Annotated in this window: 117 protein-coding genes and 1 pseudogene (2 of these 118 cut by a window edge); 63 read left to right on the top strand and 55 right to left on the bottom strand. The window is 67.2% G+C overall.

Annotated elements, in window-relative coordinates; genetic code table 11:
• From BLW05_RS08940 to BLW05_RS08995, 12 genes are all read right to left on the bottom strand, one after another.
• Positions 1-312: the 5' end (the start) of an ABC transporter substrate-binding protein gene (locus BLW05_RS08940; RefSeq protein ID WP_177142596.1), read on the bottom strand. Its footprint begins 687 nt before the window's first position; 312 of the gene's 999 nt are visible here — the first part of the coding sequence; its start codon is at positions 310-312; its stop codon lies beyond the left edge, outside the window.
• Positions 313-412: 100 nt separating this feature from the next.
• Positions 413-1,045, bottom strand: coding sequence for a TetR/AcrR family transcriptional regulator (locus tag BLW05_RS08945; RefSeq protein WP_093161833.1), 633 nt, complete (start codon positions 1,043-1,045; stop codon positions 413-415).
• A 35-nt stretch (positions 1,046-1,080) separates the two neighbouring features.
• The gene (locus BLW05_RS08950; protein WP_093161835.1) at positions 1,081-1,560 is read right to left on the bottom strand and encodes a phasin family protein; all 480 of its coding nucleotides are present in this window, start codon (positions 1,558-1,560) and stop codon (positions 1,081-1,083) included.
• Between the two features lie 54 nt (positions 1,561-1,614).
• Entirely contained in the window at positions 1,615-2,085 is a 471-nt protein-coding gene (locus BLW05_RS08955; protein WP_093161836.1) for a hypothetical protein, read from the bottom strand.
• 120 nt (positions 2,086-2,205) lie between these two features.
• Entirely contained in the window at positions 2,206-2,739 is a 534-nt protein-coding gene (locus tag BLW05_RS08960; protein WP_093161838.1) for a universal stress protein, read from the bottom strand.
• Between the two features lie 72 nt (positions 2,740-2,811).
• Positions 2,812-3,516, bottom strand: coding sequence for an adenylate kinase (gene adk, locus BLW05_RS08965; protein WP_093161839.1), 705 nt, complete (start codon positions 3,514-3,516; stop codon positions 2,812-2,814).
• 20 nt (positions 3,517-3,536) lie between these two features.
• Positions 3,537-5,180 carry an acyl-CoA synthetase gene (locus BLW05_RS08970; RefSeq protein ID WP_093161841.1) on the bottom strand — a complete coding sequence of 548 codons (1,644 nt, stop codon included), beginning with the start codon at positions 5,178-5,180 and terminating at the stop codon, positions 3,537-3,539.
• Between the two features lie 96 nt (positions 5,181-5,276).
• A complete protein-coding gene (locus tag BLW05_RS08975; RefSeq protein ID WP_093161843.1) occupies positions 5,277-7,847 on the bottom strand; it encodes a cation-translocating P-type ATPase in 2,571 nt (856 codons plus the stop codon).
• Positions 7,848-7,881: 34 nt separating this feature from the next.
• Entirely contained in the window at positions 7,882-8,310 is a 429-nt protein-coding gene (locus BLW05_RS08980; protein WP_093161845.1) for a universal stress protein, read from the bottom strand.
• A gap of 47 nt (positions 8,311-8,357) precedes the next feature.
• On the bottom strand, positions 8,358-9,572 hold the full coding sequence (locus BLW05_RS08985; protein WP_093161847.1) for an efflux RND transporter periplasmic adaptor subunit: 1,215 nt from the start codon (positions 9,570-9,572) through the stop codon (positions 8,358-8,360).
• Positions 9,573-9,579: 7 nt separating this feature from the next.
• A complete protein-coding gene (locus BLW05_RS08990) occupies positions 9,580-11,970 on the bottom strand; it encodes an ABC transporter permease (RefSeq protein ID WP_093161849.1) in 2,391 nt (796 codons plus the stop codon).
• A gap of 7 nt (positions 11,971-11,977) precedes the next feature.
• Positions 11,978-12,697 carry an ABC transporter ATP-binding protein gene (locus BLW05_RS08995; protein ID WP_093161851.1) on the bottom strand — a complete coding sequence of 240 codons (720 nt, stop codon included), beginning with the start codon at positions 12,695-12,697 and terminating at the stop codon, positions 11,978-11,980.
• Between the two features lie 154 nt (positions 12,698-12,851).
• On the opposite strand from BLW05_RS08995, the gene BLW05_RS09000 reads away from it, so the two are divergent.
• The 5 genes from BLW05_RS09000 to BLW05_RS09020 are packed head-to-tail and all read left to right on the top strand — an operon-like array spanning position 12,852 to position 16,551.
• Positions 12,852-13,277, top strand: coding sequence for a DUF1924 domain-containing protein (locus tag BLW05_RS09000; RefSeq protein WP_093162159.1), 426 nt, complete (start codon positions 12,852-12,854; stop codon positions 13,275-13,277).
• Positions 13,278-13,317: 40 nt separating this feature from the next.
• Entirely contained in the window at positions 13,318-13,797 is a 480-nt protein-coding gene (locus tag BLW05_RS09005; protein ID WP_093161852.1) for a diheme cytochrome c, read from the top strand.
• On the top strand, positions 13,769-14,500 hold the full coding sequence (locus BLW05_RS09010) for a cytochrome b/b6 domain-containing protein (RefSeq protein WP_093161854.1): 732 nt from the start codon (positions 13,769-13,771) through the stop codon (positions 14,498-14,500). Before BLW05_RS09005 ends, BLW05_RS09010 begins: the two co-directional genes overlap by 29 nt.
• 6 nt (positions 14,501-14,506) lie before the next feature.
• Positions 14,507-15,178, top strand: coding sequence for a winged helix-turn-helix domain-containing protein (locus BLW05_RS09015; RefSeq protein ID WP_093161855.1), 672 nt, complete (start codon positions 14,507-14,509; stop codon positions 15,176-15,178).
• Entirely contained in the window at positions 15,178-16,551 is a 1,374-nt protein-coding gene (locus BLW05_RS09020; RefSeq protein ID WP_093161857.1) for an ATP-binding protein, read from the top strand. Before BLW05_RS09015 ends, BLW05_RS09020 begins: the two co-directional genes overlap by 1 nt.
• Here the strand turns inward: BLW05_RS09020 and BLW05_RS09025 are convergent.
• Entirely contained in the window at positions 16,517-17,251 is a 735-nt protein-coding gene (locus tag BLW05_RS09025) for a Crp/Fnr family transcriptional regulator (protein ID WP_093161858.1), read from the bottom strand. The genes BLW05_RS09020 and BLW05_RS09025 overlap by 35 nt on opposite strands.
• 184 nt (positions 17,252-17,435) lie before the next feature.
• On the opposite strand from BLW05_RS09025, the gene BLW05_RS09030 reads away from it, so the two are divergent.
• Positions 17,436-17,777, top strand: a complete 342-nt coding sequence (locus BLW05_RS09030) for a cytochrome c family protein (RefSeq protein ID WP_093161860.1) — start codon at positions 17,436-17,438, stop codon at positions 17,775-17,777.
• 40 nt (positions 17,778-17,817) lie between these two features.
• Complete coding sequence (locus BLW05_RS09035) at positions 17,818-18,774, top strand: metallophosphoesterase (RefSeq protein WP_093161861.1); 957 nt, start codon at positions 17,818-17,820, stop codon at positions 18,772-18,774.
• On the opposite strand, the gene BLW05_RS09040 is transcribed toward BLW05_RS09035, so the two are convergent.
• Genes BLW05_RS09040 through BLW05_RS09055 form a run of 4 tightly spaced genes read right to left on the bottom strand, consistent with a single transcriptional unit; the run spans position 18,768 to position 20,925 of the window.
• A complete protein-coding gene (locus tag BLW05_RS09040; RefSeq protein WP_093161863.1) occupies positions 18,768-19,259 on the bottom strand; it encodes a CDP-archaeol synthase in 492 nt (163 codons plus the stop codon). The genes BLW05_RS09035 and BLW05_RS09040 overlap by 7 nt on opposite strands.
• A gap of 39 nt (positions 19,260-19,298) precedes the next feature.
• Entirely contained in the window at positions 19,299-19,754 is a 456-nt protein-coding gene (locus BLW05_RS09045) for an HPF/RaiA family ribosome-associated protein (RefSeq protein WP_143044800.1), read from the bottom strand.
• 5 nt (positions 19,755-19,759) lie between these two features.
• A complete protein-coding gene (locus tag BLW05_RS09050; protein ID WP_093161866.1) occupies positions 19,760-20,365 on the bottom strand; it encodes a hypothetical protein in 606 nt (201 codons plus the stop codon).
• A gap of 59 nt (positions 20,366-20,424) precedes the next feature.
• Positions 20,425-20,925: an NUDIX hydrolase gene (locus BLW05_RS09055; RefSeq protein ID WP_093162160.1), complete on the bottom strand. Its 501-nt coding sequence runs from the start codon at positions 20,923-20,925 to the stop codon at positions 20,425-20,427.
• Positions 20,926-21,028: 103 nt separating this feature from the next.
• On the opposite strand from BLW05_RS09055, the gene BLW05_RS09060 reads away from it, so the two are divergent.
• Positions 21,029-21,541 (top strand): universal stress protein, encoded by a 513-nt coding sequence (locus BLW05_RS09060; RefSeq protein WP_093161867.1) that lies wholly within the window; start codon positions 21,029-21,031, stop codon positions 21,539-21,541.
• A 34-nt stretch (positions 21,542-21,575) separates the two neighbouring features.
• Positions 21,576-23,081: a thymidine phosphorylase family protein gene (locus BLW05_RS09065; RefSeq protein WP_093161869.1), complete on the top strand. Its 1,506-nt coding sequence runs from the start codon at positions 21,576-21,578 to the stop codon at positions 23,079-23,081.
• A gap of 12 nt (positions 23,082-23,093) precedes the next feature.
• Here the strand turns inward: BLW05_RS09065 and BLW05_RS09070 are convergent, their stop codons facing one another.
• Genes BLW05_RS09070 through BLW05_RS09090 form a run of 5 tightly spaced genes read right to left on the bottom strand, consistent with a single transcriptional unit; the run spans position 23,094 to position 27,068 of the window.
• Entirely contained in the window at positions 23,094-23,726 is a 633-nt protein-coding gene (locus BLW05_RS09070; protein WP_093161871.1) for an ABC-type transport auxiliary lipoprotein family protein, read from the bottom strand.
• The gene (locus BLW05_RS09075) at positions 23,723-24,661 is read right to left on the bottom strand and encodes an MlaD family protein (protein ID WP_093161872.1); all 939 of its coding nucleotides are present in this window, start codon (positions 24,659-24,661) and stop codon (positions 23,723-23,725) included. The genes BLW05_RS09070 and BLW05_RS09075 overlap by 4 nt, the downstream gene beginning before the upstream one ends.
• Complete coding sequence (locus tag BLW05_RS09080) at positions 24,646-25,458, bottom strand: ABC transporter ATP-binding protein (protein ID WP_093161874.1); 813 nt, start codon at positions 25,456-25,458, stop codon at positions 24,646-24,648. The genes BLW05_RS09075 and BLW05_RS09080 overlap by 16 nt, the downstream gene beginning before the upstream one ends.
• Positions 25,459-25,472: 14 nt before the next feature.
• Positions 25,473-26,573 (bottom strand): ABC transporter permease, encoded by a 1,101-nt coding sequence (locus tag BLW05_RS09085; RefSeq protein ID WP_256330122.1) that lies wholly within the window; start codon positions 26,571-26,573, stop codon positions 25,473-25,475.
• A gap of 33 nt (positions 26,574-26,606) precedes the next feature.
• On the bottom strand, positions 26,607-27,068 hold the full coding sequence (locus tag BLW05_RS09090) for a host attachment protein (RefSeq protein WP_093161875.1): 462 nt from the start codon (positions 27,066-27,068) through the stop codon (positions 26,607-26,609).
• Positions 27,069-27,253: 185 nt separating this feature from the next.
• Between BLW05_RS09090 and BLW05_RS09095 the strand changes: the two genes are divergently transcribed.
• Positions 27,254-27,760, top strand: a complete 507-nt coding sequence (locus BLW05_RS09095) for a CBS domain-containing protein (RefSeq protein ID WP_093161877.1) — start codon at positions 27,254-27,256, stop codon at positions 27,758-27,760.
• Between the two features lie 10 nt (positions 27,761-27,770).
• On the opposite strand, the gene BLW05_RS09100 is transcribed toward BLW05_RS09095, so the two are convergent.
• From BLW05_RS09100 to BLW05_RS09110, 3 genes are all read right to left on the bottom strand, one after another.
• Positions 27,771-28,421, bottom strand: coding sequence for a BON domain-containing protein (locus BLW05_RS09100; protein WP_093161878.1), 651 nt, complete (start codon positions 28,419-28,421; stop codon positions 27,771-27,773).
• Between the two features lie 136 nt (positions 28,422-28,557).
• Entirely contained in the window at positions 28,558-28,977 is a 420-nt protein-coding gene (locus BLW05_RS09105) for a hypothetical protein (RefSeq protein WP_143044801.1), read from the bottom strand.
• A 13-nt stretch (positions 28,978-28,990) separates the two neighbouring features.
• Positions 28,991-29,383, bottom strand: coding sequence for a CBS domain-containing protein (locus BLW05_RS09110; protein ID WP_093161881.1), 393 nt, complete (start codon positions 29,381-29,383; stop codon positions 28,991-28,993).
• 220 nt (positions 29,384-29,603) lie between these two features.
• Between BLW05_RS09110 and BLW05_RS09115 the strand changes: the two genes are divergently transcribed.
• Positions 29,604-30,254, top strand: a complete 651-nt coding sequence (locus BLW05_RS09115) for a BON domain-containing protein (RefSeq protein ID WP_093161883.1) — start codon at positions 29,604-29,606, stop codon at positions 30,252-30,254.
• Positions 30,255-30,285: 31 nt separating this feature from the next.
• Here BLW05_RS09115 and BLW05_RS09120 read toward each other — a convergent pair whose 3' ends face one another.
• From BLW05_RS09120 to BLW05_RS09145, 7 genes are all read right to left on the bottom strand, one after another.
• Complete coding sequence (locus BLW05_RS09120; RefSeq protein ID WP_093161884.1) at positions 30,286-31,113, bottom strand: universal stress protein; 828 nt, start codon at positions 31,111-31,113, stop codon at positions 30,286-30,288.
• Between the two features lie 23 nt (positions 31,114-31,136).
• Complete coding sequence (locus BLW05_RS09125; protein ID WP_093161886.1) at positions 31,137-31,622, bottom strand: universal stress protein; 486 nt, start codon at positions 31,620-31,622, stop codon at positions 31,137-31,139.
• A 109-nt stretch (positions 31,623-31,731) separates the two neighbouring features.
• Positions 31,732-32,406 carry a Rossmann-fold NAD(P)-binding domain-containing protein gene (locus BLW05_RS09130; protein WP_093161888.1) on the bottom strand — a complete coding sequence of 225 codons (675 nt, stop codon included), beginning with the start codon at positions 32,404-32,406 and terminating at the stop codon, positions 31,732-31,734.
• A gap of 126 nt (positions 32,407-32,532) precedes the next feature.
• The gene (locus tag BLW05_RS09135) at positions 32,533-34,572 is read right to left on the bottom strand and encodes a PAS domain S-box protein (RefSeq protein ID WP_256330123.1); all 2,040 of its coding nucleotides are present in this window, start codon (positions 34,570-34,572) and stop codon (positions 32,533-32,535) included.
• A gap of 87 nt (positions 34,573-34,659) precedes the next feature.
• Positions 34,660-36,447, bottom strand: a complete 1,788-nt coding sequence (gene mgtA / locus BLW05_RS09140) for a magnesium-translocating P-type ATPase (RefSeq protein WP_256330124.1) — start codon at positions 36,445-36,447, stop codon at positions 34,660-34,662.
• A complete protein-coding gene (locus BLW05_RS36390) occupies positions 36,387-37,223 on the bottom strand; it encodes an HAD-IC family P-type ATPase (protein ID WP_256330125.1) in 837 nt (278 codons plus the stop codon). Before BLW05_RS36390 ends, mgtA begins: the two co-directional genes overlap by 61 nt.
• A 7-nt stretch (positions 37,224-37,230) precedes the next feature.
• Positions 37,231-37,689 (bottom strand): universal stress protein, encoded by a 459-nt coding sequence (locus tag BLW05_RS09145; protein WP_093161891.1) that lies wholly within the window; start codon positions 37,687-37,689, stop codon positions 37,231-37,233.
• Positions 37,690-37,857: 168 nt separating this feature from the next.
• Here BLW05_RS09145 and BLW05_RS09150 point away from each other — a divergent pair.
• The 4 genes and pseudogenes from BLW05_RS09150 to BLW05_RS09165 all read left to right on the top strand — a co-directional run.
• Positions 37,858-39,708: pseudogene (locus BLW05_RS09150) on the top strand (adenosylcobalamin-dependent ribonucleoside-diphosphate reductase); the annotation flags it as partial.
• 199 nt (positions 39,709-39,907) lie between these two features.
• Positions 39,908-41,242, top strand: a complete 1,335-nt coding sequence (locus BLW05_RS09155) for an efflux RND transporter periplasmic adaptor subunit (protein ID WP_256330128.1) — start codon at positions 39,908-39,910, stop codon at positions 41,240-41,242.
• Positions 41,239-42,492, top strand: a complete 1,254-nt coding sequence (locus BLW05_RS09160; RefSeq protein WP_256330129.1) for an FtsX-like permease family protein — start codon at positions 41,239-41,241, stop codon at positions 42,490-42,492. The genes BLW05_RS09155 and BLW05_RS09160 overlap by 4 nt, the downstream gene beginning before the upstream one ends.
• On the top strand, positions 42,485-43,174 hold the full coding sequence (locus tag BLW05_RS09165; RefSeq protein WP_256330130.1) for an ABC transporter ATP-binding protein: 690 nt from the start codon (positions 42,485-42,487) through the stop codon (positions 43,172-43,174). Before BLW05_RS09160 ends, BLW05_RS09165 begins: the two co-directional genes overlap by 8 nt.
• On the opposite strand, the gene BLW05_RS35900 is transcribed toward BLW05_RS09165, so the two are convergent.
• From BLW05_RS35900 to BLW05_RS09185, 5 genes are all read right to left on the bottom strand, one after another.
• Complete coding sequence (locus BLW05_RS35900) at positions 43,161-43,307, bottom strand: hypothetical protein (RefSeq protein WP_177142597.1); 147 nt, start codon at positions 43,305-43,307, stop codon at positions 43,161-43,163. The two genes, BLW05_RS09165 and BLW05_RS35900, sit on opposite strands and share 14 nt — an antisense overlap.
• Complete coding sequence (locus BLW05_RS09170) at positions 43,304-43,519, bottom strand: YgaP family membrane protein (protein WP_093161897.1); 216 nt, start codon at positions 43,517-43,519, stop codon at positions 43,304-43,306. Before BLW05_RS09170 ends, BLW05_RS35900 begins: the two co-directional genes overlap by 4 nt.
• Before the next feature lie 94 nt (positions 43,520-43,613).
• Positions 43,614-44,141: a universal stress protein gene (locus BLW05_RS09175; protein WP_093161899.1), complete on the bottom strand. Its 528-nt coding sequence runs from the start codon at positions 44,139-44,141 to the stop codon at positions 43,614-43,616.
• Positions 44,142-44,270: 129 nt separating this feature from the next.
• Complete coding sequence (locus BLW05_RS09180; protein ID WP_256330131.1) at positions 44,271-44,825, bottom strand: arsenate reductase/protein-tyrosine-phosphatase family protein; 555 nt, start codon at positions 44,823-44,825, stop codon at positions 44,271-44,273.
• Positions 44,826-44,919: 94 nt separating this feature from the next.
• Positions 44,920-45,480, bottom strand: coding sequence for a BPSL1445 family SYLF domain-containing lipoprotein (locus tag BLW05_RS09185; RefSeq protein WP_093161900.1), 561 nt, complete (start codon positions 45,478-45,480; stop codon positions 44,920-44,922).
• Between the two features lie 196 nt (positions 45,481-45,676).
• On the opposite strand from BLW05_RS09185, the gene BLW05_RS09190 reads away from it, so the two are divergent.
• Entirely contained in the window at positions 45,677-47,029 is a 1,353-nt protein-coding gene (locus BLW05_RS09190; protein WP_093161902.1) for an MBL fold metallo-hydrolase RNA specificity domain-containing protein, read from the top strand.
• Positions 47,030-47,134: 105 nt separating this feature from the next.
• Entirely contained in the window at positions 47,135-48,778 is a 1,644-nt protein-coding gene (locus BLW05_RS09195) for a mechanosensitive ion channel family protein (protein ID WP_093161904.1), read from the top strand.
• Positions 48,779-48,785: 7 nt separating this feature from the next.
• Here BLW05_RS09195 and phbB read toward each other — a convergent pair whose 3' ends face one another.
• Positions 48,786-49,505 carry an acetoacetyl-CoA reductase gene (gene phbB, locus BLW05_RS09200; RefSeq protein ID WP_093161906.1) on the bottom strand — a complete coding sequence of 240 codons (720 nt, stop codon included), beginning with the start codon at positions 49,503-49,505 and terminating at the stop codon, positions 48,786-48,788.
• Positions 49,506-49,730: 225 nt separating this feature from the next.
• Between phbB and groL the strand changes: the two genes are divergently transcribed.
• The 3 genes from groL to BLW05_RS09215 are packed head-to-tail and all read left to right on the top strand — an operon-like array spanning position 49,731 to position 52,443.
• A complete protein-coding gene (groL, locus tag BLW05_RS09205; RefSeq protein ID WP_093161907.1) occupies positions 49,731-51,356 on the top strand; it encodes a chaperonin GroEL in 1,626 nt (541 codons plus the stop codon).
• Between the two features lie 43 nt (positions 51,357-51,399).
• Entirely contained in the window at positions 51,400-51,942 is a 543-nt protein-coding gene (locus BLW05_RS09210) for a flavodoxin family protein (RefSeq protein WP_093161909.1), read from the top strand.
• A 9-nt stretch (positions 51,943-51,951) separates the two neighbouring features.
• Complete coding sequence (locus BLW05_RS09215; protein WP_093161910.1) at positions 51,952-52,443, top strand: CBS domain-containing protein; 492 nt, start codon at positions 51,952-51,954, stop codon at positions 52,441-52,443.
• A 33-nt stretch (positions 52,444-52,476) separates the two neighbouring features.
• On the opposite strand, the gene BLW05_RS09220 is transcribed toward BLW05_RS09215, so the two are convergent.
• The 3 genes from BLW05_RS09220 to BLW05_RS09230 are packed head-to-tail and all read right to left on the bottom strand — an operon-like array spanning position 52,477 to position 55,050.
• Positions 52,477-53,082 (bottom strand): nitroreductase family protein, encoded by a 606-nt coding sequence (locus tag BLW05_RS09220; protein ID WP_093161912.1) that lies wholly within the window; start codon positions 53,080-53,082, stop codon positions 52,477-52,479.
• 52 nt (positions 53,083-53,134) lie between these two features.
• Positions 53,135-54,616 (bottom strand): bifunctional aminoglycoside phosphotransferase/ATP-binding protein, encoded by a 1,482-nt coding sequence (locus BLW05_RS09225; RefSeq protein ID WP_256330132.1) that lies wholly within the window; start codon positions 54,614-54,616, stop codon positions 53,135-53,137.
• Between the two features lie 5 nt (positions 54,617-54,621).
• A complete protein-coding gene (locus tag BLW05_RS09230) occupies positions 54,622-55,050 on the bottom strand; it encodes an Hsp20/alpha crystallin family protein (RefSeq protein ID WP_093161914.1) in 429 nt (142 codons plus the stop codon).
• A 153-nt stretch (positions 55,051-55,203) separates the two neighbouring features.
• Here BLW05_RS09230 and BLW05_RS09235 point away from each other — a divergent pair, with 153 nt between their 5' ends.
• Positions 55,204-56,016, top strand: coding sequence for a L,D-transpeptidase (locus BLW05_RS09235; RefSeq protein ID WP_143044803.1), 813 nt, complete (start codon positions 55,204-55,206; stop codon positions 56,014-56,016).
• Here the strand turns inward: BLW05_RS09235 and BLW05_RS09240 are convergent.
• The gene (locus BLW05_RS09240; protein ID WP_093161917.1) at positions 55,978-57,483 is read right to left on the bottom strand and encodes a trypsin-like peptidase domain-containing protein; all 1,506 of its coding nucleotides are present in this window, start codon (positions 57,481-57,483) and stop codon (positions 55,978-55,980) included. The genes BLW05_RS09235 and BLW05_RS09240 overlap by 39 nt on opposite strands.
• A gap of 109 nt (positions 57,484-57,592) precedes the next feature.
• Between BLW05_RS09240 and BLW05_RS09245 the strand changes: the two genes are divergently transcribed.
• Positions 57,593-58,414 carry a universal stress protein gene (locus tag BLW05_RS09245; RefSeq protein WP_093161918.1) on the top strand — a complete coding sequence of 274 codons (822 nt, stop codon included), beginning with the start codon at positions 57,593-57,595 and terminating at the stop codon, positions 58,412-58,414.
• A gap of 33 nt (positions 58,415-58,447) precedes the next feature.
• Here the strand turns inward: BLW05_RS09245 and BLW05_RS09250 are convergent, their stop codons facing one another.
• Genes BLW05_RS09250 through BLW05_RS09260 form a run of 3 tightly spaced genes read right to left on the bottom strand, consistent with a single transcriptional unit; the run spans position 58,448 to position 59,836 of the window.
• Entirely contained in the window at positions 58,448-58,729 is a 282-nt protein-coding gene (locus BLW05_RS09250; protein WP_177142598.1) for a hypothetical protein, read from the bottom strand.
• Between the two features lie 23 nt (positions 58,730-58,752).
• Positions 58,753-58,968: a hypothetical protein gene (locus BLW05_RS09255; protein ID WP_093161920.1), complete on the bottom strand. Its 216-nt coding sequence runs from the start codon at positions 58,966-58,968 to the stop codon at positions 58,753-58,755.
• A gap of 25 nt (positions 58,969-58,993) precedes the next feature.
• Positions 58,994-59,836, bottom strand: coding sequence for a universal stress protein (locus tag BLW05_RS09260; RefSeq protein WP_093162169.1), 843 nt, complete (start codon positions 59,834-59,836; stop codon positions 58,994-58,996).
• 232 nt (positions 59,837-60,068) lie between these two features.
• Between BLW05_RS09260 and BLW05_RS09265 the strand changes: the two genes are divergently transcribed.
• The 4 genes from BLW05_RS09265 (at position 60,069) to BLW05_RS09280 (ending at position 62,568) form a co-directional block, all read left to right on the top strand.
• Positions 60,069-60,722: a BON domain-containing protein gene (locus BLW05_RS09265; RefSeq protein WP_093161921.1), complete on the top strand. Its 654-nt coding sequence runs from the start codon at positions 60,069-60,071 to the stop codon at positions 60,720-60,722.
• 22 nt (positions 60,723-60,744) lie between these two features.
• Positions 60,745-61,125 (top strand): TraR/DksA family transcriptional regulator, encoded by a 381-nt coding sequence (locus BLW05_RS09270; RefSeq protein ID WP_093161923.1) that lies wholly within the window; start codon positions 60,745-60,747, stop codon positions 61,123-61,125.
• A 97-nt stretch (positions 61,126-61,222) separates the two neighbouring features.
• Positions 61,223-61,969: a winged helix-turn-helix domain-containing protein gene (locus BLW05_RS09275; protein ID WP_093161924.1), complete on the top strand. Its 747-nt coding sequence runs from the start codon at positions 61,223-61,225 to the stop codon at positions 61,967-61,969.
• Between the two features lie 131 nt (positions 61,970-62,100).
• Positions 62,101-62,568: a glycine zipper 2TM domain-containing protein gene (locus BLW05_RS09280; protein ID WP_093161926.1), complete on the top strand. Its 468-nt coding sequence runs from the start codon at positions 62,101-62,103 to the stop codon at positions 62,566-62,568.
• Between the two features lie 30 nt (positions 62,569-62,598).
• Here BLW05_RS09280 and BLW05_RS09285 read toward each other — a convergent pair whose 3' ends face one another.
• Together BLW05_RS09285 and BLW05_RS09290 are read right to left on the bottom strand one after the other, a co-directional pair.
• Positions 62,599-63,306, bottom strand: coding sequence for a VIT1/CCC1 transporter family protein (locus BLW05_RS09285; RefSeq protein WP_093161927.1), 708 nt, complete (start codon positions 63,304-63,306; stop codon positions 62,599-62,601).
• Between the two features lie 9 nt (positions 63,307-63,315).
• Complete coding sequence (locus BLW05_RS09290; RefSeq protein ID WP_093161929.1) at positions 63,316-63,555, bottom strand: hypothetical protein; 240 nt, start codon at positions 63,553-63,555, stop codon at positions 63,316-63,318.
• 147 nt (positions 63,556-63,702) lie between these two features.
• Between BLW05_RS09290 and chrA the strand changes: the two genes are divergently transcribed.
• The 7 genes from chrA to BLW05_RS09325 all read left to right on the top strand — a co-directional run bounded on the left by chrA (position 63,703) and on the right by BLW05_RS09325 (position 74,653).
• Complete coding sequence (gene chrA, locus BLW05_RS09295; protein ID WP_371126925.1) at positions 63,703-64,932, top strand: chromate efflux transporter; 1,230 nt, start codon at positions 63,703-63,705, stop codon at positions 64,930-64,932.
• A gap of 152 nt (positions 64,933-65,084) precedes the next feature.
• Positions 65,085-66,989, top strand: a complete 1,905-nt coding sequence (locus BLW05_RS09300; protein ID WP_093161930.1) for a propionate--CoA ligase — start codon at positions 65,085-65,087, stop codon at positions 66,987-66,989.
• 255 nt (positions 66,990-67,244) lie between these two features.
• A complete protein-coding gene (locus BLW05_RS09305) occupies positions 67,245-70,124 on the top strand; it encodes a 2-oxoglutarate dehydrogenase E1 component (RefSeq protein WP_093161932.1) in 2,880 nt (959 codons plus the stop codon).
• 46 nt (positions 70,125-70,170) lie between these two features.
• On the top strand, positions 70,171-71,433 hold the full coding sequence (odhB, locus tag BLW05_RS09310) for a 2-oxoglutarate dehydrogenase complex dihydrolipoyllysine-residue succinyltransferase (RefSeq protein ID WP_093161933.1): 1,263 nt from the start codon (positions 70,171-70,173) through the stop codon (positions 71,431-71,433).
• Positions 71,434-71,443: 10 nt separating this feature from the next.
• Positions 71,444-72,874 (top strand): dihydrolipoyl dehydrogenase, encoded by a 1,431-nt coding sequence (gene lpdA, locus BLW05_RS09315; RefSeq protein ID WP_093161935.1) that lies wholly within the window; start codon positions 71,444-71,446, stop codon positions 72,872-72,874.
• A gap of 4 nt (positions 72,875-72,878) precedes the next feature.
• On the top strand, positions 72,879-73,976 hold the full coding sequence (zapE, locus tag BLW05_RS09320) for a cell division protein ZapE (RefSeq protein ID WP_093161937.1): 1,098 nt from the start codon (positions 72,879-72,881) through the stop codon (positions 73,974-73,976).
• Positions 73,973-74,653: a hypothetical protein gene (locus tag BLW05_RS09325; protein WP_093161938.1), complete on the top strand. Its 681-nt coding sequence runs from the start codon at positions 73,973-73,975 to the stop codon at positions 74,651-74,653. The genes zapE and BLW05_RS09325 overlap by 4 nt, the downstream gene beginning before the upstream one ends.
• A gap of 24 nt (positions 74,654-74,677) precedes the next feature.
• Here BLW05_RS09325 and BLW05_RS09330 read toward each other — a convergent pair whose 3' ends face one another.
• Positions 74,678-75,448 carry a PP2C family protein-serine/threonine phosphatase gene (locus tag BLW05_RS09330; protein ID WP_093161939.1) on the bottom strand — a complete coding sequence of 257 codons (771 nt, stop codon included), beginning with the start codon at positions 75,446-75,448 and terminating at the stop codon, positions 74,678-74,680.
• A gap of 125 nt (positions 75,449-75,573) precedes the next feature.
• Here BLW05_RS09330 and BLW05_RS09335 point away from each other — a divergent pair, with 125 nt between their 5' ends.
• Positions 75,574-75,777, top strand: coding sequence for a DUF465 domain-containing protein (locus tag BLW05_RS09335; protein WP_093161941.1), 204 nt, complete (start codon positions 75,574-75,576; stop codon positions 75,775-75,777).
• On the top strand, positions 75,777-77,774 hold the full coding sequence (locus BLW05_RS09340) for a DNA repair helicase YoaA (protein WP_093161942.1): 1,998 nt from the start codon (positions 75,777-75,779) through the stop codon (positions 77,772-77,774). The genes BLW05_RS09335 and BLW05_RS09340 overlap by 1 nt, the downstream gene beginning before the upstream one ends.
• Positions 77,775-77,893: 119 nt before the next feature.
• Here the strand turns inward: BLW05_RS09340 and BLW05_RS09345 are convergent, their stop codons facing one another.
• Entirely contained in the window at positions 77,894-78,703 is an 810-nt protein-coding gene (locus tag BLW05_RS09345) for an outer membrane protein assembly factor BamD (RefSeq protein WP_093161944.1), read from the bottom strand.
• Positions 78,704-78,717: 14 nt separating this feature from the next.
• Here BLW05_RS09345 and BLW05_RS09350 point away from each other — a divergent pair, with 14 nt between their 5' ends.
• From BLW05_RS09350 to BLW05_RS09455, 22 genes are all read left to right on the top strand, one after another.
• Positions 78,718-79,743 carry an RluA family pseudouridine synthase gene (locus tag BLW05_RS09350; RefSeq protein ID WP_371126926.1) on the top strand — a complete coding sequence of 342 codons (1,026 nt, stop codon included), beginning with the start codon at positions 78,718-78,720 and terminating at the stop codon, positions 79,741-79,743.
• Positions 79,744-79,872: 129 nt separating this feature from the next.
• Positions 79,873-80,691, top strand: a complete 819-nt coding sequence (gene scpB / locus BLW05_RS09355; protein WP_093161945.1) for an SMC-Scp complex subunit ScpB — start codon at positions 79,873-79,875, stop codon at positions 80,689-80,691.
• Positions 80,688-82,412 carry a pseudouridine synthase gene (locus BLW05_RS09360; RefSeq protein WP_093161947.1) on the top strand — a complete coding sequence of 575 codons (1,725 nt, stop codon included), beginning with the start codon at positions 80,688-80,690 and terminating at the stop codon, positions 82,410-82,412. Before scpB ends, BLW05_RS09360 begins: the two co-directional genes overlap by 4 nt.
• A gap of 151 nt (positions 82,413-82,563) precedes the next feature.
• The gene (ndk, locus tag BLW05_RS09365; RefSeq protein ID WP_088957416.1) at positions 82,564-82,989 is read left to right on the top strand and encodes a nucleoside-diphosphate kinase; all 426 of its coding nucleotides are present in this window, start codon (positions 82,564-82,566) and stop codon (positions 82,987-82,989) included.
• A 19-nt stretch (positions 82,990-83,008) separates the two neighbouring features.
• Positions 83,009-84,157, top strand: coding sequence for a dual-specificity RNA methyltransferase RlmN (gene rlmN, locus BLW05_RS09370; RefSeq protein ID WP_093161948.1), 1,149 nt, complete (start codon positions 83,009-83,011; stop codon positions 84,155-84,157).
• Between the two features lie 4 nt (positions 84,158-84,161).
• Positions 84,162-84,998, top strand: coding sequence for a type IV pilus biogenesis/stability protein PilW (gene pilW / locus BLW05_RS09375; protein ID WP_093161950.1), 837 nt, complete (start codon positions 84,162-84,164; stop codon positions 84,996-84,998).
• Positions 84,991-85,887: a helix-turn-helix domain-containing protein gene (locus BLW05_RS09380; protein WP_093161951.1), complete on the top strand. Its 897-nt coding sequence runs from the start codon at positions 84,991-84,993 to the stop codon at positions 85,885-85,887. Before pilW ends, BLW05_RS09380 begins: the two co-directional genes overlap by 8 nt.
• Before the next feature lie 10 nt (positions 85,888-85,897).
• A complete protein-coding gene (gene ispG / locus BLW05_RS09385; protein ID WP_093161953.1) occupies positions 85,898-87,190 on the top strand; it encodes a flavodoxin-dependent (E)-4-hydroxy-3-methylbut-2-enyl-diphosphate synthase in 1,293 nt (430 codons plus the stop codon).
• Between the two features lie 11 nt (positions 87,191-87,201).
• Positions 87,202-88,512: a histidine--tRNA ligase gene (gene hisS / locus BLW05_RS09390; RefSeq protein WP_093161954.1), complete on the top strand. Its 1,311-nt coding sequence runs from the start codon at positions 87,202-87,204 to the stop codon at positions 88,510-88,512.
• A 6-nt stretch (positions 88,513-88,518) separates the two neighbouring features.
• Entirely contained in the window at positions 88,519-89,211 is a 693-nt protein-coding gene (locus tag BLW05_RS09395) for a YfgM family protein (protein ID WP_093161956.1), read from the top strand.
• Positions 89,208-90,353 carry an outer membrane protein assembly factor BamB gene (gene bamB, locus BLW05_RS09400; RefSeq protein ID WP_093161957.1) on the top strand — a complete coding sequence of 382 codons (1,146 nt, stop codon included), beginning with the start codon at positions 89,208-89,210 and terminating at the stop codon, positions 90,351-90,353. Before BLW05_RS09395 ends, bamB begins: the two co-directional genes overlap by 4 nt.
• Before the next feature lie 21 nt (positions 90,354-90,374).
• On the top strand, positions 90,375-91,715 hold the full coding sequence (gene der / locus BLW05_RS09405; protein ID WP_093161959.1) for a ribosome biogenesis GTPase Der: 1,341 nt from the start codon (positions 90,375-90,377) through the stop codon (positions 91,713-91,715).
• Between the two features lie 105 nt (positions 91,716-91,820).
• Positions 91,821-92,084 carry an RNA chaperone Hfq gene (gene hfq, locus BLW05_RS09410; protein ID WP_177142599.1) on the top strand — a complete coding sequence of 88 codons (264 nt, stop codon included), beginning with the start codon at positions 91,821-91,823 and terminating at the stop codon, positions 92,082-92,084.
• A gap of 53 nt (positions 92,085-92,137) precedes the next feature.
• Positions 92,138-93,310 (top strand): GTPase HflX, encoded by a 1,173-nt coding sequence (hflX, locus tag BLW05_RS09415; protein WP_093161962.1) that lies wholly within the window; start codon positions 92,138-92,140, stop codon positions 93,308-93,310.
• A 78-nt stretch (positions 93,311-93,388) separates the two neighbouring features.
• Positions 93,389-94,717 carry an FtsH protease activity modulator HflK gene (gene hflK / locus BLW05_RS09420; RefSeq protein WP_093161964.1) on the top strand — a complete coding sequence of 443 codons (1,329 nt, stop codon included), beginning with the start codon at positions 93,389-93,391 and terminating at the stop codon, positions 94,715-94,717.
• An 11-nt stretch (positions 94,718-94,728) separates the two neighbouring features.
• A complete protein-coding gene (gene hflC / locus BLW05_RS09425) occupies positions 94,729-95,628 on the top strand; it encodes a protease modulator HflC (protein ID WP_093161965.1) in 900 nt (299 codons plus the stop codon).
• Between the two features lie 36 nt (positions 95,629-95,664).
• Positions 95,665-95,853, top strand: a complete 189-nt coding sequence (locus BLW05_RS09430) for a DUF2065 domain-containing protein (RefSeq protein ID WP_093161967.1) — start codon at positions 95,665-95,667, stop codon at positions 95,851-95,853.
• 44 nt (positions 95,854-95,897) lie between these two features.
• The gene (locus BLW05_RS09435) at positions 95,898-97,061 is read left to right on the top strand and encodes an ATP phosphoribosyltransferase regulatory subunit (RefSeq protein ID WP_093161968.1); all 1,164 of its coding nucleotides are present in this window, start codon (positions 95,898-95,900) and stop codon (positions 97,059-97,061) included.
• Positions 97,062-97,081: 20 nt separating this feature from the next.
• A complete protein-coding gene (locus tag BLW05_RS09440; RefSeq protein WP_093162174.1) occupies positions 97,082-98,413 on the top strand; it encodes an adenylosuccinate synthase in 1,332 nt (443 codons plus the stop codon).
• Positions 98,414-98,437: 24 nt separating this feature from the next.
• A complete protein-coding gene (locus BLW05_RS09445; protein ID WP_093161970.1) occupies positions 98,438-98,962 on the top strand; it encodes a phosphoribosyltransferase in 525 nt (174 codons plus the stop codon).
• A gap of 274 nt (positions 98,963-99,236) precedes the next feature.
• A complete protein-coding gene (locus BLW05_RS09450; protein WP_093162175.1) occupies positions 99,237-100,430 on the top strand; it encodes a PLP-dependent transferase in 1,194 nt (397 codons plus the stop codon).
• 71 nt (positions 100,431-100,501) lie between these two features.
• Entirely contained in the window at positions 100,502-100,705 is a 204-nt protein-coding gene (locus BLW05_RS09455) for a hypothetical protein (RefSeq protein WP_093161971.1), read from the top strand.
• Between the two features lie 70 nt (positions 100,706-100,775).
• On the opposite strand, the gene BLW05_RS09460 is transcribed toward BLW05_RS09455, so the two are convergent.
• The gene (locus tag BLW05_RS09460) at positions 100,776-101,354 is read right to left on the bottom strand and encodes an arylesterase (protein WP_093161973.1); all 579 of its coding nucleotides are present in this window, start codon (positions 101,352-101,354) and stop codon (positions 100,776-100,778) included.
• A 73-nt stretch (positions 101,355-101,427) separates the two neighbouring features.
• Here BLW05_RS09460 and BLW05_RS09465 point away from each other — a divergent pair, with 73 nt between their 5' ends.
• The 3 genes from BLW05_RS09465 (at position 101,428) to BLW05_RS09475 (ending at position 103,915) form a co-directional block, all read left to right on the top strand.
• The gene (locus tag BLW05_RS09465) at positions 101,428-102,141 is read left to right on the top strand and encodes an ABC transporter ATP-binding protein (RefSeq protein ID WP_093161974.1); all 714 of its coding nucleotides are present in this window, start codon (positions 101,428-101,430) and stop codon (positions 102,139-102,141) included.
• A 141-nt stretch (positions 102,142-102,282) separates the two neighbouring features.
• Entirely contained in the window at positions 102,283-103,029 is a 747-nt protein-coding gene (gene rlmB / locus BLW05_RS09470; RefSeq protein WP_093161976.1) for a 23S rRNA (guanosine(2251)-2'-O)-methyltransferase RlmB, read from the top strand.
• A gap of 13 nt (positions 103,030-103,042) precedes the next feature.
• Positions 103,043-103,915, top strand: coding sequence for an amidohydrolase family protein (locus BLW05_RS09475; RefSeq protein ID WP_093161977.1), 873 nt, complete (start codon positions 103,043-103,045; stop codon positions 103,913-103,915).
• Positions 103,916-103,925: 10 nt separating this feature from the next.
• On the opposite strand, the gene BLW05_RS09480 is transcribed toward BLW05_RS09475, so the two are convergent.
• From BLW05_RS09480 to BLW05_RS09495, 4 genes are all read right to left on the bottom strand, one after another.
• Positions 103,926-104,402, bottom strand: a complete 477-nt coding sequence (locus tag BLW05_RS09480) for a DUF3237 domain-containing protein (protein WP_093161979.1) — start codon at positions 104,400-104,402, stop codon at positions 103,926-103,928.
• A gap of 4 nt (positions 104,403-104,406) precedes the next feature.
• Positions 104,407-105,363: an aldo/keto reductase gene (locus BLW05_RS09485; RefSeq protein ID WP_093161980.1), complete on the bottom strand. Its 957-nt coding sequence runs from the start codon at positions 105,361-105,363 to the stop codon at positions 104,407-104,409.
• A gap of 22 nt (positions 105,364-105,385) precedes the next feature.
• On the bottom strand, positions 105,386-105,973 hold the full coding sequence (locus tag BLW05_RS09490; RefSeq protein WP_177142614.1) for a chromate transporter: 588 nt from the start codon (positions 105,971-105,973) through the stop codon (positions 105,386-105,388).
• A 73-nt stretch (positions 105,974-106,046) separates the two neighbouring features.
• Positions 106,047-106,637 (bottom strand): chromate transporter, encoded by a 591-nt coding sequence (locus BLW05_RS09495; protein ID WP_093161983.1) that lies wholly within the window; start codon positions 106,635-106,637, stop codon positions 106,047-106,049.
• Positions 106,638-106,701: 64 nt separating this feature from the next.
• Here BLW05_RS09495 and BLW05_RS09500 point away from each other — a divergent pair, with 64 nt between their 5' ends.
• Positions 106,702-107,652: a YihY/virulence factor BrkB family protein gene (locus BLW05_RS09500; protein ID WP_093161985.1), complete on the top strand. Its 951-nt coding sequence runs from the start codon at positions 106,702-106,704 to the stop codon at positions 107,650-107,652.
• Here BLW05_RS09500 and BLW05_RS09505 read toward each other — a convergent pair.
• A complete protein-coding gene (locus tag BLW05_RS09505; RefSeq protein ID WP_093161986.1) occupies positions 107,622-108,167 on the bottom strand; it encodes a DUF924 family protein in 546 nt (181 codons plus the stop codon). The two genes, BLW05_RS09500 and BLW05_RS09505, sit on opposite strands and share 31 nt — an antisense overlap.
• Positions 108,168-108,272: 105 nt before the next feature.
• Between BLW05_RS09505 and BLW05_RS09510 the strand changes: the two genes are divergently transcribed.
• Positions 108,273-108,725: a CHRD domain-containing protein gene (locus BLW05_RS09510; protein WP_093161988.1), complete on the top strand. Its 453-nt coding sequence runs from the start codon at positions 108,273-108,275 to the stop codon at positions 108,723-108,725.
• A gap of 44 nt (positions 108,726-108,769) precedes the next feature.
• Positions 108,770-109,696 carry the 5' portion of a patatin-like phospholipase family protein gene (locus tag BLW05_RS09515; protein ID WP_093161989.1) on the top strand. It continues 297 nt past the right edge of the window, so 927 of the gene's 1,224 nt are visible here — the first part of the coding sequence; its start codon is at positions 108,770-108,772; the stop codon falls past the right edge of the window.

The raw sequence follows: 109,696 nt of genomic DNA on the forward strand, positions 1-109,696 counted from the left end.
GGCCTGCGCTGCCGTCGCACTGCCGGTCACGACCAGCTCGACACCCTTGTTGCGCATCTCGGTTGCGAACTCGGCGTAGCGTTCATTCCTGCCTTCCGCGTAGCGCCAGTCGATGGTGAGGTTTCGGCCCTGGGCGAAACCGAGTTCCACCAGCCGGTTCACGAACGCAGCGACGACCCGATCATCCTCGGCGCTGTTCTTGGCCGTGAACCCGAAGAAGGCAATGCGATAGGTATGCCCCGGAACCTGGGCCAGCGCTTTCGTCCCGAGCGCACACGCCAGGCCGTAGACGAGTCGACGACGATCGATCATGACCCCTCCTGCCTCTGGAGGCCGTCCCCCGAGCGGGGGGCGCTGCCCCGGGATCATGCCGATCCCGGGAGGTTCCGGTCAAGGGAACGGGTAGCTTCGGCTACCCGAGGTACTTGCCCCGCAGAAAGTCGAGGTAGGCCCTCGATTCGCGCGAGACGTAGGGCGACACGAGCGTGAGGGTGTAGTACGCCGCAAGTCCCGGATCGGCCTGTTGCAGCGCGTCGCGCCCCGGTACCAGGCGTTCGAAAGAGAGCCAGCAGGTGGTGGTGAACACGATCTGCAGCGCGAGCATCTGGGCCTCTTCTGCGGTGGCTTCGATGACGCCGGCGGCCACCAGTGCCTCGCACAGCGCCTTCGCCGCCAGCAGGTTCTGCGCGGTGAGCGCCTGCGCGCGCTGGCCGAGCGGTGGGTATTCGCCGCTCAGGTACGCCATGTCGCGATAGACGAAGCGGTACGCATCGATGGCTTCGAAGCGCAGGTGCAGAGACAGCCAGAGATCGTCGATCGCGCGCACGTTCGCCGCCGAGGCGTTGAGCAGCTCCAGCCGTTCCTCGAAGCGGCGGAACAGGCGCTCGACGATGAGCTGCTTGGCGTTGAAGTGGTAGTGCAGGTTGCCGGGGCTGATGCCGAGCTCGGCTGCGATGCGGTGCGTCGACACCGCTGCCAGCCCTTGCGCGTTGAACAGCGCCAGGCTGGCCTGGAGGATGCGTTCGCGGGTCTTGAGACTGGCCACGGCTGGCGCTGTCGCGGGGTGCGGACCGTCGGGCTTCAGCGCTTGCGGCGGCCAGGGCTGCCGGCGCCGCGCTCCAGCTGCTCGATGCGTTCCTGCAGCAGGCGCACCTGTTCGCGCAGCGCATGGACCTCCTGTGCGCCTGGCAGGCCGAGGCGCTGCATGGCGGCGGCCACGCGCTGGTCGAACACATCCTCGAACTTGCGCAGCCCGATGTCGAGCGCGGGAAATGCCCGCACAGCGCCGCTCCGGCCGCCGGCATTGCTGCCCTTCGGGACGCCGAGCAGCGTCTCGATCACGTTGGTCTGGTGCTTGACGACGTCGTCGCGCACATTGCCCAGCGCCTGAAGGCCCGCGCGCAGCAGGCCCTTGGCGCTGCCGGTTCCCTCCGCGGAAGGTGCCGGCGTGGCCGCCGTCTTCTTGCGCGGTGCGGTTTTCCTGGCGGCCGTGGTCTTGCGGGCCGGCGCGGCCTTGTCTTTCTTCTTCACGCTGTCGGCTTCATCGCGGCGAGTCGCCATGCGCTGCTCCTGAAAGATGTTCCGAAAGAGAGACCGCGCCCTCCCGCACCGGGATCAGGCCTTGAGTGCGCGCGAGCCGGCGCTGGCCCGACGGCGTGCGGCAGGCTTCGCCTTGGGAGTTTGCACCTCCGATTCAGCTTCCGCGGTGCCGGCCACGCGGCTCTCGATCTTCTTCGCGCCGGCGGCGACAGTGTCGGCGATCTTCACCGACGCGCTGGCGATCGGCTGGTGAATGCGGGTGATGGCGTCGATGACCGAGGTGCTCAGCGGTGCTTCGACACGCGCGGCGGCCTTGGCGACGGATTCGATACCGCTCGTGGCGGCCTCGGCGAAGCGGTCCATCAGCGCGACCACGCGGCCGTGCTCGATGTCGACGCGCTTCGCCAGGAAGCTGCCGTAGCGGGACGTGGCCCCACCGAGCAGGCGATGCGCACCGGCGCGCCAGGCGTTGACGAGCGTCTTGCCGGCGTCGTTGTACTGGCCGACGACATGGAGGGCGGCCGAGGAGATGTTCTGCGTGGACATGGTGGTTCCTTTGAAGTGAATCCGTCTTCGCCGGAAGTGGCGCGACGGGTTCATCTTCTTCGCAAAGCCCTAGGCCGGAAAAGCTAGATCGGTTCGATAGTTAGGCCAACTGCCCCAATTTCATTCGAGCGCCAGCGCGCCGCTGGGCAGATGCACGCGGAACGGCTCGCGTTCGGCCGCCGTCGCTGCTTCGCCCTCGGCCGGCTGCTCGGGCGCGCGCACCAGCAGCACGGGGGCGGAGGCCGAACGCAGGATCTGCTCGGCGCTGCTGCCGAGGAAGAGGCGCTTGGCGCCGCGGCGTCCATGGGTGCCCAGCACGATCAGGTCGGCGGGCCAGCTTGCGGCTTCCTTGATGATGACCTCATGGACCGCGCCATCGAAGGTGTCGCGCAGCACGCTGTCGACGGGGATACCGGCAGCCTCGACTTTCTGGCGGCATTCCACGAGCAGCTTGGCGCCGTTCTCGCGCAGCAGGCCCGTCCAGTCGCCGGCATAGCCGGAATAGGCATCCATCGCCATCGCGGCAGACAGCTCGTCGACCACATGGACCAGGCGCAGGCGGCCATTGGCGAGCCGCGCCACGGCAATGGCCTGGTCGAGGCCCTGCATCGAGGTCGGGCTGCCGTCGACGGGGACGAGGATCTGCTGGAACATGGGGCACTCCTTGTGGCGTGTTTGTACAGGTCCAGTATGCGCCTGAAGCGCGTGGGTTGCGATTGACCCAGGTCAAGCGCAATCCGCAACGGGGCGAGCGGTCACCGCCCGGCCCGGGGCTTCATCGCCCAGTGCCACGAAGATCAGGGACTTGATCTGCGCCACGCTGCCGACGCCATCGATGACCAGGTGCTTCGGCGCTGCGCCGGGGTCCGTGCTGGCCCAGTCCGTGTAGTAGTGGACGAGCGGCCGGGTCTGCTGGTCGTAGACCGCGAGGCGCTTGCGCACGGTTTCTTCCTTGTCGTCCTCGCGCTGGATCAGCGCTTCGCCGGTGATGTCGTCCTTGCCATCGACCTTCGGCGGATTGAACTTCACGTGGTAGGTGCGTCCGGAACCCGGATGCGAACGCCGTCCGCTCATGCGTTCGATGATTTCGGCGAAGGGGACCTCGATCTCCAGCAGATGGTCGATCCGGACGCCGGCCGTGCGCAGGGCTTCGGCCTGCGCCACCGTGCGGGGGAAGCCGTCGAGGAGAAAACCTCGTGCGCAGTCCGGCTGGGCGATGCGTTCCTTGACGAGATGGATGATCAGGTCGTCTTTCACGAGGCCCCCGGCCGCCATGACGGCCTTGGCCTCGCGCCCCAGCGGCGTTTCGGCCTTGACCGCGGCGCGCAACATGTCGCCCGTGGAAATCTGGGGAACCCCGTACTTCTGGCTGATGAAGGCGGCCTGGGTGCCCTTGCCCGCGCCGGGGGCGCCCAACAGGATCAGTCTCATGGTGTGCTCGTTGTCTGGTTTCACTCGATGGCGCTGGCCGAGCGCACGCGCTCGCGCAGCACGAACTTCTGGATCTTTCCGGTGGAGGTCTTGGGCAACTCGCCGAAGACGATGCGCTTGGGCAGCTTGAAGCGCGCCAGGAGCGGCCGGCAGAAGTCGATCAGGTCGGTCTCGGTCACCGCGCCACCCGCCTTGAGTTCGACGAAAGCGCAGGGCACCTCGCCCCACTTGGCATCGGGCAGGGCGACCACTGCGGCGCTGAGCACTGCCGGGTGGTGGTGCAGCGCATCCTCGACTTCGATCGAGGAGATGTTCTCGCCGCCCGAGATGATCACGTCCTTGCTGCGGTCGGTGATCTTCACGTAGCCGTCGGGATGCAGCACGCCCAGGTCGCCGGTGTGGAACCAGCCGCCGGCGAAGGCTTCCTCGGTGGCGCCGGGGTTCTTCAGGTAGCCCTTCATCACGGCATTGCCGCGGAACATGATTTCGCCGATGGTCTCGCCGTCGGCCGGCACCGGCTGCATGGTCTGCGGATCCAGCACCGTCACGGCGTCCTGCAGGGGGTAGGCCACGCCCTGGCGGCTGTTGAGCCGCGCGCGCTCCACGACGGGAAGCGACTCCCAGCCGGGCTGCTTGGCGCAGATGGCCGACGGGCCGTAAACCTCGGTCAGTCCGTAGACATGGGTGAGCTCGATGCCCGCCGCCTCGCAGCCCTCGATCACCGCCGCCGGAGGCGCCGCACCGGCCACCAGTCCGCGGATGGCGTGGCCGATCCCCTCGCGCAGTTCGGCCGGCGCGTTGATCATCAGGCTGTAGACGATCGGCGCGCCGCACATGCGGGTCACGTGGTGCTCGCGGATGAGGGCGTAGATCTGCACGGGATCGATGCGGCGCAGGCACACGCTGGTGCCCGCCGACAGCGCCATCACCCATGGAAAGCACCATCCGTTGCAGTGGAACATCGGCAGCGTCCACAGGTAGACCGAGCCGTCGGGCAGGTTCCAGGCGATGGCGTTGCTCGCGGCGTTCAGGTAGGCGCCCCGATGGTGGGTGACCACGCCCTTCGGATTGCCGGTAGTGCCGGAGGTGTAGTTGAGCGCGATGGCATCCCACTCGTCGGCCGGCAGCTGCCAGGCGTAGTCCGTGTCGCCTTCGTCCAGGAAGCTCTCGTAGTCGATCTCGCCCAGGCGCTGGCCGGGCGGCGCGAGATCGTCCTCGACCTCGATCACCAGGGGCCGGCGGTTGCCCAGCGCGGACAGGGCCTGCGCCATCACGCCGGAGAACTCGCGATCGGTCAGCACCACCTTGGCTTCGCCGTGCTCCAGCATGAATGCGATGGCCGAGGCATCCAGTCGCGTGTTCAGGGTGTTGAGCACCGCACCGCTCATCGGCACGCCGAAATGCGCCTCGAACATCGCGGGGGTGTTGGGCAGCATCACGGCGACCGTGTCGCCGGGGCCGATGCCGCGCGCGGCCAGCGCGCCGGCCAGCCGCCGGCAGCGCTCATAGGTCTGGGCCCAGCTTCGGCGCAGGCTGCCGTAGACGAGGGCCGTGCGCTCCGGATAGACGTGGGCGGCCCGCTCGATGAAGCTGAGGGGCGACAGTGCGACGAAATTCGCCGCGTTCTTGTCCAACCCCAGCGCATAGGGATTGATGTGCGTCATGGCTCTCTCCTGATGGCGCACATAGCTTCGCGGACAAAGTTTTCACCAACCCCGCTGAAAGATGACGAATGTTTGCAAGGACGCTTCGAGACCGGCCTAGCGTGAGCCGCCAGGTGCGCCCGGCCTGAGCAGAATCCTCTTGGTGCACTCGAACCACAAGAAGCTCATGCCCGAAACGGCCAGCGCAGCCGCCAGCAGGACGGGTGAGAGCGGCGCGAACGAGAACAGGCGGCTGACCGCAGGAACGGTGAGCACGAGCCCCAGCAGTGCGATCGTGCCCAGCACAATCCAGGCGAACTGTCTGTTCGACTCGCGGTTGCCCCGCTGCGGAGCGCGCGACCACGACCGATTGGTCTGGATCAGTGCCAGGTTGGATAGCACCAGGGCCATGAAGGTCAATGTCCGCGCCACTTCGTCGCCATCGACACTCGGCGGGGCCTGCAGCCGGGCGCCCGCGTAGACCGCCAGCAGCAGCGCGAGCAAGCCGACGCCTTGCCAGAGACCACGGACCAGCAAGGCCGCGTCGAAAAGACGTTGGTCCGCGCGGCGCGGCGGGGTCTTCATGGCATCGGCTTCCAATGGCTGGGCCTCGAACACCACCGAGCAGGCCGGGTCGATGATCAGTTGCAGGAACAGGATGTGCACCGGCATGAGCAGCATCGGCCAGCCCAGCAGCACCGGGACGATGGACAGGCCGACGATCGGCACGTGCGCGGCCACCACGAAGACGATGGCCTTTCGGAGGTTCGCGAACACGCGGCGCCCGTAGCGCACCGCGGTCACGAGTGAGGCGAAGTCGTCGTTCATGAGGACCAGCGCGGCTGCCTCTCGCGCCACCTCGGTGCCGCGGGCACCCATCGCGACCCCGATGTCGGCCGCTTTCAGCGCGGGTGCATCGTTGACGCCATCGCCGGTCATGGCCACCACATCGCCGCGCGCGACGAACGCGCGAACGAGTCGCAGCTTCTGGTCAGGCTGCACGCGAGAAAAGATGTGTGCCTCGGCGAGCCGCGCTTGAAGAGCTTCATCGGACAGTGTCGCCAGCTCGGCTCCGGTGATGGGGGGGCCATCGGTCGTCAGGCCGGCTTGCCGCGCGACCGAGACGGCGGTCGCGGAATGGTCGCCGGTCATCATCACGACGCGGATGCCGGCTTTCCGGCATTCGGCGATGGCCTGGGGCACATCGGGGCGCACCGGATCTTCCAGACCCACAAGTCCGAGAAACCGGAACTCGAAGTCGTGCTGCAGCTCCGGCAACGCGGCCGCGCCAAAGGTGGCCTGCGCCACGCCCAGCACGCGCAGGCCGTCCTGCGCCATCGCTCGCACCTGCGCGGCCACCATCGCGGCCCGATCGGCATCCATGTGGCAGAGGTCGACGATGGCTTCCGGGGCACCCTTGGCCGCGATGAGCCTTTCCCGCTGGTCCGGCGACTGCCAGACGCGCGACATGGCGAGCATTTCCGGCGACAGGGGATAGTCGTCGACCAGCGTCCAGTCGGCGTGCAGGTGCTCGGTGCCGGCGAGCAGTTGTTGCCCCGCGAAGGCGATGGCTGACTCCATCGGGTCGAAGGCGCGCCGATGGCTGGCAAGCACGGCGTACTCGAGGACGCCATGCAGTTCTTCCTGCAGGACCTGACCCGCCGACGACAGTCGGTCGTAGACCGCCTCTTCTGACCACACTCGCCGCACGGTCATCCTGTTGGCGGTCAGCGTGCCGGTCTTGTCCACGCACAGCACCGTGGTGGCGCCGAGCCGCTCGATGGCGGGAATGCTGCGGGCCAGGACCTTCTCGCGTGCCAGCCTCCAAGCGCCCAGGCCCAGGAAGAGCGTGAGGACGACCGGGAGTTCTTCCGGCAGGATGGCCATCGCAAGCGTGAGCCCTGCGAGCACGCCGTGCAGCCAGTCGCCTCGGGTGATCCCGTAGGCAACGGCGAGGACGCCGGCCAGCGCCAGTCCGACGGCAGCCACCTGCTTGACCACGCGGCGGGTCTCCTGCTGGATCGGCGTGGAGTCGGCCGCGATACCCGCGAGCGACTTGCCGATGCGTCCCAGCGCGCTGTGCTCGCCGGTGGCGATCACGCAGCCGCGCCCGGTGCCGCTCGTGACCAGCGTGCCGGAGAAAACCTTTGCGGTGTCAATCGCCGGATGCGACGCCGCCGCTTCCTTGGCCACCGGCATGGACTCGCCGGTCAGCAGCGATTCGTCGACAGCGAGGTTGGACGCCTCGACGAGATCCATGTCGGCGGGGACGCGGTCGCCTTCGGCCAGCAACACCACATCGCCCACCACCAGCTCTCGCGCGGCGATCCGGCGTGCCGTCGGTCCGCGAAGAACCAGTGCCTGTGGACTGGACAGGTCGCGCAAGGCATCGAGGGCGCGTTCGCTGCGTCGCTGCTGGAAAAAGCTGATGCCCATCACCACGAAGACGAAGCCGAGCAGCATCAGTGCTTCCTGGGGATCGCCGAGCACCATGTAGATGACGCCGCATGCCACCAGCAGAAGGAACATCGGCTCGGACGCCACCTCGAGCGCCAGCCGCAGCAGGCCGCGCGGGCGCGAGACCGGCAATTCGTTCGGGCCGTCCCGTCGCAGCCGCAGCGCCGCTTCGTCCTCGCTCAGGCCGCCGCCCAGCGGCCGAAACGCCGATGCGGGCGGGGCCTCGCTCATGGGGCCGTATGGCGGACTGCCCCGCGCCGGCCGGTCACTTCACCACCACGACGGGCTGCTTCGCGGTGGCGAGCACGCGTTGCGCCACGGAGCCGATCAACAGGTCGGCCACTGCGCTGCGGCCCTTCGAGCCCAGCACGATCATGTCGAACTTGCCCTTGTCGGCGCAGGCTACGATTTCCTGTGCCACGTGACCGGTGCGGATCTCGATGTCGTAGCCGATGCCGTCGGCCTGCAGCAGCTTGCGGGCCGGCTTGAGTTCCTTTTCGCTGAGCTCGCGCAGGTAGTCCGCGACTTCGGCCTTGCCGACGAAGGACTTGGCATGGCGCAGGCCGGCGTCGTCGTGGACGCTGATCAGCGTGATCTTGTTCGACCCGGTGCGAAGCAGGTGCCCGAGCCTGGCCGCATATTGGACGGCGCGCAGCGAGTTCTTGGACCCATCGGTCGCGACTAGGATTTTCATGAAACGATCCTCCGGTTGTTGTTGGTCTGCAAAGTGTAGGGCCCGGCTCAGCCTTGCCGCACCAGCGGAACGCTGCGCTTCGTCACGCGCGCGCCGTCGCGCAGGGCCGCGGACGGATAGACGATCACTTCGGTGCCGGCCTGGATGCCGCCCTGCACCCAGGCCTCGGCGCCGTTGCGTCCGCCGATCTCGACAGGCACGAGCCGTGCCCGTCCTTCCGTGACGGCGAAGACGGCCATGCCTTCGTCGGGCAAGGGGAACACCGCGCTCACCGGAACGCGCAGCGCCGAGGGGCGGTCCACCGTCACGATCCGCACGCCCACGCGGTATCCGTCGCCCAGTGCCTGCCACGACGACGGGGGGCTCGTGATGTCGATGATCACGTTGACGCGTTGCTCCTCGATCCCGAGGGCCGATACCTTGGTGAACGCGGCAGGCTCGATGCGCCGCACGCGGCCTTCGAGCGTGCCGGGCGAGCCCCAGCGCTCGATGCGCACCACCGCGCCCACTCGCGTCTGCACGGCGTCGGTGGTCAGCAGCTCGGTCACGATCTCCAGTTGCGAGATGTCGCCGACCTCCAGCACGGGAGCCCCGAGCGCCAGGGTGGTCTCGCTGGGCTGCACCACCTTGAGCACGCGTCCCGCCACCGGCGAGCGCAGCGGAAAGCTGCCCCCCTGGCCCGAAGGACTTCGCGACATCAGCAGCGCCGCGCGCGCTGTCTCCAACTCGTGCGTCGCGGCATGGCGGCCCTGCAGCGCCGCGTCGACGTCCTTTTGTGCGGCCTGCTCCAGGAGCCGGTCGGACTCCACCTTGGCCGGTGCGATGAAGTTGTCGCGCGCCAGCTTCTCGGAGCGACGCAGTTCCGAGCGCGCCAACTCGAGTGCGACGCGGGTACGCTGCACATTGGCATCCGCGCGCTGGACGATGGCCTCGGCGACCTCCACGCGGGTGTCCTGCTCTCGACGTGTGCGCTCGTCGAGCATCGGCGAGAGTACGGGCGTCAGTGTCGCGACCGTGTCGCCGGCCGCCACCGCATCGCCCTCCCGCAAGGTGATTCGCGTCAGCCGTCCGGCCAGCGGCGCAGTGATGACGTAGCGGTCGCGCAGGCGCGTGCGAGCGTCCTCCGCGATGGATTGCTCGTAGGGCCCGACGGTGGCGGTCGCCACTTCGACCGCGATGGGACGCGGCGCGAACGCCCAGGCCAGCAGGCCGGCCAGCACCGCGCCCGCGGCGATCGTCATGACCAGGGTATTGCGCTTCATGTCATGCTCATTCTCGCGTCTTCAAGGCGGAGACCATGTCGAGCCGGTCGATGCGCCGCCGTACCACCAGCGCACTCGCGGCCGCCGCGGCGAGGATCGCCAGCGCCGCCAGCGCATAGGTGCGCGCGGAGATGACGACCGGGAAGAAGAACTGGTCCGATTTCAGCAGGCCTGCGATGACGTGGACCAGCCCCAGGCCGCCGAGCATGCCGAGCGGCAACGCCACCGCGATGCCGAGCGCCAGCTCGCCCAGCAGCAATCCCGACACTTCGGCCCGCGTGAAGCCCAGCACACGCAGGCTTGCCAGCTCCCAGGCGCGCTCCGCGAGCGCGATGCGGACGTTGTTGTAGACCACGCCCACGGCGATGACCACGGCGAACAGCGTCAGCACCGTGCTCATGATGAGGATGTTGCGTGCCGTCACCTCCTGCATGTTGCGCAGCATCGTCGCCTTGCTGAAGGCGCCCGCCGCACGGGGCAGGCCTTGCGTGGCCTGCAGGAAGCGGGTCTCGCTGCCGCGTTCGAGGGCCAGCACGAAGCCGGTGGCCACATCGCCCTCGCCGAGCGCACGGTTCAATGCCGTGCGATTCATGTAGGCATTCAGGCCCATCATTTCGCGCACGGTCGCTTCCACCCGCAGCGTCAGCTGGCTGCGGCGACCTTCCTGCACGTCGACGCGCACCGCATCGCCCACCCGCAGCCCGAGCTTGTCGGCCAGGCGGTCGGTCAGGACGATGCCGTCGCCGCCCGGCAGCGTCTGCATTCCATCGACATCGATGATGCGCAGCAACTCGCTGTGCACCGGTCCGCCGCGCACCATCACGCGCTGGCGCCGCGGCCCGTTGACGAGCGTGACCTGCACATCGCGTAGCGACTCGTGGGTCAGCACGCCGGGCAGGCGCGCGAGCTGCAGCGCGATGGCGCCGTCGACCGGCTCGGTCATCCACACCGAGACGTCGCTGCGCATCGACAGGCCGAAGGTGCTGTCCACGATCACTTCGATTGCGTCCCGGAAGAAGTTGCCCATGACGACGATGGCCAGCGCGGCCGCGATACCGCCGATCGACAGGCCGGTGCGCAGCGGCTTGCGCTCCATGTTGCGCAGGATCATCCGCAGCGCGGGGCTCAAGCCGGTGAAACCGAGCCGCTCCGCGAGCGTGCGGCGGAAGCGCCCGGGTGCCGGCGGCCGCATGGCTTCGGCAGGCGTCAGCCGCACGGTGGCGAGGATCGCCGAGAGGGTGCCGAGCACGCCGGCGCCCAGCGTCAGTCCGCCTGCCAGCAGGACGAGGGTGGGGTCCATGCGGTGCTCGAAATGCGCGAAGTGAAAGACCTCCGCATACAGCCCGACGAAGGCGGCCCCCAACCAGTCGCCAAGCACGATCCCGAGCCCGATGCCCAGGGAGACGATCAGCAGCACCAGCTTGAGGTAGTGGGCTGCGATCGCCCTGTTCGAATAGCCGAGCGCCTTCAGCGCGGCGATCTGCTCGCGCTGCGTGGCGACGAGCCGCGAGATCACCACGTTGAGCAGGAAGGCGGCCACGCCCAGGAAGATCGACGGCAGCACCGTGCCGAGTACGCGCTGCTCCTTGATCTCGTTGTCCAGCATCGCGTGCGAGATCTGGTCGATGCGGCCGCGCGGCAAGGCGCCGCCGTAGCGCGCGAGCGGCTGCGCAAGCGCGTCGATCACCTCGGCCTCCGTGACGCGGCGTGCGCCTTCGGGCGCGAGCCGCACGGCCAGCGTGTTGAAGGCGCCGTCCATGTCGTAGGCGGCCGCCAGAGCGTCCCGGTCGACCCAGAAGATGCCGAAGCCGCGCTGGTCGGGCATGCCCCAGAGCCCGGCGAAGACGAACTCCGGCGACACGGCGACGCCGACGATGCGCAGGCGCCGCTTGCGGCCATTGACCAGGGCGCCCACCGAGTCGCCCGGGCGCAGGCCGCGCGCCTGGGCAAAGCCCTGCGACACCAGCGCATCGATCGTGTCGCGCACCGGCTCGTCGATGCCGGTCTGGTCGAACAGGCCGGCGCCCTGGACGATCGCGACCTGGTTCAGGTGCGGCGGGCGGCGACGGTCCACGCCGATCAGCTGGCCCAGCACCGGATCGCTGCTTCCGGCGATGTCGACACGCACCACCTCCTCGATCGTTGGCTGCACGTCCGCCACGCCCGGCAGCGTGCGAAGCTGTTCGGCCAATGCCAGGGGCGCGCGCTTGACCGTGGCGAAGACGTCCGCGAACCGGCCCTCGGCGTAGAACGTGTCGCGCGCCACGGCCAGCGAATCGACGGCGGAAAGGCTCGTGAGGAACCCGCCCACGCCGCTGGCCACCACGAGCGCGATCGTGAGCGCCTGGCTCCACATCGCGCGCAGGTCGCGCAGCAGCTTGCGGTCGAGTGCTTTCATGGCCGGCTCACCACGCGAGCTCCGCGGACGTCACGCGCTTCGCGTTGCGCTCGATTCGCTGGACCCTGCCGTCCGCCAGGTAGATGACACGATCGGCCATGCCGGCGATCGCCGCGTTGTGCGTGATCACCAGCGCAGTGGTGCCCAGCTCGAGGTTGATGCGCGCGATGACGTCGAGCACCAGCTTGCCGGTCGCATAGTCCAGCGCGCCGGTCGGCTCGTCGCACAGCAGCACCTGCGGCCGCTTGACGATGGCACGCGCGATGGCCACGCGTTGCTGCTCGCCGCCCGAGAGCTGGGACGGAAAGTGGTCGCGCCGTGCCGACAGCGCGACGCGTTCGAGCGCTTCGTCGATGGGCATGGGGTCGGCCGCGATGTCGGTGACCAGCGCCACGTTCTCGCGCGCCGTCAGGCTGGGGATGAGGTTGTAGAACTGGAAGACGAATCCGACATGCTCGCGCCGGTAGCGGGTGAGTGCCTCGTCGTTCGCGGATGTCAGGTCGTGGTCCAGGTAGCGCAGGCTGCCTGTGGTGGCCACTTCCAGGCCGCCGAGGATGTTCAGCAAGGTCGACTTGCCGCTGCCCGACGGCCCGAGCAGCACGACGAACTCGCCGGACGCGATGTCCAGGTCCACGTCGCGCAGGGCGATCACGTCGACGTCTCCGGCACGGTAGGTCTTGCCCAGGCCGCGGGCACGAAAGACAGGTTGTAACGATGGGACGGCCATATCCGATGTTTCAGCATTCGGCCACGACAGCCCTTGATCTGGCTCAAAGGGCGGCAGGCGGCAGGGGATGCGGTCGGAGACGGCCGGGCTGCAGGACGCAGCGTTAAGGAAACGCTAAGACCTCGGCGACACGATGGCCATCCAAGGAGTTGCCATGAAGTTGTTGAAATTGCACTGGCCCGCACGTCATCGGCCCGTCGCCGCCGCGGCCTGGATCGCTGCCGTCGTCGTCGCGCCGGCGGCTGGTGCCGCCACCCCCGCAGACCTGCTCGCCGGCTACGTCGCAGAAGCAGGAGCCGCCGGGGACCCCGCACGAGGGCAGTTGATGTTCAACAGCCGCCACGGGCGCGATTGGAGTTGCGCCTCGTGCCACGGCGCGGAGCCCACGGCGCCCGGGCGGCACGCGGCTACCGGCAAATCCATTGCCCCTCTCGCCCCGGCTTTCAATCCCGAGCGGTTCACTGACGCCGCCAAGGCTGACAAGTGGTTCCGCCGCAATTGCAATGACGTGGTGGGCCGCGAGTGCACCGCCGCGGAGAAGGCCGATGTGTTGAGTTGGTTGATCAAGCTCAAGCCCTGAGGCGATGACGATGCAGACACTTCACCCAGGAAATCCCATCATGGCTGACCGCTTCCGCCACGCAGGCACATGGGCCTGCATGCTTGCCGCGCTCATCGGTTCACAGGTCTGGGCCGACGAGGCAGGCGGTGCCGCACGGGTGCCCCTGCTGCCGAAGTACCGCGAGGAGTGCGCCGCCTGCCATATCGCCTACCCGCCAGGCATGCTGCCGGCGGCCTCCTGGCAGCGCATCCTGGCGACATTGCCCAGTCACTACGGCACCGATGCCTCGCTGGACCCCGGCACGGTGAGTGCGCTGGCAGGCTGGCTGAGTGCCAATGCCGCCACCAGCGGGCGGCGGAGCGAGCCGCCACCGGACGACCGCATCACGCGCTCGGCCTGGTTCATCCGGAAGCACCGCGAGGTATCGCCCGCCGTCTGGAAGCTGCCCAGCGTCAGGAGCGCCGCCAATTGCGCAGCCTGCCACGCCCAAGCCGATCAAGGAGATTTCAATGAACGCAACGTCCGCTACCCCCGCTGAACGCGACAGAGCCGGCCCCGGTTCTGCCAGGATCCTTGTCTGGGACGTGCCGGTGCGCGTCTTTCACTGGCTCATCGTGCTGTGCTTTGCCGGCGCCTACCTCACCGCGGAGCGCGAATCGTGGCGCCTGGTGCACGTGACGCTGGGGTACACGATGGCGGGCCTGGTTGTCTTTCGCCTCCTGTGGGGCGTCATGGGCACGCGCCATGCGCGTTTCTCGAACTTCGTGCGCGGGCCGCGGGCTGTCATGGACTACGTTCGCAGCATGCTTCGCGGACGCACGCGACACTATGCAGGGCACAACCCCGCAGGCGCCATCGCCATCGTTGCGCTGCTCGGACTCGCGCTTGCGGTGACGGCGTCGGGCTGGGCCACTTACGAAGACGTCGCAGGCGAGTGGCTGGAAGAGTTCCACGAAGCCGCGGCCAACATCATGCTCGGCGTCGTCGGCGTCCATATCGCCGGTGTGCTCCTCGGAAGCTGGCTGCATCGCGACAACCTGATCGGCGCCATGATCACCGGCCGCAAGACGGGCCGCCCCGAGGACGGTGTGGGCCGCGCCTGGCGCAGTGTCGGCATCCTCATGCTGGTGGCGGTGCTCGGCTTCTGGTGGACCCAGTGGAATAGTCCGCCGACGCGCGCCGACAACGGTCCGGCCGCTGTATCCGGCAAAGCGGCCGGCCAGGCTCAGGACGACGATTGACCCGCCATGCGTGTTCTGTTGGCCGAAGATGACCCCCTGCTCGGCGACGGCCTTCGCGCGGGGCTGCGCCAGCTCGATTTCCAGGTCGACTGGGTGCGGGACGGCGAGGCGGCCGAACGCGAACTGCGCGCAGAGCCGTATGCGGCGGCAGTCCTGGACCTCGGCCTGCCGTTGAAAGACGGCCTGCCCGTGCTCGCCGCCGTGCGCAAGGCCGGCGTGGCGATACCCATCCTGGTCTTGACGGCGCGCGACGGCGTGCCCGACCGCATTCGCGGGCTCGATGTCGGTGCCGACGACTACGTCGTCAAGCCCGTCGACCTGCATGAACTCGCGGCGCGTCTCCGGGCACTGATTCGCCGCGCTCACGGCCAGCCGCAGGAATGTCTTCGCACCCAGGATGTCGAGCTCAACCCGGCTGCACACACGGTGCATCTTGCGGGCAAGCCGGTTGCGCTGCCCGCTCGCGAATTCGCTCTGCTGCACGCGCTGATGCTGAATGCCGGACGCGTGCTCTCGCGCGAACAACTCGAGCAGCGCCTGTATAGCTGGGGCCAGGAAGTGGAGAGCAATGCGATCGAGGTGCATGTGCATCACCTGCGTCGCAAGCTCGGCGCCTCGCTCATCCAGACTGTGCGCGGCGTGGGCTACATGCTCGTGCGCGACAAGCCGGGTCGTTGATGACGATGCCCCGCTCGCTCCAGGGTCGTCTTCTGTCCCTCGTGCTGTGCCTGGTGACATGCGTGTGGCTCGCATCCGCGGTGATGACCTGGCTCGACGTGCGCCACGAGCTGGACGAACTCCTGGACGGGCATCTGGCGCAGGCAGCCGCGATGCTGGTTGCACAGCAGATGCACGAGCCGACCGAGGAGGACCGGGACGTCGAGGCCCCGGTCCTGCATCGCTACGCGCCCAAGGTGGCCTTCCAGGTCTTCCATGAAGGCCGCCTCACGCTGCGTTCCGCCAACGCGCCTTCCCAGCCGATGATCGCTCCCGGACGGCGCTTCAACGCGGGCTTCAGCACGACCGGGATCGACGGTTCGACATGGCGCGTCTTCGCGGCGCACGGCAGCGAGCGCGATGTGCAGGTGTATGTGGGCGAGCGTCTGGATTCGAGATCCTCGATTCTCTGGGCCGTCCTGCGAAGCGCGCTCTGGCCGGCATTCGTCGCGTTGCCTCTTCTTGCGCTCTCGGTGTGGTGGGCGGTCCGTCGCGGCACGCTGCCGCTCAGACGGCTCGGCCAGATGCTCGCGCGACGCGAGCCGCAGGCGTTGAGCCCGGTCGTGATCGACGGCGCTCCGTCGGAGATGGCGCCGATGCTCGACGCACTCAATGGCCTGTTCCGCCGCATCGGCGAACTCCTGGAGTCGGAACGCCGCTTTACGGCAGACGCCGCGCACGAACTGCGCACGCCCATCGCCGCCATCCGCGCACAGGCGCAGGTCGCGCTCGCCGAGGCCGACGATGGCCGGCGGTGCCACGCGCTGGAAGCGACGCTCGCCGGCTGTGACCGGGCCGCGCACCTGGTCGAGCAGTTGCTGACGCTGTCGCGCCTCGAGGCCGGCGCAGACCTCGCGAGCGAGTCGGTGGAACTGTGCGCCCTCGTGCGCAGCGTGGTGGCCGAAGTTGCACCGGCAGCCATCCACAAGCAACAGACCATTGAAGTCGACGCGACGCACGAATGCCTGGTTCGTGGCGATCCGATGCTGTTCGTCGTACTGGTGCGCAATCTGGTCGACAACGCAATCCGCTACAGCCCGGCGCGGGCGGCGGTCCACATCGAAGTCGAGTGCCGGCAAGGCCGTGTGCGACTCGAGGTCGAGGACAGCGGCCCCGGCATGAAGGACGAAGACATCGCGCGGTGCGGAGAACGCTTCTTTCGCGTGCTCGGCAGCGGCGAGAGCGGCAGCGGCCTGGGATGGTCCATCGTGCGGCGGGTCGCATCCGCACAGCAGGCGGCGGTCCGCATCGGACGGTCGACTCGCCTGGGCGGTCTTGCCGTGAGCGTCGAGTGGGCGGCTAGTGGAATGCCCTCGCATCGACAGGTGTCGTGACTTGCCTCATGAAGGTCGTCAGGGCATCGACTCTTGGAATGTGAATTTCGCGGCGGCCTTTTTCCAGAAAGCGGATGACATCGCCGCGCGCCATGCGGGACAGGGCACGGCTGACGGTCTCGAGTGTCATGCCCAGGTAATTGCCGATCTCGGCACGCGTCATCCGCAGGGAGATCTGGTCGGTGCGCAGCCCTCGCTTCTCCATCGCCTCTGCCCAGTAGTGGAGGAAGCCGGCGACCCGTGCGTCCGCCGGGAGCGCGCACAGGGACTGGAGCGACTCGTGGTCGCGGGCGAGCTGCCTGCTCATCGCCTGGTGCAGCGCGCTCAGGAGGGCGGGCGTGCGCAGGGCGGCGTTCAGGAGATCCTCATAGCGGAACGACCAGACTTCGCCCGTATCCATGGCAATCGCGTCGCAGCCGTAATGCCCGCTGGCGATGCCGTCCAGGCCCAGCCAGTCGCCGCGGAAGTGCAGGGCGACCACCTGTTCGCGGCCTTCGCTGGACAGGTTCACCATCTTCACCAGGCCCGAATTCACCACGTACAGCGAGCCGAAATCCTGGCCGACCTGGTAGATCGCGTCGCCGGCATGCACCATCCGCCGTTGCACCGGGAGCGTTGCCTGCACCAGATGGAGCGTGTCGGCAATTCGCTGCCCGAAGGAGATTTCTTCCACTGCACGCCGACCGGATTCGATTGTCATCGCCTTGCTCCTCTGTTGATTGGATGGTTGTCAGCGTAGGCGCGGTGTGAAACAGTTCACTGAATGCCCAAGACGACTGCGTAACGCTGCGTGAATGCCGTGTAAACGGCCTGTGGCAATTGCGCTGCGTCAAACGAACGGAGCCGCGCCTGCGCGATGCTGGGCGGCCTTCAAGGAGCGCGCCATGACATTTGCACTGCCAGCCGCCTGTGTTCTGTTGGGGGTTCTCCTGTGCGGGCCGCCCGCTGCCGCGCAGTCGCGTGGAGAACTCCTCTACACCACCCATTGCGTGGCCTGCCACACGACGGAGGTCCACTGGCGCGACCGCCGCCTGGCGACGGACTGGGACAGCCTCCAGGCGCAGGTGGCGCGTTGGCAGTCGATCGGGTTCCTCGCCTGGAGCGACGACGACATCGCCGCCGTGACCAAGTACCTCAACGAGAGCTACTACGGCTTCAAGCCGCGCAGCGGTGCGCCGATGGTGCTCACCCCCGCGGCGAAAACCTGCGAGGGTTCTCGCTGCTGAAGCATCGGAAGGTCCCGGAGGTCGTGATCACTTGAGTGCGATGTCCCCGCGAAGGATGGCCGCCCTGGCGGCCAGGATGGGCGAGGACGCGCTCAGGCAGCGGCTCGCCATGGAGAGGGAGCAGGACAGCCATCACTACCGGCATGTGGAGGACTTCCTGCACCCGGAACACCTGCCCTCCGCGGGCCGGATGATCCATCGCGTCCTCACCGCCGTGGGCCTGCGCGCACGCGGCCGAAGCAACGCGCGGCGGATCCGGGTCGGTCACAACCGGGTGCACCTGGGCCGGCTGCCGGAGGCATTCGAGGGCTGCACGCTGCTGCATCTGAGCGACCTGCATCTGGACGTGGGACGCCACTACGTGGATGCGCTGGTGGCCACGGTCCGTGGGCTGGCTTGCGATGCCTGCGTGCTCACGGGCGACTACCGCTTCGGCATCCAGGGCTCGTGCGCACCGGCGATCGCGGCGCTGGAGCGGCTCGTCCCGCTGCTGCCGCAGCCGGTGTTTGCGGTGCTGGGCAATCACGACGGCATTGCGCTCGTCGAGGGCCTCGAGCAACTGGGCGTTCGCGTGCTCATGAACGAGCGCGCGACGCTCGAGCGCGGCGGCGCGCAATTGCACATCGCCGGCATCGACGACGCCCATTACTTCCGCACGCACGACATCGCGCGCGCGCGGGACGGACTGCCGCCGGAGGCGTGCGCGATCCTTCTTTCGCACACGCCGGAGCCCTATCGCATCGCAGCAGCACACGGCTTCGACCTGATGCTGAGCGGGCATACGCATGGCGGCCAGATCTGCCTGCCCGGCGGGATCCCGGTGCTGACGGATTGCCCCGCACCGCGCAGTGTGGCGCGGGGGGCGTGGCGTTTCGGCCGCATGCAGGGCTTCACCTCGGTGGGCTGCGGCTGCTCGATCATCGACGCGCGCTTTCACTGCCCGCCAGAAGTCACGGTGCACGTGCTTCATGGCGCCGAGACCAGCCGCAGTCAGTAGGGACGGTCGCGCAAGCCCATGCGGTGGAACAGCCACGCCACCGGGGTTTCCATCAGCAGGAAAGCGAGCGTCACGCCCGCAATCACCGGCCAGGGGATCGCCAGCGCGTGCTGCAAAGCCAGCAGCGGCAGCAGCGATTCGGGAATCTGGTCGATGCCGAAGGACTGTCCGCTCGGTGCGATGCCCAGACGGCGCTTGACGAAACTCGAAAGCGCGTCCCCCGTCATGGCCAGGAGGCCGAACAGGGCGCCCACGTCAGGCGGGAAGCCGAGAACGGGCGCGACGACCGCAGCCGCCATCACCGCGGCGGCGAGCCCGCGCCAGGTCTTCGAGGGGCCGAGCCACGGCCGGCCGTCGAGGAAAGGGCGGCCGAAATCGATCGGGACGCACCAGTACTCGCCCAGCATGCCCTTGAAAAGGATCGGTGCGCCGTTGGCAGCGGTGAGCAGCAACAGCAGGCGCACCCCCAGCCAGAACGTTTCCATGTCTATCTCGCTCGATGTCGTGGCGATCGGGCCGGGATCTCACTCACCGCCCGTGTCGTCGCCGTCGCGATGGGTGAGCGTGGCGTGGTGCTTGACCCTGCCGCGGCGGATCTGCTGGCTGTCTTCCAGCCTCCGATTGATCGCGTCGAAGGCATCCCGCAGGGCGATGTAGGCGTCGTGCTCGTGCGCATGCGAGACGATGAGTTCCCGGCCCGGCAACGTCATGGCAACGCGGGCGGAAAAGAATCCGCCCGTCTGCCCATGCCGCGCTTCGCGGGAGATCGTCACCCGGCAGCCCGTCAGGTCCGCGAAGTGCCGCTCGAGATACTCGACTCGGGATCGGGCGAAGTCCTCGACCGCGTCCGAGCGTGCGACGCCGTCGAACTGGATGGCAAAAGGCAGATTCATGTCGCGTACTTCCATATTCATGTCGATACGATCGCGCATCCGCGGCGCCCAAGGTTTGCGCTGGCGCAAGTCTTCGTCCTGCGACACGCCCTTTACTTGGCTGGCGATGGTGGCGCCGCAGGTCCCGGAGCGCGAGCGGCTTCGATGGCTTGGGCCGCGGCGTCGCGGGCGGCTTGTGCGGCCTTGTGCGTCGCTTCGGCTGCGGCCTGGAGGGCTTCCCGCGCGCTCTGGGCTGCCTTTTCGGCCTCTTCCCCGGTCGACTTTGCGGCCATCCGGACCGCCTCTTCCGCGCGTCTCAGCGCCTCCTCGGTGGCCTTGGTTGCCTTCCTGCTTTCTTCCAACGCTGAATTCGCAGCCTCTTTGCCGGCATCGAGCGCCATGGCCGACGATGCCGAGGCCTTTTCCTCGAAGCGTCGCGCTGCGTCCGCGGCCTTCTGCGCGGCGCGCCGGATGCCTTCAGCCAACGCCTTGGAAATCTTTCCGGCGTTGACCTTGCCTTGCTCGGCAGCGGCATTCGCCGCATCGGCCGCCTTCTTCGCCGCGCTTTGCGCTTCCTTTGCGGCCTTGCTGGCGGCATCCCTGGCCTTCTGGGACGGCGTCGAAGCCGGGCTGAGCTGGCCCGGCGGGTCCAGGCCCGCGCCAGGGCAGGCGGAGCCCAGGGTGAGAGCAACAAGGGCGATCAGGAACTGCATCCGCATGGCCGTCTCCGGAAGTCGATACGGCGAGCTTCATGCCGGCGGCGCCCGAGGCGCTTGCGCTATCGCAAGGAATGCGCTTCTGGCGTCGACCCGGCGTCCTGCGCGAGCAGGTGGTCGAGCCGTTCGATGAACACCCGTTGCGCCGGATGTACGCGGCGGCAGGCTTCCTCGGCGGTGAACCATTCGGCGCGATCGGCCTCGGGAAAGCTCGCGCGCCGGCCTGAGTGCGGCGGCCATTCGAGTTCGAAGGTGTTCGACACCAGTGCTCCCGGGTCGCAGTCGCCTTCGAAGGCCCACGCGGCGACGAGCTTGCCGCTGCGCATCCGGGTTTCGCCGAGGCTGCGGTGCATGGCGCCCGAAGGAAACCCGGTCTCTTCGGCGAATTCCCGCTTCGCTGCGGCCAGGGCGTCTTCCGTCGCGCAGTCGTATTCGCCCTTCGGTATCGACCACGCGCCCTCGTCCTTCCGTGCCCAGAAGGGTCCGCCCGGATGCACGAGCAACACCTCGAGCGAACCGTGCGTGCGTCGGTACATGAGCAGGCCTGCGCTTCGTGTTGCCATCGGCGTCGATTGGATCACCTTCGCAGCGCTTGCGCTGCGTCAAATCCCGTGCGTGCAGGGCGCGAATACTGGAGTCTCCCGATCCAGCCTGGAGGAAGACGCCATGTACCAGCGAATCCTTGTTCCCGTCGACGGCAGCCCGACATCGACAGGCGGCCTTGAAGAAGCCATCCGGATCGCGAAGCTGACCCAGGGGCGCTTGCGGCTGCTCCACGTCGTCGACGAGCTTTCATTCGCACTCGCGATGGGCAGCGAGTCGGCCTTTGGCGACGAGGCGTTGAGGGCCATGCGCACGGAGGCCAAGCGAGTCCTCGATGCCGCCCTGGCCACGGCGCAGTCTGCGGGCGTGGAAGCGGAGACCCGCCTTCGCGAAACATTCCCGAGCACGCTGTCGGAAGGGGTCGCGGCGGAGGCGCACGAATGGGGCGCCGACCTGATCGTGCTCGGCACGCACGGGCGGCGCGGCGCGAAGCGGCTGATGCTCGGCAGCGACGCGGAACGCATCCTGCGCGTCGCACCCGTGCCGGTCCTGCTGGTGCGTGCGGCGGACGAGAAGGACGCCTCTGGCGACCTGCTGCGCGCGACCGCCTCCGCGCTCGCCATGGCCGGCGAATGAGCCCGCCGGGGCCACCGGCGCTGGGACGGCGGTCATGACCTTCGATCGGCTGCCCGTCCGCCGCGCCGGCATCGACACCTACCAGCAGCCTGTCGTCTACATGCGCAGCGACTGCCACGTGTGCCGCGCCGAGGGCTTCGAGGCGCAGGCGCAGGTGGAAGTGATCGACAACGGCCGGCACCTGCTGGCGATCCTGCATCACGTGAGCAGCGACTGGCTCGCGCGCGACGAGATCGCGCTGTCGGACGTCGCCTGGACCACGCTCGGCGCGATGGACGGCGACCTCGTGGAAGTGCGGCATCCACCGGTGCTGGACTCGGTGGCCCATCTGCGCGGCAAGGTGCATGGGCGTCCCTTCACTTACGAAGCCTTGCGCGCGCTGATGGACGACGTGAGCCACGGGCGTGTGGCCGACATCCATCTTGCGTCGCTCATCACGCTGTGCGCGGGCGACGGGCTCGACATCGAGGAAACCGTGGCGCTCACACGGGCGATGGTCGACGTGGGGGAACGGGTCGCGTGGGACGAAACGCCGGTCATGGACAAGCATTGCATCGGCGGACTCCCCGGCAACAGGACCACGCTGCTGGTGGTGCCGATCGTCGCGGCCTGCGGCGTCACGATGCCCAAGACCTCTTCTCGCGCCATCACTTCCGCGGCCGGAACCGCCGACACCATGGAGGTGCTTGCGCCGGTGGACCTCGATCTGCCCGCGATGCGCCGGGTGGTGGAGCGCGAGCACGGTTGCATCGTCTGGGGTGGAAACACCCGCATCAGTCCGGCGGACGACATCCTGATCCGCGTGGAGCGGCCGCTCTGCCTGGACAGCCACGGCCTGCTCATCGCGTCGATCCTGTCCAAGAAGGCGGCCGTGGGTTCGCAGCGGGTGTTGATCGACCTGCCGGTCGGCCCGCTGACCAAAGTCCGGAGCACCGCCGCCGCGGAGGCCCTTTCGAAAGGCCTCGTGACGGTCGGCGCCGCTCTGGGCATGCAGGTGCGTACCGTGGCGACGGATGGCACCCGCCCGGTCGGGCGCGGCATCGGCCCCGCATTGGAAGCCATCGACGTCATGGCGGTGCTCGAACGCGCACCCGACGCACCGCAGGATCTGCGAGAGCGCGCGTTGACGCTGGCCGGATGGGTCCTGGAGATGGCCGGCAAGGCGTCCGATGGTGCGGGGCGGGCGATGGCACGCGAGGTCCTCGACGACGGGCGGGCGCTCGCGAAGTTCATCGCGATCTGCGAAGCGCAAGGTGGCCTGCGGGTGCCACCCCAGGCGTCCCACACGCATGTCGTCGTCGCGCACGCGAGCGGCGCGGTGGCGGCGATCGACACGCGACTGTTGGCGCGGGCGGCCAAGCTGGCCGGAGCGCCGCGCGACCCCTCCGCGGGCGCGGTCCTTCACGTGCAGCCGGGAGACCGTGTCGAAGTCGCCCAGCCCTTGCTGACCCTGCACGCCCAGAGCCAGGGGGCCTTGCACTACGCGCTCAACTTCATGCGCACGCAGCTGCCAGTCGTCCGCCTCGAGGCGGGCGCATGAGGGTTCGGGCGCTCATTGGACCGAAGCGGCGCAGAACGACGCCAGTTCGGTCACCACCTGACGGGCTGCCTGCTGCGCGGCGATCACGCCGCCGTAGGGATCATCGGTGGGCGCATCGACCCGCGCATCGAACTCGCGGCTCGCGACGACCTTGCGCGTCGCGGTGTCGATGAGCGCTGCGCGCAGCGTGAGTTGCACCTGGCTCGGTGTCGTCGAGAAGTCCTGCTGAAGTCGCACGATCTCGGTCTCCAGCCGGAACTGGCCGATCGCCGAGGTGGTGCTGGCCAGCACGGCGTGGAATGCGCCCGTGCGTTCGATGGCGCGCACCATCTTCGGCGCGAGCATGTTCGACGGCGTATCGACCCACTGGTTGTGCGCGAAATACTCGATCTCGTACGGCCGCCGCACGTAGGCGATGCGCGAGGTGTCGAAGCCCGGGGCGGCGCGTGGCGGGTTGACGATCAACGTGCGCGCGGTCGCGGCAGGCGCCGTCGCGGCGGGAGCATCGATCTCGCCGGAAAGCGCGAAGAGCGCCGGCGAAGCGACCGGTTCCGGCAGAAGCGCCCTGGCGCATCCGCCCAGCAGGGCCGGGAGCAGGGCGGCGGCCAGCACGGCGCAGGCGGCGCGGCGGGATCGGCGCGTCATGGCTGGGCCCTTTCGCCGGGGCCGGGCTTTCCCGGGGGAGCGCCCACCAGCAGGCTGTTCGGATTGCGCTGCGTCTGTTCGCTCAGGCGCTGCAAGGATGCCGCGAGCTGGTTCATCTCGCTCAGCAGGTTCGCCAGCGCGGGAGCGGTGTCGGTACTGGCCGCCTGGATGCTGCCCGCCGCCGCCTCGACGCTGCGGCCGACCCGATCGCTCGCTGCGTTGACCTTGTCGGCCATCCTGTCGACCGAGTCGGCGGCCTTCGCGATCCGGTCGACCGCGAGCCCGAGATGCTCGCTCGCCCGCGACGTGTTGCGGGCGGTGCGCGCCGCATCGGCGATCCCGCTGGCGAGCTCGGCCTGCTGCGCCGCCAGCGTACGGGTCAGGGTCGCGGTGTCGGCGAGCATCTGCTTCAGCGCCGCCCGCGTGTCGGCGTCGAAGACCGCGTTCAGGTTGGTGGACATGCGGTCCACGCTGGCGAGCACCGTCGAGAGCACGCTTTCGAGCCGGGTGCTGAGCGAAGGCTTGGAGGGAATGGTTGGAATGTCCTCGGCATTGGCGCCGCGAAGCGGCGGCGAATCCGCCGTGCCGCCGCTGAGTTCGACATAGGCGATGCCGGTGAGCCCCTGGGTCTTCAGGACCGCCTCGGTGTCCTTCTTGATCGGCGTTCCCTGCTCGATCAGGAAGCGCAGGCGGACCTGGCCCGGATCCGAGGGATCGATCGCGATGTCCTTGACCTTGCCGACGTCGACGCCAAGGTATTTGACCGGCGCATCCACGTTCAGCCCGGCCACCGACTCGCGCATGATCGATTGGTAGGTGCCGTAGTGCTTGCCGCCCTGGGCGCCGGCGGCCAGCCACAGCACGCCAGCCACGAGCGCCGCGCCGAGCAGCACCACGAAGGCGCCGACCAGTGCGTAGTTCACCTTGTCGTCCATGGCGTCTCCTTGTCGCGTTGGCGCTGCGCCGCCGATGCGGCGGCTCGCTGGCGCGGGCCGTCGAAGTAGCCGCGCACGATCGGATGGTCGTGCCTCGACAGTTCTTCCATCGAGCCGCTGGCCAGCACCCGCCCTTCGCCGAGGACCGCCACGCGGTCGCAGGCCTGCCACAGCAGATCGAGGTCGTGCGTGATGATCACGATCGTCAATCCGTACAGCGCGTGGGTGCGCAGGATCAGCTCGCTCACGCCCCCGGCGCTGTCGGGGTCCAGCCCGGAGGTGGGTTCGTCGAGAAACAGCAACTCGGGGTCGAGCGCGATCGCGCGCGCGAGCGAAGCGCGCTTGAGCATGCCGCCACTGAACTCGCCCGGTTGCTTCAGGCCGGCATCGGGTGGCAGGCCGGTGAGGGACAGCTTCCACTCGGCGATGCGGTCGATCAGCGCGCGATCGAGCCGGCTGTGCTCGCGAAGCGGAAGACCGATGTTCTCGCGCACATTGAGCGCGCTGAACAACCCGCCGTGCTGGAACATGACGCCCCACCGCAGGCGAAGCGCATGGGCCTCGCGCAATGTGAGCGTCGCGATGTCGTGGCCGAACAGATGGATCGATCCCGACGTCGGACGCTGCAGCAGGATCATCTCGCGCATGAGCACCGACTTGCCCGAACCGCTGCCGCCCGCGATCGCGAGGATCTCGCCGCGCCGGACCTCGAGGTCGAGGTCGGTGTGCACCGCATGGCTGCCGAAGCGCGTGCAGACCTTGTTCATCGCGATCACCGTGTCGGGTGGCAGTGCCATGCGTACACGCGGCCTTACAGGTCCAGCAGGTTGAACGCGACGGAGAACAGGGCGTCCGCCACGATCACCAGGAAGATCGACTGCACCACGCTCTTCGTCGTCTGCCGGCCGACGCTGTCGGCGCTGCCACGGGTGCGAAAGCCCTGGAAGCAGCCGATCAGCGCGATCACGACCGCGAACACCAGCGATTTGCCCACGCCCACCATCAGCGTGGACCCTTGCATCTCGCGGCCGAAGCGATCGATGAATTCCGGAAAGCCGATGTCGAGTTGCACGCGCGCCATCACCATGCCGCCCAGGACGCCGGTCATGTCCGCGAAGACGGTGAGCAGTGGCAGTGCAATGGCGAGCGCCAGCACCTTCGGCAGCACGAGCAGCCCGATCGGATCGATCGCGATGGTCCGCATCGCATCGACCTCCTCGGTCACGACCATCGTGCCGATCTGGGCCGCGTAGGCGGAGCCGGAACGCCCGGCGATGATGATCGCGCTGATGAGCGGCGCGAACTCGCGCAGCATCGCGTAGCCGACCAGATCGACCACGAACACGTTGGCGCCGTAGTGCCTGAGCTGGTCCGCGCCCTGGTAGGCGACGACCACGCCGAGCAGGAACGACGTCAGCCCGATGATGGGCAGCGCGTCGAAGCCGTCGATCTGGATGTTGCGCAGTGCGGTGCGCCAGCGGATGCGTCGCGGGTGCAACAGCAAACCCAGCGCGGCCACGGCGGCCTGTCCGATGAAGCGCAGCAGCCCCAGCGTTTCCTGCGCCGACGCTTCGACATGGCGGCCGAGGCGCTCCAGGGGCGACCGCGCGGGCGGCTGCGGCAAGGGCCGATCGGGCTGCTCGCCGACCAGCGTCATCAATGTCTGCATGCGCGGCGACCAGTTGCGCAGCGTGGCCGCCGCGCCGTGGCGACGCAGCCAGCGCTGGAGCACCCACACGCCCGTGCTGTCGATGGCTGCGAGCGACGCGCCATCGAGGACGACCGTGCCGGCGCCGCAGGCGTGCGCGTCGAGGGCGTTCGGCATGTCGCCCAGTCCGCGTACGGTCCAGTGGCCGGCGAGCGACCATCCGCCGCCGGCCAGCGGGGACAGGCTGGCTTGCGACGGTTCCACGAGGCCAGCCTCCGGCGGACGAGCGGTGTGCCGTCAGCTCGCGCCGTGCATCTCGACACCGCCGGTCGCGTGCAGGGCCTGGAGGCGCTGCGCAAGATCGGCGGCGGTCAGGGCGGTGAAATCGTTGTTCAGTGCGACGCCGATCCGCGCGCTGACCGCCTCGCTCAACTGCTGCCTGAGTTCGCCGAGGAAGGGCTTCGCGGCCAGGATGGTCAGCGAATCGAACTCATGGGCGGCAAGCCCCTTGTCCAGTCGATCGGCCAGTGCGCGAGCGAAGCGCACATGTTCCTTGCGGCGGATGTCGTTGCGCGCTTCGAATCGATCGTCGTGGTGGTCGCGCTCGCCACCGCCCTGGTCGTTCTCGGCGAGTTCGCTGGGATGCATGCGGCTTTGCGCATGGGTCAGCGCCTCGACCGGTTCCAGTCCGCCATGGCGGGCCTGGCGAAAGATGCGGGCAAGCGAGGCGTTGGCCACCACGATCCATTGGCTCTTCATGGGTGTCTCCTGTGCTCCAAAGGTGATTGGGTGGGCCCATGTTAGGAACCGGCGACGTCGGCGGGTTGACGCATGTCAAGTGTTCGCACGATGCTGTCCCGGTGCATGCCGATTGATCTGCGTCATGGCGCATCCGGACGCGTTGCCTAGAGTGGAAACATCGACACACCCCACACGGAGATCCCATGAACATCGCCAGTCTGTGCCACCGCGAAGTCGTTGCCGTCCCCGCAACGGCTTCCCTCCCGCAAGTCGCGGCCCGCATGTCGCAAGAGCATGTCGGCTCGGTCGTCGTCGTGTCGGCGGAGGACCCGCCGCGCGTCACGGGCATCCTCACCGATCGCGACCTGGCGCTCGATGTCGTCGGCAGCGGCCAGTCGGGCAGCAACCTGAGCGCGGGCGATCTCGCCAGGAAGTCGCTCGCGGCGGTGCCCGGCAGCGCCAGCCTGCAGGAAGCCACGGCCGCCATGGAAAAGGCCGGCGTGCGCCGGCTGCTCGTGGTGGACGAGGCGGGCAGGGTGGTCGGGCTCGTGGCCGCCGAGGACCTGATGGCCGCGATCTCCGATGAACTGGCGCATCTCGCGCGTGCCCTGCGCGGCGGCATCGAGCGTGAGAAGAGCGAACGCAAGCCGAACTCGGTCCCGGCCGGGCCGCGCCCGGTCTTCCCTGCCTTCGGGACCGGATCGAAATAGGCGCCGGGGCTCAGTCGATGGTCAGGTCATTGACCACCGACCGCACGCCGGGCGCCGACCAGGCCGCGCCCTGCACCGCATTCAGCTCGGCCCATGAATGGACCTTGCCCTTCAGGTGGACCTCGGAGCCCACCACGGTGACCTGGATGTGGTCGGCCTCGCGGCTGGCTTGCCGCGAGAGCGCGTCGTGAAGCCGCTTCTCGATGTCGACCGTCTTCACCTTCGGGATGATCTTGATCGCGTTCGTGACCCCGGTGACGCCCATGAGGTTGCGCACCGCGCGTTCGGCCGCCCGGCGCTGGTAGTCCCACTCGACTTCGCCGTCGAGGGTGACCCAGCCGTTCTCGACCATCGGCTTGATCTTGCCGGTCGGCACGAGCACCGACCATTCGAGGCCGCGTTCGGCCGCCATGGCGATGTCTGCATCGGACCGTGTATCGGAGGGGGACAGCTTGACGGTGATCTCGACCGCCAGCGCCTTGACGCCCTTGACACGCCGGGCCGCGGCCTCGGCGGCGTACTTCTCCGCGTGGCTGGCGACATGGCCGGTCAGGGTGACGATGCCGTCTGCGGCGATCACGCCGATGTGCGCGGGGTTGACCGCGGGTTCCCAGTCAAGTTCGGCCTCGACGTCACCTCTGAGTTGTGCATCGGATCGCATGTGACTTTCCTTTCGTTCAGTGAGATTGAAGCGTTTCCAACGGAAGGAGCGACACGCTTCGACCCCACTCTAGGTGGCTTCGGATCGCGTCGTCTTGCGTTGGATCAACCCGGCGCGACGGCGGCTGCAAGGCAATTCAATCGGGCAGGATCGGCCAGTAGAGGGTCGCAGCGGACGTGCCCTTGGCGATCCGCACGTTGATCGTGCGAACGATGCCCCGGTAGGTCGCACGCACCCGGTAGGCACCGGGCGCCAGGACCACGTAGAGGAGCGGGCCGCTGTCCTTGAAGGGGCCGAGCATGCGCCCCGGCCCCAGAGGCTCGATGAGCACGTCGACGCCCGTGAGGTAGGCGCCCGTGCCGGTCTCCGCGAACGTGAGCCGCAGGTTGTAGAGGGTGCGGCTCAGTTGCATGCGTTGCTGGTCTTCCTCGCCGATGCCTCCGCTGACATGCGCGCCCGGGGCGAGAACGGGCGATGCGGCCGGCAGCGCCAGGGCGACTGCGCACAGCGCGTTCAGGAGCACGGCCGACGCGAGGCGCAAAGCGGGCATTTGCATGACGTGCCCCCGATCAGCGCCGCTCGTCGGGCAGGAAGGTGCGCACGAAGTCGAGCGACGACACGACACCGGCGATGCCGTTGCGGTCGGTGACGACCACGTGATGGATCCCGCGCTCGACCATCAGGGCGGCAACCATGGCGATCGGCGTCTCGGCATCCACCACCACCGGCTTGTAGCTGCACATCTGCCATGCACGCGTTGCCACGGCATCGCGGCCTTGCACGTGAAAGGCGACGAGGTCCGTGGCGCTGATGACGCCGGCCACATCGCGCTTCGACGGCTCCAGCACGGGCACCCAGGTCAGGTGCAGTTCCGCGATCAGGGCCTCCACCTGCGCCACGGTGTCGTCCATGCCGACGCTGGTGACGGGGTGTTGCATCAGGGATGAGATGGGTTGGTTCATGACGGCTCCTTGCGAGGCTGAAAGTCCTCGGGTCGATGCAACCATGCTAGTGATGCCGTGCGCGGCATGCCTTGATCTTCCCCAAACGCTCTGTTGATGCGCATCAAGTTTCGATCGACTCGCGTGAAGCCGACCGCGCTCCGGGTTGCGATGAATCAACCGGGGGGCGGCCGCCGCTTCATACGATGCCCACAGGCACAACGCCACTGAAAGGTCGATCATGAAGACGGATGCGCAACTCAAGAAGGACGTGGAGAGCGAACTCGAGTGGGACCCGGCGATCAATGCGGCCCACATCGGGGTCTTGGTGGAGAACGGCGTGGTCACGCTCACCGGGCACCTCGGCACCTACGGAGAGAAGTTCCTGGTGGAACGTGCCATCCAGCGCGTGCAGGGCGTGAGGGCGCTGGCGGTCGAACTGGACGTCAAGCTCGCGCCGAGCCACAAGCGAAGCGATTCCGAGATCGCCGCGGCCGCGGAAGATGCGCTGACATGGAGTGCGCAGGTGCCGGCGGGCATCAGCCTCCGGGTCGAGCAAGGATGGATCACGCTCAAGGGCGACGTCGAATGGGACTACCAGCGCCATGCCGCAGCGCGTGCGGTGCGGTCGCTCACGGGCGTGGTCGGCGTCAGCAACGACATCGAGATCAGGCAGCGGCCCGCGCATGCCAATGTGGTGGCCAAGATTCGCGACGCGCTGGTCCGCCAGGCCGAGCAGGACGCGCAGCACATCGACGTGGCGATCGACGGATCCGAGGCGAGACTGCGCGGCACCGTCCACTCGTGGGCGGAGCGTTCGGCAGCGCAGGGTGCCGCATGGTCCGCGGTGGGGGTCACGAGCGTCGTCAACGAACTGAAGGTCCTGAACTGAGCGCCCCCGGGCGCCTTCGTTCAGCGCGTGTTCAGTGCGCCATGAGCACGGGGAGCGTCATGGAGTCCAGAACGGTCCGCGTGACGCCCCCCAGCAGCAGTTCGCGTGCGCGGCTGTGTCCATAGCAGCCCATCACGAGCAGATCGGCGTCGCAGTCGGAGGCGATCGACAGGAGTTGCTCCCCGGCATCTTCCGACGTGAGCCGTGCGTGCTCATGCACGCGCTCGATGCCATACAGATGGAGGTAGTCGCGCACCTTCACCGGCAGCGGCTGCATCTCGTCCCCGTCCTCTTCGACGAGATGGACGTGGTTCGCGTTCTGCAGGAAGGGAATGGCCGCTGCAAGCGCCCGCGCGCATTCGCGCGTGGGTTTCCATGCCAGCAGGACGACGTCCGGCGAGCGGGCCAGCTCGCCTGTATGGGGGACGATCCATGCCGGGCGCCCGCTGCCGATGACGACGGACTCGACGAAGTCGGCGGGCACGTCGGCGCTCGCGGGGTCGTCCGGATCCCACTGTCCCAGAAAGAGAAGATCGGCAAGGAGTGCCCGCTGCGTGAAGGTCTCGATCACCGGGGCGCCGTCCGAATCCAGCCATTCGCAGGGCTGGCCCGACACGACGCTGGCCTGGTCGTAGACCGCCAGCGCATGCCGGCGGTGCTCGGCCTCCATCCTGATGTCGGGCGGCAACGGCGGGATGCCGGGCCCCACGGGCAGCAAGGGGAGATGGCTCCGCTCGACGGCGAACAGGGCGCTGACGCGGGCCCGCCAGGGAAGCGCAAGTCGCAGCGCGAGATCCAGGCGCGTTTCGGCGCGCCGGGTTCCGTCCAGGTGCACGAGAAAGGATTGAAGATCGGTCATGGCCTGTCCCGGATTCGTTGGATCTACGGCTTGTCCGATGCCCGCACGAGCAGCACCGGCACCGGCGCGGACCGGAGGATCCGCTCGGCGCTGCTGCCCATCATGAGCCGCGACACGCCGCGGCGTCCGTGCGTGCCGATGACGATCAGGTCCGCCTTCAAACGCTTGGCTTCGGCGATGACGATCTCGTCGACCGAGGACTCGGTGATGACCGCGGGGTACACGGTGGCGCCGTAGCGCTCGTGCAGCGCGGTCTCGACCTCGACGCCCGCCGCCTGGACGCTGCGCTTTGCATCCTCGAGCACGCGCGCGCCGTCGTCCCGCACGCTCTGCAGGTAGCTTCCAGCCCGGCCGGACTGCGCATCCATCGCCAGGGCCAGCGACAGTTCGTCGATGACATGGACCAGAAGAAGCCGGCCTTGCGCCAGCTTGGCCAGCTGGATGGCCTCTTCGAGTCCGCGATTGGAGACCGGGCTGCCATCGACGGGGACCAGGATTCGTTGGTACATGGAGGCTCCTTCGGGATGAATGGGCGATGCGTGCAGTATCGAAAGCGCACCCCGGGGAGCGCTTGATCTGGCGCAAGACAGGCGCATCGCGCCGCCCGGGGCAAGGGGGTCAGGCGCCGACCAGGGTGTGGACCAGGATGGCCTGCATGATCCGGCGGTGGTTTTCCTGCACGGCGTCGCGGTCGATGGCGGTCCCGTCGATCCAGAGGACCCAGTGCCTGGGCTGGGAGGCGTCCGCGATCGCCGACGCTCCTTCGCTTCCGGGGTCTGCGCGCGATTTCGCGAGGATCGCCACGCCCATGGTGCGGGCCGCCGCCACGAACATCCGGGCCCGCGGCCTGCGTCCGTTTCCGATGAAGACGATCCGTCGCTCGGCTGGCGTCTGTCGCTCGCAGAGTGCCCACAGGTCAGCGATGACCCGGGCCGGATGGGTGTCGAGTGCCAGGCCCGGGAAGACGGGGACGCCGGCATGCAGCTCGATCGAACGGAGCACCGCGGCGTCCAGATCGTGGCAATCGATCCCGTCGTACATGCGGCCGAGCATGCGGGCCAGGGCGACGACGTCGCTGCTGGCTTCGGTAGGGCTGGGCGGATGGGCGAAATTCAACAGGGCCACCCGCGCGCCGAGTTCCTCGGCGGCGCCTTGAAGCGGCGAATTCCTGGAAGCCCCCTCCGCACGCGCATGAAGCAGCGCGAGATTCCGGCCGCGCAACGGCGCGCCCGGGGATTGCCGCAGCTTGTCAGCGGTCGCGATGAGTGAGGCGATCTTGCTGGCGGAAGACAAGGGAGCGTCCGCTGCAGATCGCACAGCTTGAAAGTTGCTCACGTGAGGAACGCTACGCCGGTTGCGCCGAGCGCGTTTGACGCCGCGCAAATTCGCGCGCTCCTGCGCGAGCACAACCACCCCGATTCACTGCACCTGGCTCAGCACCCGGCCAATGGCGCGTTCGAGTTCGGCGCGGGTGTAGGGCTTCGCCAGCACTTCCCACCCGTTTCGCTCTTCGAGCAGTTCTCGCGAATAGCCCGACATCAGGAGTACCGGGAGGCCAGGGTGTCTGCGCCGGGCTTTGGCCGCGACTTCGGTGCCCCGCAGGCCGGGCCCCAGGAAGACGTCGGTCAGCAGCAGGTCGACCGACTGGTTCTCCAGTATCTGCAGGGCCTGCTCACCATTTGCGCAGGGCAGCACTTCGAGATCCATCGATGTCAGGAACTGCCGGACGACCGCGACGACTTCCGGATCGTCCTCGACGAGCAGGACCTTCAAGCCCTTGGGGATATGCGCTGCGGGGCTGGCGTCCTGTCTTTCGGCCTGGACATCGCCATGCCCCACGCGTGGCAAGAACAAGGTGACCGTAGTGCCTTGGCCCGGCGCACTGTCTAGGGTTGCCGCCCCCTTCGACTGGCGCGCGAACCCGTACACGGTGGACAGGCCGAGCCCGGTGCCGCGTCCACTTTCCTTCGTGGTGAAGAACGGTTCGAATGCCCGTTCCCGAACGGCCTCCGGCATGCCTTCACCGGTGTCCGAGATCTCGAGGGCGATGTAGCCTTCCCTGTTCGCCTCCCAGGACTCGAGTTCCGGTGGTTTCGCCGCGGCCACATGGCAGTTGAACCTCAGGGTCCCCCCGTTCGGCATGGCGTCGCGCGCATTGAGCGCGACATTCAGGAGCGCGGACTCGAGCTGCATGGGATCGGCCGTGCACAGCAGGTCGACGGCAACGTCGAGCTCGATCGCGATGCGCTGGTCCAGCGTCCTGCGCAGCATGCCCGTCAGCGAGCGCAGGAGAACGCCGAGGTCGACCACGGTGGGTTGGAGCACCTGGCGGCGCGAGAAGGCCAGGAGCTTGGCGGTGAGCTCGGCGCCGCGCTGCGTCGCACGGATGGCCGCGTCGACCAGGGGCTGCACCAGCGGATCCGAAGCGCACTGGGGCACGTCGCGCAGGATCTGGAGATTGCCCGAGATCACCGTCAGCAGGTTGTTGAAGTCGTGCGCGATGCCGCCGGTCAGTTGGCCGACCGATTCGAGGCGCTGCGCATGGGTCAACGCGTCTTCGCTGCTGGCGCGCTGCAGGACCGTGGCCAGCATGCTCGACAGCGACTGGAGGAAGTTCAGCTCGTCCTCGCCGAAGGCGTAGCGGTTGCACGAACGCACGGCCAGCGCCCCGATCGTCCGGCCCCGGTCGGCCAGCGGCACCAGCAGCTTGCAGACGACGCCCGCCTCGCGATCGCTGGGGGTCAACTGGAATTTCACGCCGCCATGGCCATCGCTGTCGCCCGCCACGGCGGCCCGGCCCTGGGTCAGGACGATCTCGAGCGCAGAGCCCACCTCGATCGGGAGCCGCTGTCCGATCCTTTGCGCCGAATCCGGGCCGATGGCGGCGGCGACCCGGACCCTGAGCCCATCCGGCTCGAGCAGCCGGATCTCGGCCATCTCCACGTGCAGCGCGTCGGCGGCAACGGCCGGCACCTCGGCCAGAAGCCTTTCCGATTCGCGGGCCTCGACGGCGAGCCGCCCGAACCTGGCGAGGTGCTCTGCGTAACGCGCCCGCAGGAGCGCCTGCTTGACGCGCGGATATTCCGTGACGTTGCGGATGGCCGCCACGACGTAAGGCAGGCCGTGGTCCTGCAGCGGGCTGAGGGCGATCTCGACCATCACCTCCCGCCCATCGCGCCGCCTGGCGACCAGGTCCATCTGCGTTCCCATCGGGCGAGCGCGCGGTTGCGCGGCATAGGCGTCCCGGTACGCCGCATGGCGGGGGCGGATGGCATCGGGCACGAGGGCATCGACGTTCTGGCCCAGCAACTCGTCGGTTTCATAGCCCAGCAGCGCGAGCGCGGCGGGATTGGCCAGGCGAATGACGCCCTGCAGATCGACCAGCAGGAGCGCATCCGGATAGGCTGCGAAAAGCGAGCGGAAAACCGTACCTTCGTCGATCTCTGGGGCTTCGTTCATAGAGCGTCCGGTCATGGGCCGGCCCGCGCCCGGCGGGGTTGAGTGCGTGAAAGATGGTAGTCGCGCGTCCGGAAGACGACAACGGGATCAAGCCGGACGCGCCCGCGACCGGTGGGCGGGCAGTCGATGGCTCCCCCTGGACGCGAGGTGAAGGTAGAAGTAGCGCTTCGCGATCTCCACCAGCACGAGGTAGGTCGCCACCATGCCAGCGAGCCACGCGAAGAAGACGGCGGGCGGCGGCTCCAGCTGGACCAGGTGCCCGAGCGGCGTGTATGGAAGCACCAGCGCAACGGCCACGACCACCAGCGAACTGCCCGCCAGTATCGCGGCCGGCTTGCTGCGCCAGGGCCGGTCGCGGGTGCGGATCACGAAGATCACGAGCACCTGGGTGATCAGCGACTCCATGAACCAGCCGGTGCGAAAGAGCGTGACGTCGGCATGCAGGATGCCCAGCAGGACCCAGAAGGTCAGCGCATCGAACGCCGAGCTGATGAGCCCGAAGAGCCACATGTAGCGGTGGATGAACTGCATGTCCAGGGTCCCGGGGCGGCGCAGGTCGGCGGCATCGACGCGATCGAGCGGGATCGCGGCTTCCGAGACGTCGTAGAGGATGTTGTTGAGCAGGATCTGCGTGGGCAAGAGCGGCAGGAAGGGCAGGAACAGCGCAGCGCCCGCCATGCTCAGCATGTTCCCGAAGTTGGAGCTCGTGCCCATCATGATGTACTTCATCACGTTGCCGAAGGTCCGGCGGCCTTCGATCACGCCGTCGTGCAGCACCCCGAGGTCGTGGTCCAGCATGACCACGTCCGCCACTTCGCGCGCCACGTCGACCGCCGTGTCGACGGTCAGTCCGACGTCGGCCGATCGCAGCGGCGGCGCATCGTTGATCCCGTCGCCCAGGTAGCCGACCACCCGCCCGCGTGCTTTCAGCGCCAGGATGATGCGGTTCTTCTGCGCCGGATTCACGCGGCAGAAGAGATTGGTCTTGACGACCCGCGCGCGCAGCGCGGTCTCGTCCATGGCGGCGATCTCGCGTCCGGTCAGCACGTCGGTCACCGGAATGTGGAGGAGCTCGCACAGGTGCTGCACCACGAGTTCGCTGTCGCCGCTGACGATCTTCACGGCGACGCCGCTCCGGGCCAGGGCCGCGAGCGCTTCGCCCGCGCCGGCCTTGGGCGGGTCGATGAACGCCGCGAACCCGGCGAACACCAGGTCCGTCTCGTCGCGCACGTCGGCATGGGAATGATCGCTGGGCACCTCGCGCCACGACACCCCGAGCACGCGCAGGCCCTGACGTTCCAGGTCGCGGCATTGCGCCTGCAGGCGCTCCTTCGCGGCGGCGTCCAGCGGCGTGCGCGAGCCGCCGCCGTCGATCTCGTGGTGGCTGCATGCGGCGATGACGTCGTCCGGCGCACCCTTGACGACCAGCCAGCGCGCATCGCCGCGATCGACCAGCACCGACACCCGCCGGCGCTCGAAGTCGAACGGCACCTCGTCGATCTTGGTCCAGGCCCCGGTGTCGATCTCGCGGGCGAGGATGGCTTCGTCGAGCGGACTCTTCAGGCCGCTTTCGAAGACGCTGTTGAGGTGGGCCAGCATCAGCACGCGCTGGCTGTCCTGTCCGTCCGCATCGATGCAGCGCTCGAGGCTGATCCGGGCCTCCGTCAGCGTGCCCGTCTTGTCGGTGCACAGCACATCCATGGCGCCCAGGTTCTGGATCGCGGGCAGGCGCTTGACGATGACGCGGCGCTGCGCCATGCGCAATGCGCCGCGCGAGAGCGTGACGGTCACCACCATCGGCAGCAGCTCGGGCGTCAGGCCCACCGCCAGCGCGACGGCGAACAGGAAGGATTCGAGCAGCGGCCGGTGCAGCACGAGGTGACCAGCATGACGAACAGCACCATCCACAGCGTCACGCGCACGAGCAGCATGGCGAAGCGGTGCATGCCGACCTCGAACGCTGTGGCAGGCGGCTCCGACTGGATGCTGTGGGCCACCTCGCCGAGTGCGGTGGCGGCGCCGGTCGCCATGATGCGCACGCGGGCACTGCCGGACACGACCGAGCTTCCCATGAACACCGCGTTGGCGGCCTGCTGCAGCTCCGTCGCGCCGCGATCGAGTTCGCCCGGTCGCTTCTCGACGGGGTAGGACTCCCCGGTCAGCAACGCCTGGTTGACGAAGAAGTCGCGCGCCTCGATCAGCCTGCCGTCGGCCGGAATCCGTTCGCCCGCGGCGAGCAGCACGACGTCGCCGGGAACCAGCGCCGACACCGGCAGCTCCTGCTGCCGCCCGTCGCGAATCACCGTGGCGCGCAAGGCCACCGACTCGCGCAGCTTTTGCGCAGCGCGGTCGGCCCGGTGTTCCTGGACGAAGTCCAGCGTCACGCTGAGCAGCACCAGGGCCATGATGATGAAGAAGTTGGCGGCGTCGCCGGTCGCCGCCGACACGGCGCTGGCGGCCAGCAGCACCAGCACGAGCGGGTTGCGAAAGCGCGCGAGGAACTGCAGTGCGAGTGGACGCTGGTGGCTCGACTCCAGCGTGTTGGGCCCATGGTGCGCCAGCCGCTCCTGCGCCTCCGACCGGGACAGCCCTTGCGTCGCCGCGGGCGCGGGCTCGAGCCACCAGGCGGAAGTAGGATCCGGGTCGCTCACGTCGCGGCTAGGCGGGTTCTTCGCCGGGATGCCGCACCAGCAGGACCGGAACCGGACTGGCGCGCACCACCAGTTCGGCGTCGCTGCCCAGCGTCAGGCGGCTGACGCCCCGGCGGCCGTGCGTTCCCATCACGATCAGGTCGCAGCCGGCGGCCTTCGCTTCTGCGAGCACGATGGTGGCGACACGTCCTCCGGTCACCTCGCGCAAGGCCACCTCGGCCTGGATGCCGGACTTGGCCGCGAGCGCCCGCGCGTCGGAGAGCAGCTTCTCGCCATACTCGCGCAGGGAGTGAATGACGTTGTTGTAGGCAACGACATTCGCCATCTCCACGAGCATCGGAAAGTCGTCGATCACATGGAGAAGATGCAGGCCGGACTTCTGTTCTGCGGCCAGGCGGATGGCCTCCTGCAGGCCTAGCGCCGCAGTTTTGCTGCCGTCGATGGGGACGAGGATTCGGTGGTACATGGCTGCGCTTTCCTTGGCCGCTTCGATGGACGATCCGCTCGCCACCGGCCGCTGTGGCGAGTGAGGAATTCTTGGCCGTTGGTGCGGCGCAGCACTTGCGCTCGATCAAGTTTCGCGCGGCGCTTGCGACGGATCATTGAATCCCCTCGATTCGGGAATCGCCTTGCCATGCCTACCGAGGCCAGCCATGTTGCGCCGCCGGCGCCGATGCTTCCTGCACAGCAGATCAGCGAGGATGTGCTGCTCGAGAAGTATGCGAAGGGCGATGAGCGCAGCGCCGCAGACGTCCGGCGTCGGGTCGCCCACGCCCTCGCGCAGGCCGAGACTGCCTCGAGTCGCGTGCTTTGGGAAGCGCGCTTCCTCCAGGCGCTCGAGGACGGCTTTCTCCCCGGCGGTCGAATCCAGTCGTCCGCGGGCACTGCCTTTTCGACGACGCTCATCAATTGCTTCGTGCAGCCCGTGGGCGATTCGATCGCGGCCGAAGAGGACGGCCATCCCGGCATCTACGTCGCCCTCACCGAGGCCGCCGAGACGATGCGCCGCGGCGGCGGTGTCGGCTACGACTTCTCGCGCATCCGCCCGGCTGGCGCCTGGGTCCGGGGCACCCAGTCGGTCGCATCGGGTCCGGTGTCGTACATGCGAGTCTTCGACCGCTCCTGCGAGACGGTGGAATCGGCGGGGGCAAGGCGAGGCGCGCAGATGGGTGTGCTCCGGTGCGACCATCCGGATATCGAAGCCTTTGTTCATGCCAAGGACAAGGGCGATCTGTCCAACTTCAACATGTCGGTGGGGCTCACCGATGCCTTCATGAAGGCGGTCGAGAACGACACGCCATTCGATCTCGTGCACCGTGCCGAACCCGGTCCCCGCTACCGCGCCGAGGCCGCGCATCAACGCGAGGACGGCTTGTGGGTCTACCGAACGATCCAGGCGCGCGGGCTCTGGGCGCAGATCATGCAGTCGACCTACGATCATGCCGAGCCGGGCGTGCTCTTCCTGGACCGCATCAACCTCGACAACAATCTTTCCTACTGTGAGGCCGTCGCAGCCACGAATCCCTGCGGCGAGCAGCCACTGCCGCCGTACGGTTGCTGCTGTCTCGGTTCGATCGATCTCACGCGCTTCGTGCGGTCGCCTTTCGAAGCGGATGCGCGATTTGACGAGGATGGCTTTGCGCGCCTCGCCGCGATCGCCGTGCGCATGCTCGACAACGTGCTGGACGTATCGGTCTGGCCGCTGAAGAGACAGCACGACGAAGCCCGCGACAAGCGACGCATCGGATTGGGTTTCACCGGTCTGGGGGACGCGCTGGTGATGCTGAATCTGCGCTATGACACGGCTGCTGCGCGGGACGCGGCCCGGCGCATCGCGCAGGTCATGCGCGACGCGGCCTATGGTGCCTCCGTGGACCTCGCGGCCGAGCGCGGCGCCTTCCCGCTTTTCAACGCCGACCTCTACCTGAGCCGCGGGACCTTCGCTTCGCGATTGCCGGCGACGCTCAGGGCACGCATCGCCGCGACCGGCATTCGAAACTCGCACCTCCTGTCGATCGCTCCCACGGGCACGATCAGCATCGCGTTTGCGGACAACGCGAGCAACGGGATCGAGCCCGCGTACGCGTGGACCTACAGGCGCCGCAGGCGCATGCCGGACGGCGGCTTCACCGACTATCCCGTCGAGGATCACGCCTGGCGTCTCTACCGGCTTCTCAAGGGCGAGGGTGTGCCGCTGACGCCCGCTTTCGTCACTGCGCTCGAGATCAGCGCAGAGGCGCACGTGGAAATGGTGGCTGCGGTGGGCCCGATGATCGACTCGGGAATCTCCAAGACCGTGAACGTGCCGGCCGACTACCGCTACGAAGACTTCCAGGGCCTGTATATGCGCGCATGGAAGTCGGGCCTCAAGGGCCTGGCAACTTACCGGCCGAATCCAGTGCTCGGCGCCGTGCTCAGCGCGACGGGCGTCCCGGATGCGCAGCGGCCCAAGAGCGCCGACACGGCGGCGCTCGACGATCGCCTCATACCGAGGCACTGCATTTGACGACGCGCAAGGGAACAGGCGACCGGGGGCGTTAACTTCCCGGCATCACAGGAGCTTGTCGTGCCCCTCCGATCGAACAACGGAACGCAGTCCGAGGACTTTTCTTTGCTGGATGTGTGGTGGCGGGTCCTCGACTGGCGCTGGGGTGCCTGAATCCGGTTCGATGTGGTGCCGCCGCATGAAGCTCGATCCCTCGTCCTCCGATGTTCATCCGGGCGACCTCGTCACCCGAGCAGCCGCGCCGCCGGTTGCGCCCGTGCCTCCGCCAGCGCCGCGCCCGGGCTTCTTCGCCATGCTCCGGCGCCGTGCACCGATGGCGCTGGCCGCGCTTGCGCTGATCGCGGCGGCCATCGCGTTCGGGCCGCGCGTCCTCTGGGGACCCCGCGTCGCGGTCACGCCGGTGGTCCGCGGCGATTTCGTCCAGTCGGTGGTGGCCAGCGGGCATGTCGAGGCGCCCCACCGGGTGAACATCGGCGCGCAGCTCGCCGGCGAGGTGAGGGCGGTGCCGGTGGAGGAGGGCCAGGAGGTCGCCGCCGGTCAGGTGCTCATCCGTCTCGTCGATGCCGAATGGGTTGCGGGCGCGGCCCAGGCAGACGCGGCCGTGCAGCAGGCCGAAGCGCGCCTGAGACTGCTGCGCGAAGTACAGGCGCCCGTGGCCGCGCAGGCCCTCCGGCAGGCCGAGATCGGCGCGGAGAACGCGCGTGCGCAGTGGCGCAGAAACGTGGCGCTGCGCGACCAGGGCTTCATCGGCCAGGCCGCGCTGGACGACTTGAAGAAGACGCTCGACGTCAGCGAGGCGCAGGTGCGTTCGGCCCGCAGCCAGCTCGCCAGTGCGCAGCCCGGTGGCAGCGACTACGCCGTGGCGACCACGGCGCTGGCCGAGGCCCATGCGGCTGCCGCAGCCGCGCATTCGCGCCTGAACTACACGACCATCGCCGCGCCGGTGGCCGGCACGTTGATCGATCGTTCCGTGGAGCCCGGCGACGTGGTACAGCCGGGCAAGACACTGATGGTGCTTTCGCCGGCCGGCGAGACGCAGCTCGTGGTGCAGATCGACGAGAAGAACCTGGCGCTGCTCGCGTTGGGCCAGCAGGCCGTGGCATCGGCCGATGCCTACGCCGACCAGCACTTCGCGGCAGAGCTGGTCTACATCAATCCCGGCGTGGACGTTCAGCGCGGCTCGATCGAAGTCAAGCTTGCCGTGCCGCATCCGCCGGCGAGCCTGCGTCAGGACATGACCGTGTCGGTGCAGATTCGCACGGCCTTCCGCAGCCAGGCAGTGCTCCTTGCGAGCGATGCGGTGCGCGATGCCGATCGTGGCCAACCCTGGGTGCTGAAAGTCGACGGGCACCACGCCAGGCGCCAGGGCGTGAAGCTCGGCCTGCATTCGGGCGGCCTCAGCGAAGTGCTCGAGGGCTTACAGCCCGGCGATCTCGTCGTGCCGGCGTCGACGCCCGACATCGCCGAGGGCTCGCGCCTGCGGCCCCGTGTGCGCGTCGAGTCCGGCGCGTGAGGGTTCGCGTTGCCATGAAGCGCGGCCTTCCCTTCGAATGGATCGTGGCATTGCGCTTTCTGCGAGAGGGACGCATGCAGACGGCATTGATCATCGTCGGCATCGCGATCGGCGTCGCGGTGATCGTCTTCATGTCGGCGCTGCTGGTCGCACTGCAGGCGAACTTCATCCGCCGGGTCCTGACCGCGCAGTCGCACATCCAGCTCTTGCCGCCGAAGGAAGTCGCGCGCGTGCTCCAGCGGGGCAGCAAGGAGAGTGGCTTGCATGACGATGCCATCGTGCAGCCGCCCCTGCAGCGGATCAAGTCGATCGACCAGTGGCAGTCGATCGCGGCGCAGATCCAGGCGATGCAGGGCGTGGTCCTGGTCTCGCCATCCGCAAGCGGGTCCGCGCTGGTGGTGCGCGGCAATGCGAGCCGGGCGATCAGTCTCATCGGCGTCGATCCGCAGGTGTACTTCCGCATCGTGACCATTCCCGACAAGATCGTGCATGGCTCGCCGCGCCTGACGAACACCGACATCCTGATCGGCATCGACCTCGCCAGCGACCTTGGCGCCAGCGTGGGCGACAAGGTGCGCGTGTCCACCGCCGCCGGCAGCGACAACACGCTGACGGTGACCGGGGTGTTCGACCTCGGCAACAAGGGCGCCAACCAGCGCACCACCTACGTGGCGCTGCGAACCGCGCAAAGCCTGCTGGGGCTGGTCGGCGGCGTCTCCAGCATCGACGTGACCGTGCAGGACGTGTATGCCGCCGAGGACATCGCCCGCGATATCACGGCCGCCACCGGCGTGGAGGCCGACAGCTGGATCACGACCAACGCACAGTTCTTCACCGCCGTCCAGGCACAGAAGACCTCGAACACCACCATCCGCTTCTTCGTCGGGCTGTCGGTGGCGTTCGGCATCGCCAGTGTGCTGGTGGTGTCCGTGGTGCAGAAGTCGCGCGAGATCGGCATCCTGCGCGCGATGGGCATTTCGCGCGGGCAGGTGCTGCGGGTGTTCCTGGTGCAGGGCGGCCTGCTGGGCCTCATGGGCTCCCTGGGCGGCTGCGCGATGGCCCTGTTGGCGCTGTGGCTGTGGCAGCGCTATGCGCGCAATCCGGACGGCACGCCCTTCTTCCCGGTGCAGATCGAGCCGGGCCTGTTCCTCGCTGCGATGCTGCTCGCCACCCTCACCGGCCTGGCGGCGGCCTTCGCGCCCGCGCTGCGAGCGGCGCGCCTCGATCCGGTGGTGGCGATCCGTGGCTGAGCCGGTCGTCAGAATGCGCGGCGTGCGCAAGGCCTTCAACGTCGGCCTGCCGATCGAGACCGAGGTGCTGCACGGCATCGACCTCGATCTGGTGCCCGGCGAGTTCTGCGCGGTCATGGGGCCGTCCGGGTCGGGCAAGAGCACGCTGCTGAACATCATCGGCCTGCTCGACCGGCCGACCGCGGGTTCGCTGCGCATCTGCGGCGAGGAAACCGTGGGCCTGGACGACCATGCGATCACCCGCCTGCGCGGGCACAGCATCGGCTTCGTCTTCCAGTATCACAACCTGCTGACGGGCTTCACGGCAATGGAGAACGTGATGATGCCGATGATCGGGGGCGCGGGCTTCATCGACCGGAGCATGGCCGCCCGGGCAACCGCGCTGCTGGACAGCGTGGGCCTTTCGAAATGGCGCGGCAACCTGGCGACCAATCTCAGCGGAGGCCAGCAGCAGCGGGTGGCGGTGGCGCGCGCGCTGGCGATGAATCCGCGCCTGCTGCTCGCCGACGAGCCGACCGGCAATCTCGATACCCAGTCCGCCGACTCGGTGTTCGCGCTGCTGCGAGACGCCAATCGGAAGGAGGGCATGGCCGTGCTGTTCGTCACCCACAACGCGGCGCTGGCGCAGCGGTGCGACCGCATCGTGCGGGTCGTCGACGGGCTGCTTCTCAATCCCGCGTGACCAGCGCGATCAGGGCGTCGAACACGAGCCAGACCACCGCTGCGCCCAACAGGGCAAGCGTCGCGGCGACCGTCCACAGGAAGGAAGTGGCCCCCCGGGCGGGCCGCGATGACGGCGGCGCTGTGAGTTTCATGGTCTGCCTGTCAGGTTTGGAGCGTCGCCCGCGCTGCAGGTCCGGATGCCGAACAGTGAATAGGCCGGGCAACGCCCCACCAGGCCCGTCAGCAGCGGCACGAGGCCGATGTAGCCCCACGGGCCCACCGTGCCTGCGAAGGCCAGTGCGATCAGCACCAGTCCGAGCGTGATGCGCAACACGCGATCGATGGTTCCGACATTGCGACTCATGGCGATGGCTCCTTCATCATTGCCATGTCATCCTGCGCCGGCTCGCCCGCGGGCTCATTGAGGTGGATCAATGTTTGCCGCGGAGCGAACGTCCTCATTCGAACGACAGCGCCCCGCTGGGCAGACTGACGCGCTTGCGTTCGGCTGCGGACTTCGTTTCGTCCGGAGCCGCGTCCTCCGGAGCGCGCACCAGCAGGACGGGGACGGGCGAGGTCCGCAGGATGTTCTCGGCGCTGCTGCCGAGAAAGACACGCTTCGCGCCGCGCCGGCCGTGGGTGCCCAACACGATCAGATCGGCGGGCCAGTTCGCGGCTTCCTTCGTCACGAGCTCGTGCACCGAGCCGTCGAGGTTGTCGCGCAGCACGGTATCCACGGAAATGTCCGCGGCCTCGACCTTCTGCAGGCACTCCTGCAGAAGCTTGGTGCCGTTCTCGCGCAGCACGCTCATCCATTCGCCGGCGTAGCCCGCATAGGCATCGGTCGCGAGTGCGAATGACAGCTCGTCGACGATGTGGAGCAGCCGGATCCGGCCGTTGGTGAGCCGCGCCACTCCGATGGCCTGCTCGAGACCCCGCATCGAGGTCGCGCTGCCGTCGACGGGAACGAGGATGTTCTGATACATGGAATGCTCCTTGCGATGGTGTCCGGAAGAATCCCAGTATCAGCACGCGGGGCATCGCGCGGATTGACGCCGCGCAAACCGCGAGCGACGTGTGAGTCAAGCGTGCGCGGCTGTCCGGCGGAGGTGCACCTAGAGCATGAAGGCCATGTCGCGCACGTCCATTTGGAATGCCGCCCTGTCTGGACTGCGCAGCGGCAGGTTGACCAGCAACTCCAGCCTGCGCCGAAGGACATGGAGCGTCTGAATCGACGCATGAGCGAGCGCTTCGGGGTCGGAGATCTCCGCGATGTCGGACAGCGCCCACAGCGCTGAATTGGGTTGGCCTGGCCATCTTGGCTGCCTGGCCAGCGTGTCTTCGTCCAGGGTAATGACGAAATCTGCCTTGGGTGCGCCCAGGCTGGACAGATCATTCCAGTTCTGGCGCGGCTGGCATCGAAGGGGGATGCTTGCGCTCGCGAGGGCACGGACGGCGGCAGGATGGATCTCGCGTTCAAGGCGGTGCGGATCGCCACACGAATATGCGGCGAAGCGCTTTTCGCAGAGATGCGTCAGGCATGCCTCGGCCAGAACGCTTCGCAAGGAACATCGCCGCGACACAAAAAACACAACGAAGCGCTGCGGATTGATCCTTGCTCCCGTCGCGGTGCCGCCTATCGAACCTTGACCTTGGGCCATGGTCTTCATGTTCGTCACGCCGTCAGCTCACGCCGCATCCGTGCCTGGGAGAGCGATGCCACCAATGACGAGGCCAGCACGGCCTCGGTTGGGTCGCATGGCATCACAAGGCCATCTTGTTGACCTTGGTGCCATCCAGGCTCAGATTGGCCATCAGGCCCCCATTGCTCAATGCGAATCCGATGACCGGCTGCTGCGCGGTCTGCGTGTCGATGCTGGCGGTTGCACCAGCCTTGGCCATGGTGACCGACGCATCGGCACCGGCAGTCCATCCGCTGCTCGCGACGAACTTGTCGAGCGCTCCCTGCGTCATGAAGAGCACGAAGACGGCTTTCGAATCGGCGCCGGCGAGGAAGCCGACCGACGCGCCGGTCGTGCTGTAGTAGCCGGCGGACCGGCCGCCGACGCGCAGGGCGCCTTGTCCGTAGGAGCCACCAACGCCCAGGCCGGCAGACATCACGGACGGGAACACCAGCACGCCCTTCGCCTTGGCCGTCAGCTCGCGCGAGCCCGGCACCTGGGCGTGGAGTGAGGAAAGCGCCGAATCGACCGATGCGTCGATGCTGGTTCGCTTGGCCGCCTGATCGCCCGGATTGGAGGTGGTGGAGCATGCGGCAGTGACCAGCCCCGAGAGGCCGAGTGCCAAGAATGAACGCTTGTCCATGACTGTCTCCTTCTGTTGTGGACGGGATCCGCTTACCGCAACATTGCATCGCTCCGGCGTCCGGCGAGGTTTGATGCGCATCAATCGAATCGGCTGTCCGCCGGGCGTTGGCGCTCGAATCGGTCGCGCAAGGATTGACGAAGGTCAACCGTGGCGTGGTGCCGTGTGCCAAGCTCGACGACAAACAGGAGTCACCATGCGCATCCAGTTTCTCGGCGGAACCGATACCGTCACCGGATCGAAATACCTGCTGGAGCACGCGGGCCGGCGGCTCCTCGTGGACTGCGGGCTCTACCAGGGCCTGAAACAATTGCGGCTGCGCAACTGGGAGGCCTTGCCGGTCAAGGCCTCGGAGATCGATGCGATTCTCTTGACGCATGCGCATCTCGATCACAGCGGCCTCGTCCCGCGCCTGATCAAGCTTGGATTCAAAGGCCCGGTCTATGCCAGCCGGGCCACGCGCGATCTCTGCGAGTTGCTGCTGCCCGACTCCGGCTATCTGCAGGAAGAGGAGGCCGACTACGCCAATCGCCACGGCCACTCCCGCCACAGGCCCGCGCTGCCCCTGTACACGCAGGACGAAGCACGTGCCGCCCTCGGGCGCTTCGAGGTCCTGGATTTCGACAAGGTGCACTCGCCCTGGCCGGGCTGGACCTGGCGACTGCGACGCGCCGGGCACATTCTGGGCGCCGCGAGCATCCATATCGCCTGGAAGGGGGGCAGCATTCTTTTTTCCGGCGATCTCGGCCGGGACGACGACCTGGTGATGCGTCCCCCCGAGCGGCCGGAGCCCGCCGACTACGTGGTCATCGAGTCCACCTACGGCGATCGCGTGCATCCCAAGGTGGATACCTTGTCGGCCATCGCCGAAGTGATCGGTCGGACGGCCGCAAGGGGCGGCATCGTCCTGGTGCCCGCCTTTGCGGTGGGCAGGGCGCAGACGCTGCTGCACTGCATCCATCTGCTCAAGGCTGCGCGCCGGATTCCCGATCTGCCGGTGTACCTCAACAGTCCGATGGCGACCGACGCGACGCACATCCTGCGGCGGTATTCGGACCAGCACCACCTGGATGCGGGCCAGTGCGCCGCGTTGGGCCGGGAGGTGAAATTCGTCAACACGCTCGAGGAGTCGAAACGACTCAACGGATTGAGCTTTCCCTCGGTCATTGTCTCGGCGAGCGGGATGGCGACAGGCGGGCGTGTGCTGCATCACCTGAAGGCGTATGCGCCGGATCCCAGGAGCACGATCCTCTTTACCGGCTATCAGGCCGCCGGGACCCGCGGCGCGGCGATGCTGGCCGGGGCCAGGGAAATCAAGATCCATGGTGCGTACGTGCCCGTGCGTGCCGAAGTCGTCGGGCTGGACATGCTCTCGGCGCATGCCGATCGCGGCCAGTTGCTGGCTTGGCTGGACGGTCTGCCTGCGCCGAAACGCGTGTTCGTGACGCATGGCGAGCCGGTCGCTGCCGATGCGCTGCGCCTGGCGATCGAAGAGCGGTTCGGCTGGCAGGCCAGCGTGCCGGACTATGGCCAGACGGTGACCCTTTGACCGGATCGCCTTGACGAACGTGTTCATTGCACTGCGCCGCTGGCCGGCGCGGCTTGATCCAGATCAATCGCCAACCAGGTCTGCCCGCCTAGCATCGATCCGACCATGAGCAGGATCACTTCGATACTGATGGCCTTCTTCGTCGGCTGGCTGTTCGCGTCCGGTACTGCCTGCGCGGCGGCCGGAGACGCGGAGAAGCCGGACGACGCCGTGACACTGCGCATACTGAATCGCGACATCGTGACGATGCGGGCGCGAATCGGCGGCTTCACACCCCAGTCGCGCGTGCGGCGCGCTCGCGAGCGACTGCAGGCGCTTCCGGACGAGGCCATCGCCTTGCCGATCAACACGGTGCAGTTCCAGTCCGGCGATACGCGTGGCGTGCAGTTCCTGCTCGGCGACCTCCCGCTGTTTTCAGTGGTGGAGGGCGATGTCGACCCGGAGGCGAAGCAGGATTTCGGCGCGCTCGTCAAGCAGACGCAGGGGCGCATGGAAGAGGTCCATGGCGCATGGGGGCAGATGCGCAGCAGGCCGATGCTGCTCCATGGCCTGGCACGGGCGATCGGTGCGACCTTGCTGTTCTGCGTGCTGGTCTGGGTGGCCCATCGAGGCATGGCCCGAAGCGTGGCGTTCATGGAGAAAAGGCGCGATGTCCTGGCGGCCCGCTTTACCTATGTCGACTGGCGCGAGTTCCTCGCGCGGCTCGCGGTCGGCATCCTGCAGGTGCTCCAATGGTTCATCGTGCTTGCGCTCACTTATTCCTGGGCGCAGTTCGTGCTCGCAAGCTTCGTTGCCACGGCGCCGATTGCGCACGATCTGGGCGATTGGCTTGTACTCAAGATCTCCTGGCTGGCCGAAGGAGCGCTGGACAGCCTGCCGGGACTCGCCACCGTCCTGCTCGTCCTGGCTTTCACCCGTGTGATCGTCGACTTGCTGGGCTATCTCTTCGACGCGCTGCAGAAGGGCCGGCTGCGTTTGCCGATGTTCCATCCAGAGACCGTCGGCGCGACCCGTCGCATCTTCACGCTCTTCGTCTGGTGCGTCGGCATCGCGGTGGCCTATCCGTTCCTGCCCGGCGCGAGCAGCGATGTGTTCAAGGGGCTCTCGGTCCTCTTCGGCCTGATGGTCACCCTGGGATCCACCGGGCTGGTGACGCAACTCATGAGCGGCATGGTCGTGGTGTACTCGCGCTCGCTGCACAAGGGCGATTTCGTCGACATCAACGGCGTGCAGGGCGTCGTGACCGAGGTGTCCGCGCTCGCGACCAAGGTCACCAACGTGCGCAACGACGAGATCACGATCCCCAATTCGGTGGTCATCGCCAGTCCCATCCACAACTACTCCAAGCTCTCGGGCACGCTTGGCACGCTGCTGAGCACCAAGGTGACCATCGGCTACGACGCGCCGTGGCGCCAGGTGCACGCGCTGCTGATCGAAGCGGCGGGCAGGACGATCGGCGTGCGCGCGACGCCGGCGCCTTATGTCTATCAGCGGGCACTGTCGGACTTCTACGTGGAGTACGAGCTGTTCGCGAGCATCGAGAATCCGGCGGACCGCATTCCGGTCCTGTCGGCCCTCCACGCGAGCATCCAGGATGCCTTCAACGAGCACGGCGTGCAGATCATGTCGCCGCACTTCCTGGGGCAGCCGGAGCATCCGGTGGTGGTGCCGAAGGGGCAGTGGTATGCGGCGCCGGCGTCACCGGTGACACCGGTGACACCGGTGACACCGGTATCTGCCGCTTCCTAGGGGCATCTCAAGGCATGTACTTGCCGCCGTTGACCGACAACGTGATGCCGGTGATGAAGCCCGCATCTTCCGACGCGAGAAACACCACCGCACGCGCGATCTCGGCCGGGGTCGCGAGACGGCCGACCGGCACCGTCTTGAGTATTCCGGCGAGGACCTCGGGCGGCACCGCGCCGACCATCGCGGTGTCCGTATAGCCGGGTGCGATCACGTTCACCGTGATGTTGCGCGAGGCGCCCTCCAGGGCGAGGGATTTCGTGAAGCCGATCAGCCCTGCCTTGGCCGCCGCGTAGTTGCATTGGCCGGCCTGGCCGGAAAGGCCGTTGACCGAACCCATGTTGACGATGCGTCCGTAGCGGCGCTCGCGCATGCCTTCGATCACCGCGCGGCACATGTTGAAGCAGCCGCCCAGGTTGGTGTCGATCACTTCGCGCCAGTGCGCGTCCGACATCTTGTGCAGCATGGCGTCGCGGGTGATGCCGGCGTTGTTGACCAGCACGTCCACGGGGCCGAGTTCGGCTTCCACGCGCGCAACGCCCTCGCGGCACGCGACGGGGTCGGCCACATTCCATGCGAAGGCGGGAATGCCCGTGCGCTCGGAAAAGCGGCTTGCGGCATCTGCGTGGGAACCGTAGCTGGCGGCCACGCGATAGCCGGCCGCCGCCAGCGCCTGCGCGGCGGCTGCTCCGATGCCGGCCGTTCCGCCGGTGACGAGTGCGGTGCGCATTCAGGTCTCCCTTGGGTGGTCATGGGAATTGGCGTGCATGGCTTTTCCTTTCGAACCTTGGGTGCGCGGGCAAATCGCCCCACGCCGGGAACTTTAGGCAGCGCAGTCGTCGGCGGGCTTGCGTTGGATCAACGCGCGGTTTCACGGCAGGGGCGCTTTCGCTTGACCTGGCGCAAGCCCGGCGCGGACAGGACGGCCAATGATGTGGGCAGGAGGTCGCTCAAGATGTCTGCCAAGAAGCTGCTGTTCCGCGAGGAGGCCCGCGACAAGATCCGCCGGGGCGTCGATACGCTGGCCGAGGCTGTCAAGGTGACGTTGGGGCCGCGAGGACGCACCGTGGTGATCGACCGTGAGTTCGGCGCGCCCCAGATCGTCAATTCGGGCGTGGTCGTCGCGAGATCGATCGAGCTCGAGGACCGCTTCGAGAACATGGGCGCGCAACTGATGCGCGAAGTCGCCGCGCGCACCAGCGAGATGGCGGGCGACGGCACCACCACGGCCACCGTGCTGGCGCACAGCCTGGTGCAGGAAGGACTGAAATACCTGGCAGCCGGCATGAATCCGATGGAGCTGAAGCATGGCATCGAGCAAGCCGTCGAGATCATCGTGGCCGAGCTCAGGAAGATGGCCCAGCCCTGTGCCACTTCGCAGGAGATCGCGCATGTGGCGGCGATCTCGGCCAACAACGACCGCTCGATCGGCGAACTGGTCGCGCAGGCGATGGACAAGGTCGGCCGCGACGGCGCGGTGTCCATCGAGGATGGATCCGGCATCACGAGCGAACTCGAAACCGTCGAGGGACTGCAGTTCGACCGCGGCTATCTCTCCGCCTATTTCATCAACAACCCGGAGCGACAGACCTGTGTGCTGGAGGACGTCGCGGTGCTGCTGTACGACCAGAAGCTGTCCGGGCTGCAGGAGCTCGTGCCGTTGCTCGAATCGGCAGCGAAGGCCGGAATGCCCTTGCTGGTCGTCGCCGAGGAGGTCGATGCGGATGCGTTGGCGACGCTGGTCGTCAACAGCATGCGCGGCGTGCTCAAGACCTGCGCGGTCAAGGCGCCGGGCTTCGGCGATCGGCGCAAGGCGATGCTGCAGGACATCGCGCTGGTGACGGGAGGCCAGGTGGTCTCCGCCGAATTGGGCCTGACGCTCGAAAAGGCGCAGCTCGAGCACCTCGGCCGCGCCAGGCGGGTGGTTGTCGACAAGGAGAACACGACCATCGTGGGCGGCGCCGGCGATGCGTCCGCCATCCGCGACCGCATCGCGACGTTGAAGAAAGAGCGCGAGAAGCTCACCAGCGACTACGACCGGGAGAAGCTGGACGAGCGCATCGCCAAGCTTTCGGGCGGTGTGGCGGTGATCAAGGTCGGCGCGGCCACCGAGACCGAGCTGAAGGAACGGAAGCTGCGCGTGGAGGACGCCCTGCATGCGACGCGCGCGGCGATCGAGGAAGGCATCGTGCCCGGGGGCGGGGTCGCCCTGCTGCGTGCGCGCAAGGCACTGCAGGGTGTGACGTTGCCGACGCTCGACGAGGACTCGGGGCTGAAGATCGTGGTCCGTGCGCTGGAGGAGCCGATGCGCCGCATCGTTCTCAATGCCGCGCAGGAACCCTCCATCATCCTGGACCGCGTGGATGCAGCCGGACAGCCGAGCTTCGGCTACAACGCGGCCCGCCGCGAATACGGCGACATGCTCGCGATGGGCGTGATCGACCCGGCCAAGGTGACGCGCCTTGCGCTGCAGAACGCCGGCTCGATCGCTGGCCTGATCCTCACGATCGACTGCATGGTGGCCGACGTGCCCAGGAAGGAGCCGGCGTCGCCTGCCGTGCCTTCTTCGGACATGTTCTGACGCAGTCGCGCAGTCGCGGAAATATTCCAAAGGAGCCCACAGCATGGACAAGACCCTGGTCGTCTTCTATTCGTACAGCGGCGTGTGTCGCCGTGCTGCGCAATTGCTCGCGTCGCACCATGGCTGGCCGCTCGGCGAGATCCGCGACGCGCGTCGGCGTGCGGGATTCACGGGCGGCTTGCGCTGCGTGCTCGATTCACTGTTCCAGCGCCGGCCGTCCATCCGGTACGAGGGACCGCAGCCCGCGGACTTTGACGCGGTGGTCATCGTCTCCCCGATCTGGGCCTACCAGATGGCGGGCCCGATGCGCACCTTTCTCACGCAGAACGCCACGCACCTGCGGCGCGTCGCGCAGATCACGACCATGAATTCGGCCGGTGCCTCCAACGCGGTGGCGGAAGCCACGCGCCTGCTTGGGGGCGCCCCGATCCTCACAGCCGAATTCCTCGCTCGCGAGATCGAGGACGGCAGCGGCACCAGACGCCTCCTCGCCTTCGGCGACGCACTGGCGTCAGCCTCGCTCGCCCAGCCGTTGCCACGTCGCGCGATGACCGAGGCGGACATATCGCAACCTTTATCTCAATGAGCACTCGCCATGAACATGCAAAACCTCTGCCACCGGGAGTTGGTCTGCGTCAATGCCGACGCATCCGTGCAGGACGCCGCGCGCGCCATGCGCGAGAACCACGTCGGCGCGCTTGCCGTCACCGACCCCTATGAACCGGGACGGGTGATCGGCATGGTCACCGACCGCGACATCGTGATCGGCCCGTTGGCCGATGGCCGCTCGCCCATCGGGCAGCCGGTCGGTGCGCTGTGCGGCACCGAACTCGCCGGCGTGCGCGCATCGGCGACGGTGCCGGAGGCGCTTGCGGCGATGCGCAAGGCGGGCGTGCGCCGGCTGCTGGTCAGCAACGACGACGGAAGCATCGCCGGACTGGTGTCGATGGACGACCTGCTCGACGCGATCGCGCAGGAGTTCGAGGCCCTCGCAGGCGCCTTGCATTCCGGCGTCGCGCGCGAAGCGGTTCGAGGGCAGGGGCCACAACCGCAACAGACCCTCTACATCGCTCGCAACGATCATTGAGTCCGGCGGAGGCGCCCGACCTCCGGTCGGGACTCACTGGATGAGTCCGGTCCGGCCAATGCTCTGCGCCAGGGCGATACGCTGCGTAGGCTTCAACCCAAGCGCCTGCGCAAGGCTTCCGCGGTCGATCAGCGCGCGGACGACCGTGCCCAGGCCGGCAGTCGCGCAGTAGAGATAGACGTTCTCGACAATGCAGCCCGAGTCGACGCCCGCGAGGAAGACGCGGTCTTCATCTCGCACGTCATGCATGCGTTCGAAATCGGCCACGTACACCAGATTCAGGGGGGCTGTGCCCGCGAACTCCTGCAACCCGGTGGCTGCCCGCAAGTCGGCGGCCTTCACGAGGTCCAGTCGGTGGGCTTGCGCGTCGTAGCGCCAGGTCCCTTCGGCCATCACGGCATACACGAGTATTTCCTGCCATCCGCGAGCCGAGGGCGCGGTGCGCCCGCCGGTTTCCGGGCGGTTCACACCGAACGCGGCCCACAGCACGGCAGACACTTCATCCAGTGTCAGGGGATCCGGGAGGAAATTGCGTGTGCTGCGACGTCGCTGCAGTGCGACTTCGACTGTGGCGGATTGAAGGCGCGGGACCGGCAGCGTGAGCATGTCGGAGTCGAGATTCAGGGGCAGGGTCGACATCGGGAATCTCCAGGTGAACGGACACCTCGACGATGCTGCATCCGATCAGACTTCAGCTTGCGCTGGCGCAACTGCGGGCGCTGCGCCGTGTTTCCTCGTCCGGGCCGAGCGGGTCCATCGCGGCGCGCAATTGCCGCAGCACGGCAGCGTCCGCCTCGGAGGCATCGGATGTCCGCGCAGCGATCCGTTGCTGCAGGATCTCGTCCGGCGCCTGGCACGCCAGGATCTCGAACCGGGCCCCGCAGGTGCGTGCGAGTTCACGTGCCACATCGCGTTCGCCGCGCTTGAGGAACGCCGCGTCGATGACCACGGAGAAGCCGGCCGCAAGAAGGATGCGGGCAAGGGCGAACAGGCGTTCGTAGGTGCGGGTGGTCGCGTCGCGCGAATAGATGTCGAGCCCGCGCGCGCGCGAGCTCTCCAGTGCGCCCAATCCGAACAGCCGCTTGCGTTCGACGTCGGAGCGCACGCGGATCGCCCCGATCTGCTCCAACAGCCGCTGCGACTGGAAAGTCTTGCCGGAGCCCGGCAGGCCATGCGTGATCACCAGGCAGGGCGGCGCCGGCTGGGACCATTCGAGCGCCGCGCGCACGTAGGACGCGACGGCGTGGCCGTTGGGCGCGCGCAGGTGCTCGACCTGGGCTCGCACCAGTGCACGGTAGACGAGTGCGTAGCGCAGGACCCCTGCCGCATCGTGCTCGCCTGTAGCGTCGAGCCACTCATTGAGGAAGCGCCAGGCGAAATCCGGCCGGCCGCGCGCCGCGAAGTCCATGACGGGAAACGCCGCATCCTCGGCGATATCGATCCATCGAAGCGCCGGTTCGAAGTCGATGGCATCGAAGGCAGCGGGATGACCGTCGAGATCGACGATGTTGTCCAGGTGAAGGTCGCCATGGCACTCGCGGATCCGGCCCTTTCGCCGTCGCTCGACCCATTCGGGCCAGAGCTTTCGCGCTCCGGCTTCCAGCCACTCGCGCAACTGATCGCACTTGGCTGCGGAAAGGACCGGACGCACGCCGTCGAGCGCAGCCAGCGCACGGGAGAGTTTGCTCGACTGCGCAGCCGGCGCGCGACGGCTGACCGGCGCCGCCGCATGCGCAGCGGCCAGCATGGCTGCAAGGCCATCCACCTCGCGCGCGGACAGCACGCCTGCGGCCAACCGCTCGCTGAACAGGGCGCCGTCGGCGAAGCGCCGCATGTGCACGGCGTAGTCGAGCACCGGACCTGGGCCGTCAATCTCGGGTGCCGACGGCTTGCCCGTGATGCGTGCGACGCCCAGGTACAGCGAGGGCGCCGTCCTTCGATTCACGCGCAATTCCTCATGGCAGAAGTGCCGCCGCCTTTGCAAGGTCGTGTAGTCAAGGAATGCGAAGCGCACCGGCTTCTTCACCTTGTACGCAAATTCGGGCGTGAGCAGGATCCACGAGATGTGCGTCTCGCGCACCTGCGCGCCCAGGCGCAGCGCGAGCGCGTGCACCAGGGCCGCGCGCTCCGCCAACTGGCCCGGCGGGATCGGAACGTCCGGTTCCGCAGGCACAGGTGCTACTGGATGACGATCTTCGAGGCGGCGACGGGGGCCTTCTTCGGCAGCTCCAGCGTCAGAACGCCATCCGCGTACTTGGCCTGCACCTTGGTGTCATCCACTTCCTGGCCCAAGCTGAAGGTGCGCGAGATCGAGCCGTAGTAGCGCTCGCTGCGAAGCACCTTGTCGCCGTCGCCCCGGGTTTCCTTCTCGCTCTTCGTCTCGGCATCGATGCTGACGGTGTGGCCGTCGACCTTGATGCTGATGTCCTCCTTCTTCACGCCGGGGATGTCGGCCTTCACGTTGAAGGCCTTGTCGTTCTCGGTCACGTCGATGCGCATCTTCAGCGGCGTCGGCTCACCCTCGAAGACGGTGGGGGAGAAGAAGCGTCGCAGCGCCGTTTCGAAGTCGTTGCCGAACACCGGGTCCAGCAGTCTCAGGTTGCTCATGGTGGTTCCTCGGATCGAAAAGTGACTGATGACGCGCGGGCCCATTGCACCGCGCTGTAATCAATGTAGGCCGACACAGGCGCGAGAGGATTGATCTGGCTCAACCGCCGGGCCGAGCCGGCTTTCGACAATGGCGGCATGAAAAGATGCCACATGTTCGTCCTGGCCCTCGCGGGGGCCGTCTGCCTTTTTCTCTCGATGGCAGCCGTGGGTGCGGCGCCGGCGTCTCCGCGGGAACTGGCGGCGCTCTACCGCAGCCAGGTGGATCGCGCACTCGCCGTGCCCGATGGCGAAGTGCGGCGCTACCAGACACTTGCCGAGGCGGCACTGCGCAGCGCGCAGGCGGACCTGTCCGGCGCGCAGTACCTGCTCGTGGTCGATCGCGACCCGAAGGTGCAGGCGGCGCTGCTGTTCTGGCGCTCGGCGTTCGGCGACTACCGCTTCATCGGCGCATCACCGGTGTCCACTGGACGTCCCGGCACTTTCGATCACTTCGAGACGCCCGCGGGCGTGTTCGAGCATTCGCCTTCCAACCCCGACTTTCGCGCCGAGGGCACCTTCAACAGCAACGGGATCCGCGGCTATGGCCGCAAGGGCATGCGGGTGTACGACCTGGGCTGGCAACGCGCGCCGAAAGGCTGGGGCGATCGCGCGACGATCGAGATGCGCCTGCAGATGCACGCGACGGAGCCCGATTCGCTGGAGCATCGCCTTGGCAGCGCCCAGTCCAAGGGCTGCGTCCGTATTCCGGCCACGCTGAACACACTGCTGGACCACTACGGCGTGCTGGACGCCGAGTACGAGCAGCTCGCGGCCGACGGGCAGGCACAGTGGGTCCTGAAGGAGGACCGCGAGACGGTGGCCGATCCGGGGCGCTACGTCATCATCGTGGACAGCGGTCTCACGCGCCGCGCGCCATGGACGGCCTCACCGCCAGCCCCGCGCGGGCGCGGACAGGGCGGGTGAGTCCGACGCTTCCGAAAGGGACGGACGACGCACCGCGACATACACCAGCCGCCGGTCGCGCATCACCAGCAGCGCGACGTTGCGGCCGGGAAGCACCTTCGCCGCGGCACGCCGGTAGTCCTCGACATGGTCCAGCCGCGTGTCATTCAGGGCCACGACGACGTCCCCCGGGCGAAGGCCCTCGCTGCGCGCGGCGCCCACGGCGTCGCGGACCATGAGGCCGCCGTCGATGCCGAACTGGGCGCGCTGCGTTGCCGGCAACTCGCCGAGCGTGAGGCCCAATCCATCGGCCCATTCGTCGAGGTTGTCCGGTCGCAGGACGCTCTCCCGGGGCACGCTTTCCGAGAACACGACATGGATCGGAACCTGTCCGCCTTCGCGCCAGACATCCAGAAGATGGCGGCTGCGGGGAGGCTGCGTGGCGATCCGCTGGAGGAGGTCCGTGAAGCGGGCGACCGGCACTCCGTCCAGTGCGGTCACGACATCGCCGCGTTTCAGTCCGGCAGCCTGTGCGGGGCCGCGTGGGTCCACGCGCACCACGAGTGCCCCCGCGGCATCGGACAGCCCGAAGGCCTGCGCCAGCGCCGGTGTGACTTCCTGGAACTCGGCGCCGATGCGTGCCCGCCGCACATGCCCGGTCGCCTTGAGTTCCGTGGCGACCTTCATCGCGGCGTTGATCGGCACCGAGAAGGAAAGTCCCATGTAGCCGCCGCTGCCGCTGTAGATCAGCGAGTTGATGGCGACGACTTCGCCCCTGCTGTTGAACAGCGGGCTGCCCGAGCTGCCCGGATTGATGGCGACATCGGTCTGGATGTAGGGCACGCCGGCCGCACCGATGAATCGATCAACGGCGCTCACGACACCGGCCGTCACGCTGCCGTGAAAGCCGAAGGGTGCGCCGATGGCGGCGACCCAGTCGCCGGGCGAGAGCGTGGAGGAATCGCCGATGGGCGCCGGCGCGAGGCCCTTCGCGTCGATCTTCAGCAAGCCCACATCCGTGGGTCGGTCGATGCCGACCACCCGGGCGAAGTAGATGCGTCCGTCATCCAGCCGCACGCGGATCTCGTCCACATTGGCGATGACGTGGGCGGCAGTGAGGATCAGGCCGTCGCTGCTCAACGTCACGCCGGAGGCCAGGTCACGGATCTGGCTGATGCGGGCGCTGGCCGGCAGCGGTCGCGCGAGCGGGTCGGAGAAGTCCATCTCGGGCTCGAAGTCGAGTTCGACATCCTCGCTGGCCGCGTCCCGGATCTGGCGCCCGATCGCCAGCGTGCTGATGTCGACCACGCTCGTGCGGCGGCTCGCCACGAGCGACGAGAACGCGGGTGCGGTCGGCACGGCGTATTCCGCCGCGGCGGGCGCGCTGGCGAACTGGGCTGTGGGGCGCGTGCTCTCGGATGCACAGGCGCCGAGCAGGCAGCCCAGCGCGAGGAACGCGAGGCGAAGTCGGAAGCGGGGAGCGTGCATGGCTCATGGTCGTCCGCAAGCACGCCGACGGACTTGCGCTGGATCAAGGCGCCGCACCCGCCCGGGCCGCAGACTGGCGGGACGACGAGCGGCTTTGAAAGCAACTGCCATGCACACACCGAAATCCATCCTGCTCCATCTCGACAGTTCTCCACGCGCCGCGGTGCGCATCCGGCTTGCGCGCGCGTTGGCCGACACCTTCGAAGCGGAAGTGACGGGGCTGCCCTGTGCGCTGACGGCCTTGATGCGCTATCCGTTCGCATTGACCGCGGCGCCTGATGCGGTCTGCATCATGAAGGAGCTCGACAAGGAATGCCGGGACAAGGCGCTCGCGCACTTCGTCGATGCCGCCGGCGGTTCGCCGCGCCTGCATTGGGAAGAACCACGCGGCGATGAACCTTGGGCGTTTGCCCGGCGGGCGCTGTATGCCGATCTGCTGGTGCTCGGTCAACGCAACGAAGAGGATCCCGATGCGGGCGACCTGCCGCCGGATTTCGTGTCCAGCGTACTCGTCGAATGTGGCAAGCCCGCGTTGATCGTGCCCTACGCGGGAACGGTGGAGGAGGTGGGGCAAACCGTCCTCATCGCCTGGAAGGAAACGCGCGAGTCCGCGCGTGCCGTGACAGCCGCGCTGCCCTGGCTGGCGCGGGCGCGCGCAGTGCACGTGGTGGGCTATGGCGAGGCGGCCGAAACTTCACTGCGCAGCCTGCAGACCTATCTGCGCGCCCAGGGCGTCAAGGCCTCGGTGCGAACGGGTGGGGCGGACGACAGCGAGATCGGCGAGCGCCTGTTGTCGCTCGCGGCGGACGTGGGTGCGGACCTGCTGGTGATGGGCTGCTACGGCCACAGCCGCGCCCGCGAATGGGTGGTTGGCGGCGCCACGCGCTCGATTCTCCAGTCGATGACCTTGCCGGTCCTGATGGCGCATTGATCCTTCGCAGCGGGGCCGGCGTCTGCCGTCAGGTCAGGCTTCCGAAACGACGGCCGAAACCGAGAAATCATCGGTGACGAGCGCCACCGGCCGGGTCGGGTCGCGACGATGGTGATGCAGCGCCGTCTGTTCGATCACACCGAAGTGTTCCCTGCAGGCCTGGACGAGGCTGTCTCCGCCACCCGTGGCGCCGAACAGATCGCGCAGCGCGTCTTCCGAGATCTCGGCGATCACCCGGCGACCGGTGAGTCCATCGGGATAGATCGAAAACAGGACACTGGCTCGATCGAAGCAATAGATCGCATCGGATGTCATGTCGATGTACCTCCGCGCCTGACTCAGCCGTCGAGGGGAACGCCGCCGCCGAAGCGCGCGGTCCAGCGGTCCCAGGCATCCTGGTAGAGGGCGACGTAGGTTTGCGTCATCGCTCCCCATGCACGCAGCTGTGCTTGCTGGAGCTTCTCTGCCGAATCCTGAAGCAGGTGTTGCCACCCGGCGACGGAAAGCAGGAAGGCGTCTTGACGACGTACCTCGGGCGATTCAGGTTGATTCATTGGGGGCCTCTTCACTGGGGAATGTTCAATGCGCCATGAGGACTGGCACGGTCATGTGTTCAAGGATCCCGCGTGTCATGCCGCCGAGAACCAGTTCGCGTACGCGTGAGTGACCGTAGCCGCCCATGACAAGAAAGTCGCCTTGCAGGTCGCAGATGCGCGACAGCAACGCATCGGACATCGGCACGTCGCAGACCAGCCGATCGGTCGTCGCCGAGACGCCGTGCCGTTCGAGCCAGTCCGAAAGATGCAGTTGCAGGAGCGGCCCGGCGCTGTCGTCCTCGCTCTTCCCGGCGAGCTGCAGCAGCGTCACCTGGTCTGCGCGGCTGAGCATCGGTAGGGCGGCATGCAGGGCGATCGCCGCTTCGCGCGAGCGGTTCCATGCGACGACGATGCGGCGCGGGCTCGCCTTGAACTCGCCGGCGTACGGCACCACCAGCACCGGACGTCCGAGGCCGAGCATCACCTCGCCCACGAGGCCATGGGAGGGCGCGTCCGTCGGGGTAGCGCCGCCTTCCTGCCCGAGCAGCACCAGATCGCTGGTCCGCCCATGATCGATCAGGGTGTCCGTCGCCAGGCCGTCCACCTGGCGCAGTTCGAAGGAGACCGATGGCCAGGCCTCCATCCCGGTACGGAAAACGTCGGCGATGTTCTCGGCGCGGCGCTTCAGATAGGCGGCCGATTCGGCGATGTAGTCGCTGGCGCCCGTGTCGATCATGCCGGCCGGGATCGACCCTTCGTAGAGGCCTGTAGGAAGCAAGCCGACCAGGTGTGCGCCGTGCTCGTTTGCCAGTGCCCCGGCAAAGGCGATGCGGGTGGCGCAGCGGCTGCTGTTGTCGACGTGGACCAGGATTGTCTTGTAGCTCACGGCCGTCCTTTCCTTGTCGAGCCGGTAGGCGAGGGTTTCGATGCTAGGCACGTCGGCAGGAGCGCCTGTTGATCTGGGTCAATTGAGGCGCGGGAACCTCCCCGAAGATGCCCTGGGCCGTGGCTGTCGTGCCGGCGTTTGATCCAGCACAAGCCAGTGCGCCGTCGTCGTCCCTACATTGGTCCGCAGCGAAGGACTTCGCGCCCCTCGTGTCCCATGTGAAAGGAGTCTCATGAAATCCGATGCAATGATCCGAAGCGATGTTCTGGCCGAGCTCGACTTCGACCCCGCGATCAGATCGACCGATATCGGCGTGACCGTGAAGGACGGGGTGGTCACACTCACGGGACCGCTCACGAGCTACGCGGAGAAGCGCGCGGTCGAACGGGCGGTCCAACGGGTGCATGGCGTGCGCGCCGTCGCGGTGGATATGACCGTCAGCATGCCCACCGGCCACGAGCGCACCGACGCCGATCTCGCGAGCGCGGCCGAGCGCGCACTTCTATGGCATGTGCTGGTGCCTGACGGCAAGATCCGTCCCGTGGTGGAGAACGGCTGGATCACGCTCGAGGGCGAAGTCGAATGGGCCTACCAGAGCCACGCGGCAGAGACCGCGGTGCAGTCGCTGGTGGGTGTCGTTGGTGTCACGAACCGCATCGCGGTTCGCCCGCGGTTCAGTCCAGCCGACATCCAGAGGAACATCGAGCAGGCACTTCTGCGCCAGGCCCATCGGGAATCGCAGCACATCGACATCGTGGTGGACAACGCGGTGGTCACCCTGTCGGGCAAGGTTCATTCGTGGGCCGAGCGACGGGCGGCGCAGGGCGCCGCCATGGCCGCGCCGGGTGTCGGGCGTGTGATCAACCACCTGCTGGTGGAAGCCTGATCGACTTGCGGGAGACCTGACCATGGCACGACTGACATCCGAAGACCGTGAGCAGCTGCGCAGGCAGCTCGAAGTGCTGAAACAGCGCACGCTCGACGAACTGCGCCGGCGCACCGATCCGACGGACGCGATCGCGGAACGGGTCTCGTACGAGCATGAGGTCCACAACAACGCCGAGGACGCGGAAGAAGAGCGCAGCGAGGACTTGCGCTTCGCCGAGATCGACATCGATCGACGGCGGCTGCAGGAAATCGAAGAAGCCCAGATGCGGATGGCGAAGGAAAGCTACGGCGTTTGCATCGATTGCGGCGAAGACATTCTGCGGGAGCGACTCATGGCCTACCCCATGGCGCTGCGCTGCAGCGCCTGCCAGGCTGCCTGGGAGCGCAAGCGTCGCGGCTGAAGCGAAGCTGAACGCGCCATGTCGGCGAGGGGGGGATGCGTCATGCCGTAGGGGCTGCCCGGTTGATGAGCGAAAGAGGTGCCACTACGATGGCCGCGTGAACACTGTCGCAGCCCCCCATCTCGCCGTTCTGGACGACGAAACCGAGATCACCCGGATGCTGACCGTCTACCTGACGGCCCAGGGCTTTCGCGTGAGCGCCTTGCATTCGGGCCCGGAGCTGATGGCCCTGATGGCTCGCGACGCGCCGGCGCTGCTGCTGCTCGATCTCGGCCTGCCGGGGGAGGACGGGTTCGCCATTGCGCGCGCCGTGCGGGAGCACTGGCGATGCGGCCTCATCATCGTGACGGGTCGCGGCGACGCGATCGACAAGGTGGTGGGCCTGGAGGTGGGCGCCGACGACTATGTCACCAAGCCTTTCGACCTGCGCGAGTTGCTGGCGCGCATCAAGGCCGTCTTGCGGCGCACGGCACCGGCGCTGCCGATCAACCCTCCGGTCGCCCCGCCGATGCCCGCGTCGAGCGGGCAGGTGCTGCGCTTTGCGCAATGGGAGCTGGACGTGGCGTCGCGGCGCCTGCTCGATCCCGGCGGCATCGAGACCTCGCTGACCACTGGCGAATTCGAGCTGCTGAGCGTGCTGGCAACCCATCCCAACCGGGTGCTGACGCGCGACTTCCTCCTCGAATCGACCCGTGGCCGCGAAGCGGGACCCTTCGATCGGACCATCGACGTCCAGATCGGGCGTCTGCGCCGCAAGCTGGAAGCAGATCCGGCGAACCCCCAGATCATCAAGTCGGTGCGCGGCGCGGGCTACATCCTGGTCGCGAAAGTCGAGGCGCACTGACCGGGCCGGTCCTGCACCGGGGTTGACCGCGATCAAATTCGGCGGTCGCGCTGCGTTGACAGGCACCGCGCATTGGCGATGATTCCAGGTGCGCCCGGTGCCTTCGCACCAGGAATGGAAAGGGGATCCGTATGGCATCGACTTCATCCAGCCCGCGCGGCGCCTTGGCCTTCCCGATCTGCGCGCTCGTTGCGCTGCTGGCTGCGCCACCCGTGTCACGCGCCGAAGAGGCGCCCGCCGCTGCGCCGCCCACGCCCTGTTCCGTTTGCGGCAAGGTCGAATCCGTACGCCAGGTCAAGAGCTCGAAGCCCAGCTCGGGCGCCGGCGCCGTCGCCGGCGGGGTGGTGGGGGGCGTGATCGGCCATCAGGTCGGCAGCGGCAGGGGGCGGACTGTTGCCACCGTCGCCGGCGCGGCGGGCGGCGCCTATGCGGGCAACAAGGTCGAGAAAAACAAGAACGCGAAGACCGTCTATGAGGTCAGCGTGCGGATGCAGGACGGCTCGATGCGCACGGTTCAGACGACTTCCGCGCCACCGGTCGGGCAGGCGGTCACGGTCAAGGGCGACTCGCTGCAGGCGACGAGCAGCAAGAAGAAGTAGCGGCGACGTCCGATGCCCGGTGCGGGGGCATCAAGGCACACCACCGAACAGCATCCCCACGCCCGCCGTCACCGCCATGGCCAACGTGCCCCACAGGGTCACGCGCGTTACGCTCTTGGCCACGGGCGTGCCGCCGATGCTGGCGGCGATGGCGCCAAGCAGGGCCAGGAAGAGAACGGCGCTGGCGATGGTCCATTGCAGCAACAGATGCCCGGGTGCCAGCGCAACAACGGCGAGCGGCATTGCCGCGCCCGCGGCAAAGCTCGCGGCAGATGCCATCGCCGCTTGCAGCGGGCGCGCACTGAGCGCCTCCGACATGCCGAGCTCATCGCGCGCATGCGCACCGAGCGCGTCATGCGCCATCAGCTGAGTGGCGACCTGACTGGCGAGTCCGTGTTCGAGGCCCCGGCGGATATAGATCGCGGTCAGCTCGCGATGCTCTGCCTCGGCGTCCGTTGCCAGTTCGTGGCGTTCGCGCTCCAGGTCGGCCTGTTCGGTATCTGCCTGCGAATGGACCGAGACGAATTCGCCGGCCGCCATGGACATGGCGCCCGCCACGAGGCCGGCCACCGCGGTCGTCATGATGTTGGCGTGACTGGCCTGTGCGGCCGCGACACCCGCGACCAGGCTGGCAGTGGAAATGATGCCGTCATTGGCGCCGAGCACGGCGGCGCGCAGCCAGCCGATGTGTTCGGTGCGGTGTCGTTCGAAATGTGCGCGGGCGTGGATGGATTTCATCGGATGTCTTCAGGGCAGCATGCGAACCAGCGTGTTGTCGCGGGTGACATAGTGATGGACCAGGGCCGCCGCGGCGTGCAGGCCGATCAGGAAATGCATCGTCTTCATGTTCGCGCGCAGGTCGCTGCCCTTCGGGGCGAATCCCCGCAACTCCATGCAGGCGTAAACGGCGGCGAGAAGCACGAGCGTCAGCCAGTGCAAACCGATGAGCGGCTTGCTGTAGCGGATGCTCGAGTTCTTGAATTCCATGTTCCTCTCCGTGGGTGGTGGCCGGGCCCAAGTCCGGTTGAACTGGGCGCGGTCCCCGTAATGTCGGGTTCGATTCTGAACGAACCCTGATGCCGGGCTGCGCCATCAAATGCGCCGCGGGCTTGTGCCGTGATAGCGTGTCGACCCATGCCTGACATGCCCCCTGAGAACGAAAACGACAGACACCCTGCGAGCGTGCGAGGCAGCGCCTTCGAGGTACTGCTCGCCTTCTTGAAGCTTGGCCTGACCTCGTTCGGTGGTCCGGTTGCGCACCTGGGCTACTTCCGGTCCGAGATCGTGGAGCGCCGTGGCTGGCTCGACGAGCGCAGCTATTCGGACCTGGTGGCGCTTTGCCAGTTTCTTCCTGGCCCTGCCAGCAGCCAGGTCGGGTTGGCGATCGGGCTCACGCGTGCCGGCTGGCTCGGCGCGTTGGCGGCCTGGTGCGGCTTCACTCTCCCGTCCGCCCTTGCACTCATCGTGTTCGCGTACGGCATCGCGCAGTGGGGTGTGCTCGCGGGCAGCGGCGCGGTGCACGGCCTGAAGGTCGCGGCCGTCGCGGTGGTGGCGCAAGCGGTCTGGGGCATGGCCCGGAACCTGTGCCCGGATCGCGAGCGGACCGCCATCGCCGTCGTCGCGGCGCTGCTGGTCCTGGTGCTTCCGACCTCGCTGTCCCAGGTCATCGCCATCGCGGTGGCGGGGCTGGTCGGTTGGCGGATGCTGAAGCTGCCGCCGCAGCAGCCGGTTGCCCATCGGCGCTATGGCGTGTCACGGACCGCGGGCGTCGTCGCGTTGACGCTTTTTTTCGGGCTTCTCGTCGGCCTGCCGCTCATCGCCCTGGCGACCCGGTCGCAACTGTGGATGCTCGTCGAAGGCTTCTACCGCGCGGGTGCGCTCGTGTTCGGCGGCGGCCATGTGGTGCTGCCCTTGTTGCAGGCGACGGTCGTTCCGGCGGGGGTTGTCACGAATGAGCAGTTCCTGGCAGGGTACGGCGCGGCGCAGGCGGTGCCCGGCCCCTTGTTCACGTTTGCGGCTTATCTGGGCGCCGTGATGCACGGGCCGCTGTCAGGCTGGACGGGCGGGCTCACGCTGCTGGTCGTGATCTTCGTGCCGGCGTTCCTGCTCGTGGTCGGGGCAGTGCCTTTCTGGGATGCCCTGCGGCAGAAGGAGGCGGTGCAGTCGGCGATGGCCGGGATCAATGCCGCCGTGGTCGGAATCCTGCTCGCCGCCTTGTACGACCCGGTCTGGACGAGCGCAATTCACACGCGGCTGGACTTCGCCACGGCGCTTGCGGCGTTCGCGCTGCTGGTCTACGCCCGCGTGTCGCCCCTCATCGTGGTGCTTCTGGCCGCTGCGGCCGGCTGGGCCTTTCTTGGCTGAGTCGCCGGGCGACGAGCGTTCCGACGAGACCGGGCGCAAGATGTTCTCGGTCGTCGCGTTGGGCGTCTGTCAGTTCCCCGCAAGCAGGCTGCCAATAATTATGAATTCAGTTTTTGCGCATTCGGAAGATCTGAAACAAGGAGACAAGCCTCATGGACCGCTACGCAGAGTTCTATCGCCGTTCCATCGACGCGCCGGAAGCCTTCTGGGCCGAGCAGGCGAAGCTCATCGACTGGAAAACGCCGCCCGGCCAGATCCTCGATGCGAGCAAGCCACCTTTCGTGACCTGGTTTGCCGGCGGGACGACCAACCTCTGCCACAACGCGGTCGACCGGCATCTCGGGAGCCGAGGCGACCAGCCGGCGCTGATCTTCGTGTCGACCGAAACGGGCGTCGAGAAGACCTATTCGTTCCGTGAGCTTCATGCCGAAGTCCAGCGCACCGCCGCGAGCCTGATGGAGCTCGGCGTGGGGAAGGGTGACCGGGTGCTGATCTACATGCCGATGATCCCGGAGGCGGCGTTCGCGATGCTGGCCTGCGCGCGCATCGGCGCGATCCATTGCGTGGTGTTCGGCGGCTTCGCGAGCGGTTCGCTGGCATCGCGCATCGAGGATGCGACGCCGAAGGTCATCGTCAGCGCCGACGCCGGCTCGCGCGGCAACAAGGTGCTGGCGTACAAGCCGCTGCTCGACGAGGCGATCCGCCTGTCGGCGCACAAGCCGTCGGCGGTGCTGCTGGTCGACCGCGGTCTCGCGCCGATGGATCTGACCGAGGGGCGCGACCATCTCGCGGCCGGTCTGCGCGACAGGCACATGAATGCGCAGGTGCCGTGCACCTGGCTCGACGCGACCGACATCAGCTACACCATCTACACGAGCGGCACGACCGGCAAGCCCAAGGGCGTGCAGCGCGACACCGGCGGTTATGCGGTGGCACTGGCCGCGAGCATGAAGCACATCTTCGACGGCCGGGCGGGCGAGACCTATTTCTCGACCAGCGACATCGGCTGGGTGGTGGGCCACAGCTACATCGTCTACGGCCCGCTGATCGCCGGCATGGCGACCATCATGTACGAGGGCCTCCCCACGCAGGGCATCGACCGTCAGCCGGACGGTGGCATCTGGTGGCGGCTGGTCGAGAAGTACAAGGTGACCGTGATGTTCAGCGCGCCGACCGCGGTGCGCGTGCTCAAGAAGCAGGATCCGGCGCTGCTCAAGAAATACGACCTCTCGAGCCTGCGGGCACTGTTCCTCGCCGGCGAGCCGCTGGACGAGCCGACCGCACGCTGGATCAGCGACGGACTGGGCGTGCCGATCATCGACAACTACTGGCAGACCGAATCCGGCTGGCCGATCCTGACGGTGGCGAACGGCGTCGAGCGCATGCCGAGCAAGTTCGGCAGCCCGGGCATTCCGATGTACGGCTACAAGGTCAAGATCCTTCATGAATCGACCGGTGAGGAATTGACCGGCGCCAACGAGAAGGGCGTGGTCGTCATCGAAGGCCCGACGCCGCCCGGCTTCATGCAGACGGTGTGGCGGGACGACGCGCGCTTCGTCAATACCTACTGGAAGAGCATCCCGGGCAAGATGGTCTATTCGACCTTCGACTGGGGCATCCGGGACGAGGACGGCTATTTCTACATCCTGGGCCGCACCGACGACGTGATCAACGTCGCCGGTCACCGGCTCGGCACGCGCGAGATCGAGGAAAGCATCTCCGGTCATGCGAGCGTCGCCGAAGTCGCGGTCGTCGGCGTCGCCGATCAGCTCAAAGGGCAGGTGGCGCTGGCCTTCGTGGTGTCCAAGGAAGCCGGGGCGGTGAGCGATGCCGATCTGGCATTGCGGCTGGAAGGCGAAATCATGAAGCGGGTCTCCGACGACCTCGGTGCGCTCGCGCGGCCCGCGCGGGTGCGCTTCGTGACGGCCTTGCCCAAGACCCGCAGCGGCAAGCTGCTCCGGAGGGCGATCCAGGCGGTCTGCGAGCACCGTGACCCCGGCGACCTGACCACGATCGACGACCCGACCACGCTCCAGCAGATCAAGCAGTTGCTCTGACGCCACAGCGCGAAAAGCGCGCGGAACAGGCCAGGAATACCGCGGAACCGGCTTCGCCGGGCCGCTGGTATTGCCCCCTGCAAGGGGGTGGAGAGCGACACGCAGTGCGCGAGCCTGGGGGTTTACCCATATACTTCGCGTCCGTACTCAGGCCCTTCCCCAGCCACAGTCGCATCCGCCAACCGGTTCAGCCGTGTCGCGGAAGGTTTCTTAACCAGCTCGTGCTTCCCACAGGGAAGCGAAGGTCAGCGCAATATGAGCGATTCTTCGTCGGCTCCGTCCGTCTACACCGCCTATCAAGGCAACACGTACCTCTTCGGCGGCAACGCGCCCTATGTCGAAGAGATGTACGAAAACTACCTCTCCAACCCCGGCAGCGTCCCCGACAACTGGCGCGCGTACTTCGACGCCCTCCAGAACGTGCCTGCCACCGACGGCAGCCACACCAAGGACGTTCCCCACCTCCCGGTCATCAACGCCTTCGCCGAGCGCGCCAAGGCGGGCACGACCAAGGTCGTCCAGGCCAGCGGCGCCGATTCCGAACTCGGCCGCCAGCGCACCGCCGTCCAGCAGCTGATCGCCGCCTACCGCAACGTCGGCGCCCGCTGGGCCGACCTCGACCCGCTCAAGCGCGCCGAGCGTCCCGCCATTCCGGAACTCGAGCCCTCGTTCTACGGCTTCTCCGACGGCGACCTCGAGACGGTGTTCAACACGAGCAACACCTTCTTCGGCAAGGACACGATGTCCCTGCGCGACCTGCTCAACGCGCTGCGCGAAACCTACTGCGGCACCATCGGCGCCGAGTACATGTACATGACCGACCAGGCGCAGAAGCGCTGGTGGCAGCAGAAGCTGGAAAGCGCCCGCACCAACCCCAAGCTCACCGCAGACCAGAAGAAGCGCGTGCTGGACCGCCTCACGGCGGCTGAAGGCCTCGAGCGCTTCCTCCACACCAAGTACGTCGGCCAGAAGCGCTTCTCGCTCGAAGGCGGCGAGAGCTTCATCGTCTCGATGGACGAGCTCATCAATCAGGCCGGCGCCCGTGGCGTGCAGGAAATCGTCATCGGCATGGCCCACCGCGGCCGCCTGAACGTGCTGGTCAACTCGCTGGGCAAGCTGCCTGCGGACCTGTTCGCCGAGTTCGACCACACCGCCCCTGAAGACCTGCCGAGCGGCGACGTGAAGTACCACCAGGGCTTCAGCTCGGACGTCTCGACCCCCGGCGGCCCGGTCCACCTGAGCCTCGCGTTCAACCCCTCGCACCTCGAAATCGTCAATCCGGTGGTCGAAGGTTCGGTGCGCGCCCGCATGGATCGCCGCGCCGACCCGCTCGGCAAGCAGGTGCTGCCGGTGATCGTGCACGGCGACGCGGCCTTCGCGGGCCAGGGTGTCGTGATGGAAACGCTGGCGCTGGCTGAAACGCGCGGCTATTCCACCGGCGGCACGGTGCACATCGTCATCAACAACCAGATCGGCTTCACCACCAGCGATCCGCGCGACAGCCGCTCGACGCTGTATTGCAGCGACATCGTCAAGATGATCGAGGCGCCGGTGCTGCACGTGAACGGCGACGATCCCGAAGCCGTGGTGCTCGCGACCCAGCTCGCCCTTGAATTCCGCATGGAGTTCCAGAAGGACGTGGTTGTGGACATCGTCTGCTTCCGCAAGCTCGGCCACAACGAGCAGGACACCCCGGCGCTCACGCAGCCGCTGATGTACAAGAAGATCGCCCAGCACCCCGGCACGCGCAAGCTGTACGCCGACAAGCTGGCGGCCCAGGGTCTCGGCGACACGCTCGGCGACGATCTGGTCAAGGCGCAGCGCGCCGCCTTCGACGCGGGCAAGAACACCTTCGACCCGGTCATCACCAACTTCAAGAGCAAGTACGCGGTCGACTGGACCCCGTACCTCAACAAGAAGTGGACCGACGCCGGCGACACCGCGATCCCGCTCGCCGAGTGGAAGCGTCTGGCCGAGCGCATCACCAAGTCGCCGGACAACTTCACCGTGCACCCGCTGGTCAAGAAGGTGCTCGACGACCGCGCGGCCATGGGCCGCGGCGAAGTCAACGTCGACTGGGGCATGGGCGAGCACATGGCCTTCGCCTCGCTGGTCGCCAGCGGCTACCCGGTCCGCCTGTCGGGCGAAGACTGCGGCCGTGGCACCTTCACGCACCGCCATGCCGTTCTGCACGACCAGAACCGCGAGAAGTTCGACGTCGGCACCTACGTGCCGCTGCAGAACGTGGCCGACAACCAGGCGCCATTCGTCGTCATCGACTCGATCCTGTCCGAAGAAGCCGTGCTGGCCTTCGAATACGGCTACGCCTCGAACGACCCCAACACGCTCGTGATCTGGGAAGCGCAGTTCGGCGACTTCGCCAACGGTGCGCAGGTCGTGATCGACCAGTTCATCGCCTCGGGCGAAGTGAAGTGGGGCCGCGTCAACGGCATCACGCTGATGCTGCCGCACGGCTACGAAGGCCAGGGTCCGGAGCACAGCTCGGCGCGCCTGGAGCGCTTCATGCAGCTGTCGGCCGACACCAACATGCAGGTCGTGCAGCCGACCACGGCCAGCCAGATCTTCCACCTGCTGCGTCGTCAGATGGTGCGCAACCTGCGCAAGCCGCTGATCATCATGACGCCGAAGTCGCTGCTGCGTAACAAGGACGCGACCTCGCCGCTGTCCGAGTTCACCAAGGGTGGCTTCCAGACCGTCATCCCCGACGTCAAGGATCTCAAGGCCGAGAAGGTCAAGCGCGTCATCGCCTGCTCGGGCAAGGTGTACTACGACCTGGCCAAGAAGCGCGAAGAGAAGGGCGCCGACGACGTGGCGATCATCCGCGTCGAACAGCTCTATCCGTTCCCGCACAAGGCCTTCGGCGCAGAACTGAAGAAATACCCCAATCTGGTCGATGTCGTCTGGTGCCAGGACGAACCCCAGAACCAGGGTGCGTGGTTCTTCGTGCAGCACTACATCCACGAGAACATGCAGGAAGGCCAGAAGCTCGGCTACTCCGGCCGCGCTGCTTCGGCATCGCCTGCGGTGGGTTACTCGCACCTGCACCAGGAACAGCAGAAGGCGCTCGTCGACGGGGCTTTCGGCAAGCTCAAGGGCTTCGTGCTGACCAAGTAAGAAGAACTCGAACCATCTCACAAGAAACACGAAGCGGAATCACCAAATGTCCATCGTTGAAGTCAAAGTCCCCCAGTTGTCCGAGTCCGTGGCCGAAGCCACCATGCTCCAGTGGAAGAAGAAGGCCGGTGAAGCGGTCGCGGTCGATGAAATCCTGATCGAGATCGAGACCGACAAGGTCGTGCTCGAAGTGCCGGCGCCCGCCGCCGGCGTGCTGGCCGAGATCGTCGCCGGCGACGGCGCGACCGTCGTGGCCGATCAGCTCATCGCCAAGATCGACACCGAAGGCAAGGCCGGCGCGGCGGCGCCCGCTGCTGCGCCTGCCGCGGCTCCGGCTGCCGCTCCCGCAGCGGCTGCCGCCGCCGGCGGTACGTCGAAGTCCGACGTCGCGATGCCGGCCGCTGCCAAGCTGCTGGCGGACAACAAGCTCGCTACCTCCGACGTGACCGGCACCGGCAAGGACGGCCGCGTCACCAAGGGCGACGTGCTGAGCGCCGTGGCCGGCGGTGCGACCGCCAAGGTCGCCGCGCCTGTCGCGATCCCGACCGGCGCACCGAAGACCGCGCTGCCGCAAGTCGCCGCGCCCGCCACCGCACCCGACCTCGGCGATCGTCCGGAAGAGCGCGTGCCGATGAGCCGTCTGCGCGCCCGCATTGCCGAGCGCCTGCTGCAGTCGCAATCGACCAACGCGATCCTCACGACCTTCAACGAAGTCAACATGGCCCCGGTCATGGAAATGCGCAAGCGCTTCCAGGAGAAGTTCGAGAAGGAACACGGCGTCAAGATCGGCTTCATGAGCTTCTTCGTGAAGGCTGCCGTGCACGCCCTCAAGAAGTACCCGGTGCTCAACGCCTCGGTGGACGGCAACGACATCGTCTACCACGGCTACTTCGACATCGGTATCGCCGTCGGCTCGCCGCGCGGCCTCGTGGTGCCGATCCTGCGCAATGCCGACCAGATGAGCTTTGCCGACATCGAGAAGAAGATCGCCGAGTACGGCGCCAAGGCGCGCGACGGCAAGCTGGGCATCGAAGAAATGACCGGCGGTACGTTCTCGATCTCCAACGGTGGCGTGTTCGGGTCGATGCTCTCGACCCCGATCATCAACCCGCCCCAATCGGCCATCCTCGGCGTGCATGCGACCAAGGACCGCGCTGTCGTCGAGAACGGCCAGATCGTGGTTCGCCCGATGAACTACCTGGCGATGAGCTACGACCACCGCATCATCGACGGCCGCGAAGCCGTCCTCGGCCTCGTGGCCATGAAGGAAGCGCTCGAAGATCCGGCGCGCCTGCTGTTCGACATCTAAGGAGTACCGGATGTCTGACAAGCAATTCGACGTCGTCGTCATCGGCGGCGGCCCCGGCGGCTACGTGGCCGCGATCCGTGCGGCGCAACTCGGCTTCAACGTGGCCTGCATCGACGAGTGGAAGAACGCCAAGGGCGGCCCCGCCCTCGGCGGCACCTGCACCAACATCGGCTGCATTCCCTCGAAGGCGCTGCTGCAATCGTCGGAGCACTTCGAGCATGCCGGCCATGCCTTCGCGGACCACGGCATCAAGGTCGAAGGCCTCGGTATCGACGTGGCCAAGATGCTGGCGCGCAAGGACAACGTCGTGAAGCAGAACAACGACGGCATCGTCTACCTGTTCAAGAAGAACAAGGTCGCGTTCTTCCACGGCCGCGGCTCGTTCGTGAAGGCTTCCGACGCCGGCTACGAGATCAAGGTCGCTGGCGCCAATGAGGAAAGCATCACCGGCAAGCACATCATCGTCGCGACCGGCTCGAACGCGCGCCCGCTGCCGGGCGCACCGTTCGACGAGGAGAACATCCTCTCGAACGACGGCGCGCTGCGCGTCGGCGCGGTGCCGAAGAAGCTGGCGCTGATCGGTTCCGGCGTGATCGGCCTCGAAATGGGATCCGTATGGCGCCGGCTCGGCTCGGAAGTCACGGTGCTCGAAGCGCTGCCGACCTTCCTCGGCGCGGTCGACGAGCAGATCGCCAAGGAAGCCAAGAAGGCCTTCGACAAGCAGGGCCTGAAGATCAACCTCGGCGTGAACGTCGGTGAAGTCAAGTCCGGCAAGAACGGCGTGAGCATCGCCTACACCGACGCCAAGGGCGAGGCGCAGAAGCTCGAGGTGGACAAGCTGATCGTCTCGATCGGCCGCATCCCCAACACCATCGGCCTGAACCCCGAGTCGGTCGGCCTGCAACTCGACGAGCGCGGCGCGATCGTGGTGGACGACGAGTGCAAGACCAGCCTGCCGAACGTCTGGGCGATCGGCGACGTGGTGCGCGGCCCGATGCTCGCGCACAAGGCGGAAGAAGAGGGCGTTGCGGTGGCCGAGCGCATTGCCGGCCAGCATGGCCACGTCAACTTCAACACGATTCCGTGGGTGATCTACACCTCGCCGGAGATCGCGTGGGTCGGCCAGACCGAGCAGCAGCTCAAGGCCAGCGGCCGTGCGTACAAGGCGGGCACCTTCCCGTTCCTGGCGAACGGCCGTGCGCGTGCGCTGGGCGACACGACCGGCATGGTCAAGTTCCTGGCCGATGCGGCCACGGACGAGATCCTCGGCGTGCACATGGTGGGCCCAATGGTCAGCGAGCTGATCTCCGAAGCCGTCGTCGCGATGGAATTCAAGGCCAGCGCCGAGGACATCGCCCGCATCTGCCACGCGCATCCTTCGCTCTCCGAGGCGACCAAGGAAGCGGCGCTTGCGGTCGACAAGCGCACGCTGAACTTCTGAAGCCTTGAACGTTCTTCAGGCTTACGAAGCGGAACTGGCTGCGCGGGGTTTCAAGAGCGACCCTGCGCAGCTTCGTGCCGTCGAAGCGCTCGATCGCTGCGCCCGCGAATGGGCCGAGTACAAGGCGCAGCGTTCCAATGCGCTCAAGAAGCTGATCAACCGGCCGGACATCCCGCGCGGGGTGTACATGTACGGGGGTGTCGGCCGCGGCAAGAGCTTCCTCATGGACTGCTTCTACAACGCGGTCCCGCTGCGGCGCAAGACGCGTCTGCATTTCCACGAGTTCATGCGCGAGGTGCACCGGGAACTGGCCGAGCTGCAAGGCACGGTCAATCCGCTGGACGAGCTCGGCCGGCGGATCGCCAAGCGCTACAAGCTGATCTGCTTCGACGAATTCCACGTCGCGGACATCACCGACGCGATGATCCTGCACCGCCTGCTGGTGGCGCTGTTCGACAACGGCGTCGGGTTCGTCACGACGTCCAATTTCAAGCCCGACGACCTGTATCCGGGCGGATTGCATCGCGATCGCATCCTGCCGGCGATCAAGCTGTTGAACGACAACCTCGAAGTCGTCAACGTGGACAACGGCACCGACTATCGCCGCCGGACGCTGGAGCAGGTGCGGCTGTACCTCACGCCCAATGGCGCCGAAGCCGACAGGGAAATGCGCGAGGCATTCGAGCGGCTCGCCGAGTCCGCGGACGAAAATCCGGTGCTCCACATCGAGGCGCGCGAGATCCATTCGCTGCGCAAGGCCGGCGGCGTGGTGTGGTTCGATTTCAAGACGCTGTGCGGCGGACCGCGCTCGCAGAACGACTACCTGGAGATCGCGACGCAGTTCCACACGGTCCTGTTGTCCGACGTGCCGTTCATGCCCGTCCGCATGGCGTCGGAAGCCCGCCGGTTCACCTGGCTGGTGGACGTGTTCTACGATCGGCGAGTGAAGCTGATCATGTCGGCCGAAGTGCCGCCCGAGCAGTTGTATACCGAGGGGCCGCTCGCCCACGAATTTCCACGAACCGTTTCGAGACTCAACGAGATGCAATCGGCCGAATTCCTGTCGCTGGAACGCCGCGTCGTCGATACCCGCCTGACATGAAAGCCACGCTTGCCGCCGTCCTCATCGGGCTGTCCGCCCTGCCGCTCTGGGCGCAGACGACGGCCACCGTCGCCAACACGGATCTCGATGCAGAACGCGCCCGACTGGCTGACGAGCAGAAGGCCATCGATGCGCGCTATGTGACCGAGCAGAAGGCCTGCTACAAGAGGTTCGCGGTCGAGGACTGTCTCCAGGAAAGCCGCCGGCGCCGCCGCACGGCCACCGACGACGTGAAGCGCCAGCAGGCCGCGATTAACGATTTCGAGCGCAAGCGCCGGGGTGCTGCCGAGATGGAGAAGCTCGAAGAGCAGAACGCCTCGCAAAAGGCCAAGGAGGCCGATGCCCAGCGAGAGCAATCGTTGAAGGCGCAGCAGGACCGCGAGCAGCGCGCGGCCGATCACTCGGCCAGCCGTGCCCAGGCCGCGACGCAGGAGGAGGAAAACCGGCGCCAGTTCGAGAACAAGCAGCGCGAACATGCCGAACAGCAGGCCGACGCTGCGAAGCGAAAAGCCCAGGCGCCTGCGGCGCGCGCCGAATACGAAGAGAAGCTGAAGAAGGCCGCGGAGCATCGCGCCGACCTCGAAAAGAAGAACAGGGAACGGGACAAGCCCCGTTCGGCGCCGCTGCCCGATCCCGGTGCGGCTTCCCCGGCGCCTGTGGTGCCCAAGAGCCCTTGACGCCCTGGGCGACCCAGCCGGGCGTCATTCGGCCGGTGGCAGATCCTCGACCTTGATTACCGCGATCGAGATGTTGTCGCCGGTTCCGCGCGCGCGCCGGCGCGCCTCGGCAACGAGCAGCTCGACGGCTGCGCGTGGCGGCTGATCGGCCAGTAGCGAGCCCATCTCTTCCGGCGTGAAGTAGTGCCACAGCCCGTCGCTGCAGGCCATGAGCACGTCGCCGGCCTGGAGCCTCGGGATCAGATGGACATCCACCGGTGGCGGGGTCGACTTCATGCCGAGGCAGCCGAGCAGGATGTTGCTCTGCGGGTGGATGCTGGCTTCCTCTTCGTCGATCTCGCCGCGATCCACCAGGACCTGGACATAGGAATGGTCCTTGGTGCGCTTGACGAGGCGGCCCCGATGGAAGTGATAGATGCGTGAATCGCCGGCGTGCACCCAGGCGCAGTCGCCTTCCGGATTCAGCAGGAAGGCGGCGAGCGTGCTGTGAGGCTCCTGCTCGCTAGACACGGCCGTCAGCTTGATCACCGTGTGCGCGTCCTCGAGCATCTGCCGGAGGATGCCCACCGGCTCGTCCCGGCCCGGCTTGTAGCGGGCGAAGAGCTGGCGGGCGGTCATCAGCACCTGGTCGGAGGCCTTGCGCCCGCCGCTGCGTCCGCCCATGCCGTCGGCAACGACCCCGAGCACGCAGCCCGGCACGCGCGGATGGGAGGTGACCATGACCTGGTCCTGCTGATAGGGGCGATCCCCCTGGTGGAGGCCGGTAGCGGCAGCGAGTCGAAAGCTTCGTGTCATGCAGGCGCCGGAGCGCCAGTGGCGCGGTCTCTCATGGTTTTTGTCGGAGCGGAACGAGGACGTATTATCGAGTGAACACAGGCAGGGAAAGACCCGCTGCCTGCGCCGTTCGTGAATTGCGCCCGTTGGACTCCAATCTTCATTCCCTTTCGCGCCAGCTGATCGAGTTGCGGATCGAGCATGCCGACCTCGATGCCTCGATCGACCGTCTGGCAGATGCCGTGTCGCGCGACGAGCTTCTGCTGCGCCGCCTGAAAAAGAGGCGCCTTGCGTTGCGCGACGAGATCTCGCGCCTCGAACGCGTGCTTGACCCCCAAGAGCCCGCCTGATGTCCCTCGAGAAGGAAGTGCGCGAGGCGTTTGCGCAGGATGGAGTGCTGTCGCAGGCCGCGGAGCAATTCCGCGAACGCGAGGGGCAGACGCAGATGGCAGTTGCGGTCGCGCGCACCATCGCGGACGGCGGGGTGCTCGTCGTCGAGGCGGGCACCGGAGTGGGGAAGACCTTCTCCTACCTCGTACCTGCGCTGCTGAGCGGCGAGCGCGTGCTGCTGTCCACCGCGACAAAGACGCTGCAGGACCAGCTCTTCGGCCGCGACCTGCCGAGGCTGGTCGGCGCGCTCGGCTTGCCGGTTCGAACCGCCTTGCTCAAGGGCCGCGCCAGCTATCTGTGCCTGCACCGTCTTGATCAGGCGCGCCACGATGCGTCCCCGGAGCGCGCGTCGCTGCGCACGCTGGCGAAGATCGAGCAATGGGCCAAGGCCACGCGTACCGGCGATCTCGCCGAACTCCCGGGCCTCGACGAGCGATCGCCGGTGATCCCGCTGGTGACTTCCACGCGGGAGAACTGCCTCGGTGCGCAGTGCCCGCAGTTCAAGCCCTGCCATGTCAACCTCGCGCGGCGCGAGGCGATGGCGGCCGATGTGGTGGTCATCAACCACCATCTGTTCTTTGCCGATCTGGCGGTGCGCGAATCGGGCATGGCGGAATTGCTGCCGACGGTACGGGTCGTGGTCTTCGACGAAGCGCATCAGTTGAACGAGACCGGCGTCCAGTTCCTCGGTGTCCAGCTTGGCAGCGGGCAGGCGCTGGATTTCGCGCGTGATCTCCTGGCAGCCGGGCTTCAGCATGCGCGAGGTCTGGTCGACTGGCAGCAATTGGTCGCCGGGGTCGAGCGCGCCGCCCGGGAACTGCGGCTGTCGGTCGGGAAGCAATACCCGGGCGCCAAGCTGCGATGGTCCGGCGGTTCGCCCGAAGGGGTTCCGATGCAGGCGTGGCAAGGGGCCCTGGAGGCGCTGGGGCAGGCGTTCGCCGAAGCAGGGCGGGGCCTCGACACGGTGAGCGAGCTTTCGCCGGATTTCGTGCGGCTCCATGAGCGGGCGCTGCAGCTTTCCGAGCGCGCGTCCCGGTTCGCGGAGGCTTGCCCGTCCGGATCGGTCCGCTGGGTGGACGTGGGCTCGCATCTGCGACTGGTCGAATCGCCGCTCGACATTGCCGAGGCAGTCCGCACCCGCGTTCTCAAATCCGATCCGGCCAAGGCGGACGATGACGGCCATGCATGGGTCTTCACCTCGGCTACGCTGGGCGACGACCCGGCGCTGAAGTGGTTCACCGAACCCTGCGGGCTCGAAGACGCGGAAGTGCTGCGCGTCAAGAGCCCCTTCGACTATGCGCGCCAGGCTGCGCTCTACGTGCCGCGCAGATTTCCCAAGCCCAGTGATCCATCGCACGGACACCACGTGGCAAAGCTGGCCGCGCACGGCGCCCGCCAATTGGGCGGCCGCACGCTGGTGCTGACGACGACCCTGCGCGCCTTGCGCACGGTCGGTGATGCGATTCGACAGGACTTCGAGACGCTGGAGCCCGCGGATCGCCCGGAGGTGCTGGTGCAGGGCGAATTGCCCAAGCGCACGCTGATGGATCGATTTCGCGAGGGGGCCGCGCAAGGGCGTGCCGGTTGTGTACTTGTCGCATCCGCGTCCTTCTGGGAAGGCTTCGATGCGCCCGGCGACGCACTGCAACTGGTGGTGATCGACAAGCTTCCGTTTCCGCCACCGAATGATCCGCTGGTGGAGGCGCGCTCCCAGCGCCTCGAATCGCAAGGCCGCAGCGCGTTCAGCGACTACTCGCTGCCCGAGGCGGCGGTAGCGCTCAAGCAGGGTGCCGGGCGGTTGATCCGGCGTGAAACGGATACGGGCGTGCTCGTGATCTGCGACACCCGCCTCGTCGCGATGGGCTACGGCCGCCGCTTGCTCGCCGCGCTGCCGCCGATGCGGCGCATCGAGGACGAGGCTGGCTTCGAGGATGCGCTGGCGGCGCTCAAGAACTAAGAAACCGACGCAGCCGAGCCCAGGAATCCCGCGGAACCGGCTCTGCCGGGCCGCCGGGATTGCCCCTGGAAGGGGGTGTCAGAGCGACACGAAGTGCGCGAGGCTGGGGGTGAGCCTGATCACCAGAGCTTCCACCACGGATCGTCCTTCGCACGGAAGCCGCGCGAAAGGTACTCGCTATTGGGGTAGTTCTGCGTCAGCACACGCTTGGCGTCGTCGCGCAGATCGGTCATGCCGAGCTTGTCGTAGGACGCGTACATGATGTAGAGCGCCTCTTCGAGCGCCGGCACTTCACGGTAGTCGGCGAGCGCGAGCTGGGCGCGATTCACGGCCGCGAGGTACGCGCCGCGCTCGTAGTAGTAGCGCGCCACGTGCACTTCATACTGCGCAAGCGAGTTGACGATGTAGTTCATGCGCTGCCGGGCATCCGGCGTGTAGCGCGAATCGGGGAAGCGGGTCACCAGTTCCTTGAAGGACTCGAAGGATTCCTTTGCGGCTTTCTGGTCGCGTTCCGAAAGATCCTGGCGCGTCATGAACGCGAAAAGGCCGAGATCGTCGTTGAAGTTGATCACGCCCTTCAGGTAGAGCGCATAGTCGATCGCCGGACTGGCGGGATGCAGCTTCATGAAGCGATCGAGCGTGGCGACGGCGGCCGGCTTGTCGCCCGCCTTGTACTGCGCATAAGCCTTGTCGAGCTGGGCTTGCTGGGCCAGCGGCGTGCCGGCGGCGCGACCTTCGAGCTTCTCGTAGAGCGGGACGGCCTTGTCGTAGGCGCCCGAATCGACTTCGTCCTTGGCTTCGGAATAGATGCGGTTGGGGCTCCAGTTCGCGGTCTTGTCGGCTTCGGTCGTCGAGCAGCCGGCCACCAGCCATGCCGCCGCACAGAGGGCCAGCCAGCCAGGGACAACCGATAATTTGGCGCGAAACATCAAGTAAGGCTTTCGTGAAACAGGTGCCCTCAATTATATCGACCGGCCCCTCGGGGCCCCCCCCGGACGCGGTGGACCACGACGAGGCGGCCGAACTGTCCGATGCCAGCGAGATCCGCACTTTCCTGATCGGCGAAAGCCAGCACGCCCAGCGTCTGGACAGGGCGCTTGCGGCGCTCGTCCCCGAGTTCTCCCGCAGCTATCTCCAGCAACTCATCGACGCCGGCATGGTGGAGGTGCAGGGTCGCCCGGTCACCAAGCCCTCGGTAACGGTGCATGCCGGCGAATCCGGGCGCATCGAGCTTCGGCCGACGCCGCAGAGCCAGGCTTTCCGGCCGGAGGCGATGCCGATCGAGGTCGTGCACGAGGACGAGCATCTGCGCGTCATCGACAAGCCGGCCGGACTCGTGGTGCACCCGGCGCCGGGCAACTGGAGCGGCACCTTGCTCAACGGGTTGCTGGCGCTCGATCCGCGCGCGGCACTGCTTCCTCGCGCCGGCATCGTGCATCGCCTCGATCGCGACACGAGCGGCCTGATGGTGGTCGCCCGGAGCCGGGCGGCGATGGATGCCCTGGTGGCGCTGATCGCGGCCCGCGAAGTCAAGCGCCAGTACATCGCGATGGCGCACCGGGCGTGGCAGGGCGCCGATATCCGGCATGTGGACAGCCCGATCGGACGAGATCCTCGCAATCGCCTCCGCATGGCGGTGGTCGACCTGGAGCGCCACCCCGGAAAGCCGGCGCGAACCTTGATCGAGGCGCTGGACAGCAATGACCTCGGCTGTGCGGTGCGCTGCACACTCGAAACCGGACGCACCCATCAGATCCGCGTGCACATGGCTTCGATCGGCCATCCGCTGGTCGGTGACGCCCTGTATGGCGGTGCCGAAGCCGCGGGACTGACGCGGCAGGCGCTGCATGCCTTCCGGCTTGGTTTCGTGCATCCGGTGACGGGCCGGGACATGCAATTCCAATCGTCGCCGCCGGCTGACATCGTGCAGGGGATGTCCCTCTGGGGGCTGGATTACAATCGCGCCTGACGGTCCCAAGGGGGCCGCGCCGGCGACCCGATGTCGGCTTCGCGTTGCGTATGCCGCGTGCCCGCAGCGCCTTCTTCCATCCATCTGAACAAGCGTCCTCGTGGCGCCTTTTCCCGGATAACGCGAACCATGAATACGGCGGATGCCAAGCGCATTCTCGAAACCGCCTTGATCTGTTCGACACAGCCGTTGCCGGTGCGCGAACTGCGCGTGCTGTTCGACGACGAACTGGGTGCGGACACGATCAAGTCGCTGTTGAACGAGTTGCAGGATGACTGGTCGCAACGCGGCCTCGAACTCGTGAGCGTGGGGAGCGGCTGGCGTTTCCAGAGCCGGCCCGAAATGCGCGACCACCTCGACCGCATGCACCCCGAGAAGCCGCCGCGCTACACGCGCGCCGCGCTCGAAACGCTGGCGATCATCGCGTACCGCCAGCCGGTCACCCGTGGCGACATGGAAGACATCCGGGGCGTCACCATCAATTCGCAGATCCTCAAGCAGCTTGAGGATCGCAGCTGGATCGAGGTCATCGGCCACCGCGAGACGGTCGGCCGGCCCGCGCTTTACGCCACCACCCGTCAGTTCCTGGACGACCTCGGTCTCGCCTCGCTCGACCAGTTGCCGGTGATCGAATCGCCGGCGCAGCAGGGTGCGCTGATCAACGCGTTGGACCAGGCCGCGGGCGCAGACCAGTCGGCCCTGCCGATCGACGAGCCGGCCGACGAGCCCTTGCCTTCCGCTGCACCTGAGGCTGTCGCAGAAGCGCCCTCGGCGGCCGCGTCCGGGCGGGAGGAGCCCGCGACCGCCGAGCGCGATTCCGGCGCCGCTTTTCTCACCGCCGACCCGCAGGATGCTTCGCCGGTCGAGCCTTCGTTCACCCCTGTCGATGCCGACGCCGCGCCCGAAGAGGCCGACACCACCGCTGTCACTTCCGGAACCCGATCATGAGCTCCAACGATCCCCACGATGCGGCAACGCTGCCGACCGACCCCGCTTCAGAAGAACGCGGGGATGTTGCGCAGGAGCCTTCCGAAGCCAAAGCCGTTGCCCAGGCAGAAGACGGCACGACCGAGGCACCCCGCAAGCGTCGTCCGCGCCGACGGAAGGTCGACGTCGATGCCGAAGCCGAAGCCACGGCTCAGCCTGCCGGGTCCGCTGAGGCAGTGGTCCCTGTCGAGACGCCTTCGGAAGAAAGCAAGCCCTCCGAACCCGTAGCCGCACCCGTCGTCGATGCCCCGGTATTGGCGCAAGCCGACGACGAGGATGAGCGCCAGGACGAAGACGAAGACGAAGATCCGGACGACGACGAAGACGATCTCGACCGCGCCCGCCGTGCCGCGGAGCGCGAGCAGCGGAATGCACCGCCTCCGGAGCCGATTCGTTTTGCCGACGTCATTTCGGGCCAGTTCGACGCCGACGAAGAAAGTCCCGAGGTGCCGCCGCTCAAGCGCGTGTTGCTGCCGGAGGCCGATTCGCCGAAGTTGCACAAGGTCCTGGCCCAGGCGGGGCTGGGCTCCCGGCTGGAAATGGAGCAACTCATCCTCCAGGGCCGGATCTCGGTCAACAACGAGCCGGCGCATATCGGCCAGCGCATCCAGTACGGCGACCAGGTCAAGCTGAACGGCAAGCCGATCCGCTTCCGCATCGCGCCGCCGCCGGCCCGCGTCATCGCCTATCACAAGCCGGTCGGCGAGGTCGTCACGCACGACGATCCGCAGAACCGTCCCACCGTCTTCCGGAAGCTTCCGAGGCTCCAGCAGGGCAAGTGGCAGTCGGTCGGGCGACTGGATCTGAATACCGAAGGGCTGCTCCTTTTCACGAGTTCCGGCGAACTCGCCAACCGGCTCATGCATCCCCGCTTCGGCCTGGAGCGTGAATACGCCGTGCGGGTCCTTGGCGCGCTCAGCAACGAGGAAAAGCAGCGTCTGCTCGAAGGGGTGCGCCTCGACGATGGCATGGCGCAATTCGGAACGATCGAGGACGGCGGCGGCGAAGGCTCCAACTGCTGGTATCGCGTCACCATTTCCGAGGGCCGCAATCGCGAGGTGCGCCGGCTGTTCGAGTCGGTCGGCCATGCGGTGAGTCGCCTCATCCGCATCCGCTACGGCGCGATGGTGCTTCCGCGCGGCCTCAAGCGTGGCGCGTGGCTGGAACTCGACGAGCGGGACATTCGCGCGCTGCTCCAGGCGGCCGGGGCTCCTCTCGAGCGGGCCGGACGCGCCGGTCCGGGCGGCAAGGCGCAGGAGGGTGGCGGCGGCCGAAACGGCCGCGGCCGCAAGCGACGCGGGAACCGCAATGGCAACGGCAATGACTCCCAGGGCGAGCGCGATGCGCAGATCCCGAATCCGTTGGCGCACGGTCCGGGAGCCCGGAGCGAGCGCGGCGGCGGAAAAGGACCGCCGCAAGGGCAAGGGCGCCGCGGTCGTGGTGGCCAGGGTCAGGGTCAGGGCCAGGGCCAGGGCCAGGGCCGGAACCGGCAGGGCGAGGATCGCCAGCCGGGCGGTGCCAACCAGCCTGATCCGATGAAGACCTCGCTGGGCTACATCGGCGCCGACAGCTTCTCGCGCCAGCGCAAGGAACAGCGCCAGGGCGGCCGCCGCGGCGGCGGCTCTTCCGGCGGTGGTTTCGGCGGGCAGGGCGGCGGTGGAGGCCGCCGCCGCGGTCGCTGATACCCGCAACCGGCGGCCATGTTTCACCCGCACTCTTGCGGGTCGACGCTGCCGCGCCGGTTAAAATCAAAAGCTTTGTCAAGGGTCGCAATCCCGCGTTGCGGCCCTGATGGAACCCCATTCACATCCAAGTACTCAGGAAAGCACTTCAATGGCTATCGAACGCACCCTCTCCATCATCAAGCCCGACGCAGTCGCCAAGAACGTCATCGGCAAGATCGTCTCCCGCTTCGAGGCCGCCGGCCTGAAGATCGTGGCTGCCAAGCTGGTGCAGCTCTCGCGCGCCGAAGCAGAACAGTTCTACGCCGTTCACAAGGAGCGCCCCTTCTTCAAGGACCTCGTCGAGTTCATGATCTCGGGCCCCGTCTTCGTGCAAGTGCTCGAAGGTGAAGACGCCATCGCCAAGAACCGCGACCTGATGGGCGCCACCGACCCCAAGAAGGCCGCCGCCGGCACCATCCGCGCCGACTTCGCAGACAGCATCGACGCCAACGCAGTGCACGGCTCGGACGCTCCCGAAACCGCCCGCGTCGAAGTCGCTTTCTTCTTCGCCGGCCTCAACGTCTACGCACGCTGAGGACCAGGCTCCCGACGCAATGACCACGGCCAACCTGCTCGACTTCGATCTGGAGGGATTGGCCGCGTTTTGCGAACGGCTGGGCGAAAAGCGCTTCCGCGCAACGCAACTCTTCCGCTGGATCCACCAGCGCGGCGAGAGCGACTTCTCCCGGATGACCGATCTCGCGAAGTCGCTTCGCGAGAAGCTCGCTACCACCGCGCGCGTCGAGGCGCTGCCGGTGGTGACGCAGCATGAATCCTCCGACGGCACGATCAAGTGGTTGTTCGATGTCGGGGACGGCAATGCGGTCGAGGCCGTGTTCATTCCCGAGGACGACCGCGGCACCTTGTGCGTTTCCTCGCAGGCCGGCTGTGCGGTCGGCTGCCGGTTCTGTTCCACGGGCCACCAGGGCTTCAGCCGCAACCTCACGACGGGCGAGATCGTCGCGCAGTTGTGGTTTGCCGAGCATTTCCTCCGCAAGCACCTCCAACGCGACGAGCGGGTCATCTCGAACGTCGTGATGATGGGCATGGGCGAGCCGCTGCAGAACTACGCCGCGCTGGTGCCGGCGCTGCGCACCATGCTCGACGACAACGCCTACGGGCTGTCGCGCCGTCGCGTGACGGTTTCGACGTCGGGCGTCGTTCCCATGATGGATCGCCTGGGCGCGGATTGCCCGGTCGCGCTCGCGGTGTCGCTCCACGCGCCGAACGATGCGCTGCGCAGCGACCTCGTGCCGCTCAACCGCAAATACCCGATCACCGAACTGCTGGCAGCCTGCAAGCGCTACCTCGAGCACGCGCCACGTGACTTCATCACGTTCGAATACTGCATGCTCGATGGGGTGAACGATCAGCCGGAGCATGCGCGCCAGTTGCTCGATCTGGTGCGTTCGACGGGCGTCTCCTGCAAGTTCAACCTGATCCCTTTCAATCCATTCCCGGCGTCCGGCCTGCTGAGGTCGCCGCAGCCCCGGGTGCTCGCCTTCGCCAAGGTCCTGAGCGAGGCGGGGATCGTGACGACCGTGCGAAAGACGCGCGGCGATGACATCGACGCCGCCTGCGGCCAATTGGCCGGCGACGTCAAGGATCGCACCCATGCGGCCGAGCGCATGGCGCAGCGGCGAACCATTGTTTTGCATCCGGCCCTGGCGGGGGCCGCCAAATCCACAGCCGAGGAGCAATGATCCGATGAGCAAGGCTTTTCCTGCCGCACGCGAGACCGCGATGCGAACGCTTTTCGCGGTTGCAGCGGCGTTCCTGCTGGCGTCTTGTGCGACCAAGGACGGCAGTACGCCGATCCCCTCGAACGGCACCAATGCCTCTGCCATCGTGACCGAGTCGGATGAAACCAACGCCCGCAAGCGCGCGAAGCTGCGTGTGGAACTGGCCATCGGCTATTTCCAGCAAGGGCAGCCCACGGTTGCGCTGGACGAGATCAAGCAGGCCCTTGCCGCCGATCCGACCTTCCCGGATGCCTACATCCTGCGCGGCGTCGTCTACATGCGTCTCGACGATCCCGCCGGCGCCGAGGACAGCTTTCGCCGTGCGCTCGCCCTGAATCCACGCGAGCCCAACGCGCTCCACAACTACGGTTGGCTTCTCTGCCAGCAGAATCGTTTTGCCGATGCCCAGCAGCAGTTCTCGGCGGCGCTGTCCGTCCCCAACTACACGGACCGCGCCAAGACGCTCATGACGCAAGGTGTCTGTCAGCTCAAGGCCGGCCAGCGCGCGGAGGCGGAACGCAGCCTCACGCAGGCCTACGAGATCGACGCGGGCAATCCGGTGATCGGCTACAACCTCGCTTCGATCCTCGTGCAGCGCGAAGAATGGACGCGCGCCCAGTTCTACATCCGACGCATCAACAACAGCCCATCGGCCAGCGCCGAAACGCTGTGGCTGGGTATCAAGATCGAGCGCCAACTCAACAACCGTGAGGCGGCTTCGCAACTGGGAGCCCAGTTGCAGCGCCGCTTCCCCCAGTCGCGTGAGGCGCTGGCTTTCGAGCGCGGAAATTTCAATGATTGAGCGGGCAAGTGAATTCGGGGCATCGGCAGCGGTGCCCCTGGTTGGTGGCGACAGCACGAACATGACCGCCGGCGACATGCTGCGCGAAGCAAGAGAGGCGCATGGCCTGCACATCGACGTGGTGGCCGCCGCGCTCAAGGTGACGCCACAGAAGCTCGCGGCCCTGGAGGCCGACGACATCGACGCGCTGCCCGATCCGGTGTTCGCCCGCGCGCTCGCAGCGAGCGTGTGCCGGGCGCTCCGGATCGATCCGGCGCCGGTGCTCGCCAAGTTGCCTGGCGCCCAGCGTCCGGCTCTGGCGGAAGCCGATCGCACCATGAGCAAGAGCCTGCGTTCTGCTTCGCCGCGCTCGGGCGGCGCGAGCGCGCTGCCGTCGCGCCCGCTGGTAATCGTCGTCATCCTGTTGTTGATCGGCGCTGCAGTGCTGTTCTGGCTGCCGCAGTCGCTCTTCGATCGCGTGAGCGAATCGGTCTCTCATCTGGTGCAGCACACCGCCTCCGATGAGCAGCCTGCCGCCCCGTCGAAGCCGGCGAGTCCGGCGCCGGCCGCGGTGACCGAAGCCGTTTCACCGGCTCCTCCAGTCGAGCCGCCTGCGGAGGCGGCACCCGTGGAGCCCGCGCCGGCGGCGGCCGCGCCTGTCCCCAGCAATGACCTGATCGTCTTCGTCGCACGCGATGACACCTGGATTTCCGTGAGCGAGCCCGGCGGCAAGCAATTGCTGCATCGCACCGTCAAGGCCGGTGAAACCGTGGGTCTGACCGGCACGCTTCCACTGTCGGTGGTCGTCGGCCGCGCGGCGGGCGTGCAGGTGCAGGTCCGGGGCAAGCCCTTCGACCTCGCGCCGCTCGCGCGCTCCGGGGGCGTGGCACGGTTCGAAGTCAAACCTTGAGCAGGACATCATGACCGATAGCGCCAGCAATTTGGGTTGCCTGCCGATCGAAGCCGCCGCCCCGAAGGCGCGGCGGTCCCGCCAGGCCAGCGTGACGTGGGGGGCCCGAACCGTCACGATCGGCGGCGATGCGCCGGTGCGCGTCCAGTCGATGACCAACACCGATACCGTCGATGCGATCGGCACCGCGATCCAGGTCAAGGAGCTGGCGATCGCCGGATCGGAACTGGTCCGCATCACCGTCAATACGCCCGAGGCGGCGGCGCAGGTGCCGTACATCCGCGAGCAACTCGATCGCATGGGCGTGGACGTTCCGCTGGTCGGCGATTTCCATTACAACGGCCATCGGCTGCTCACCGAGTACCCGGCCTGCGCCGAAGCGCTGAGCAAGTACCGCATCAATCCCGGCAACGTGGGCAAGGGCGACAAGCGCGACCGTCAGTTCGGCCAGATGATCGACGCCGCCATGCGGTGGAACAAGCCGGTGCGCATCGGCGTGAACTGGGGCAGCCTCGACCAGGAGCTGCTGGCGAGCCTGATGGACATCAACAGCCGGCGTGCCGCGCCCTGGGATGCCAAGCAGGTGATGTACGAGGCCCTGATCACGTCCGCGATCGAGTCCGCGAAGCTCGCCGAGTCGATGGGCATGGATGGCAACCAGATCATCCTGAGCTGCAAGGTGAGCGGCGTGCAGGACCTGATCTCCGTCTACCGGGAACTCGCCAAGCGCTGCGACTACGCCCTGCATCTCGGCCTGACCGAGGCCGGCATGGGCACGAAGGGCACGGTGGCTTCCGCGACTGCGCTGTCGATCCTGCTGCAGGAAGGCATCGGCGACACGATCCGCGTTTCGCTGACGCCGCAGCCCGGCGAGTCCCGCACGCAGGAAGTCGTCATCGCCAACGAGATCCTGCAGGCGCTCGGCTTGCGCGTGTTCGTGCCGAGCGTGACGGCCTGCCCCGGATGCGGTCGCACCACCAGCACGACCTTCCAGGAACTCGCCAAGCAGATCGACGACTACCTGCGCATGCAGATGCCGGTCTGGCGCACCCAATACCCGGGCGTGGAGACGATGAAGGTCGCCGTCATGGGCTGCATCGTCAATGGCCCGGGTGAAAGCAAGCACGCCGACATCGGCATCAGTCTTCCCGGCACCGGCGAAGCGCCCGCGGCGCCGGTCTTCATCGACGGCGAAAAGGCTCTCACGCTGCGCGGCGACGACATCGCGCGCGAGTTCCACAAGCTGGTCGAGAACTACGTTGAAAAACGCTTCGGCGGCGAGCATGCCGCACAAGCTGTCTGAGTACTGCATCCATGGCTGAAAAACTCAATGCCGTCAAAGGCATGAACGACATATTGCCGCCCGAGTCGGCGCGCTGGGAATGGCTCGAAGCCACCGTGCGCGAGGTGATGGCGCGCTTTGCCTATCGCAACGTCCGCACGCCGATCCTCGAACACACGGCGCTGTTCGTGCGCGGGATCGGCGAGGTGACCGACATCGTCGAGAAGGAGATGTATTCCTTCCACGACCGCTCGGACAAGTACGGCGACAACGACCACCTGACGCTTCGGCCGGAGAATACGGCGGGCCTCGTGCGCGCGGTGGTCGAGCACAACATGCTCTACGACGGCGGCAAGCGCCTCTGGTACATCGGCCCGATGTTCCGGCGCGAGAAGCCGCAGCGGGGGCGTTTCCGCCAGTTTCACCAGATCGGCGCGGAAGCCCTGGGCTTCGCCGGCCCCGATGTCGATGCCGAATTGATCCTGCTGGCCCATGCGCTCTGGAAAGCGATCGGCCTGACGGATGTTCGTCTCGAACTGAACAGCCTGGGCCAGCCGGCCGAGCGCGCGCAGCACCGGGCGCAACTGATTGCCCATTTCGAGCGCCACGCCGACCAGCTCGACGAAGACGCGAAGCGCCGGCTGCACAGCAATCCGCTGCGGATTCTCGACACCAAGAATCCGGCCATGAAGGAGATCGTGGAGTCCGCGCCCAGGCTGATGGACTTCCTCGGCGCCGAATCGCTGGCTCACTTCAATGGGCTGAAGGCCATCCTGGACGCCAACGGCATCGCCTACACGATCAATCCTCGCCTGGTCCGCGGGCTCGACTACTACAACCTCAGCGTGTTCGAGTTCGTGACGGATCGGCTGGGCTCGCAAGGAACGGTCTGCGCCGGCGGCCGCTATGACGATCTGATCGCGCAGATCGGCGGCAAGCCTGCCCCGGCCGTGGGCTGGGCCATCGGCGTCGAGCGGATCCTCGAGCTGGTGAAAGAGCAGGGCGCCGCCATCCCGGCTCCAGTGCCCGATGTCTACGCCGTCGTGCCGGACGCGGCTGCGATGCCCATCGCTCTGCGTACCTTGCAGCAACTGCGCGAAGCCGGCGTGCGCGCGCAGATGCATGCGGCCACCGTCGACGGTCTCGGAAGTTTCAAGTCGCAGTTCAAGAAGGCCGACGCCAGCGGCGCGAACTACGCCCTGATCTTCGGGACGGACGAACTCTCTCGCGGGGAAGTCATGGTGAAGGCGCTGCGCGACGGCACAGGCGCCCAGACGGCCCGCCCGCTGGCCGACGTGACCGCATGGGCTGCCACCCTACAATCCTCGGCTCCCAACAATTGATAGCGCATGGCCACCCATCTCGATCTCGAAGAACAGGAACAGCTCGACCAGCTCAAGCATTTCTGGAATACGTACGGCACCCTGATCACCTGGGTCGTGCTTCTCGTGGCCGGCGCCTTCGTGGCGTGGAACGGTTGGCAGTACTTCCAGCGCAACAAGGCGGCGCAGGCATCGGCGCTCTATGACGAAGTCGAGCGCAGCGCACAGGCCGGCGACACGGCTCGCATCGAGCGCGCGCTGGCCGATATGAAGGCGAAGTTCGCCGGCACCGCCTATGCGCAGCAGGCTGGCTTGCTCGCGGCCAGGTCGCTCTATGACAAGGGCAATGCCGAAGGCTCCCGCGCGGCGCTTGCGTGGGTGGCCGAGAACGCGGTCGATCCGGGCTACAAGATGGTCGCGAAGCTGCGGCTTGCCGGCGAATTGCTGGATGCCAAGTCCTACGACGAAGCGCTCAAGCAGCTTTCGGGCGACGTCCCCAAGGAATTCGAAGCGCTGGTGGCCGACCGCAAGGGCGACATCTACCTCGCGCAGGGCAAGCGCGAAGAGGCCAAGGCCGAATTTCAGAAGGCCTGGTCTGCCTTCGACACACGCACGGAATATCGCCGTCTCGTGGAGATCAAGCTCAACGCCGTTGGCGTCGATCCGAAGAGCCTGACGTCGCAGACCGGTGCCGCATCCCCCGCCAAGAACACACCATGAATTTCAAGCGTTATCTGCCTTCGGCGCGCGTTCTGCGCACAGGGTCCGCCGTGGTCCTGATTGCTGCGCTGGCGGCCTGCTCCGGGACGGCGCGTCCGAAGCCGGTCGAACTGCCCGCCAATGTGGCTGTCATGGGCGTCCGGCAAGCCTGGACCCTGCGAATTCCCGCGGTCAGTTTCCCGCTGTCGACCAATGTCAGCGGCGACAACGTCGCCGTGGCTTCGAGCGATGGCACCGTCGTCGTGATCGATTCGCGCGCGGGCCAGGAAGTCTGGCGCGGGAATGCGGGCGCTCCGCTGGTGGCGGGCGTCGGCAGCGACGGCACGCTGGTGGCGGTGATCACCGCCAGCAACGAACTGGTCGCGCTGCAAGGCGGCAAGGTGCTCTGGAAGCAGCGCCTGAGCGCCCAGGCCTTCACGCAGCCGCTGGTGGCGGGCCGCCGCGTCTTCGTCCAGACTGCCGATCGCACCACGAGCGCATGGGATGGCCAGAGCGGGCGCCGCTTGTGGTCGCAGCAGCGCAATGCAGAGAACCTGGTGCTCAAGAAGCCAGGCGTGTTGCTTGCCGTGGGCGACACCCTGGTCGCCGGCGTTGGCGGTCGACTGGTCGGCATCAATCCGGCCAACGGCACGAGCCGCTGGGAAGCGCCGATCGCCGCGCCGCGGGGCACGAACGATGTCGAGCGTCTGGTCGACCTGACCGGCACCGCAAGCCGCGTGGGCGACAGCGTCTGCGCGAGGGCCTATTCCGCCTCCGTGGGCTGTGTGGACACCGCTCGCGGTGCACTCGTCTGGACCAAGCCGGCGGCGGGCGCGGACGGCGTCGGCGGTGACGATCGCTTCGTGTACGGCACGGAGGACAACGGCACGGTCGTGGCCTGGCGCCGCGCGGATGGCGAGCGCGCATGGCAGCAGACGGATCTGCTCAAGTACCACATCCTCACCGCGCCGCTCGCGGTGGGGCGCTCGCTGGTCATCGGCGACGCGACCGGCCAGCTGCATTTCCTTTCGCGTGATGATGGCGCGGCGCTGAACCGCGTCACTCCGGATGGTTCGCCCATCGCTGCAACGCCGGTGATTTCCGGCAATACGGTCGTGGTCGTCACCCGCAACGGCGGCGTGTTCGGCTACCGGCCAGAATAATCTGATGAGAGGGCGCCTTCAATGAAGCCGGTCATCGCACTGGTCGGGCGTCCGAACGTCGGCAAGTCGACGCTGTTCAACCGCCTGACCCAAACGCGCGACGCCATCGTCGCGGACTTCGCCGGACTCACGCGCGACCGTCACTACGGCAATGGCCGACTGGGCAGGCACGAGTTCATCGTGATCGACACCGGCGGCTTCGAGCCCGATGCCGGCAGTGGCATCTTCAAGGAGATGGCCAAGCAGACGCGGCAGGCGGTCGCCGAGGCGGATGTCGTCATCTTCGTGGTCGATGCACGTGAAGGCCTTTCGGCCCAGGACCATGACATCGCCAACGAACTGCGCCGCCTCGGCAAGCCGTGTCTGCTCGTCGCCAACAAGGCCGAGGGGATGCAAGACAGCGCGAAGCTCGTCGACTTCTACGAGCTCGGGTTCGGCGAGGTGCATGGCATTTCGGCGGCGCACGGGCAGGGCATCCGCGGCCTGGTCGAGCTTGCGCTCGAGCCGCTCAATCTTCCGGAAGACGACGAGGATGAGGAAGAAGAGGCCAACAAGCCGGTCAAGTTGGCGGTGGCCGGTCGCCCGAACGTCGGCAAATCGACCCTGATCAATACCTGGCTCGGCGAGGAGCGACTGGTTGCCTTCGACATGCCCGGCACCACGCGCGACGCGATCATGGTGCCTTTCGAACGCAATGGTCAGCGCTTCGAGCTCATCGATACAGCCGGCCTGCGCCGCAAGGGCCGGGTGTTCGAGGCCATCGAGAAGTTCTCGGTGGTCAAGACGCTTCAGGCCATCGAGACTGCGAATGTCGTCCTGCTGCTGCTCGATGCAACGCAGGGCGTGACCGATCAGGATGCTCACATCGCAGGCTACATCCTCGAAAGTGGTCGCGCGGTGGTGATCGCGATCAACAAGTGGGATGCGGTGGACAGCTACCAGCGGGAGCAGATACAGCGTCAGATCGAGATCCGCTTGCCGTTCCTGAAATTTGCTGCGCTGCATTTCATCTCGGCGGCCAAGCGACAGGGGCTGGGTCCGCTTTGGCAATCGATCGTGCAGGCACACAAATCCGCGACGCGAAAGATGTCGACGCCGGTGCTGACGCGGCTGCTGCACGAAGCCGTGCAGTTCCAGGCCCCCAAGAAGTCGGGGATGTTCCGGCCGAAGATGCGCTATGCGCACCAGGGCGGCATGAACCCGCCGGTCATCGTGATCCACGGCAACTCGCTTGAGCACGTGACGGACGCCTACAAGCGCTTTCTCGAAGCGCGCTTCCGCAAGGAATTCGATCTCATCGGCACACCCTTGCGGATCGAGCTCAAGACCTCGCACAATCCGTTTGCTGACAAGGACGCCTGAGTGGCTGAGTGCCGAGCAAGAGACGCCTTTTTTTCGAAGGCCTTTTGCGCTTTTTTGCTGCGGCGCGGAATCGCTGTGTTAAGGTGACCGGCTCAACAACAACTCTTGAACACGGAGAATATCGTGAGCAATAAAGGGCAACTTCTACAAGACCCATTTCTGAACACGCTGCGCCGAGAGCACGTGCCGGTTTCGATCTACCTGGTCAACGGCATCAAGCTGCAGGGTCAGATTGAGTCTTTCGACCAGTACGTCGTGTTGCTTCGCAATACGGTGACCCAGATGGTCTACAAGCATGCCATCTCCACCATCGTGCCCGGGCGGGCCGTCAACTTCTCGGTCACCGAGAGCGACGACGCAGCAGCCTGAGCAGGCACGAAGCGCGGTGGACCACCCACCGCGCTTTTTCCATTTGATTCCGATTGTCTGAGCCAATCCCCCGGAAAGATGGCGCCGTCGTTCTCGTCGGCGTGGACTTTGGGCTGCCCCATTTCGACAGCGAACTCGAGGAACTGGGCCTGCTCGCGCAAACGGCCGGACTCGAGCCGGTTGCACGTCTCGTCTGCAAGCGCAAGGCGCCCGATGCCGCGCTGTTCGTGGGCAGCGGCAAGGCAGATGAAATCCGCGAACTTGCCGAGCTGTACCGCGCCAGCGAGGTCATCTTCGACCAGGCGCTGAGCCCGGCCCAGCAACGCAATCTGGAACGGCAGCTCGGCGTCGCGGTCTACGACCGCACCTTCCTCATCCTCGAGATCTTCGCGCAGCGTGCGCGCTCTCACGAGGGCAAGCTGCAGGTTGAGCTGGCGCGGCTGCAATACCTGAGCACGCGGCTCGTGCGCCGGTGGTCCCACCTCGAACGCCAGCGCGGGGGCATCGGCACGCGCGGTGGTCCTGGCGAGACGCAGATCGAACTCGACCGCCGCATGATCGGCGAGGCCATCAAGCGCACGCGAGAACGCCTCTCGAAGGTGCAGCGCCAGCGTGGCACCCAGCGCCGGCAGCGTGAACGGCGCGACACCTTCAACATCTCGCTGGTCGGGTACACGAACGCAGGGAAGTCGTCGCTGTTCAACGCGCTGGTCAAGGCGCGCGCCTATGCGGCCGATCAATTGTTTGCCACGCTGGACACGACCACGCGCCACCTGTACCTGGGCGACGCGAGCCGCAAGGTGTCGCTGTCCGACACCGTCGGCTTCATCCGGGAGTTGCCGCACGGCCTGATCGATGCCTTCAAGGCGACGCTACAGGAAGCGGTCGATGCCGACCTGCTGCTCCACGTGGTCGATGCCTCCAATCCCCATTTCCCGGAGCAGATGGCCGAAGTGCAGGCTGTGCTAAAGGACATCGGCGCCGACACCGTGCCCCAGCTCCTGGTGTTCAACAAGCTCGATGCCATCGAAGCGAACCGGCATCCGCTGCAGTTGTGCGACGAGATCAACGTCGACGGCGTGCAGGTGCCCCGGATCTTCCTCAGCGCCCGAACGGGCGAGGGGCTGCCGGCATTGCGCGCCGAACTGTCATTGCGCGCCCGCCCGGTGCCTGAGGACGGCATGACCCCAAGAGCTGGCGCCGAATTGCACGATGCCGCCAGTTGAATTGGGCACAATCAGCTTCACTGACTCAAGAACACCAACCGAATGAATGCAAAGCCAGTGTGGAAACGGTTTCACGGCATGTTCAATCTGAACGACGGCCGGTGGGGCCGTGGCGACGATTCCTCGTCCAACGGCGACCGTCCCGCCGCGAATCGGCCTGATGGCGAACCTCCGGCGCCGCCGCCTTCTGGCAACAACAATCGTCCGCGCGGACAGGGCCCCAATCAGGGCCCGCCGGATCTCGACGAACTCTGGCGCGATTTCAACCGCAAGCTCGGCGGCCTGTTCGGTGGCCGCGGCGGCGGCGATCGCCCGAACGGTGGCAACGGCGGCGGCCTCAAGCCCGACATGAAGAACGCGGGCTTCGGGATCGGCCTCGTGGCGGCGGTGGCCGTGCTGATCTGGCTCGGGACCGGCTTCTTCATCGTCAACGAAGGCCAGCAGGCGGTCATCACGCAGTTCGGCCGATACAAGTCGACCGTCGGCGCCGGCTTTAACTGGCGCCTGCCGTATCCGATCCAGCGCCACGAGGTCGTCGTGACCACGCAGATCCGATCCGCGGACGTCGGGCGCGACACCATCGTGCGCTCCACGGGCCTGCGCGAGTCGGCCATGCTGACCGAGGACGAGAACATCGTCGAGATCAAGTTTGCCGTCCAGTACCGGCTGAATGACGCGCGCGCCTTCCTCTACGAGAGCAAGGCGCCCGCCGATGCGGTGGTGCAGGTTGCCGAAACCGCGGTACGCGAAGTGGTCGGCAAGATGCGCATGGATGCGGCATTGGCGGACGAGCGCGACCAGATCGCCCCGCGCGTGCGCAACCTGATGCAGACGATCCTCGATCGCTACAAGGTTGGCGTGGAGATCGTCGGCATCAATCTCCAGCAGGGCGGTGTTCGTCCGCCCGAGCAGGTGCAGGCCGCGTTCGACGACGTGCTGAAGGCGGGCCAGGAGCGCGAGCGGACCAAGAACGAGGCCCAGGCCTATGCCAACGACGTCGTGCCGCGAGCCACCGGTACGGGCTCCCGCCTCAAGGAAGAGTCGGAAGCCTACAAGGCCCGGATCGTCGCGCAGGCGCAGGGTGACGCGCAGCGCTTCAGCTCGGTGCTGGCCGAATACCAGAAGGCGCCGCAGGTCACGCGCGACCGCATGTACACCGACGCGATGCAGCAGGTCTACAGCAGCACCACCAAGGTGATGGTCGATTCGAAGCAGAACTCGAACCTGCTCTATCTTCCGCTCGACAAGCTGATGCAGCTGTCCGCCCAGAACAATGCCGCCACGCCGTCCGATGCCGCGAGCCCCAACGTGGCCGGGACCGCGCCACCGCAGTCGTCTGTCATTCCGGTCGCGCCGGCTGACTCCCGGGCGCGCGATGGCCGCTCACGTGACCGCGACGTGCGCTGAGGACTGACCCCATGAACAGAATCGGATTCATCGTTTCCTCGATCCTCGTCCTGCTGGCGCTGGCAAGCTCGACGCTATTCGTGGTCGACCAGCGCCAGTTCGGCGTGGTCTACGCCCTGGGCCAGATCAAGGAAGTCATCACCGAGCCGGGCTTGAACTTCAAGCTTCCGCCGCCGTTCCAGAACGTGTCGTATATCGACAAGCGCCTCCTGACGCTGTCGAGCCTCGATCCCGAGCCCATGCTGACGGCCGAAAAGCAGCGCGTGGTGATCGACTGGTACGTGCGCTGGCGCATCACCAATCCGTCGGAATACATCCGCAACGTCGGCCTCGACGAGAACGCGGGTGCGGTGCAGCTCAACCGGGTGGTGCGCAATGCCTTCCAGGAAAACATCAACAAGCGCACCGTGCGCGACCTGATCTCGGTGCGCCGCGAGCAGTTGATGTCGGACGTCCAGCGCGAGGTGCTGGACGTGGTGAAGGGCGCGAAGCCCTGGGGCGTGGACATCATCGACGTCCGCATCACCCGCGTCGACTACGTTGAAGCCATCACCGAGTCCGTCTACCGCCGCATGGAGGCCGAGCGCAAGCGCGTGGCGAACGAGCTGCGTTCGACCGGTGTCGCCGAAGGCGAAAAGATCCGTGCCGATGCCGACCGCCAGCGCGAAGTGATCGTCGCCAACGCCTATCGCGATGCGCAGAAGATCAAGGGCGAGGGCGATGCCCGCGCCGCGAGCCTGTACGCCGATGCGTTCGGGCGTGATCCGCAGTTCGCGCTGTTCTACAGAAGCCTGGATGCCTACAAGCAGAGCTTCAACAAGAAGAGCGACGTGATGATCCTGGATCCGTCGTCCGACTTCTTCCGCTCGATGCAGAGCTCCGGTTCCACCTCGAACGCGCCGCGGCGCTGAGCCGGGGCTCGGGGTGGCTTCGGCCTGAAGTCGGTCATGGACTCCGATACGTTCTGGAATGCCATCGCGCTGGTGCTGGTGATCGAAGGACTGCTGCCGTTCTTCTCGCCCGGCGGATGGCGCAAGGGCTTCGGGCAGCTCATGCAGCTTCGGGATGGGCAGCTTCGGTTCTTCGGCCTTTGCAGCATTCTCCTGGGGCTGTTCCTGCTCTGGATCCTGGCCTGACTGGGTGCCGGTAGAATCCCGGTTTAACCACGCCCCCGATCCCCATGTCCGCCTGGGTCCTTCCGGATCACATTGCCGATGTGCTGCCCTCCGAGGCGCGCCACATCGAAGAACTTCGACGCCAGCTGCTCGATACCGCCCGTGCCTTCGGCTACGAGCTGGTGATGCCGCCGCTCCTGGAACATCTCGAGTCTCTGCTTTCGGGCACCGGCGAGGCGCTCGATCTCCAGACTTTCAAGTTGGTGGACCAGCTGTCCGGTCGCAGCATGGGCCTGCGGGCCGACACCACGCCGCAGGTCGCGCGCATCGATGCCCATCTTCTCAACCGGGCCGGCGTCACCCGGCTTTGCTATTGCGGTCCTGTTCTTCACACGCGGCCTGATCGTCCGCACGCAACCCGCGAGCCACTCCAATTCGGCGCCGAGATCTACGGCCATGCCGGCCTCGAAGCCGACACCGAGATCCTTCGTCTCGCGCTCGACTGCCTGAATGCTGCGGGCATCAGCGGCCGTGCGCAGGCCCCGGTGATCGTCGACATGGCTGACGCACGCATCGTGCGCTCGCTGTTCGCCGGCGTGCCCGTCGACGCCGCGGCGATCGCCCTGGTCCATGCCGCGCTGGCCGCCAAGGACGCCAGCGGCCTTCGGGAACTCACCGCCGACTTCCCTGCGCAGTCGCGCGAAGGCCTGCGTGCGCTCGTTCAGCTGTACGGCGACGTCGCCGTGCTCGACGAGGCCGCCAAGGTTCTGCCCGACATCGCCGGCGTGCGGGCGGCGCTGTCCGATCTCCGCCAGCTCGCGGGCCGGATCGACGGCGCTAAGGTCAGCTTCGACCTCGCCGATCTCCGCGGCTACGCCTACTACAGCGGCATGCGCTTCGGCATCTACACCAGCGGCGCCAGCGACGCGCTGGTACGTGGAGGGCGCTACGACGAGGTCGGCGCCGTGTTCGGCCGCAACCGCCCGGCAGTCGGCTTCAGCCTCGACGTGCGCGAGCTGGTGGGCGTCCTGCCTGCCCAGCCGCTGCGCGCCGCGATCCGTGCGCCCTGGAGCGATGCGGAGGCCCTGAACAAGACCATCGCCGCACTGCGCGGCCAAGGTGAAACCGTCGTGTGCGTGCTGCCCGGCCACGACAGCGAAATCGACGAATTCCATTGCGACCGCGAGCTCGTCGAGCACAACGGCCAATGGCGCGTGCAAGCCATCTGAATCCTCTGAAGCGAAACATCATGAGCGTAACCACCGGAAGAAACGTGGTCGTCGTCGGCACCCAATGGGGCGACGAGGGCAAGGGCAAGTTGGTCGACTGGCTGACCGAAAGCGCGCAGGGCGTCGTGCGATTCCAGGGAGGCCACAACGCGGGCCACACGCTGGTCATCAATGGTGTGAAGACCGCTCTGCATCTGATCCCGAGCGGCATCATGCGTCCGGGCGTCAAGTGCTACATCGGCAACGGTGTGGTGCTCTCGGCGGCCAAGCTGTTCGAGGAGATCGAGGGCCTCGAGAAGGCCGGCGTCGAGGTGCGCTCGCGCCTTCGCATCAGCGAGGCTTGCCCGTTGATCCTGCCTTTCCATGCGGCGCTCGACATCGCGCGTGAGGCGTACCGCGAAAAGGGCGGCATCGAGAAGATCGGTACCACCGGCCGCGGCATCGGCCCGGCCTACGAGGACAAGATCGCGCGCCGCGCGCTGCGGGTGCAGGACCTGAAGCATCCCGAGCGTTTCGCGAGCAAGCTCAAGATCCTGCTCGAACTGCACAACCACGTGCTCACGCAAGTGCTGGGTTCGGCCCCGATCGAGTTCGATGCCGTCTACGACGAGGCCATGCGCCACGCCGAATTGCTCAAGCCGATGATGGCCGACGTGTCGCGCGAACTCAATGACGCGCATCGCGACGGCGCGAACCTGCTGTTCGAAGGCGCGCAGGGAACGCTGCTCGACGTCGACCATGGCACCTATCCGTACGTCACGTCGAGCAACTGCGTGGCCGGCAATGCCGCAGCCGGATCGGGCGTCGGCCCGGGCATGCTGCACTACGTGCTCGGTATTACCAAGGCGTACTGCACGCGTGTCGGCGGCGGTCCGTTCCCGACCGAACTCGAATGGGACAAGCCGGGCACCGTGGGTTATCACCTGAGCACCGTCGGCGCCGAGAAGGGCGTGACCACCGGCCGCAGCCGCCGTTGCGGCTGGTTCGATGCGGCGCTGCTCAAGCGCTCGGCCCAGGTCAACGGCCTGAGCGGCCTGTGCATCACCAAGCTCGACGTGCTGGACGGCCTCGAGGAATTGCAGCTGTGCACGGGCTACATGCTCGACGGCGAATACACCGACATCCTGCCCATGGGCGCGGACGAGATCGAGCGCTGCACCCCGGTCTACGAGACGCTCGAAGGCTGGACCGAAAGCACCGTGGGTGTCACGCAGTACGACAAGCTGCCGATCGCCGCGCGGCTCTATCTGCAGCGCATCGAGCAGGTAACTGGCGTGCCGATCCACATGGTCTCCACCAGCCCTGACCGTGATCACACGATCATGATGCGCCATCCCTATCTCGCAGACTGACCCACCCGCAGGAGACGAACTTTCATGTTGACCGAAGACGGCAAGCATCTCTACGTTAGCTACGACGAGTACCACAACCTGATCGAGAAACTCGCGATCAAGGTGTACCAGTCAGGCTGGCAGTTCGACACCATCCTCTGCCTGGCGCGCGGCGGCATGCGGCCGGGCGATGTGCTCTCGCGCATCTTCGACAAGCCCCTCGCGATCATGTCGACCAGTTCTTACCGGGCGGACGCCGGCACGGTGCAGGGGCACCTCGACATCGCGCGCTACATCACCACGCCCAAGGGCGAGATCGCGGGCAAGGTGCTGCTGGTCGATGACCTCGCGGATTCGGGCCACACGCTGCACGCGGTGGTCGAGATGCTCAAGAGCAGCTACAAGCCGATCACCGAGCTGCGCAGTGCGGTGCTCTGGACCAAGGCGCTGTCGACCTTCACGCCCGACTATTCGGTCGAGTTCCTGTCGACGAATCCCTGGATCCATCAACCTTTCGAAGGCTACGATTCCCTCGGCGCCGAGAAGCTCCTGGAGAAGTGGTCGGTGTAGGGGTTCGCCCCCAGCCTCGCCCACTTCGTGTGGCTCGGACACCCCCTTCCGGGGGCAATACCGGCGGCCCGGCCAAGCCGGTTCCGCGGTATTTCCAGAACGGGCCTCGCATTGCTCGCCGAAGCCCACGCGCCTTCCGAATCGGCAGCGCGCAGCGCGCCTGTTCGTGGGCCGCCGCGGAACCGGCTTCGCCGGGCCGCAGGGCGGCGCCCCCTTGAGGGGGGAGGCGGCCACACGAAGTGGGCAAGCAACGGGGGTGGGCTACATTGCAAACATGCCAAAGCCCATCACCGACCTGATCCACCATCCCTATGTGCCTCCCGCGAAATTCGGCTCGCCCCAAGTGGGCGTATACAAGGCGTCGACCGTGTTCTTCGCGGATGTCGCCGCGATGCGCGCGCGGGACTGGAAAACCAAGGCGGGATACACCTACGGCCTCCACGGCACGCCGACCACGTTCACGCTCGAGGAGCGGCTCGCCACGCTGGAGGGAGGCACCGAGTGCCTGCTGGTGCCCAGCGGTCTTGCCGCCATCGCGCTGGTCTCGTTCGCGCTGCTGAAGACCGGCGACGAGGTCCTGATCCCCGACAACGCCTACGGACCGAACAAGGCATTGGCCAACGGCGAGCTTGCCAACTTCGGCATCACGCACAAGCTGTACGACGCGATGAATCCCGCGGATCTCGCGGCCAAGTTCTCGGAGCGCACCAAGCTGGTCTGGGTCGAGGCGGCAGGGTCGGTCACCATGGAGTTTCCGGATCTGCCCGCGCTGGCCAAGGTCTGCCGCACCCGGGGCGTCATCGTCGCGCTCGACAACACCTGGGGTGCGGGCCTGGCCTTCGCGCCGTTCGACTTCAACGGAAGCGGGCAGGGCGTCGACATCTCGATCCAGGCGCTCACCAAGTACCCCAGTGGTGGCGGCGACGTGCTGATGGGCAGCGTGACGACGCGCGACGAACGCCTGCATCGCGCAATCAAGCTCACGCACATGCGCATGGGCTACGGCATCGGCGTGGGGGATGTCGAGACGGTGCTGCGTTCGCTCCCCAGCATCGCCCTGCGCTACGCGGCGCATGACCGCAGCGCACGCGAACTGGCCCTTTGGCTGGAGGACCGCGCGGAGATCGCGCAGGTGCTCCACCCTGCGCTGGAAAGCTCGCCCGGACATGCCAACTGGCTGCGGCTCTGCGGCACGACCGATCTGGCCGCCGGACTCTTCTCGGTGGTTTTCGATTCGCGCTACGGCACCGAACAGGTCGACCGCTTTTGCGACAGCCTGTCGCTTTTCAAGCTCGGCTACTCGTGGGGCGGACCGATCAGCCTGGTCGTGCCTTACGACATCGGTCTCATGCGCGACCCGGGCGTCGCGCACTGGCCGCACAAGGGCACGCTGGTGCGTTTCTCGATCGGCCTGGAAGACGTCGACGACCTTCGCGCCGATCTCGAACAGGCCCTTGCGGTGCTCTGAAGGCGGGCTGTTATCGCGTACAGTCCGACGAAGCGCAGTTACCGTGACTGCCGGACCTTGAAGGAGAGGCTGTGGCAACACCCAACTATGGCTACGAGAAGCGTCAAAGGGAACTGGCGAAGAAGAAGAAGAAGGAAGACAAGGCTCGGGAGAAGGCCCAGCGCAAGCTCTCGCCCAGCAGCGACGGGCTGGCGCCGGGCGATCCGGAGACAGATGTGGCCTCGCTCGAACACGATCCGCCGACCATTCCCGTGCTTCCCACCAAGAACGGCTGAGTCGGCCGGTTTCGACCAGAAATAAAGCCGCCGCGGTCCCCGGGCCGCGGCGGCTTTGTTTCTTGGCGACTCACTTGGGCAGCATCTTGCGCAGCGGTGGCCAGACGTTGTCCAGCATGCGCGGCTGCGCTGCTGCGGTCGGGTGGATGCGATCGGTCTGGAAGAGCATCGCCGCGTCGGGTCCGTCCGCCACTCCCTTCAAGAGAAACGGCACCACCGAGGTCTTTGCCGTGCCGGCCACCTTGGGGAAGATCGCCTCGAAGCGCCGCGTGTAGTCGCTGCCATAGTTGGGCGGCACCTGGATGCCGACGATCAGCACCTGCGCGCCCGCGGCCTGCGCGGACTTGGCCATCTGAAGCAGGTTGTCCTCGGTGCTCGTGAGCGACAGGCCGCGCAGCGCGTCGTTGGCGCCCAGCTCGAGCACCACGTGCGTCGGCTGGTGCTGCGACAGCAGCCCGGGCAGCCGGGAACGACCGCCGGCGGTGGTGTCGCCGCTGATGCTGGCGTTGACCACCGTTGCCGGAATCTTTTGTTCCGCGAGGCGCTTCTCGAGCAGCGGCACCCAGCCGTCGCCGCGCCGGAGCCCGTATTCGGCCGAAAGCGAGTCGCCGAGCACCAGGATCACCGGCGGCTTACCCGTGGCCGCCATGGCGGAAATCGAAAACCATGCGCCTGAGCCGCTCAAGATAAAGTGACGTCGATTCACAACGCGAAACCTTTCAATGTCCTCAATCCAAACCGATGGCGCATCCGACGTCATCGTTGCCGTCGAGCATGTCTTCAAGTCCGTCACGGATTCCACCGGAACGCTGGACATCCTGCGCGACATCGACTTCACGCTCGGCGCGAGGGAAACCGCCGCCATCGTCGGCGCATCGGGATCGGGAAAGAGCACCTTGCTGTCGATCGTCGCAGGGCTGGACACGCCCACCCGAGGTACCGTGAAGCTCGCCGGGGAAGACCTGTTCGCCATCGACGAAGACGAACGTGCGGCCCTGCGCGCCCAGAAGGTCGGCTTCGTTTTCCAGAGTTTCCAGCTGCTCGGCAACCTGAGCGCGCTCGAAAACGTGATGCTGCCACTCGAACTGGCCGACCGCAAGGATGCCCGGAAGACCGCGACCGAAATGCTCGAGCGCGTCGGCCTCGGCCAGCGCCTCGGTCACTACCCGAAGGTGCTGTCGGGGGGCGAGCAACAGCGGGTGGCGCTTGCGCGTGCCTTCGTGGTGCAGCCGCAGCTCCTGCTGGCGGACGAACCCACCGGCAGCCTCGACTTCGCGACCGGCGAGCAGGTGATGGAGCTCATGTTCGACCTCAACCGCGAACTCGGCACCACACTCGTGCTCGTCACGCACGACCGCAGCATCGCGGCCCGCTGCGACCGCCGGATCACCATCGAGGCCGGCCGCGTCGCCGCCGAGGAGCGCAGCAGCGTCTGAACGCATGAATCTGGCGCGGGCCAGGCCAGGAATCCCGCGGAACCGGCTCCGCCGGGCCGCTGGGATTGCCCCCCTCCCGCCGAAGGCGAGAGAGGGGGGAGCCGCGAAGCGGCATGGGGGGTGTTTGTGATAATCCACCGGATGTCTTCCCCCAAAGTGATCTTCGGCTTCCACGCCGTGGGCGTGCGCATCAAGACCGCGCCGAAATCCGTGATCGAAGTGCTCTTCGATGCCAGCCGGCGCGATGCGCGCATGCGGCAGTTCATCGCGCGTGCGCAGGAGGCCGGGGTCCGGCTGATCGAGGCCGACGGCGTGCGCCTGGCCAAGCTCGCCGGCAGCCATGGCCATCAGGGCGTGGCGGCGCGCGTGGAGCCCATTGCCCAGACGCATTCGCTCGACGAACTGCTTGAAGGCCTCGAAGCCGCCGGCACGATGCCGCTGCTGCTGGTGCTCGACGGCGTGACCGATCCCCACAACCTCGGTGCCTGCCTGCGCGTGGCCGATGGGGCCGGCGCGCATGCGGTCATCGCGCCCAAGGACCATGCGGCCGGCATCAACGCCACGGTCGCCAAGGTCGCCAGCGGCGCGGCAGAGACGATGCCGTACTTCATGGTCACCAACCTCGCCCGCACGCTCAATGAGCTCAAGGAGCGCAACATCTGGTGCGTCGGCACCAGCGACGATGCGCCTGGCACGCTCTACCAGTGCGACCTCAAGCGCCCGCTCGCGCTCGTGCTGGGGGCTGAAGGCGAGGGCATGCGCCAGCTCACCCGCAAGACCTGCGACGAACTGGTGAGCATCCCGATGGCGGGCGCGGTCGAGAGCCTCAACGTGTCGGTCGCAAGCGGCGTGTGCCTCTACGAGGCCATGCGCCAGCGGATCGCCTGAGGCGGCTTCGCCCATGCAGCCCGCACTGACCTACGACCCGAACCCCTCCGCGCCGCGATGGCGCCTGCCGGCGGGCGCCTGCGATGCGCACGTGCATGTGTTCGGGCCGGCGGCACGCTTTCCCTTTGCGCAAGACCGCGGCTTCACACCCGGGGATGCGCCGAAGGAAGCGCTTTTTGCCCTGCATCGCAAACTGGGCATCGAGCGCTGCGTCATCGTCCAATCGCTCTGCCATGGGCTGGACAACCGCGTGGTCGAAGACGCCATCGCCGCAGGCGGTGGCAACTACCTGGGTGTGGCGCTGCTGCCGCTCGGTGTGAGCGACGACGAGCTCGAACGCCTCGCGGGTGCCGGCTTTCGCGGCGTGCGCTTCAACTTCGCGAAGGCGCCCAACCCGGCCTTCGACGTGGAGCGCGTCGTCGCCTTCACGCGGCGGCTCGAGCCGCTCGGCATGCACCTCCAGGTGCATTTCGAACGCGGACTGGTCCGTGAGCTGGCCTCGCCGCTGGCGAAGAGCGCGGTGCCGGTCGTCGTCGACCACATGGCGCGGGTGGACGCGGCGCAGGGGCTGGCGCAACCCGACTTCATCGCTCTGCACGCGCTCATGAAGAACCCGTTGTTCCGCGTCAAGCTCAGCGGCATCGACCGCATCACCCACGACGCGGGGCGCAACGGCTACCGGGACGGCATCGCCATCGCGCACCGTCTGCTGCAGGACTTTCCGGAGCGCTGCTTCTGGGGCACGGACTGGCCGCATCCCCTGCACGACCATGTGCCGGACGACGCCACGCTGGTGGATGCGCTGGCGCAGATCGCGCCCGACGCCGCGCTGCGCGAGCAGCTGCTGGTTCACAACCCGCAGCGCTTCTACCGATTCGTCGCGTAACCGGGCTTGGCTACAGAAGCGCGAAGAAGCGCATCACCACCTGCGCCGGATGCCGCACGCCGACGCCGACGAACATGCGATCGTTGATCCAGGCCAGCGCCTTCGACGACGTCTCGAAGCGCGGGTTGCAGCGGAAATAGACCTGCGCCGGATCGACCGGCTCGCCGCGCAGCAGCTTCGCCATCACATCGGCGGGCGCCGCGCGCACCGCATGGTTCTGCACGTAGATCAGGTCCCCGGCATCGGTCTCCAGGCCGTAGCGCGCATCGAGCTCGGACAGCGTGTCGCTCACGATGAGCTGGAAATCGGTGCCGCCCGGCAGCACGCGGGCCGTCCAGCCGTTGCCGCGCGCCTGGCCGCCGGTGATCGGCACCAGCCGGCGCATGCCGCGCGCGCCCTGGCTGAGCACCTGGGGCTTGCCGACGTCGACTTCCAGGTCGGCGAAGTGGTCGAGGGAGGGCGGGGCGAGCGGATCGGTGCTGGTCATCCCTTCATTCCTCCGCGCTGGCCTGGTCGAGCATCGCGATGACGTCGGCATCGAGCTTCAACTGCACCGCCGCAGCCAGCTCGCCCAGTTGTTCGATCGAGGTGGCGCTGGCGATCGGGGCGGTGACCGAGGGCCGCGCGATCTGCCAGGCCAGCGCGATCTGGCCCGGCTTCGCACCGGTCGCCTTGGCGGCCTGGTCGAGCGCATCGAGGATGCGCAGCCCGCGCGGGTTGAGGTACTTCTTCGTCGTGCTGGCGCCGCGCGCGCTCTTGGCCGCGTCGGCCTCGGTGCGGTACTTGCCGGTGAGGAAGCCTGCCGCCAGCGCGTAGAAGTTGATCACGCCGACGCCGCGCGCCAGGCACAGCGGCTCCAGCTCCTTTTCGAACACCGCACGGTCGTAGAGGTTGTAGAGCGGCTGGAGGCTCTCGTAGCGGGGCAGTCCCGCCTTCTCGGCGACGTCGAGCGCCTCGGCCAGGCGCGCCGCGGTGAAGTTCGATGCACCGATCGCGCGCACCTTGCCAGCCTTGATCAACTCCGCGAATGTGGCGGCGGTTTCCGCCAGCGGCGTGTCCGGATCGTCGTCGTGCGACTGGTAGAGATCGATGTGATCGCACTTCAGCCGGCGCAGCGAAGCGTCCACCGCCTCACGGATGTAGGCCGGCGAGAGCCCCTGCTTGCCTTCACCCATCGGCTTGCCGACCTTGGTTGCGAGCACCACGCGGTTGCGCTTGCCGGTCTGCTGGAGCCATTTGCCGATAAGGGTCTCGGACTCGCCGCCGGTGTGGCCGGGCACCCAGCGCGAATACACATCGGCGGTGTCCACGAAGTTGAAGCCCGCGTCCAGCCAGGCATCGAGGAGGCGGAAGGACATGGCCTCGTCGGCGGTCCAGCCGAACACGTTGCCGCCGAAAGCGAGCGGGGAAACCTGCAGGCCGGAGCGGCCGAGAGTGCGCAGTTGCATGGATCGATTCCTTGGTGGAGGTTCAGACAAAGCCCACGGCGCCGAGCAGGGCCCCGGCGCCGAGAAGCCACAGGAGATGGGTGCGGGTGCGCCACACGATCAAGGCGGCGGCGCCAGTGAGCAGCCACAGGTGCCAGGCGGGCGTGTCGCCCGAATGGTTGCCGGATGCGAGCACCCAGCCAGTCGCGACCAGCAGGCCCACCACCACGGGCGCCATGCCCTGCTTGAAGGCCCGCACGCCGCGCCTGGTGCGATTGCGGTGGCCCCAGCGCGTCGCGAAGTAGGTGAGGGTGGTGCTCGGCAACATGATGCCGACCATCGTTGCCGTGAGCCCGAGCAGGCCCGTCAGCCACGCGTGCGGGCCGGCGCCGATGCCGCCGCCAGCGTTGAGCCCGACATTCCATCCCATCAACGCGACGAACAGCACGTTCGGCCCGGGGGCCGCCTGCGCGATCGCCACCGACGAACTGAACTGCGCATCCGTGAGCCAGCCGTGCTGCGCGACCAGGTAGCGGTGCATGTCGGGCACCGTGGTGATCGCGCCGCTGATCGAGAGCAGCGAGAGCAGCATGTACTGCGCGAAGAGCGCCAGCCAGTCGTGCCAGTGCATCGTGATCGTCACAGGAGCACCTCCGTGCGTCGCACTGCGGTGCAAGCCTCCTTCGGAGCGGCGGGACGGAGGCTCATGGTTCCAGCCTCCACCACGTCCACACGCACGCCACCCCGCCCACGACGATCAGGACCCAGCCGAGCGGCACGCGCACCAGCGCGATGGCCGCGAACACCAGCACCACGATGCCGAGGCACACTGTGAAACCCAGAGGATGTCTTCGCAGCGCCGGGATCAGCTTGATCCCGGTCGCGGCGATCAGCCCGCCGGCCACCGCGCCCATGCCGCGCAGCGCGCCCGCCACCTGCGGATTGCCGGCGTAGTGGGCGTAGAGCACCGCGAGCACGAGGATCACACCCAGGGGCACCGTCAGCATTCCCGCGACCGCGGCGATCGCGCCGCGAAGGCCGAAGTGGCGGTCGCCGATCATCAGCGCGAGGTTCACAACGTTCGGCCCCGGCAGCACCTGTGCCACGGCCCAGTCCTCGAGGAATTCGTCGGGGGTGAGCCAGCGCTTCTTCTCGACCATCTCGCGCTGCACGACGGCCAGCACGCCGCCGAAGCCCTGCAGGGCCAGCCAGGTGAAGGACAGGAAGAGGTCGCGAACGGACTGGGGACGCGGCCGGTCGCTCGCCGGTTCCGCAGGGTGGAGGGCCTGGTGCATCGCCGGCGATTATGCTCGGCGGTTTCGCGGCGCGCTGGCCTCCAAACGCTGCGACACTGCGCGCATGAAAGCCCTGCGCGCGCTATTCGACCTCTGCAAGCAGTCCTTCGAGTCCTGGCGGGCGGACTACGCCCCGAGCATGGGGGCGGCGCTGGCCTACTACACGGTGTTTTCGCTGGCCCCGCTGATCCTGATCGTGATCTCGGTGGTCGGGCTGGTGTTCGGCCGCGACGAGGCGCGCGGCGAGATCATGGAGCAGATCTCCGGCCTCATGGGGGCCGACGGTGCGCGTGCGGTGCAGGTGATGCTGGAGCATCTCAACCGGCCGGCGCAGGGCGTCGTCGCGACGGTGGCCGGCATCGGGCTGTTGATCGTCGGCGCGACGACCGTCTTCGGCGAGCTGCAGGACGCCTTTGACCGGATCTGGCGCGCGCCCGCCCGCGACGACACCAACGGTCTGCTGAACCTCGTGCGCACGCGGCTGCTGTCGTTCAGCATGATCATGGGCATCGGCTTCCTGCTGATCGTCTCGCTCATCGTCAATGCGGCGCTCGCCGCGCTCGGCGAGTGGTGGGCGCCGTACTTCGGCGGCTGGGCGCACGTCGCGCAGAACGTGAATTCCGCCTTCGGCTTCGCGATCGTGACCGTGGGCTTCGCGATGATCTTCAAGATCATGCCGCGCGTGAGCGTGCAATGGCGCGACGTGTGGATCGGCGCCGCGGTCACTGCGGTGCTCTTCGTCATCGGCAAGTACCTGATCGGCCTGTACATCGGCAAGACCGGCGTGGCGTCGGGCTACGGCGCGGCCGGGTCGCTGGTGGTGGTGCTGGTATGGGTGTACTACTCGGCGCAGATCTTCCTGCTCGGCGTGGAGTTCACCTGGGTCTATGCGCACGAGTACGGATCGCTCAAGGGCCGTCCGCGCCCGAGCGCCCATCTGTCGCCGATGCGTTCGGACGGGGCAGACGGCACGGACGCCGCCGTTCAGCCCGCGAAGCCGCCGCCGTCGAGGTAGGCCTGCTCCTCGGGCGTCGTGCTCCGCCCGAGCATCCTGTTGCGATGCGGAAAGCGGCCGAAGCGGGCGATGAGGTCGCGATGCAGCACCGCGAAGCGCTGTGTGTTGGCGTCGAGTTCGGCGTTGAGCGCGACCGAACGCTCCTGCTCGGCCAACGACTCGGAATGCATGAAGGGCAGGTAGAAGAACGGCCGGAGGGGCGGATCGACCCGCCGGTCGTGCCCGGCGTCGATCGCCGCGCGCGCGATCGCCAGCGCCTTGCCGTCGGTCGCGAACATGTGCCCGCTGCCGCGCCATGCATTGCGCGGGAACTGGTCGAGCAGCACTATCAGCGCGAGCGCGCCTTCTGCATCGGCGGCCCATGCATCGAGTGCGCCAGTTGCTGCCGCATGGTGCGCGTCCTCGAAGCGTGACTTGAATTCGGCGTCGAAGGCGTCGTTCTTGTCGAACCAGCGGGAAGGGCCCGCTTCCTGCCAGAAACGGACGACATCGTGGGCGGTCGGGAGGGCTTTCATGGGGCACGGATGATGCCATTGCGGCATCGAATTCGAGTCAATGGCCGACAGCGTGCGGCCGCGATTCCCCCTAGGCTGGCTGTTTGCCAACCAAGGAGATCGCATATGACAAGACGCCATGGCTTCCCCCTTCGCATGCTCGTGGTGACCGGCATCGCGACCGCCGCCCTCGTGGGTTGCGGAATGATGTCCAGATCCAACACAGTGGCCTTCAGCGGCGCCATGAACGCGGCCAGCGAAGTGCCTCCCAACATGACGCGCGGCAGCGGTATGGCCGAGGCGACGCTGAACAAGGAGACGAACGTCCTGAAGTACAAGATCACCTACGACGGCCTGAGCGGTCCGGCCACCGCCGCGCACTTCCACGGCCCGGCCCCGGCCGGCGCGAATGCGTCCGTGGTGGTGCCGTTCACCAATGCCTCGAGCCCGATCGAGGGCACCGCGACACTGACCCCCGCGCAGGCCGCCGACCTGATGGCCGGCCGGTGGTACGCCAATGTCCACACCGCCGCGAACCCGGGCGGCGAGATCCGCGGCCAGATGCTGCCGAAGATGTAGCGCCTCGGAGGCGGAGCGCGGCCGCTCTGGTGTCCAATGGCGCCATGGCCACGAAGAAAAAATCCTCTTCCTCCGCATCCACCGCCGCCTCCGTCCGTCCCGGATCCAGCTTCGACTTCGCCACCGTCAAGAAGGCGCTGGTCCTTCAGGGCGGCGGCGCGCTTGGCGCGTACCAGGCCGGGGTCTATGCGGGCGTCTTCGAGCGACACAAGACCCTCGACTGGGTGGCCGGCGTATCGATCGGGGCGATCAACGCCGCGCTGATCGCCGGCAATGCGCCCGAGATGCGCGTGCAGCGGCTGCGCGAGTTCTGGGACCTGGTCTCGTCCGGCCCGGCGCAGCGCATGCCGGCGTGGTGGGCGATCGACCGTTCCTCGTTCAACCAGTGGAGTGCGACGTCTGCCGCTGTGCTCGGGGTGCCGGGCTTCTTCGAGCCGCGTCGTTCGCCGTCGCTGCTGCTCGGCGGTGCGGCGCCCCTGCTGAGCTACTACGACACCGCGCCGCTCAAATCGACGCTGGAGCGGCTGGTTGACTTCGACCGCATCAACCATGACGGTGTGCGGTTCAGCGTCGGCGCGGTCAACGTGCGCACCGGCAACTCCATCTATTTCGACAACCGGACCCAGCGCATCGGCCCCGAGCACATCATGGCCAGCGGCGCGCTGCCGCCGGGCTTCGCACCGGTGCACATCGACGGCGAGGACTACTGGGACGGTGGCATCGTCTCCAACACCCCGCTGCAGTACGTGCTCGACGCACATCCGCGCAGCGAGCCGTTGATGGTGCTGCAGGTCGATCTCTTCAGCGCGCGCGGCGGGATGCCCCGCACGATCGGCGAGACCATGGAGCGGCAGAAGGACATCACGTATTCGAGCCGCACCCGCATGAACACCGATGCAATGGCCTCGAACATGAACCTGGAGCAAGCCCTCGTGGACCTGCTGGACAAGTTGCCCCCGACACTTCGCAAG

Source organism: Variovorax sp. YR216 (genome assembly GCF_900107745.1).
Taxonomy (GTDB): Bacteria; Pseudomonadota; Gammaproteobacteria; order Burkholderiales; family Burkholderiaceae_C; genus Variovorax.

Coding starts and splice junctions, on each gene's coding strand:
- BLW05_RS08950 (WP_093161835.1), bottom strand. CDS start 1,560: ATGGCGACTCGCCGCGATGAAGCCGACAGCGTGAAGAAGAAAGACAAG.
- BLW05_RS08955 (WP_093161836.1), bottom strand. CDS start 2,085: ATGTCCACGCAGAACATCTCCTCGGCCGCCCTCCATGTCGTCGGCCAG.
- BLW05_RS08960 (WP_093161838.1), bottom strand. CDS start 2,739: ATGTTCCAGCAGATCCTCGTCCCCGTCGACGGCAGCCCGACCTCGATG.
- adk (WP_093161839.1), bottom strand. CDS start 3,516: ATGAGACTGATCCTGTTGGGCGCCCCCGGCGCGGGCAAGGGCACCCAG.
- BLW05_RS08970 (WP_093161841.1), bottom strand. CDS start 5,180: ATGACGCACATCAATCCCTATGCGCTGGGGTTGGACAAGAACGCGGCG.
- BLW05_RS08975 (WP_093161843.1), bottom strand. CDS start 7,847: ATGAGCGAGGCCCCGCCCGCATCGGCGTTTCGGCCGCTGGGCGGCGGC.
- BLW05_RS08980 (WP_093161845.1), bottom strand. CDS start 8,310: ATGAAAATCCTAGTCGCGACCGATGGGTCCAAGAACTCGCTGCGCGCC.
- BLW05_RS08985 (WP_093161847.1), bottom strand. CDS start 9,572: ATGAAGCGCAATACCCTGGTCATGACGATCGCCGCGGGCGCGGTGCTG.
- BLW05_RS08990 (WP_093161849.1), bottom strand. CDS start 11,970: ATGAAAGCACTCGACCGCAAGCTGCTGCGCGACCTGCGCGCGATGTGG.
- BLW05_RS08995 (WP_093161851.1), bottom strand. CDS start 12,697: ATGGCCGTCCCATCGTTACAACCTGTCTTTCGTGCCCGCGGCCTGGGC.
- BLW05_RS09000 (WP_093162159.1), top strand. CDS start 12,852: ATGAAGTTGTTGAAATTGCACTGGCCCGCACGTCATCGGCCCGTCGCC.
- BLW05_RS09005 (WP_093161852.1), top strand. CDS start 13,318: ATGGCTGACCGCTTCCGCCACGCAGGCACATGGGCCTGCATGCTTGCC.
- BLW05_RS09010 (WP_093161854.1), top strand. CDS start 13,769: ATGAACGCAACGTCCGCTACCCCCGCTGAACGCGACAGAGCCGGCCCC.
- BLW05_RS09015 (WP_093161855.1), top strand. CDS start 14,507: ATGCGTGTTCTGTTGGCCGAAGATGACCCCCTGCTCGGCGACGGCCTT.
- BLW05_RS09020 (WP_093161857.1), top strand. CDS start 15,178: ATGACGATGCCCCGCTCGCTCCAGGGTCGTCTTCTGTCCCTCGTGCTG.
- BLW05_RS09025 (WP_093161858.1), bottom strand. CDS start 17,251: ATGACAATCGAATCCGGTCGGCGTGCAGTGGAAGAAATCTCCTTCGGG.
- BLW05_RS09030 (WP_093161860.1), top strand. CDS start 17,436: ATGACATTTGCACTGCCAGCCGCCTGTGTTCTGTTGGGGGTTCTCCTG.
- BLW05_RS09035 (WP_093161861.1), top strand. CDS start 17,818: ATGTCCCCGCGAAGGATGGCCGCCCTGGCGGCCAGGATGGGCGAGGAC.
- BLW05_RS09040 (WP_093161863.1), bottom strand. CDS start 19,259: ATGGAAACGTTCTGGCTGGGGGTGCGCCTGCTGTTGCTGCTCACCGCT.
- BLW05_RS09050 (WP_093161866.1), bottom strand. CDS start 20,365: ATGCGGATGCAGTTCCTGATCGCCCTTGTTGCTCTCACCCTGGGCTCC.
- BLW05_RS09055 (WP_093162160.1), bottom strand. CDS start 20,925: ATGGCAACACGAAGCGCAGGCCTGCTCATGTACCGACGCACGCACGGT.
- BLW05_RS09060 (WP_093161867.1), top strand. CDS start 21,029: ATGTACCAGCGAATCCTTGTTCCCGTCGACGGCAGCCCGACATCGACA.
- BLW05_RS09065 (WP_093161869.1), top strand. CDS start 21,576: ATGACCTTCGATCGGCTGCCCGTCCGCCGCGCCGGCATCGACACCTAC.
- BLW05_RS09070 (WP_093161871.1), bottom strand. CDS start 23,726: ATGACGCGCCGATCCCGCCGCGCCGCCTGCGCCGTGCTGGCCGCCGCC.
- BLW05_RS09075 (WP_093161872.1), bottom strand. CDS start 24,661: ATGGACGACAAGGTGAACTACGCACTGGTCGGCGCCTTCGTGGTGCTG.
- BLW05_RS09080 (WP_093161874.1), bottom strand. CDS start 25,458: ATGGCACTGCCACCCGACACGGTGATCGCGATGAACAAGGTCTGCACG.
- BLW05_RS09090 (WP_093161875.1), bottom strand. CDS start 27,068: ATGAAGAGCCAATGGATCGTGGTGGCCAACGCCTCGCTTGCCCGCATC.
- BLW05_RS09095 (WP_093161877.1), top strand. CDS start 27,254: ATGAACATCGCCAGTCTGTGCCACCGCGAAGTCGTTGCCGTCCCCGCA.
- BLW05_RS09100 (WP_093161878.1), bottom strand. CDS start 28,421: ATGCGATCCGATGCACAACTCAGAGGTGACGTCGAGGCCGAACTTGAC.
- BLW05_RS09105 (WP_143044801.1), bottom strand. CDS start 28,977: ATGCAAATGCCCGCTTTGCGCCTCGCGTCGGCCGTGCTCCTGAACGCG.
- BLW05_RS09110 (WP_093161881.1), bottom strand. CDS start 29,383: ATGAACCAACCCATCTCATCCCTGATGCAACACCCCGTCACCAGCGTC.
- BLW05_RS09115 (WP_093161883.1), top strand. CDS start 29,604: ATGAAGACGGATGCGCAACTCAAGAAGGACGTGGAGAGCGAACTCGAG.
- BLW05_RS09120 (WP_093161884.1), bottom strand. CDS start 31,113: ATGACCGATCTTCAATCCTTTCTCGTGCACCTGGACGGAACCCGGCGC.
- BLW05_RS09125 (WP_093161886.1), bottom strand. CDS start 31,622: ATGTACCAACGAATCCTGGTCCCCGTCGATGGCAGCCCGGTCTCCAAT.
- BLW05_RS09135 (WP_256330123.1), bottom strand. CDS start 34,572: ATGAACGAAGCCCCAGAGATCGACGAAGGTACGGTTTTCCGCTCGCTT.
- BLW05_RS09145 (WP_093161891.1), bottom strand. CDS start 37,689: ATGTACCACCGAATCCTCGTCCCCATCGACGGCAGCAAAACTGCGGCG.
- BLW05_RS09155 (WP_256330128.1), top strand. CDS start 39,908: ATGAAGCTCGATCCCTCGTCCTCCGATGTTCATCCGGGCGACCTCGTC.
- BLW05_RS35900 (WP_177142597.1), bottom strand. CDS start 43,307: ATGAAACTCACAGCGCCGCCGTCATCGCGGCCCGCCCGGGGGGCCACT.
- BLW05_RS09170 (WP_093161897.1), bottom strand. CDS start 43,519: ATGAGTCGCAATGTCGGAACCATCGATCGCGTGTTGCGCATCACGCTC.
- BLW05_RS09175 (WP_093161899.1), bottom strand. CDS start 44,141: ATGTATCAGAACATCCTCGTTCCCGTCGACGGCAGCGCGACCTCGATG.
- BLW05_RS09180 (WP_256330131.1), bottom strand. CDS start 44,825: ATGAAGACCATGGCCCAAGGTCAAGGTTCGATAGGCGGCACCGCGACG.
- BLW05_RS09185 (WP_093161900.1), bottom strand. CDS start 45,480: ATGGACAAGCGTTCATTCTTGGCACTCGGCCTCTCGGGGCTGGTCACT.
- BLW05_RS09190 (WP_093161902.1), top strand. CDS start 45,677: ATGCGCATCCAGTTTCTCGGCGGAACCGATACCGTCACCGGATCGAAA.
- BLW05_RS09195 (WP_093161904.1), top strand. CDS start 47,135: ATGAGCAGGATCACTTCGATACTGATGGCCTTCTTCGTCGGCTGGCTG.
- phbB (WP_093161906.1), bottom strand. CDS start 49,505: ATGCGCACCGCACTCGTCACCGGCGGAACGGCCGGCATCGGAGCAGCC.
- groL (WP_093161907.1), top strand. CDS start 49,731: ATGTCTGCCAAGAAGCTGCTGTTCCGCGAGGAGGCCCGCGACAAGATC.
- BLW05_RS09210 (WP_093161909.1), top strand. CDS start 51,400: ATGGACAAGACCCTGGTCGTCTTCTATTCGTACAGCGGCGTGTGTCGC.
- BLW05_RS09215 (WP_093161910.1), top strand. CDS start 51,952: ATGAACATGCAAAACCTCTGCCACCGGGAGTTGGTCTGCGTCAATGCC.
- BLW05_RS09220 (WP_093161912.1), bottom strand. CDS start 53,082: ATGTCGACCCTGCCCCTGAATCTCGACTCCGACATGCTCACGCTGCCG.
- BLW05_RS09230 (WP_093161914.1), bottom strand. CDS start 55,050: ATGAGCAACCTGAGACTGCTGGACCCGGTGTTCGGCAACGACTTCGAA.
- BLW05_RS09235 (WP_143044803.1), top strand. CDS start 55,204: ATGTTCGTCCTGGCCCTCGCGGGGGCCGTCTGCCTTTTTCTCTCGATG.
- BLW05_RS09240 (WP_093161917.1), bottom strand. CDS start 57,483: ATGCACGCTCCCCGCTTCCGACTTCGCCTCGCGTTCCTCGCGCTGGGC.
- BLW05_RS09245 (WP_093161918.1), top strand. CDS start 57,593: ATGCACACACCGAAATCCATCCTGCTCCATCTCGACAGTTCTCCACGC.
- BLW05_RS09250 (WP_177142598.1), bottom strand. CDS start 58,729: ATGACATCCGATGCGATCTATTGCTTCGATCGAGCCAGTGTCCTGTTT.
- BLW05_RS09255 (WP_093161920.1), bottom strand. CDS start 58,968: ATGAATCAACCTGAATCGCCCGAGGTACGTCGTCAAGACGCCTTCCTG.
- BLW05_RS09265 (WP_093161921.1), top strand. CDS start 60,069: ATGAAATCCGATGCAATGATCCGAAGCGATGTTCTGGCCGAGCTCGAC.
- BLW05_RS09270 (WP_093161923.1), top strand. CDS start 60,745: ATGGCACGACTGACATCCGAAGACCGTGAGCAGCTGCGCAGGCAGCTC.
- BLW05_RS09280 (WP_093161926.1), top strand. CDS start 62,101: ATGGCATCGACTTCATCCAGCCCGCGCGGCGCCTTGGCCTTCCCGATC.
- BLW05_RS09285 (WP_093161927.1), bottom strand. CDS start 63,306: ATGAAATCCATCCACGCCCGCGCACATTTCGAACGACACCGCACCGAA.
- BLW05_RS09290 (WP_093161929.1), bottom strand. CDS start 63,555: ATGGAATTCAAGAACTCGAGCATCCGCTACAGCAAGCCGCTCATCGGT.
- chrA (WP_371126925.1), top strand. CDS start 63,703: ATGCCTGACATGCCCCCTGAGAACGAAAACGACAGACACCCTGCGAGC.
- BLW05_RS09300 (WP_093161930.1), top strand. CDS start 65,085: ATGGACCGCTACGCAGAGTTCTATCGCCGTTCCATCGACGCGCCGGAA.
- BLW05_RS09305 (WP_093161932.1), top strand. CDS start 67,245: ATGAGCGATTCTTCGTCGGCTCCGTCCGTCTACACCGCCTATCAAGGC.
- odhB (WP_093161933.1), top strand. CDS start 70,171: ATGTCCATCGTTGAAGTCAAAGTCCCCCAGTTGTCCGAGTCCGTGGCC.
- lpdA (WP_093161935.1), top strand. CDS start 71,444: ATGTCTGACAAGCAATTCGACGTCGTCGTCATCGGCGGCGGCCCCGGC.
- BLW05_RS09325 (WP_093161938.1), top strand. CDS start 73,973: ATGAAAGCCACGCTTGCCGCCGTCCTCATCGGGCTGTCCGCCCTGCCG.
- BLW05_RS09330 (WP_093161939.1), bottom strand. CDS start 75,448: ATGACACGAAGCTTTCGACTCGCTGCCGCTACCGGCCTCCACCAGGGG.
- BLW05_RS09340 (WP_093161942.1), top strand. CDS start 75,777: ATGTCCCTCGAGAAGGAAGTGCGCGAGGCGTTTGCGCAGGATGGAGTG.
- BLW05_RS09345 (WP_093161944.1), bottom strand. CDS start 78,703: ATGTTTCGCGCCAAATTATCGGTTGTCCCTGGCTGGCTGGCCCTCTGT.
- scpB (WP_093161945.1), top strand. CDS start 79,873: ATGAATACGGCGGATGCCAAGCGCATTCTCGAAACCGCCTTGATCTGT.
- BLW05_RS09360 (WP_093161947.1), top strand. CDS start 80,688: ATGAGCTCCAACGATCCCCACGATGCGGCAACGCTGCCGACCGACCCC.
- ndk (WP_088957416.1), top strand. CDS start 82,564: ATGGCTATCGAACGCACCCTCTCCATCATCAAGCCCGACGCAGTCGCC.
- rlmN (WP_093161948.1), top strand. CDS start 83,009: ATGACCACGGCCAACCTGCTCGACTTCGATCTGGAGGGATTGGCCGCG.
- pilW (WP_093161950.1), top strand. CDS start 84,162: ATGAGCAAGGCTTTTCCTGCCGCACGCGAGACCGCGATGCGAACGCTT.
- BLW05_RS09380 (WP_093161951.1), top strand. CDS start 84,991: ATGATTGAGCGGGCAAGTGAATTCGGGGCATCGGCAGCGGTGCCCCTG.
- ispG (WP_093161953.1), top strand. CDS start 85,898: ATGACCGATAGCGCCAGCAATTTGGGTTGCCTGCCGATCGAAGCCGCC.
- hisS (WP_093161954.1), top strand. CDS start 87,202: ATGGCTGAAAAACTCAATGCCGTCAAAGGCATGAACGACATATTGCCG.
- BLW05_RS09395 (WP_093161956.1), top strand. CDS start 88,519: ATGGCCACCCATCTCGATCTCGAAGAACAGGAACAGCTCGACCAGCTC.
- bamB (WP_093161957.1), top strand. CDS start 89,208: ATGAATTTCAAGCGTTATCTGCCTTCGGCGCGCGTTCTGCGCACAGGG.
- der (WP_093161959.1), top strand. CDS start 90,375: ATGAAGCCGGTCATCGCACTGGTCGGGCGTCCGAACGTCGGCAAGTCG.
- hflK (WP_093161964.1), top strand. CDS start 93,389: ATGTTCAATCTGAACGACGGCCGGTGGGGCCGTGGCGACGATTCCTCG.
- hflC (WP_093161965.1), top strand. CDS start 94,729: ATGAACAGAATCGGATTCATCGTTTCCTCGATCCTCGTCCTGCTGGCG.
- BLW05_RS09430 (WP_093161967.1), top strand. CDS start 95,665: ATGGACTCCGATACGTTCTGGAATGCCATCGCGCTGGTGCTGGTGATC.
- BLW05_RS09435 (WP_093161968.1), top strand. CDS start 95,898: ATGTCCGCCTGGGTCCTTCCGGATCACATTGCCGATGTGCTGCCCTCC.
- BLW05_RS09440 (WP_093162174.1), top strand. CDS start 97,082: ATGAGCGTAACCACCGGAAGAAACGTGGTCGTCGTCGGCACCCAATGG.
- BLW05_RS09445 (WP_093161970.1), top strand. CDS start 98,438: ATGTTGACCGAAGACGGCAAGCATCTCTACGTTAGCTACGACGAGTAC.
- BLW05_RS09450 (WP_093162175.1), top strand. CDS start 99,237: ATGCCAAAGCCCATCACCGACCTGATCCACCATCCCTATGTGCCTCCC.
- BLW05_RS09460 (WP_093161973.1), bottom strand. CDS start 101,354: ATGGCGGCCACGGGTAAGCCGCCGGTGATCCTGGTGCTCGGCGACTCG.
- BLW05_RS09465 (WP_093161974.1), top strand. CDS start 101,428: ATGTCCTCAATCCAAACCGATGGCGCATCCGACGTCATCGTTGCCGTC.
- rlmB (WP_093161976.1), top strand. CDS start 102,283: ATGTCTTCCCCCAAAGTGATCTTCGGCTTCCACGCCGTGGGCGTGCGC.
- BLW05_RS09475 (WP_093161977.1), top strand. CDS start 103,043: ATGCAGCCCGCACTGACCTACGACCCGAACCCCTCCGCGCCGCGATGG.
- BLW05_RS09480 (WP_093161979.1), bottom strand. CDS start 104,402: ATGACCAGCACCGATCCGCTCGCCCCGCCCTCCCTCGACCACTTCGCC.
- BLW05_RS09485 (WP_093161980.1), bottom strand. CDS start 105,363: ATGCAACTGCGCACTCTCGGCCGCTCCGGCCTGCAGGTTTCCCCGCTC.
- BLW05_RS09490 (WP_177142614.1), bottom strand. CDS start 105,973: ATGCACTGGCACGACTGGCTGGCGCTCTTCGCGCAGTACATGCTGCTC.
- BLW05_RS09495 (WP_093161983.1), bottom strand. CDS start 106,637: ATGCACCAGGCCCTCCACCCTGCGGAACCGGCGAGCGACCGGCCGCGT.
- BLW05_RS09500 (WP_093161985.1), top strand. CDS start 106,702: ATGAAAGCCCTGCGCGCGCTATTCGACCTCTGCAAGCAGTCCTTCGAG.
- BLW05_RS09505 (WP_093161986.1), bottom strand. CDS start 108,167: ATGAAAGCCCTCCCGACCGCCCACGATGTCGTCCGTTTCTGGCAGGAA.
- BLW05_RS09510 (WP_093161988.1), top strand. CDS start 108,273: ATGACAAGACGCCATGGCTTCCCCCTTCGCATGCTCGTGGTGACCGGC.